The organism is Aquiflexum gelatinilyticum (genome assembly GCF_024813435.1).
Classification (GTDB): Bacteria; Bacteroidota; Bacteroidia; order Cytophagales; family Cyclobacteriaceae; genus Cognataquiflexum; species Cognataquiflexum gelatinilyticum.
Genome location: NZ_JANAEZ010000004.1, coordinates 230,686 through 346,028 on the forward strand (window position 1 = coordinate 230,686; position 115,343 = coordinate 346,028).

The 115,343-nt window shown below is 40.4% G+C and carries 93 protein-coding genes (2 of these 93 only partly in view); 29 read left to right on the top strand and 64 right to left on the bottom strand.

The genetic code is table 11. The annotated features are described in order from the left end of the window. The 3 genes from NK987_RS11410 to NK987_RS11420 form a co-directional block, all read right to left on the bottom strand. On the bottom strand, nt 1-1,352 hold the 5' portion of the coding sequence (locus tag NK987_RS11410; RefSeq protein WP_259263943.1) for a DUF5686 and carboxypeptidase regulatory-like domain-containing protein. It extends 1,306 nt beyond the left edge of the window; 1,352 of the gene's 2,658 nt are visible here — the first part of the coding sequence; it begins with the start codon at nt 1,350-1,352; its stop codon lies beyond the left edge, outside the window. Between the two features lie 159 nt (nt 1,353-1,511). Beyond that, nucleotides 1,512-4,307: a carboxypeptidase-like regulatory domain-containing protein gene (locus NK987_RS11415; protein ID WP_259263944.1), complete on the bottom strand. Its 2,796-nt coding sequence runs from the start codon at nt 4,305-4,307 to the stop codon at nt 1,512-1,514. A gap of 197 nt (nt 4,308-4,504) precedes the next feature. Beyond that, a complete protein-coding gene (locus tag NK987_RS11420; protein WP_259263945.1) occupies nt 4,505-7,321 on the bottom strand; it encodes a TonB-dependent receptor in 2,817 nt (938 codons plus the stop codon). 231 nt (nt 7,322-7,552) lie between these two features. Between NK987_RS11420 and NK987_RS11425 the strand changes: the two genes are divergently transcribed. The 6 genes from NK987_RS11425 (at nt 7,553) to NK987_RS11450 (ending at nt 15,933) form a co-directional block, all read left to right on the top strand. Beyond that, nucleotides 7,553-10,021 carry a TonB-dependent receptor gene (locus NK987_RS11425; protein WP_259263946.1) on the top strand — a complete coding sequence of 823 codons (2,469 nt, stop codon included), beginning with the start codon at nt 7,553-7,555 and terminating at the stop codon, nt 10,019-10,021. Continuing rightward, entirely contained in the window at nt 10,018-11,094 is a 1,077-nt protein-coding gene (locus NK987_RS11430) for a DUF4249 domain-containing protein (protein ID WP_259263947.1), read from the top strand. The genes NK987_RS11425 and NK987_RS11430 overlap by 4 nt, the downstream gene beginning before the upstream one ends. Nucleotides 11,095-11,147: 53 nt before the next feature. Beyond that, nucleotides 11,148-12,227, top strand: coding sequence for a DUF4249 domain-containing protein (locus NK987_RS11435; protein WP_259263948.1), 1,080 nt, complete (start codon nt 11,148-11,150; stop codon nt 12,225-12,227). 45 nt (nt 12,228-12,272) lie between these two features. Beyond that, nucleotides 12,273-13,337: a DUF4249 domain-containing protein gene (locus NK987_RS11440; RefSeq protein ID WP_259263949.1), complete on the top strand. Its 1,065-nt coding sequence runs from the start codon at nt 12,273-12,275 to the stop codon at nt 13,335-13,337. A gap of 168 nt (nt 13,338-13,505) precedes the next feature. Continuing rightward, the gene (gene dnaK, locus NK987_RS11445; protein ID WP_259263950.1) at nt 13,506-15,434 is read left to right on the top strand and encodes a molecular chaperone DnaK; all 1,929 of its coding nucleotides are present in this window, start codon (nt 13,506-13,508) and stop codon (nt 15,432-15,434) included. 124 nt (nt 15,435-15,558) lie between these two features. Then, nucleotides 15,559-15,933: a co-chaperone GroES gene (locus tag NK987_RS11450; RefSeq protein WP_258424292.1), complete on the top strand. Its 375-nt coding sequence runs from the start codon at nt 15,559-15,561 to the stop codon at nt 15,931-15,933. A gap of 14 nt (nt 15,934-15,947) precedes the next feature. Here the strand turns inward: NK987_RS11450 and NK987_RS11455 are convergent, their stop codons facing one another. From NK987_RS11455 to rocD, 7 genes are all read right to left on the bottom strand, one after another. Next, a complete protein-coding gene (locus NK987_RS11455; RefSeq protein WP_259263951.1) occupies nt 15,948-16,271 on the bottom strand; it encodes a hypothetical protein in 324 nt (107 codons plus the stop codon). Between the two features lie 96 nt (nt 16,272-16,367). Then, on the bottom strand, nt 16,368-16,667 hold the full coding sequence (locus tag NK987_RS11460) for a hypothetical protein (RefSeq protein ID WP_259263952.1): 300 nt from the start codon (nt 16,665-16,667) through the stop codon (nt 16,368-16,370). 301 nt (nt 16,668-16,968) lie between these two features. After that, nucleotides 16,969-18,141, bottom strand: a complete 1,173-nt coding sequence (locus NK987_RS11465) for a porin (protein WP_259263953.1) — start codon at nt 18,139-18,141, stop codon at nt 16,969-16,971. A 127-nt stretch (nt 18,142-18,268) separates the two neighbouring features. Beyond that, on the bottom strand, nt 18,269-19,573 hold the full coding sequence (locus tag NK987_RS11470) for an ammonium transporter (RefSeq protein ID WP_258424289.1): 1,305 nt from the start codon (nt 19,571-19,573) through the stop codon (nt 18,269-18,271). Nucleotides 19,574-20,301: 728 nt separating this feature from the next. After that, nucleotides 20,302-21,270 (bottom strand): porphobilinogen synthase, encoded by a 969-nt coding sequence (gene hemB, locus NK987_RS11475; protein ID WP_259263954.1) that lies wholly within the window; start codon nt 21,268-21,270, stop codon nt 20,302-20,304. A 56-nt stretch (nt 21,271-21,326) separates the two neighbouring features. Then, nucleotides 21,327-21,980, bottom strand: a complete 654-nt coding sequence (locus tag NK987_RS11480) for an HAD family hydrolase (RefSeq protein WP_258424287.1) — start codon at nt 21,978-21,980, stop codon at nt 21,327-21,329. Between the two features lie 117 nt (nt 21,981-22,097). Continuing rightward, the gene (gene rocD / locus NK987_RS11485; protein ID WP_259263955.1) at nt 22,098-23,372 is read right to left on the bottom strand and encodes an ornithine--oxo-acid transaminase; all 1,275 of its coding nucleotides are present in this window, start codon (nt 23,370-23,372) and stop codon (nt 22,098-22,100) included. Between the two features lie 88 nt (nt 23,373-23,460). Here rocD and NK987_RS11490 point away from each other — a divergent pair, with 88 nt between their 5' ends. The 6 genes from NK987_RS11490 (at nt 23,461) to NK987_RS11515 (ending at nt 26,226) form a co-directional block, all read left to right on the top strand. Beyond that, nucleotides 23,461-23,619, top strand: a complete 159-nt coding sequence (locus tag NK987_RS11490; RefSeq protein ID WP_259263956.1) for a C1orf53 family protein — start codon at nt 23,461-23,463, stop codon at nt 23,617-23,619. Nucleotides 23,620-23,961: 342 nt separating this feature from the next. Beyond that, nucleotides 23,962-24,204: a 50S ribosomal protein L28 gene (gene rpmB, locus NK987_RS11495; RefSeq protein ID WP_113925164.1), complete on the top strand. Its 243-nt coding sequence runs from the start codon at nt 23,962-23,964 to the stop codon at nt 24,202-24,204. A gap of 34 nt (nt 24,205-24,238) precedes the next feature. Beyond that, the gene (gene rpmG, locus NK987_RS11500) at nt 24,239-24,421 is read left to right on the top strand and encodes a 50S ribosomal protein L33 (protein ID WP_113925165.1); all 183 of its coding nucleotides are present in this window, start codon (nt 24,239-24,241) and stop codon (nt 24,419-24,421) included. A 45-nt stretch (nt 24,422-24,466) separates the two neighbouring features. Beyond that, nucleotides 24,467-24,619, top strand: coding sequence for a DUF4295 domain-containing protein (locus tag NK987_RS11505; protein ID WP_258424284.1), 153 nt, complete (start codon nt 24,467-24,469; stop codon nt 24,617-24,619). Between the two features lie 90 nt (nt 24,620-24,709). Further along, nucleotides 24,710-25,666: a signal recognition particle-docking protein FtsY gene (ftsY, locus tag NK987_RS11510; RefSeq protein ID WP_259263957.1), complete on the top strand. Its 957-nt coding sequence runs from the start codon at nt 24,710-24,712 to the stop codon at nt 25,664-25,666. A 104-nt stretch (nt 25,667-25,770) separates the two neighbouring features. Further along, nucleotides 25,771-26,226 (top strand): hypothetical protein, encoded by a 456-nt coding sequence (locus NK987_RS11515; protein ID WP_258424282.1) that lies wholly within the window; start codon nt 25,771-25,773, stop codon nt 26,224-26,226. Nucleotides 26,227-26,377: 151 nt separating this feature from the next. Here the strand turns inward: NK987_RS11515 and NK987_RS11520 are convergent, their stop codons facing one another. From NK987_RS11520 to NK987_RS11535, 4 genes are all read right to left on the bottom strand, one after another. Continuing rightward, nucleotides 26,378-27,484 carry a DUF4221 family protein gene (locus NK987_RS11520; RefSeq protein ID WP_258424281.1) on the bottom strand — a complete coding sequence of 369 codons (1,107 nt, stop codon included), beginning with the start codon at nt 27,482-27,484 and terminating at the stop codon, nt 26,378-26,380. A 217-nt stretch (nt 27,485-27,701) separates the two neighbouring features. Next, nucleotides 27,702-29,336 (bottom strand): L-glutamate gamma-semialdehyde dehydrogenase, encoded by a 1,635-nt coding sequence (gene pruA / locus NK987_RS11525; RefSeq protein WP_258424280.1) that lies wholly within the window; start codon nt 29,334-29,336, stop codon nt 27,702-27,704. A gap of 216 nt (nt 29,337-29,552) precedes the next feature. Further along, a complete protein-coding gene (locus NK987_RS11530) occupies nt 29,553-30,248 on the bottom strand; it encodes a YjjG family noncanonical pyrimidine nucleotidase (protein ID WP_259263958.1) in 696 nt (231 codons plus the stop codon). Nucleotides 30,249-30,258: 10 nt separating this feature from the next. Next, complete coding sequence (locus NK987_RS11535) at nt 30,259-30,642, bottom strand: ArsR/SmtB family transcription factor (protein ID WP_258424278.1); 384 nt, start codon at nt 30,640-30,642, stop codon at nt 30,259-30,261. 195 nt (nt 30,643-30,837) lie between these two features. Between NK987_RS11535 and NK987_RS11540 the strand changes: the two genes are divergently transcribed. After that, nucleotides 30,838-31,428, top strand: coding sequence for a carboxypeptidase-like regulatory domain-containing protein (locus tag NK987_RS11540; RefSeq protein ID WP_258424325.1), 591 nt, complete (start codon nt 30,838-30,840; stop codon nt 31,426-31,428). Nucleotides 31,429-31,617: 189 nt separating this feature from the next. Here the strand turns inward: NK987_RS11540 and NK987_RS11545 are convergent, their stop codons facing one another. Further along, complete coding sequence (locus NK987_RS11545; protein ID WP_259263959.1) at nt 31,618-32,523, bottom strand: mechanosensitive ion channel family protein; 906 nt, start codon at nt 32,521-32,523, stop codon at nt 31,618-31,620. Between the two features lie 405 nt (nt 32,524-32,928). On the opposite strand from NK987_RS11545, the gene NK987_RS11550 reads away from it, so the two are divergent. Further along, on the top strand, nt 32,929-35,877 hold the full coding sequence (locus tag NK987_RS11550; RefSeq protein ID WP_259263960.1) for a DNA polymerase III subunit alpha: 2,949 nt from the start codon (nt 32,929-32,931) through the stop codon (nt 35,875-35,877). 65 nt (nt 35,878-35,942) lie between these two features. Here the strand turns inward: NK987_RS11550 and NK987_RS11555 are convergent, their stop codons facing one another. Continuing rightward, nucleotides 35,943-36,797 (bottom strand): alpha/beta hydrolase, encoded by an 855-nt coding sequence (locus NK987_RS11555; protein WP_259263961.1) that lies wholly within the window; start codon nt 36,795-36,797, stop codon nt 35,943-35,945. Nucleotides 36,798-37,150: 353 nt separating this feature from the next. Here NK987_RS11555 and NK987_RS11560 point away from each other — a divergent pair, with 353 nt between their 5' ends. The 3 genes from NK987_RS11560 (at nt 37,151) to NK987_RS11570 (ending at nt 40,038) form a co-directional block, all read left to right on the top strand. Beyond that, the gene (locus tag NK987_RS11560; RefSeq protein ID WP_259263962.1) at nt 37,151-37,765 is read left to right on the top strand and encodes an NADPH-dependent F420 reductase; all 615 of its coding nucleotides are present in this window, start codon (nt 37,151-37,153) and stop codon (nt 37,763-37,765) included. Nucleotides 37,766-38,058: 293 nt separating this feature from the next. Beyond that, nucleotides 38,059-38,673, top strand: coding sequence for an NADPH-dependent F420 reductase (locus NK987_RS11565; protein WP_258424269.1), 615 nt, complete (start codon nt 38,059-38,061; stop codon nt 38,671-38,673). Between the two features lie 129 nt (nt 38,674-38,802). Next, nucleotides 38,803-40,038 (top strand): hypothetical protein, encoded by a 1,236-nt coding sequence (locus NK987_RS11570; RefSeq protein ID WP_259263963.1) that lies wholly within the window; start codon nt 38,803-38,805, stop codon nt 40,036-40,038. On the opposite strand, the gene NK987_RS11575 is transcribed toward NK987_RS11570, so the two are convergent. Both NK987_RS11575 and NK987_RS11580 read right to left on the bottom strand, forming a co-directional pair. Further along, nucleotides 40,028-40,429, bottom strand: a complete 402-nt coding sequence (locus NK987_RS11575) for a group III truncated hemoglobin (RefSeq protein ID WP_259263964.1) — start codon at nt 40,427-40,429, stop codon at nt 40,028-40,030. The genes NK987_RS11570 and NK987_RS11575 overlap by 11 nt on opposite strands. Beyond that, complete coding sequence (locus NK987_RS11580) at nt 40,429-41,682, bottom strand: alkaline phosphatase family protein (protein ID WP_259263965.1); 1,254 nt, start codon at nt 41,680-41,682, stop codon at nt 40,429-40,431. Before NK987_RS11580 ends, NK987_RS11575 begins: the two co-directional genes overlap by 1 nt. Before the next feature lie 158 nt (nt 41,683-41,840). Here NK987_RS11580 and NK987_RS11585 point away from each other — a divergent pair, with 158 nt between their 5' ends. Then, entirely contained in the window at nt 41,841-42,464 is a 624-nt protein-coding gene (locus NK987_RS11585; protein WP_259263966.1) for a Uma2 family endonuclease, read from the top strand. 53 nt (nt 42,465-42,517) lie between these two features. Here the strand turns inward: NK987_RS11585 and NK987_RS11590 are convergent, their stop codons facing one another. Then, on the bottom strand, nt 42,518-43,609 hold the full coding sequence (locus tag NK987_RS11590; RefSeq protein ID WP_259263967.1) for an agmatine deiminase family protein: 1,092 nt from the start codon (nt 43,607-43,609) through the stop codon (nt 42,518-42,520). Beyond that, a complete protein-coding gene (locus NK987_RS11595; protein ID WP_259264050.1) occupies nt 43,599-44,447 on the bottom strand; it encodes a carbon-nitrogen hydrolase in 849 nt (282 codons plus the stop codon). The genes NK987_RS11590 and NK987_RS11595 overlap by 11 nt, the downstream gene beginning before the upstream one ends. 220 nt (nt 44,448-44,667) lie before the next feature. Here NK987_RS11595 and NK987_RS11600 point away from each other — a divergent pair, with 220 nt between their 5' ends. Next, nucleotides 44,668-46,803: a M3 family metallopeptidase gene (locus NK987_RS11600; protein WP_259263968.1), complete on the top strand. Its 2,136-nt coding sequence runs from the start codon at nt 44,668-44,670 to the stop codon at nt 46,801-46,803. A gap of 225 nt (nt 46,804-47,028) precedes the next feature. Here the strand turns inward: NK987_RS11600 and NK987_RS11605 are convergent, their stop codons facing one another. The 7 genes from NK987_RS11605 to NK987_RS11635 form a co-directional block, all read right to left on the bottom strand. After that, nucleotides 47,029-49,710 carry a hypothetical protein gene (locus NK987_RS11605; protein WP_259263969.1) on the bottom strand — a complete coding sequence of 894 codons (2,682 nt, stop codon included), beginning with the start codon at nt 49,708-49,710 and terminating at the stop codon, nt 47,029-47,031. Between the two features lie 73 nt (nt 49,711-49,783). Continuing rightward, on the bottom strand, nt 49,784-50,614 hold the full coding sequence (locus NK987_RS11610; RefSeq protein ID WP_258424262.1) for a fimbrial biogenesis chaperone: 831 nt from the start codon (nt 50,612-50,614) through the stop codon (nt 49,784-49,786). Nucleotides 50,615-50,670: 56 nt separating this feature from the next. Beyond that, nucleotides 50,671-51,201 (bottom strand): DUF4402 domain-containing protein, encoded by a 531-nt coding sequence (locus NK987_RS11615; protein WP_259263970.1) that lies wholly within the window; start codon nt 51,199-51,201, stop codon nt 50,671-50,673. A 181-nt stretch (nt 51,202-51,382) separates the two neighbouring features. Next, complete coding sequence (locus NK987_RS11620; RefSeq protein WP_259263971.1) at nt 51,383-51,820, bottom strand: hypothetical protein; 438 nt, start codon at nt 51,818-51,820, stop codon at nt 51,383-51,385. Beyond that, on the bottom strand, nt 51,813-52,460 hold the full coding sequence (locus NK987_RS11625; protein ID WP_259263972.1) for a hypothetical protein: 648 nt from the start codon (nt 52,458-52,460) through the stop codon (nt 51,813-51,815). The genes NK987_RS11620 and NK987_RS11625 overlap by 8 nt, the downstream gene beginning before the upstream one ends. After that, entirely contained in the window at nt 52,441-52,950 is a 510-nt protein-coding gene (locus tag NK987_RS11630; protein ID WP_258424258.1) for a hypothetical protein, read from the bottom strand. The genes NK987_RS11625 and NK987_RS11630 overlap by 20 nt, the downstream gene beginning before the upstream one ends. Nucleotide 52,951: 1 nt before the next feature. Next, nucleotides 52,952-56,689 (bottom strand): T9SS type A sorting domain-containing protein, encoded by a 3,738-nt coding sequence (locus NK987_RS11635; protein ID WP_259263973.1) that lies wholly within the window; start codon nt 56,687-56,689, stop codon nt 52,952-52,954. Between the two features lie 1,051 nt (nt 56,690-57,740). Between NK987_RS11635 and NK987_RS11640 the strand changes: the two genes are divergently transcribed. Next, nucleotides 57,741-58,139 carry a response regulator gene (locus tag NK987_RS11640; RefSeq protein WP_259263974.1) on the top strand — a complete coding sequence of 133 codons (399 nt, stop codon included), beginning with the start codon at nt 57,741-57,743 and terminating at the stop codon, nt 58,137-58,139. Here NK987_RS11640 and NK987_RS11645 read toward each other — a convergent pair. Continuing rightward, the gene (locus tag NK987_RS11645) at nt 58,117-61,425 is read right to left on the bottom strand and encodes a PAS domain S-box protein (protein ID WP_259263975.1); all 3,309 of its coding nucleotides are present in this window, start codon (nt 61,423-61,425) and stop codon (nt 58,117-58,119) included. The two genes, NK987_RS11640 and NK987_RS11645, sit on opposite strands and share 23 nt — an antisense overlap. 129 nt (nt 61,426-61,554) lie before the next feature. Between NK987_RS11645 and NK987_RS11650 the strand changes: the two genes are divergently transcribed. Next, nucleotides 61,555-62,262 carry a LytR/AlgR family response regulator transcription factor gene (locus NK987_RS11650; protein ID WP_258424254.1) on the top strand — a complete coding sequence of 236 codons (708 nt, stop codon included), beginning with the start codon at nt 61,555-61,557 and terminating at the stop codon, nt 62,260-62,262. 99 nt (nt 62,263-62,361) lie between these two features. Here NK987_RS11650 and NK987_RS11655 read toward each other — a convergent pair whose 3' ends face one another. The 15 genes from NK987_RS11655 to trxA all read right to left on the bottom strand — a co-directional run bounded on the left by NK987_RS11655 (nt 62,362) and on the right by trxA (nt 80,344). Next, complete coding sequence (locus NK987_RS11655; protein ID WP_259263976.1) at nt 62,362-63,009, bottom strand: peroxiredoxin; 648 nt, start codon at nt 63,007-63,009, stop codon at nt 62,362-62,364. Between the two features lie 133 nt (nt 63,010-63,142). Next, entirely contained in the window at nt 63,143-63,478 is a 336-nt protein-coding gene (locus NK987_RS11660) for a thioredoxin family protein (RefSeq protein ID WP_259263977.1), read from the bottom strand. Then, nucleotides 63,469-64,845 carry a hypothetical protein gene (locus tag NK987_RS11665; protein WP_259263978.1) on the bottom strand — a complete coding sequence of 459 codons (1,377 nt, stop codon included), beginning with the start codon at nt 64,843-64,845 and terminating at the stop codon, nt 63,469-63,471. Before NK987_RS11665 ends, NK987_RS11660 begins: the two co-directional genes overlap by 10 nt. Further along, nucleotides 64,842-65,912, bottom strand: coding sequence for a c-type cytochrome (locus tag NK987_RS11670; protein WP_259263979.1), 1,071 nt, complete (start codon nt 65,910-65,912; stop codon nt 64,842-64,844). The genes NK987_RS11665 and NK987_RS11670 overlap by 4 nt, the downstream gene beginning before the upstream one ends. Nucleotides 65,913-66,001: 89 nt before the next feature. Then, nucleotides 66,002-66,718: an acyl-[acyl-carrier-protein] thioesterase gene (locus NK987_RS11675; RefSeq protein WP_259263980.1), complete on the bottom strand. Its 717-nt coding sequence runs from the start codon at nt 66,716-66,718 to the stop codon at nt 66,002-66,004. A 3-nt stretch (nt 66,719-66,721) separates the two neighbouring features. Further along, nucleotides 66,722-67,888 (bottom strand): MFS transporter, encoded by a 1,167-nt coding sequence (locus NK987_RS11680; protein ID WP_259264051.1) that lies wholly within the window; start codon nt 67,886-67,888, stop codon nt 66,722-66,724. Between the two features lie 261 nt (nt 67,889-68,149). Further along, the gene (locus NK987_RS11685) at nt 68,150-69,103 is read right to left on the bottom strand and encodes a PorP/SprF family type IX secretion system membrane protein (protein WP_259263981.1); all 954 of its coding nucleotides are present in this window, start codon (nt 69,101-69,103) and stop codon (nt 68,150-68,152) included. A gap of 99 nt (nt 69,104-69,202) precedes the next feature. Further along, nucleotides 69,203-70,837 (bottom strand): T9SS type B sorting domain-containing protein, encoded by a 1,635-nt coding sequence (locus tag NK987_RS11690; RefSeq protein ID WP_259263982.1) that lies wholly within the window; start codon nt 70,835-70,837, stop codon nt 69,203-69,205. A gap of 115 nt (nt 70,838-70,952) precedes the next feature. After that, nucleotides 70,953-73,577, bottom strand: coding sequence for a collagen-like domain-containing protein (locus tag NK987_RS21425; RefSeq protein ID WP_275982534.1), 2,625 nt, complete (start codon nt 73,575-73,577; stop codon nt 70,953-70,955). 599 nt (nt 73,578-74,176) lie between these two features. After that, on the bottom strand, nt 74,177-75,418 hold the full coding sequence (locus NK987_RS11700; RefSeq protein WP_259263983.1) for a helix-turn-helix domain-containing protein: 1,242 nt from the start codon (nt 75,416-75,418) through the stop codon (nt 74,177-74,179). 473 nt (nt 75,419-75,891) lie between these two features. After that, entirely contained in the window at nt 75,892-76,290 is a 399-nt protein-coding gene (locus NK987_RS11705) for a YeeE/YedE family protein (RefSeq protein WP_258424321.1), read from the bottom strand. A 103-nt stretch (nt 76,291-76,393) separates the two neighbouring features. Continuing rightward, nucleotides 76,394-76,975 carry a YeeE/YedE family protein gene (locus tag NK987_RS11710; protein WP_258424243.1) on the bottom strand — a complete coding sequence of 194 codons (582 nt, stop codon included), beginning with the start codon at nt 76,973-76,975 and terminating at the stop codon, nt 76,394-76,396. A 24-nt stretch (nt 76,976-76,999) separates the two neighbouring features. Next, a complete protein-coding gene (locus tag NK987_RS11715) occupies nt 77,000-78,388 on the bottom strand; it encodes a hypothetical protein (RefSeq protein ID WP_259263984.1) in 1,389 nt (462 codons plus the stop codon). A 129-nt stretch (nt 78,389-78,517) separates the two neighbouring features. Continuing rightward, complete coding sequence (locus NK987_RS11720) at nt 78,518-79,936, bottom strand: MBL fold metallo-hydrolase (protein WP_259263985.1); 1,419 nt, start codon at nt 79,934-79,936, stop codon at nt 78,518-78,520. 87 nt (nt 79,937-80,023) lie between these two features. Further along, a complete protein-coding gene (trxA, locus tag NK987_RS11725; RefSeq protein ID WP_258424240.1) occupies nt 80,024-80,344 on the bottom strand; it encodes a thioredoxin in 321 nt (106 codons plus the stop codon). A 145-nt stretch (nt 80,345-80,489) separates the two neighbouring features. On the opposite strand from trxA, the gene NK987_RS11730 reads away from it, so the two are divergent. The 3 genes from NK987_RS11730 to NK987_RS11740 all read left to right on the top strand — a co-directional run bounded on the left by NK987_RS11730 (nt 80,490) and on the right by NK987_RS11740 (nt 84,342). Next, nucleotides 80,490-83,477, top strand: a complete 2,988-nt coding sequence (locus NK987_RS11730; RefSeq protein ID WP_259263986.1) for a glycosyltransferase family 117 protein — start codon at nt 80,490-80,492, stop codon at nt 83,475-83,477. Nucleotides 83,478-83,755: 278 nt separating this feature from the next. Continuing rightward, on the top strand, nt 83,756-83,974 hold the full coding sequence (locus NK987_RS11735) for a hypothetical protein (RefSeq protein WP_259263987.1): 219 nt from the start codon (nt 83,756-83,758) through the stop codon (nt 83,972-83,974). Continuing rightward, a complete protein-coding gene (locus NK987_RS11740) occupies nt 83,956-84,342 on the top strand; it encodes a type II toxin-antitoxin system VapC family toxin (RefSeq protein ID WP_259263988.1) in 387 nt (128 codons plus the stop codon). The genes NK987_RS11735 and NK987_RS11740 overlap by 19 nt, the downstream gene beginning before the upstream one ends. A 933-nt stretch (nt 84,343-85,275) precedes the next feature. On the opposite strand, the gene NK987_RS11745 is transcribed toward NK987_RS11740, so the two are convergent. Beyond that, nucleotides 85,276-86,055: a class I SAM-dependent methyltransferase gene (locus NK987_RS11745; protein ID WP_259263989.1), complete on the bottom strand. Its 780-nt coding sequence runs from the start codon at nt 86,053-86,055 to the stop codon at nt 85,276-85,278. Nucleotides 86,056-86,104: 49 nt separating this feature from the next. Here NK987_RS11745 and NK987_RS11750 point away from each other — a divergent pair, with 49 nt between their 5' ends. Beyond that, a complete protein-coding gene (locus NK987_RS11750; protein WP_259263990.1) occupies nt 86,105-87,355 on the top strand; it encodes a GWxTD domain-containing protein in 1,251 nt (416 codons plus the stop codon). Then, nucleotides 87,328-88,104, top strand: a complete 777-nt coding sequence (gene rlmB, locus NK987_RS11755; RefSeq protein WP_259263991.1) for a 23S rRNA (guanosine(2251)-2'-O)-methyltransferase RlmB — start codon at nt 87,328-87,330, stop codon at nt 88,102-88,104. Before NK987_RS11750 ends, rlmB begins: the two co-directional genes overlap by 28 nt. Nucleotides 88,105-88,113: 9 nt before the next feature. Here the strand turns inward: rlmB and NK987_RS11760 are convergent, their stop codons facing one another. Beyond that, nucleotides 88,114-90,615, bottom strand: a complete 2,502-nt coding sequence (locus tag NK987_RS11760; RefSeq protein ID WP_259263992.1) for a mechanosensitive ion channel family protein — start codon at nt 90,613-90,615, stop codon at nt 88,114-88,116. A 253-nt stretch (nt 90,616-90,868) separates the two neighbouring features. On the opposite strand from NK987_RS11760, the gene NK987_RS11765 reads away from it, so the two are divergent. Both NK987_RS11765 and NK987_RS11770 read left to right on the top strand, forming a co-directional pair. Next, complete coding sequence (locus tag NK987_RS11765; RefSeq protein WP_258424233.1) at nt 90,869-91,297, top strand: Hsp20/alpha crystallin family protein; 429 nt, start codon at nt 90,869-90,871, stop codon at nt 91,295-91,297. Between the two features lie 179 nt (nt 91,298-91,476). Continuing rightward, a complete protein-coding gene (locus tag NK987_RS11770) occupies nt 91,477-92,973 on the top strand; it encodes a Do family serine endopeptidase (protein WP_259263993.1) in 1,497 nt (498 codons plus the stop codon). A 169-nt stretch (nt 92,974-93,142) separates the two neighbouring features. Here NK987_RS11770 and NK987_RS11775 read toward each other — a convergent pair whose 3' ends face one another. From NK987_RS11775 to NK987_RS11815, 9 genes are all read right to left on the bottom strand, one after another. Further along, the gene (locus tag NK987_RS11775) at nt 93,143-93,847 is read right to left on the bottom strand and encodes a sulfite exporter TauE/SafE family protein (protein ID WP_258424231.1); all 705 of its coding nucleotides are present in this window, start codon (nt 93,845-93,847) and stop codon (nt 93,143-93,145) included. Beyond that, the gene (locus NK987_RS11780; RefSeq protein WP_259263994.1) at nt 93,848-94,273 is read right to left on the bottom strand and encodes a FixH family protein; all 426 of its coding nucleotides are present in this window, start codon (nt 94,271-94,273) and stop codon (nt 93,848-93,850) included. 116 nt (nt 94,274-94,389) lie between these two features. Further along, nucleotides 94,390-95,811, bottom strand: a complete 1,422-nt coding sequence (ccoG, locus tag NK987_RS11785; protein ID WP_259263995.1) for a cytochrome c oxidase accessory protein CcoG — start codon at nt 95,809-95,811, stop codon at nt 94,390-94,392. Between the two features lie 56 nt (nt 95,812-95,867). Continuing rightward, nucleotides 95,868-96,812 carry a cbb3-type cytochrome c oxidase N-terminal domain-containing protein gene (locus tag NK987_RS11790; protein ID WP_259263996.1) on the bottom strand — a complete coding sequence of 315 codons (945 nt, stop codon included), beginning with the start codon at nt 96,810-96,812 and terminating at the stop codon, nt 95,868-95,870. Then, complete coding sequence (locus NK987_RS11795; protein ID WP_258424227.1) at nt 96,799-96,990, bottom strand: cbb3-type cytochrome c oxidase subunit 3; 192 nt, start codon at nt 96,988-96,990, stop codon at nt 96,799-96,801. The genes NK987_RS11790 and NK987_RS11795 overlap by 14 nt, the downstream gene beginning before the upstream one ends. A 12-nt stretch (nt 96,991-97,002) precedes the next feature. Further along, entirely contained in the window at nt 97,003-99,135 is a 2,133-nt protein-coding gene (gene ccoN, locus NK987_RS11800; protein WP_259263997.1) for a cytochrome-c oxidase, cbb3-type subunit I, read from the bottom strand. A 2-nt stretch (nt 99,136-99,137) separates the two neighbouring features. After that, nucleotides 99,138-99,326, bottom strand: coding sequence for a cbb3-type cytochrome oxidase assembly protein CcoS (gene ccoS, locus NK987_RS11805; RefSeq protein WP_259263998.1), 189 nt, complete (start codon nt 99,324-99,326; stop codon nt 99,138-99,140). A gap of 2 nt (nt 99,327-99,328) precedes the next feature. Further along, nucleotides 99,329-101,767 carry a heavy metal translocating P-type ATPase gene (locus tag NK987_RS11810; RefSeq protein ID WP_259263999.1) on the bottom strand — a complete coding sequence of 813 codons (2,439 nt, stop codon included), beginning with the start codon at nt 101,765-101,767 and terminating at the stop codon, nt 99,329-99,331. 62 nt (nt 101,768-101,829) lie between these two features. Then, nucleotides 101,830-102,465, bottom strand: coding sequence for a hypothetical protein (locus tag NK987_RS11815; RefSeq protein WP_258424223.1), 636 nt, complete (start codon nt 102,463-102,465; stop codon nt 101,830-101,832). 270 nt (nt 102,466-102,735) lie between these two features. Between NK987_RS11815 and NK987_RS11820 the strand changes: the two genes are divergently transcribed. Then, nucleotides 102,736-103,407: a 3-keto-disaccharide hydrolase gene (locus tag NK987_RS11820; protein WP_259264000.1), complete on the top strand. Its 672-nt coding sequence runs from the start codon at nt 102,736-102,738 to the stop codon at nt 103,405-103,407. Nucleotides 103,408-103,414: 7 nt separating this feature from the next. Here the strand turns inward: NK987_RS11820 and NK987_RS11825 are convergent, their stop codons facing one another. The 10 genes from NK987_RS11825 to NK987_RS11870 all read right to left on the bottom strand — a co-directional run. Next, the gene (locus NK987_RS11825; RefSeq protein WP_259264052.1) at nt 103,415-106,891 is read right to left on the bottom strand and encodes a hypothetical protein; all 3,477 of its coding nucleotides are present in this window, start codon (nt 106,889-106,891) and stop codon (nt 103,415-103,417) included. Between the two features lie 131 nt (nt 106,892-107,022). Then, complete coding sequence (locus NK987_RS11830) at nt 107,023-110,739, bottom strand: ATP-binding protein (protein ID WP_259264001.1); 3,717 nt, start codon at nt 110,737-110,739, stop codon at nt 107,023-107,025. A 51-nt stretch (nt 110,740-110,790) separates the two neighbouring features. Next, nucleotides 110,791-111,054 carry a hypothetical protein gene (locus tag NK987_RS11835; RefSeq protein WP_258424220.1) on the bottom strand — a complete coding sequence of 88 codons (264 nt, stop codon included), beginning with the start codon at nt 111,052-111,054 and terminating at the stop codon, nt 110,791-110,793. A gap of 32 nt (nt 111,055-111,086) precedes the next feature. After that, entirely contained in the window at nt 111,087-111,635 is a 549-nt protein-coding gene (locus NK987_RS11840; RefSeq protein ID WP_258424219.1) for a DUF420 domain-containing protein, read from the bottom strand. Beyond that, complete coding sequence (locus tag NK987_RS11845; protein ID WP_259264002.1) at nt 111,622-112,290, bottom strand: SCO family protein; 669 nt, start codon at nt 112,288-112,290, stop codon at nt 111,622-111,624. Before NK987_RS11845 ends, NK987_RS11840 begins: the two co-directional genes overlap by 14 nt. A gap of 78 nt (nt 112,291-112,368) precedes the next feature. After that, the gene (locus NK987_RS11850) at nt 112,369-112,698 is read right to left on the bottom strand and encodes a cytochrome C oxidase subunit IV family protein (RefSeq protein WP_258424217.1); all 330 of its coding nucleotides are present in this window, start codon (nt 112,696-112,698) and stop codon (nt 112,369-112,371) included. An 18-nt stretch (nt 112,699-112,716) separates the two neighbouring features. Then, nucleotides 112,717-113,493 carry a cytochrome c oxidase subunit 3 gene (locus NK987_RS11855; protein ID WP_258424216.1) on the bottom strand — a complete coding sequence of 259 codons (777 nt, stop codon included), beginning with the start codon at nt 113,491-113,493 and terminating at the stop codon, nt 112,717-112,719. A gap of 19 nt (nt 113,494-113,512) precedes the next feature. Next, entirely contained in the window at nt 113,513-114,094 is a 582-nt protein-coding gene (locus tag NK987_RS11860; RefSeq protein ID WP_258424215.1) for a cytochrome c oxidase subunit 3, read from the bottom strand. Between the two features lie 3 nt (nt 114,095-114,097). After that, nucleotides 114,098-115,000 carry a heme o synthase gene (gene cyoE, locus NK987_RS11865; protein ID WP_258424214.1) on the bottom strand — a complete coding sequence of 301 codons (903 nt, stop codon included), beginning with the start codon at nt 114,998-115,000 and terminating at the stop codon, nt 114,098-114,100. Beyond that, nucleotides 114,997-115,343 carry the final stretch of a COX15/CtaA family protein gene (locus NK987_RS11870; protein ID WP_259264003.1) on the bottom strand. The gene runs 736 nt beyond the window's last position, so the window shows 347 of its 1,083 coding nt (coding positions 737-1,083); the start codon falls outside the window, past its right edge — the gene reads right to left on this strand; its stop codon occupies nt 114,997-114,999. Before NK987_RS11870 ends, cyoE begins: the two co-directional genes overlap by 4 nt.

The following is a 115,343-nucleotide window of genomic DNA, read 5'->3' on the forward strand; positions in this document are numbered from 1 at the left end:
GCCAAACTATCATCTCTTTGGTAGCCACGAATTTCCTTTTCGGTCAGCTTTACAGGACGGATGCTGTCCCAATAGCTCAAATCTCTTTTTTTTGCCAAAGAATCGATGGTATAATTCCTGTTTGAAACTACCTCCGCTTCTTTGCTTTGTTTTAATTCTTCTTTTTCATATTCATTGACAAGCTTCCTGAAATCTTTTCGTGTCATTTTATCCGCTTGGGCCATTTGCTCCAAACTTGACACGCTTTTATTGAAAGCAGTGACATCCTTTGGTACTTCTGTGACTTTCTCGTCAATGATTTCTGTCTCGGCAATCATATCAGGGTTGAGTGTCACTTTGTAGTCGCGGGTGGAAGCTAGGTATTTGTATTCCCCTGCAAAACCAAAAAACTTCCCTCCAAAAGTGTAAGTATGCGTGGAAGGCATCCAGACATTCTCGGCAACAGGCTGGTAAATCTGCTTGACTCCAATAGAAAACCCAAGCAAAGATGTCGTCAGATCCAGGGAGTGAATAGCCCAAAGGTCTTCAATAATATAGATGTACCCTTCAAAAACCCTCTCCCCTCTTGACCTTGGCGTCACTTTGATCCTATTGATCATGACGCCGTTTTCTACAAAAGAACCTTCATATTTGAATTGGTAGTAGGCAAAGGCAGACGGCGCAAGTGGTGTGACTGCTTCATTGATTTTGGCATTGTAAAAACTCGTCGCAATGTAAGGCGCAGGAGAAGTGGCGTTGTTATCCCCATTGGTACGGATGCTGATTACTTTTTCTTCGACAGTATTGGGCTGCTTGAAAGTAATTTGAGAGACCGACTCCGTGGTGTATGCTTCATCGAGTTTGACCCCCTCTTTTTCCAATTCTTTTTTCATGAAAAAAGGAGCGTCTGTCAGTTGGCCGGTACCCTTGAGGTAAACCATCATGCTGTATTCCTGCACCTGAAGGCGATGGAATTTGGCTTTGGAAATCGCCTTCCGCATAATCGTCAAAGCCGGATCTTCCTGTTTTGTTTTGACCGTCACCTCCTGCAAGGCGTAAACCTGCTCATCCAGTTCAAAGTTAAGTTCCACCCAATCCTCCAAGACCACAACTGTTTTAACTTCCGAAGCAAAGCCCAAGTATTGGGCTAGTACATCATAAACCCCTTTTTTGAGGCGGAATTCATATTCCCCATTTTGGTTGGTCGGAACGCCGTCTCCTAGGTTCCGGACGTAGATGGAAGCAAACGGAAGCACTTCCCCGGATTTTGAAGTGACTTTCCCTCTGATCCCTTGGGCATTGCCCTCGATAATAGAAGCGAGGAGGAAAAAACACAAAAAGATTGGTATTAAAAATCGTTTGGTAAGGCTCATGGTTGTGGTAGTCAATGGTGTTGGAAAAATAATATTTAATGTTCTAACGAGCCAATTTTATTGTGGTTGTTGACAAAAATTAACGATAGATAAAGGTATTTAAGGATAATTGAGAAACCGATAAAAGTTAAATGAATACCAAATAGGTAGGATCAATAATCAATTGACCGGAATTTCAAACACCCGGTAAAATGGCAAGCCATCACTGCTGATGCCTTCAATTTTCAGCAGCATATTTTTGGTAGACTTGGGGATATTGACCGAAAAATTAAATGTTTCATTCTCCGAATCTGTTTGGGCTGCGGGATTCCAATAAATTGTAGGCCGGGATTCGGGAATTTCGGAACCAACTTTTTGAACAGGGAATTCTTTGATAGGAGTATATCCTCTCATTTTAAAAATTTGAAATTCATCGCTGTTGAAAACCCTGTCGGCATTTTCTTGATTCCGGCTTCCCTTTTTTGTTTTGACCATAATGACTCCTGCAAATCCTGCCATTCCAAATTGTGCCGCATTAAATGTATAGACCTCGACAGATTCAACTTCTGCTGCTATAAAAGTCCTCAAAACATCATTGGTCGTCTCACCTGCATCGGTAAAATACCTGTTGCCGTCAATGATCAGAAGCGGTTCTCCTGCATTGAGACCCCAATTGTAATTGCCCATTCCCCCACCGGGCATGTTCATGGATACAATCCCATCCAAAGTAAGTTGGGGGAATCTTTCCAAAAACTCCGGACCTATACTCCTATCTCCGGGTCCATATCCGTAGTTTTTGTCCTCCAACGTTTCCTTTTTCTGATCTTCCAAAACAAATTCCTCCAACTCAAAGTAATCTCCATCCAAAATATCAAGTTGCCCCATTTTGGATTTTGACCGAGTTTCCAATTGAAGCTTAGGCAAATCCGCACTCACCGACGGCCTTATTTTTTCAGAGATCGACACCTCTCCAAATGACTTTCGGTTAATGTTCAAAGCAGCAATGGCAACTTCTGCCGAATCAGTAAATGAAAGTCCTGTTGCCCAGAAATATCCGGTTGAATCAGATTTTATAATCCCAAAATCTTCCATCTCTCCCAAAACAACAGTCAGTGGCACTGCGAGCGGTTTGTTTTTTTTGTCCGAAAAGTAGCCTTCCAGTGAAATCCCAAATTCTATATTGTGTTTTTCCTCCGGAAAATCATACTCTGCGAGTTCAGTTCCTATCCAGTCTATTGCTGTTTCAATGGTATGTTGCTCTCCGATGAAAGTGGCCAAATCCGCATCAATCAGTGAAATACTGAAATTGCCTTCCAATAAAGTACTGTCGGGGTCCTGTACAGATAGGCTGATTGTAGCTATATTGAAGAGTTCCTCTCTTTTAATCTCTGAGGAAAATTGGATAGAAACTTCTTCTTCACTTTGATCTTTGGTCAGCCAAATATCCGATGCCACCACCTCCCTATCCCCGCTTATGAGAGGCAACGGTTTGTAAAAGAAATCCGTCTCAGGAAAATTTCTCATCCAATTGGTATATGCTCTGATGGTATAATTACCTGTTGTGATTCCTGCAGGCAGCTGAAGTTGTCCTTTTGCTAATCCCATTGCAATCGGGAAACTTTCTATCAATACCGGCTCTTTATTGTCATTAAGAAGCTCAACATACAAAACCCTGCTAAGCGAATCTTGAAAAATTGAGTTTTGATAAATCATTCTAGAAGAAAACCAGACTGTTTCTCCCGGTGAATAATAGGGTTTGTTAAATGTCAGATAGGGTTTTTCACGGAGGTTGTTCCATTTATCTCGGTCTATCTGACTGCTGTCCACCTCAGCCAACAACTTCAAGTCTTCCAGATCCGGTCTGAAATCATGAGGCAAAGACCTTGCAACACGCTCCCTTGCTACATATCCGGAAAGAATCAACTCCCTTGGGTCCATCAAGACACCATTGGCATCCACTTCAAATCTACAGTTAGGCGCATTGATCCAAGAGATGGGATGAGATCTATTTGTGTAATAAGTGCTAGGCCAGTATTTTTTGGTAAAATGCACTTCTACATTTCCTGGCCATTCCATTATGAAATTTCCATTTGGCAAAATTGCAGTTACCAAAGAATCCAAAGGAAGTGGCAAAAGTGAACTGCCTATCTCCTGATCAAAATCATTGGTCCGCTGTGTCGATGCAATATTTTGCACTATAAATGCTTCAAATCCCTGACTATCGGCTTCATTGCGTACCAACGAATACAAAAGGTGTCTCATTGACCCAAAAAAAGCCGAATTCCGGCTTTCATTCCAATTCTGTTCATCTGCATTTGGCGGAGTTTCTATTTCCCCAAAATTGACAAGACCATAATATTGGAAGCCATTCTTTGTCTGAAGGTATTCCTGAAGGTGATAGTCAATCTCATAGCCAAGTGCTCTGTTTGCCACTGTGATGGGTTCCGAAGAACTTGCAGCAAGATATCTGCCCAATCCCTCTGCTTTTCCTTCCTCAAAGTCGATGACCCAAGGATTGAGTATTTCATTCTTTTTGAAAAAAGGATCATCCGGTACGGCGAGAAAAACCCGCTCAAATTTGCGCAGATTCCTTTCCCAAGCTTTGTCCCTTTTGGCAGAAAGAGAGACCTCGTCAAGTTGGTCCTCTTTTGGAGTCAGTTCAAAATTGACAGTAACCTGATTTCTCCCGCCAAAAGCAACCTTCCTGTACTTTGTAAAATACCCTACGAAAGAAGCCACAACTTCGGGATTTTGGGGCAGGGAACCACTGATTTTAAAATTCCCGTCGATATCAGTGGTGCTTCCCAAAGTGGTATTGTTGATAAAAACATTGGCAAAAGGAAGGGCTTCACCGGTCTTTTCATCCACTACCTTGCCTGATATTACCTGCGCTTCCAAAAAACCATAAACTAACATACCCAAGATAAGAAGGGTCAATTTTGCTAGCTTATTTGGAAAAGCAAATTTCATAATCATTCAAGATGGAGTTTTGGAGACTCAAAGGAAGAGTTTGAAAGATAAAAAAATCCATAATATCTCCACCCGAATAATTTAATTTAGAAGGGAACTTTAGAAAATAGACCAATATTTTTATTGAAATCGGCGTATTTGGGTCATTTTCATAATCAGCATGGACTTGATTTTGGGATAAATGACTATGTCAGCTTACAATTTCAGTTGACCGGAATTTGAAAAATCCGGTAAAAAGGTAAACCGTCGCCACTCATGCCTTCAATCCTCAAAATCATGTTTTGGGTAGATTTTGGAAGATTGACTGAGAAAGTAAAGGTTTCATTGTCCCTATCGGTTTTGACATTAGGATTCCAATAAAGTGATGGTCTAGACTCGGGGATTTCAGATTCAGCCTTTTGAACGGGGAATTCCACGACAGGAGTAAACCCTCTTATTTTAAATATTTGAAATTCTTCATTGTTGAAAACCTGGTTTGATCCCTGAGGATCCCTTGACCCTTTTTTGGTATTTACCATGATGACTCCTGCAAATCCCGCCATGCCAAACTGGGCAGCATTGAAAGTATAGACTTCAATGGATTCAACTTCAGCAGCTATGTAAGTTTTTAAAGCCGACATCGTAGATTCCCGGCTATCCGAAAAATAACGTACGCCGTCAATGATTAAAAGTGGTTCTCCGGCATCAAGTCCCCAATTAAAATTACCCAATCCACCTCCCTGCATGTTCATTCCGACAATTACATCAAGTGTTTGCTCCGGAAATTTCTCCAAAAAATCAGGACCTATACTCCTATCTCCTTCACCATAACCATAGTTTTTTTCCTCCATGGTTTGCTTTTTTTCCCCTTCAAAGAGGAACTCCTCCAACTCAACATATTTTCCATCAAAAATATCAAGCTTTCCAATTGTGGATTTTGGCCTGGTTTCAAATTGAAGTTTGGGCAAATTGACCATAACTTCCGGTCTCAAAGGCTCAATGAGGGAAATGTTTCCAAATGACTTCCTTCTCTGGTTTAATGCCGCTATCGCAACCTCAGCCGAATCGGTAAATAAAAGCCCTGTCCCCCAAAAATAACCTGATGTATCAGACTTAATCACACCAAAATCTTCCATCTGTCCTAGTACCACTGTCAATGGGACGGACAATGGTTTTCCTTCTCTGTCTGAAAACATGCCTTCCAATGAAATCCCATATTCGATATTGTATTCTTCCTCCGGAAATTCATAATCGCCAAGCTCAGTTCCAATCCAGTTTATATCAGTTTCTATCGTATTTTCTTCCCCGATAAACTTTGCCAAATCCGCATCGATCAGGGAAATACTGAAATCCGAATCCACAAAAGAACTGTCTATATCCAAAACCGAAATATTGATGTTGGCCTTATTGAAGAGCTCTTCATGGGTAAAGTCAGTTTTCAACGCAATGGAAATTTCCTCCCCTTCCTGGTCGGAAGGAATTACGCCTGTGGAGGAAATAACTTCGCGGTCAGCTGAAATCAAGGGTAATGGCTTGTAAAAGTAATCTGACTCAGGATAGTACCTCATCCAATTGGTGTAGGCACGGACGGTATAATTTCCTGCTTTGAGGTCAGGCCCTAATTGAAGCTGCCCTTTTGACATACCTTCCCTAATCTCAAAAGTTTCCTGAATCACCAATTCTTTCTTTTCATTGATCAAGTCAACATAAAGTACCCGGCTCATAGAATCTACCAAAAACTGGTTTTGGTAAATCATCCGTGCATTAAACCATGCAGTCTCACCAGGTGTATAATAGGATTTATTGAAAGTCAGGTAGGGTTTTTCCCGAAGTGAATTCCATCTTGTTTGACCCAAAAGCGCGCTGTCAATTTCAGAAAAGAGAGTAAGTTGATCCTTGGAAGGGACGAAATCATGTGGTAAAAATCTACCCACTCTATGTCTTCCCATAAATCCTGAAAAAATGATCTGCCTTGGATCGGTCGGAATCCCATTGGCATCAAATTCAAAATAGCATGTAGGAGACGTGATCCAACTGAGCGGATAATACACTCTAGTGTAGTAATCGTTTGCCCAAGCCTTCTTTCTGAAATGAATTTCTACTCTGTCAGGCCAATAAAGACCAAAATTCCCATTGGGAAGTGTGTCAATTTTTAAGGAATCAAAGGGAAGTTTTTTGATGGAATTTCCCAATTCCTCATGGAATACATTCGTTCTCGTTTTTGGTGGAAAGCTATCTACCAGATATAGCCTGTATCCTTGTCTGTCCGCTTCATTATGGAGAAGTGAATGTAGGAAATGGCGTAAGGATCCGAAATAAGTGGAGTTTCTTTGATCTTCCCAGGATTTCTTTTTTTCGGTGGAGACCGAATCTATTTCATGAAAATTGACCAAACCAATGTATTGGAAAGCGTCCCGTGTCTGGATAAATTCCCGTAAATGGTAATCCAAATTATACCCCAAACCCAAATTCGAAACTTTGAGTGGCTCCGAAGCACTGGCCAACAGGTATTTTGACCCACGGGTTTTACCTTCTTCAAAATCAATAACCCAAGGGTTGAGGATTTCATTCATTTTGAAAAATGGATCATTTGGAACCGCCAAAAAAACCCGCTTGAATTTTTTAAGATTTCTTTCCCATCTTTTATCACGTCTTGCTTTTAGCATTACTTCATCTAATTGGGATTCCTTAGAAGCCAATTGAAAATTGACAACAATTTGAATTCTATTCCCAAATGAAATTTTTCTGTATTTGGTAGTGTAACCGACAAAGGATGCTACGACTTCGGGGTTTTGGGGTAGGGATCCACTGATTTTAAAATCCCCATTGATATCAGTCGTACTTCCCAAAGTTGTATTGTTGATAAAAACATTGGCAAAAGGAAGAGGCTCTCCTGTCTTCTCATCTGTGATTTTCCCGACAATTACTTGGGTTTTTGCCAAAAGGGGGAGCAATAAAAAAACAACAAACAAGTTTGCCTTCATCAATCTTAATAGCCAAACAGAATCTTTTGTCACTTTATTGTCTTTTCTGGTACTCAAAAGAAGAAACTCTAAGATAAAAAAAACCATAATATCCCCACACGAAAAGTTTAATTTACCGAAGCTCAATTAATGATATAGAAAGATATTAATAATTGATTTATACGCATTTCGCCGATTTTTAAAAAAAAGAGCTGAAAAGTCCGCCTAACGAAAAATCCTTATTTATCACAAAAAGGTGAAATAAAAGCATAAATTTACTTGCCTGTAAAACCTATAACCACGATTCAAGTGTCATCAAAAGACCAATATATTTTTTCAAATCCAACCGCTGGAAAAAGTAAATTAAAAAGAGGGATTTACTTTGGACTCACTGTTCTGATCTGGTTGGCATTAAGCATTCCACATCTCTTGGCACAGACTGAATTTACCGAGATAAGGTTTGACCAAAAAAATGCAGAAAAGAGGGCGAAATATTTTGTGACAGGGAAAGTAACCCAACTGGAAACTGGGGAGCCAATTTCAGGAGTTTCGATCCACATCGATGGTTTTTTTGCAGGCAACAACACGGACAATATCGGGCAATATGTCCTTTCCTTGGATTCAGGGCGGCATAGGATTGTTTTTCGCCAATTTGGAAAAAGGCCGGTGCATTATCTCATCCAACTCTTTGGAGACGGACAATTGGACATTGAGCTAGTCAACCTTGATTTTGAACTTGAAGCTTTTACAGTGGAAGCGGAGGAGAGAGACAGAAACATCCGTAGTCCAATCACCGGAGTGACCAAGATGAACATCAATGACATCAAACTTGTGCCTGCGTTTATGGGAGAACCGGATGTATTCAATGTTTTACAATCCATGCCCGGCGTGACTTCGGTGGGTGAAGGTTCGGCTGGAATGAATATCCGAGGCGGTCAGGCAGACCAAAACCTGATCATGATGAATGAGACCATTGTCCTGAGCAACAGTCACGCTTTGGGCTTTTTGTCTTCTTTCAACGGAGATGCACTCCAAAACTTTACTTTATACAAAGGTGCAGTACCGAGTTATTTTGGCGGGCGGAGTTCTTCAGCATTGAATATAGAGATGCGGAAGGGAAACAAAGAAAATTGGAAAGGAAGTGCCTCGCTTGGTACTGCTTTGAGTAAAATCATGGTAGAAGGTCCCATTGTGCCTGAAAAGACCTCTATGATTTTTGCATCAAGACTTTCCAATGCCAATTGGCTATTGGACAAAGCCAAAGAAGTAGACGTTCAAAACAGCAAAATCAACTTTCATGATATCTACCTAGGAGTCAACCATCAGTTTTCTCCCAAAAACAGCTTGGATTTCAACCTGCTCAATACCGGGGATTATTTCAGATTTTCTGATCAATTTGGATTTGAATGGGACAACCTCGTCGGATCACTGACCAGTCGAAATCTCCTTACAGACGATCTTTCTTTGGTAGGGATGGTGGCTTACGGTTCATTTAACAATGGATTTTTTGAGCCTTCCACAATCGATCCCTCCAAAATCGAAAATGGCCTTTACTACTTTCAAGGGAAAATAACGGGATTATTGACCTTGGAAAAAGTTGACATCAACTTCGGAGCGGAAGGAATACAATACCATATGAGGCCTGAATTTCTAAGGCCGCTTACATCCGAATCAGGAATCGTAGCCGAAACAGTTCAAAAAGAAAGGGGCATGGAATACGCACCTTTTATTTCTGCAGATTGGAATCCGACAGAGAACCTTTCTTTTTCAGGAGGAATCAGGTATTCAAATTATGTACAGCAAGGACCTGATTCGATATTTAGGTATGAGGAAGGTGTTCCCATCTCAAGACTGACCATAACTGGCGTCGATTTTATAGAAAGTGGAAAAGTGGTGAAATATAACGGATTTGAACCGAGATTTTCGTTCAGATGGACTTTTGATAAGGTCAATTCCATCAAAGGTGGCTATTCGGTCATGAACCAATACCTGCAAACCATTTCAAATGCAACAGGTCCCACACCTATAGACCTTTGGCAGTTGAGCACAACATATATCAAGCCTCAAAGATCACACAATGCTTCTTTGGGATTTTTTAGAAATTTCAAAGAAGATGAATGGTCAACTTCGTTGGAGGGTTTTTACAGAACCACAGCCAATCAGTTGGAATATCGTGATTTTGCAGACCTCTTTTTAAATCCGCATATTGAAACTGAATTGATCCAAGGGGAAGGACTTGCCTACGGTGCTGAGCTTTTGATCCAAAAAAACAGTGGGGGCATCACAGGTTGGCTGGCGTATACCTTTAGCAGATCACTGGTCCGTACGGTTTCTGAATTTCCTGAGATCCAAGTCAATCAGGGGAATTGGTTTGCCACCAATTTTGACAAACCCCATAATATCTCCCTTGTCACTAACTTCCACATCGGAAGAGGAAGAACTTTCAACACCAACATCAATTTTTCATCCGGAAGGCCCGTGACCGGTCTTTCTTCCAATTATGTCATCGGAGGCATTTTTGTCCCTAATTTTGGAAACAGAAATGAGTTCAGGATTCCTAATTACTTCAGAATTGACTTCTCTTATCTCACCAATGGCTTTGTGCGTACATGGGATGACAAGATCAATTTCAGCGTTTATAATCTGACCGGAAGGAGAAACGCCTATTCTGTTTTCTTCCAAAGGGAAGGAAGAGGACAACGTTTGGTCCCCTATCAAATTTCGATTTTGGGTTCGGCCTTCCCATCTTTCACCTATACAGTCTCTTTTGGAAAATGATTTCACAACTCAAAATAATCATCCGACTGTTTTTGGCATTTTTTCTTTGCCTTTTTTTACCTGCTTCTTGTATTGACAAACTTGATTTTGTGGGAGATACACAAGATGGCCAATTGGTAATCTATGGGTTATTGACAGATATCATAGAAAGGCAGGTGGTCAATGTCAGCAGGACGTCGGCTTTTGGCCTTGGGCCTACCGGTGTACAGAATGCAGAAGTTTCATTATTGACATCTTCCGGTGAAAGATACAGCTACATTCTCAGAGGGATTGGAGAGTATGTTTTGGAAGGGTTTGGTGCTTCAGAGGATGAAAGTTATGCCATAGAAGTAACTGTTGATCAGAAAGTCTACCGATCAAGATTTGAAAAAATGCCGAAAATGCTTGCAGAAGATGTGCTCAGTTTTGAATTTAAAAATGAACCTTTCAGGACCGAATCACCGGAATCGGTATTTACCGTTTATTCAGAGACAACTCTGCCTTCCTCTCAGGATCCTATTTATTTGAGATGGATGCTCGAGGAGACGTACATTTGGCCTTTGACCTATTTGCCAGGAACAGGATTTCCACCTCCACCTCCACCCCCATGTTTTATTTCAGATGTCATAGAGCCAAATAGGCTCAACCTTTTTGATGGTTCTAGTACCAATACAAGAAAAGGGAATTTTGTATTGGGCAAAAGACAGGTGGACAATTCCTTTCTGTATCCTTTTTTTGTCAGTGTCAAACAATTAAGCATCAACCGGGAAGCATATGAATATTGGGGAAAAATCAGAATTGTAGTCAATAACCGAGGTTCCCTTTTTGATACGCCGCCTGCTCCTGTATTTGGAAACATATCCAATGTGGAAGACCGGGAAGAAACAGTTTTGGGGTATTTTGAGGTGGCAAAAACAAAGGTAACCAGAATCTACACCACAAGGGCCGATGTCCCGTTTTACCTAGTCGATCCTTGTCAGTATTTTCCCAATAAACCTGATGACTCCTACGCATCTGAATGTAAAAGCTGTGAGGCTAGAGCTCAGGGAAGAAGGTGGACAAATGATGCACCGGTTTGGTGGAAATTTGACTAGGAAATATTGAAATCCGATATTTGGATTAGAGGGTTCAATGATTGGAGTACGAAATGAAGTATTTTATAAAATATAAAATTACAACCAATTTACTATGTGCGATTCTTCATTCGTTCATTTGCACTTCATGTATTGACAGGTTAGACTTCATTGGAAAAACCGAAGAAGGCCAATTGGTAATATATGGTTTGTTGACTGACAGTGGAGAAAAACAGATTGTGAATATAAGTCGGACATCTTTGCTAGGTTTAGCTCCAATAGGAGTTCCTGGTGCTGAGGTTTTCCTTCTAACGGACTCTGGTGAAAAAATCCGTTATTTTAATATTGGAAACGGTGAATATGAGCTAATCAATTATGAGGTAACTGATAAAAAGCGCTATTCCTTAGAAGTTATTTTTGAAAATAACATATATAGATCCTCTTTCGAGTCTTTGCCCAAAGCCACCGGAGAGGATAACCTTAGCTTTACTTTCAAAAATGAACCTTTCAATAATGAAAGTCCTGAACCGGTATTTACTGTAAGTACAGAATGCACATTCCCCGAAACTCCAGAACCGATTTTTATAAGATGGTTAGTCGAAGAGACATATCTTTGGGAAAGGATCTGGCTACCATGTGTCGGTTGGTGTCCGCCTCCTCCTCCAAATTGTTTTATTTCAGATTTGATTGAGCCCAACAGACTTAATTTATTCGATGGGTCAAATACCGGTACACGAAATACATCCCTTGTCCTAGGCAAAAGGCAGGTAGACAATTCATTTATTTCAATTTTCTTTGTTTCGGTCCGGCAGCTAAGTATCAACAGGGAGGCCTTTATTTATTGGGAAAAAATCAAAATTGCGGTCTCAAACCAAGGCTCGCTTTTTGACATTCCGCCTGCCCCGGTGTTTGGAAATATTTATAATGCAGCTAATCCGAATGAAAGGGTATTGGGCTATTTTGAGGTTGCTAAGGAAAAAATAACCCGAATTTCCACAAATAGAGGTGATGTTCCGTTTTTCTTAAATAGACCTTGTGAATTTATCGTCGGAAAGCCGGCTTCAGAGTACACTGCTGAGTGTATCGAATGTGATGAAAGGGCCGGAGGAAAAAAGTGGACTACAATCGAGCCTCCATGGTGGAATGAAAACTAAAGTTCAATTGGAAAAATTCTGAATTTTTTGACTTTGAAAATGAAGATGAGAAAAATTATCCATGGTTTTAAGTTATTGCTGACGTTGAGTTCTATTTTGATCCCAACAGTGTCTTGCATTGACAGACTTGATTTTTGGCAAGAAACAGAAGAAGGACAGTTAATTATTTATGGATTATTTACAGATAGTGAGGATATCCATACTGTCAAAATCAGTACTTCGGCACCATTTGGCTTCCGACCCAAAGGCGTTTCCAACGCTGAAGTATATTTGCTCATATCTGGAGAAGAAAAAAAAGCATACACCAATACCGGTAATGGTGTATATGAGTTACATGGATTAAAAGCTGAAGAAGGCCAAAGCTATGCATTAGAAGTTGAGTTGGATGGCTCGGTTTACAAGTCAAAATTTCAGGAAATCCCAAAACATGTCGGTATAGATAGCTTAAGTTATAAAGTGGCATATGAGCCATTTAAGACTTCCTTGGATGAGCATGTTTTTAAAGTTTACACCAATTCAAAGTTACCGGAAACTTCGGAACAACTATTTATTAGGTGGATTGTAGAGGAAGCCCATTATTGGCAGTTGTTGTGGATTCCTCCCGGGGTTCCGCCACCTCCACCTTGTTTTATTTTTGATGTGATGGACCCTACCAAAGTAAATTTATTTGATGGAACTGCCACAAATAGCCGAAGTACAGAAAAACTTCTAGCTACCAGGAAGATAAACAATGCCTTTTTGTTTCCATTTTTCGTGACAGTCAAGCAGCTTAGTGTCAACAGGGAATCATTTGAATATTGGCAAAAAATAGAAATCGTTATCAATAATCAAGGTTCTCTATTTGATATTCCACCTGCACGTGTTTTGGGAAACATTGTGAATACAGATAATCCAAATGAGAATGTGCTCGGCTATTTTGAGGTTGCGAAATCCTCTGTTTCGAGGTTTTATGTCACTTCGGAGATTTCACCCATCTACCTCCAGCCTATTTGCGAATACATTCAAGGAAAACCTTCAAATCTGTATTCTTCAGAGTGCCTTAGCTGTGAAGGCCGGGCGGCAGGACGGGATTGGACAAGCATAAGGCCTAGTTGGTGGGTTTACGATTGACCTGACAATTCAACATTGAAACCTGTTGGAATTTTTCCTTCAAATTGGATTTACTGTCATATTATCTGTCAATCTGACACAGAAAACTTTGTTTTAACGCTTGGCACATGAGTTGTCTGATAGCTTTCAAATCAAGGTTGTAATCAATAAATATTAAAATATAATATCATGGGAAAAATCATAGGTATAGACTTGGGTACCACCAACTCCTGCGTAGCGGTAATGGAAGGTAACGAACCAGTGGTCATCCAAAACAGCGAAGGAAGAAGAACCACGCCATCCATCGTGGCTTTCCTCGACAATGGAAACGGAGAAAGGAAAGTAGGTGACCCTGCAAAACGTCAGGCCATTACTAACCCCTCAAACACCATTTCCTCAGTAAAGAGGTTTATGGGTAAAAAATTCTCTGAAATTTCTGAAGAGAAAAAGCATGCTTCTTACAAAGTAGAAAAAGGAACAAATGATACTGTCGTAGTCAAAATCGGAGACAGATCTTATACTCCGCAAGAATTATCTGCCATGATCCTTCAGAAAATGAAGAGTACTGCTGAGGATTTCTTGGGACAAACTGTCACAGAAGCTGTCATTACAGTGCCGGCCTATTTCAACGATGCTGAGCGTCAAGCTACCAAAGAAGCAGGGCAGATTGCAGGCCTTGAGGTAAAAAGGATCATCAATGAGCCCACCGCTGCTGCTTTGGCATACGGTATGGACAAGAAAAATCAGGATATGAAAATCGCAGTGTATGACCTTGGTGGCGGTACATTCGATATTTCGGTTCTTGAATTGGGTGATGGTGTATTTGAAGTAAAATCAACCAACGGTGACGTTCACCTAGGTGGTGATGACTTCGACCAAAAGATCATCAACTGGCTTGCTGAAGAATTTCAGTCAGAAGAGCAAATCGATTTGAGAAAAGATCCAATGGCACTTCAGAGATTGAAAGAAGCTGCAGAAAAAGCCAAGATCGAACTTTCAAGTTCGGCTTCTACTGAAATCAATCTTCCTTATATCACTGCAACCCATACAGGTCCAAAGCACTTGGTAAGAACCTTGAGTAGGGCAAAGTTTGAGCAGCTTACTGCTGATTTGGTAAAAAGGTCAATGGATCCCTGCAAAAAAGCTTTAGCCGATGCAGGACTTAATCCATCAGATATTGATGAGGTGATCTTGGTAGGTGGTTCTACAAGAATTCCAAAAATCCAGGAAGAAGTGGAGAAGTTCTTTGGCAAGAAACCTTCTAAAGGAGTGAATCCTGATGAAGTAGTAGCCATAGGTGCTGCCATCCAAGGCGGTGTATTGACAGGTGAAGTGAAAGATGTATTGTTGCTTGATGTGACACCACTTTCATTGGGAATCGAGACTATGGGCGGTGTATTTACCAAACTGATCGAATCCAATACCACAATTCCTACTAAAAAATCTGAAGTTTTCTCAACCGCTGCAGACAACCAACCTGCTGTTGATATCCACGTGCTTCAAGGTGAAAGAACTTTAGCCAAAGATAACAGGTCTATCGGAAGGTTCCAACTGAGCGATATTCCACCTGCACCAAGAGGTATTCCCCAGATCGAAGTTACATTCGATATAGATGCCAACGGTATACTCAACGTCTCTGCAAAAGACAAAGGAACTGGTAAAGAGCAAAAAATAAAAATCGAGGCTTCTTCCGGTTTATCTCAGGATGATATCGAAAGAATGAAGCGCGAAGCTGAAGCCAACGCCGCAACTGATAAAGCTGAAAAAGAAAAAATCGAAAAATTGAACCAAGCTGACAGTCAGATTTTCCAAACAGAAAAGCAACTGAAAGAATATGGTGACAAGCTTTCTGATGGAAATAAAGCAAATATCAGTGCAGCTTTGGAAGGATTGAAATCTGCTCATGCTTCAAAAGACCTTGCAAGTATCGAGTCTGCGTCTGAAGCATTGAATAAAGCTTGGGAAGCAGCTTCACAGGAAATATATAATGCCACTAATGCTACCCAAGGTGCAGGTGCACAGCCTGGGCCTGATGCCAATGCAGGAGAAGGTGCATCAAATGCCGGCGATAGTGTTTCAGATGTAGATTACGAAGAAGTCTCTGAGGACAAAAAGTAATCCTTAAATAACTCAGAAATGGGACGGCATCTGTATGAAAGTATGGATGCCGTTGTTTTTTGATTATACATTCTTGTTTGCTTGATTGTCTTTTATAATACAATGTTTATTTCATTCCTACTACATGCAACTCACCCCAGATAATAAACTCAAGAAACTTATCATTGTAGGCGATAGGGTTTTGATCAAACTCAAAAAAGCTGACGAAAGGACATCCTCCGGACTATATCTTCCCCCGGGAGTTCAGGAAAAAGAAAAGGTACAGCAAGGCTATATCATCAAGACCGGACCGGGATATCCGATCCCAATGCCTACTGAAGACAGGGAACCTTGGATGGATATCGAAGAAAAAATCCGATATATCCCACTTCAGGCAAAAGAAGGGGACTTGGCCATTTTTTTATTGAATGGCGCCTATGAAGTCATTTATGAAGGCGATAAATATTTCATCGTCCCTCAGCATTCAATCCTGATGCTCGAAAGAGAAGAAGAACTTTGATCCTCACTATAATTTTACTGAACAAACACTTCAACCTGCCTCCCGGCGACAATCTGGAATGTTTTCACCGTACCTCCTGCAACAATCACATAATTCCCCTCCAATAGATCCGAAACAACAAAAGAAGTACCCACTATACCGGTCCTGATCCAGGGATTTATTTGAGGTGAGTTTCCTAAATTAACATATACCTCTGCAGGAGCAATAAAGTACTCGGTATTCACAGGAAAATTGCGGGAAGTAAAAAGGACTGAGCCTGTGACTGGTTGGTCATCCCAATTCACACAGGAAGACAACAAGACCAAAATTAAAATGAAACTTAGTGTTGATAATTTCATAACTGCTAAGTTTTTTATTAAATTTAAAACTAAGTTTCATTAAAGCAAAAAAAAAGGACGGTAAACGTCCTTTTTATTTTTAAATGAGATTAGGAATTAATCTTTTTTCCAAGGTTTTCTGTTTTTGGCTTTGGGACCGAATTCTCTTTCTTCCCGAACCGGCGTGGAAATCAAGGGAGTTTTCACTGTTTCCTGTTCCCAAGCTTTGGCATTTTTAAATGCCGGACCTTGTTGTTCATTTGGAGTAACATTAACCATGGCGGTAGTTTTTTTGGAATTATCTTTCCATGGCTTATAATTTTTGGCAGCAGGACCTTGAAGATCCTTAAATGCCTGAGCGTTTGATACAAATATTGTGAAGAAAAACGCAAGGATAAATAATGGTAACTTTTTCATATTAAAGCGATTTGGGTTTTCTAATTTTCAGTAATATATACGTGAAATTAAAAAATTGTTTGTCCAAAACAGACTTTTATATGTTTTATAGGTTAAAAATAAAAATTTTATACTGTTTATAAATATATCAAAATAGTAAAAATGGATGTTTTTTAACCCTACATAAACCCGAAAAAACATTTTTTTTCAAAAATTACTATCAAAACTACCGATGAGATTGGAATAAATACCAAAAAAAACAAAACCTGCTTTCATTTTGAATGAATGCAGGTTTTGAAAAAAAATTTTAAAATTATCCCGATTAAAAAGAAAATACTGCTGCCAAAAGGAATGATGAAAGGTTTTTAGAAGGATCTAGAGAATTGTTAAGGAATGTGTCCTCGGAAGTAGTATCCATCCTTAATTCAGGTATAAGGGTAAAATTCTTAGACACCTTAACATTACCTGTTAGAGTCAGGGCAAAAACATTTCCATCGCCATCGCTGTTCAAGCCCACAGCACCGTCAATACCAGTATTGAATACTGAGAAATATTCCCCTCTTGCTCCAAGTCTAAATTTGTCAGATACCTGAGACTGAAGGTAAATAGCTGCTCCATAGAAACCCGATGGATCCCCATTAACATCATCAACATTATCAGGACTTGATACAATCTCTCCCGAAGCGATTGTATTGTAAGTAGCATTTACTCCCAAATAAAACTTCTCAGTCAAATTAAGTCCTGAAGTCAAATCTACCTGAAATGTCTTTCCTGCAGATACCTGACCAATATTTAGAGGAAAGTCCAAATCAAAAGTACCATCTTGGTCTCCATATAGGAAATTCAGGTAGGTATTTCCCATTTCTCCTGCATAGCCTAATTGTGCTCCAAATGTATAACTCTCCAAATCATTGAATTCGGTCATGTCAGTGGGATTCATGATGGATGCCATGAAGGATATTTTCTCTGATAAGTCAATATTCGCCTTGATACCTGTATGAGAAAAAGGTCCATAAGAAAACATGTAAGAAGTCGAATAATTGAAGTTGGCTGTAGGGGATATCACTTCATAACCCAGGTAGGTATTAAAATTACCGAAAGTCAGGGTAACCGCATCAGTGACTGTCCAATACACGTACAATTGATTTACTATCTGAGAGCTACCTCCAAATCCTCCTGTATTCATCGGAGATCTGAAAACTGCATCCTCTCCTCTTGGTCCAAAAACCAGGTCAGCTACAACACCGACTTTTTTGCCTTCATATTTGGTGATCAAATTGAGCATGCCAAGCGAGAAACCCGGAAGGTTACCAAAAGATGTATTAGGTGATTGGGCAAATTCACCTTTTGTTGGTCCATTAAAATTTTTGCGAAAATATACGTCTGCAGATCCTGAGAAAGACAATTTACCTTCTTCTTCCTCTTCTTCTTGGGCAATTATTGGTGCAGAAATTAACAATAATAGAAATATTATTAGTGCATGAATATTTTTCATTTTAGTTTTGATTATCGGTTAAACATGATTTAGCTGAAGAGAACCCTGACCCAATCAGAAAGAGAGTCGCGTTTTTTTCCTTGGGCAGGGTTCTTGCTTTATATAATTGATTGTTTGGTTTTCTGACCTATTCGTCAAAAATGATAGTATATCCTCTGATTCCGTGTTCATGTGAATCCAAACCGGATTTTTCATGTTCCTCAGAAACTCTGATTCCCACAGTAACTTTTAGGATGTAAAATATTGCAAATGCCGAGATAAATGCCATTGCCCCGCAGGCTGCAACACCGATCAATTGGGTTACAAATGAATGGTCAGGATTGGTGGAAAAAATTCCAACTGCCAAAGTACCCCAAATTCCGCAAGTAAGGTGGACTGATACCGCGCCTACGACATCATCCAATTTCATTTTATCAAGAAAGACAGCTGAAAGAACTACCAAAATCCCGGCAATGAATCCGATTAGTAAGGCAGATGCAGGAGTAAACACATCAGCACCTGCAGTAATTCCTACAAGTCCTGCAAGGATACCATTAAGGAGCATTCCCAAATCAAGTCTTTTGAATGCGAAATAAGCAGCGAAAAAACCACCAAGTCCTCCGGCGGTAGCACCTAAGCAAGTGATAACAAGAACAGAAGAAACCAATGCAGGATCGGCAGAAAGTACTGAACCACCGTTGAATCCAAACCATCCAAACCAAAGTAAGAATGTTCCGATAACCGCTAATGGAATACTAGCGCCTGGCTTTGAAATGGCTTTGCCATCTATATATTTACCGATCCTTGGACCGACTAATATCACCCCTGCTAAAGCTCCCCATCCACCTACTGAGTGAACCAAAGTAGAACCCGCAAAATCATAGAATCCCATTTCATTCAAGGCACCACCGCCCCACTTCCAACTGCCGATAAGGGGATATACTAAACCCACAAAAATCAACGTGAAAACCAAATAAGCTGAAATTTTAACCCTTTCAGCAATAGCTCCAGAAACAATTGTAGCTGCAGTTGCTGCAAACATCGCCTGAAACAAAAAATCTGTCCAATACGTGTAGCCCCCATTGGCATAACCTACAGTACTGTCTGCATCAGCTGAGCTGAACCAAAACATACTCCATCCATCAGCATCAAATGCAAACCATCCCGGAGTCTCAAATCCAGGATACATCAGGAAAAATCCCACCAAAGCGTAGGTGAGTAATCCCAAAAGAGGAGTGATGGTGTTTTTGAACAGGATATTGACCGTGTTTTTGGCTTGGCCAAAACCGGTTTCAACTCCCGCAAATCCCAAATGCATAATAAATACCAAAGCTGTACAGAGCATCATCCATACATTATTGGTGGTTAGGAGATTTTGTGCTAGTTCTGCCGAGACATCTGTCACGGCCGGCACCTCGCTTACTTGAGCGATCATTGAGTTCATCAACTTCATAGGTTTTAATTTTACAAGAACTGAATTGATAAAATTTTAAATAGGTTTGATTACTTTGAATGGGTTAAATCTAATTACATTTTTTACAAAAAATAAAAGTTCCTGTTGTCAAAACGTTAATTATTCGATGATATAGTTGATTATTTTATATTATTTTATTTATAATACATTAAATTATTCAATTATTATCTTATTTTTTTGTTACCATAAAATGCAGAATATTATTCTGTTAATAAAAAAATGTTTTCCGCAATCGATACCGAAAATCATTAAATAAAAATAATATTCCTTATTAATTATTTTTATAGAATAATAATCTGAAAATAAGTAAAATTATAAAATTTGAACTTTAACAGACTTGGTGGTATGGATTTATTACAAAAAAAAATTTAAAAAAATTTTATTTTTTTTATCAATTGGGTCTTTTTTTTACCATAAAATCAATTTTTTATATTTTTTTAGATCTAGAAGGTGTATTTCTAAACCTGTTTTTATGAATAATATACACTTTAAAAGAAAATTGGATTTTATTTAAACCAATTGATTAATAATACTATCAAAATTCAATGTTTAGCTGAAATTGAAACCATTTCAATCTGAAAATTTAAAATTTTGGAATAAAAAGCGGCAAAAAAGAAAAAAACCTTAGAATTTCATCTAAGGGGTTCTGATTTTAACCTTCCTGTCTGAAAAAAGTGTATTTATAACTCTTTTTGGAAAGTGTTATTTTATTTGACTAAAGTCGCATACTCCTTGGCGAAATAACTCAATATCACATTGGCCCCGGCTCTTTTTATACTTAAGAGTGACTCCAACATTGCCCTTTCCCCATCAAGCCAACCTTTTTGAGATGCTGCTTTTACCATCGCATATTCCCCGCTGACATTGTAGGCAGCAATTGGAAGGTTGGAATTGTCTTTCAATAGCCTTATGATATCCAGATAAGCCAATGCAGGTTTAACCATTAAAAAATCCGCACCTTCATTTGTGTCTAACTCAGCTTCGATCAATGCTTCTCTGTAATTGGCAGGGTCCATCTGGTAGGTTTTTTTGTCTCCCATTTTGGGTGCAGAATCCAAAGCATCCCGGAAAGGGCCGTAAAAAGCAGAGGCATATTTAGCAGTGTAAGACATAATCGACACTTCTGTAAATCCATTTTGATCCAATACAGACCTGATATATCCTACTCTCCCATCCATCATATCAGACGGCCCCAGAATATCCGCTCCCGCCTGCGCCTGTGCCAAAGACATTTTACCCAATATTTCCAGGGTTTCATCATTTAATATCTTGCCATTTTCGACAAGTCCATCATGACCATCCGAACTATATGGATCCATTGCCACGTCCGTCATGACCACAGCTTCCGGAAATGTACTCTTGATTTTATGAATTCCTTTTAAGTAAAACGTCTCATGATTAAAACTCTCAGTAGCATACTTATCCTTTTTATCATCGGGATAAGCAGGAAAAATATCAAATGCCATGATCCCAAGCTTCATACACGCTTCAATCTCTTCCAACATCAGATCCAAAGAAAACCTGTATATCCCCGGCATGGAGGCAACTTCAATCTTTTGGTTGATTCCATTTAATAGAAACATCGGGAAGATAAAGTCTTTGACAGAAAGTCTTGTTTCTTCCACCATATTGCGGACACTTTGGGATTTTCTGTTTCTTCTTGGTCTTATTTGCATAGTATTCTGATTTTGGCAATTCTAATATAAATGTATAGAAATAAAAACCAACCTGATTATCCGGTCAAAGCCAGAACTTTATTGGCATCCATCTCCCTAAAATCTTCGATATAAAGGTCACACACCGGTAACTCCGACTTGGAATGGGAGGACAAAACACCAACCACTTTCATCCCTGCATTTTTGGCAGCGGTGACGCCAGAAAATGAATCTTCAAAAACAACACATAAATCAGGTTCGACCTGCAGGTTAAATGCTGACTTGAGGTAAACCTCCGGATCGGGTTTGTGTTTGGTTACGTCTTCGCTTGCCAAAATGGACTCCATCCTGTCCATCAGAGACAAAGTGCCGGCAATCAATTGAAGGTTGGCAAATGGAGCGGAAGTGGCTACCCCCGTCAAAAAATCATTGACTTTGAGTTGATGGAAGAAATCCTGAAAACCTGCAATAGGATCAATTTTGTCCCTGTATATTTCCCTGAAGAGGCCTTCTTTCTCATTCTCCAATTCCAACAGTTCCTCGCCGACAATTTTTCTTCCGAAAAAGTGACTCATTATATAGGAGTTACTTTTGCCGTACATATGCAGTTCAAATTCTTCCTCTGTGGGGTACATGTCTCTTTTGGCAAAAAACTTCTTGAAAGCCATCGAATGGAATGGATTGGTATGGCAGATAACGCCATCCATATCAAAAATAACTGCTTTTTTCATGGATTAATAGGTTTTTATTGTATTGGCAAAGCTAACAAAAGGACATTAAAAACCCTCCGGGACCGCTATTTCTCCCGGAGGGTTTCTATTTCAATTAATCTAAATCTGCTAAAATGTCTATTTTTCAAACTCTTTGACCACTTTCTCGATGATATCGCAGCAGTCGTGCAGCTGCTCTTCAGTCATGACCAAAGGCGGCGCAAAGCGGATGATGTTGCCGTGGGTGGGTTTGGCGAGGAGACCGTTGTCTTTCAAAGAGACGCACATATCCCAAGCGGTGCTGCTGTCAGGTGAGTCGTTTACCACCACAGCATTGAGTAAGCCTTTGCCTCTTACGAGTTTGAGTATTTTGTATTTTTCTACCAAAATCTGCATTCTTTCTCGGAAGATTTTTCCGAGTTTTCGTGCATTTTGGGCTAATTTCTCATCTCTAACCACTTCAAGCGCTGCTATGGCGACTTTCGCTCCCAAAGGATTTCCTCCAAAAGTAGATCCATGTTGACCTGGCTTGATGACATCCATGATATGATTGTCAGCCAGTACAGCTGATACAGGATAAAATCCACCGGAGATGGCTTTTCCCAAGATCAACATGTCAGGTTTTGTATAGGTGTCTTGCTTTTCGCAATGCCCTTCGCAGGTACAGTTGCCACAAACCGCCAAAAGCGAACCTGTCCTTGCGATTCCTGTCTGAATTTCATCTGCAATTAAAAGGACATTTTTAGCTTTGCAGGCCTCATATGCATTTCGGATAAAGTCTTCTGCCGGAGTATAAACTCCCGCTTCACCCTGTATCGGTTCAACCAAAAAAGCAACAACATTTTTATCTTGTAAGACTACTTCAAGTGCAGCAATATCATTGTAAGGGATTTTTACAAAACCCGGAGTATATGGTCCAAAGTTTTTTCTGGCATTGCCATCTGAAGAAAATGAGATGATGGTAGACGTCCTGCCATGAAAGTTATTCTCTGCAACAACAATGACAGCTTGGTTTTCCTCTACTCCTTTCTTTTCATACCCCCATTTTCTTGCGATTTTCAACGCAGTTTCCACTCCCTCTGCACCTGTATTCATCGGAAGGACTTTTTCAAAGCCAAAGTATTCCGTGATATATTTTTCAAATGGCCCCAAAACATCATTATAAAATGCCCTGGAAGTCAAAGTCAAAGTACCTGCCTGCTCGATCAAGGCATCTTTGATCCTTGGATGACAATGCCCCTGATTCACGGCAGAATATGCTGACAGGAAGTCATAGTACTTTTTACCTTCTACATCCCAAAGGTAAACACCCTCTCCTCTAGACAAGACCACCGGCAAGGGATGGTAATTGTGGGCTCCATATTTATCTTCCAAGGCAATAGCTTGGCTGCTTGAGTTTATTGTTTCAATCATAATATTTGTAGATTTGCTACCCATCAAGGATAAATTTCACCGCTCACAGCGATCTGGCAAATATAGTAAATGCCTTTAGGATTAAAGAATGAATTCAAAAAAGAAGCCTGCAGAACCCATGAAGCTGATTCCGGGGGATTATTATTTGAATGAAAAAGGTCTTATGGTATTTACAGCTCAATACCACCTGAGAAGGGGCTATTGTTGCGGCAACGGCTGCAAGCATTGTCCGTATGGGGAAAAGTGATTGGGTTATTTGGTTATTGGTTATTTAAGTTGTAGTGGTTGCATTTGTTATAATGGTTTTAATTGTTGTGAACTTCGGGCCTGCAGACATTAGAAGGTTTTCGAATCATCAGGTCTGGTTTCTTCATTTTTGACTTTTAGATTAATTTTTGAGCAATCCACTGAATACTGAGACTGGCTACTGATTGATTGCTTCTTGCTTCTTGAATCTCGCCTCTTGCTTCTCAGATGAAAATGAGAATTTTACTGAATATTTTTGGAGGTGAGTATTGGTATTTCAGCTAAAAGTCCGATATTTGCAAACTCAATTGAAAAAACGTCTATACAATTACGATCATATATCATGGCAAAAGTTTGTGACATTACCGGCAAGAGACCTCAAGTAGGTAATAATGTATCGCATGCGAACAACAAGACCAAGCGTAAATTTTATCCAAATTTACACAAGAAAAGCTTCTACATCCCTGAGGAAGATGCTTGGATCACTTTGAAGGTTTGTACCAAAGCTTTGAGAACAATCAACAAAAAAGGAATCACTCCTGTGTTGAGAGAAGCCCAAGCAAAAGGATACGTTATCATTAAATAATCAGATCAGGTTTACCATTTAAATATATACAGCGATGGCTAAGAAAGGTAACAGAGTACAAGTGATCATGGAGTGCACCGAGCACAAGGCTACAGGCCTTCCAGGTACTTCAAGATACATCACTACCAAAAACCGTAAAAACACCACTACAAGACTTGAATTGAAGAAATTCAATCCTATCTTGAAGAAAATGACGGTTCACAAAGAAATTAAATAATTTAGGACCTAGGTTGCTTCCGGCAACGATATAAACCTTGAAAATATGGCTAAGAAAGTAGTAGCAACCCTGAAAAAAGAAGGTGGAGTAACATACGCCAAAGTGATCAGAGCAATCAAATCTGAAAAAACCGGCGCTTACACCTTCAAAGAGGAAATGGTTCCGACCACGATGGTTCAGGATACCTTGAAAAAATAATTTCATTGCACTTTTTGCAATCGAAAGTCCCTTCAAGTTAAGTCTTTGAAGGGACTTTTTTGTTATATTCGGACTTTAAAAATCACAGACATGGGAATTTTCGGTTTCTTTTCGAAGGAAAAAAAAGAAAGCCTTGACCAAGGTTTACAAAAATCCAGCGAAAACATTTTTTCTCGGCTAAGCAAAGCAGTCGTAGGCAAATCCAAAGTAGATGAGGAAGTATTGGATGAGTTAGAAGAAATCCTTATCACTTCTGATGTAGGGGTAGATACTACCATCAAAGTCATCAGAAGAATCGAAGAAAGGGTATCAAAGGACAAATACCTCAATACAGCCGAACTAGACGTAATCCTTAGAGAAGAGATTATGGGTCTTTTGGAAGAAAACCAAAGCACCGACCTATCAGACTTTGACCTACCTGCAGACAAAAAACCATATGTCATCATGGTAGTGGGTGTCAACGGAGTGGGCAAAACAACTACTATCAGCAAATTAGCGCACCAATTCAAACAAGCAGGAAAGTCAGTGGTTCTTGGTGCTGCGGATACATTCAGGGCGGCTGCTGTGGACCAATTGATCCTTTGGGCAAAACGTGTCGATGTACCTATCGTATCGCACGGTATGAATACTGATCCCGCTTCAGTGGCTTTTGATGCGGTAAAACAAGGGGTTGATACCAATGCAGACGTAGTGATAATAGATACTGCAGGCAGGTTGCACACCAAAGTCAACTTGATGAACGAGCTGACCAAAATCAAAAGGGTGATGCAAAAATTCATTGACGATGCGCCGCATGAAGTTTTGCTCGTATTAGATGGATCCACAGGTCAGAATGCCTTTATCCAAGCGCAGGAATTTACCAAAGCGACTGACATCACAGCCCTTGCCATCACCAAACTCGACGGAACTGCCAAAGGTGGCGTCGTGATCGGAATTTCAGACCAATTCAAAATCCCTGTCAAATACATTGGTGTAGGTGAAAAAATGACTGACCTTCAGGTTTTCAACAGAAAGGAATTTGTGGATTCACTTTTTAAAAAGAAGTAGCGAGAAAATCTAAGGCCTCTTTGAGTTTCTAAAAATTGGTTCCTTAATACAAGAAAATAGGATATGAAGCAGAACCTCAAAATGTTCTATTTTAACTTGAAACAATGAATTACAAGACGTTTTTTCATTATGTAAGCTATGCACAATACCCATTAATGCTTCTGGGAATGTATTTTGCTTTTAAGCCATACCTTTATGGACTAGATTACCTTAAAGATAATCCTGAGGTGATGTTTGATAACCTTAATTCGGTTTTGATTTTCATGGGTTTAGGAATAAGTTTCTCTTCATTACAAGATACCTCCAAAACTCAAAATGAGTTATCCAAAAAAATATGGCAAAATCCTCGAAAGGGAAAAATTGCAATTATCATAATTAGCCTGTTTATCCTAATTCTGCTGACCTCTGGATTGACAGGGTTTTATTTCTCTGAAACCGGAATTTTAAAAGATTTATCTATTGGAATTATAGTGTTAAGCCTGGGAATGTTTGGTCTTTTGAAGGCTGCAATCGAAATGTTTGAAAATCACAGAGCGGATAAGAAAATCAACAATATATGATTTGTCAACCCTTATCCTTAAAATAAGTCTCCTCAAATATCGGTTATTGCCTCCTCTTTCATTATACTAAATTGCTTTCTTGATATTCAGTCATAAATAATAATGACTTAAAGAAAAAAATTGAATACCACAACCTCTTTTTTGCTCCTACTCAAAAATCAAAAACAATCCTTACATACCCTTCCCTATCATCGCTTTGCTGTTCTGCCAATTTTAGATAAAATCCATTGGGTGTGAAAAATCCTGAAGGTATGATCTTTTGATTGTTAAAAAATAGCTCCGCAACTTTTCCGAACTCACTGTCCAAAAGAATAAAGCTGCTTTCATTCGTGTAAGTTTCTAAATCTGATTCTTTTGTTTCAATATTTACATACCTCAACAACCTCTTCCGATAAGGATCGTATTGGGTGAATTTGTATCTACTTGTCTTCATACTAGGATTAAAAACTGTCCACTCTCCCCTAGGTTCGGTTTTACCTTTTTCAAAAGTCAAAGGTTTGGAACTTCGTCCATCCACCCAAAAACCATTATCCGAATCTAAAATCAATAAGGAATCATTTGCAGGAAAATTGACCACAAAAAGATCGCGGTCAATAATAAAGGAATGGGCAAAAACCCCAAGTTCAGGATCATCATAGAGTTCCCTGTATTTTTCGGGATAGTTGAAGCCTACAGAATCAAAATTTTCCGAACGGGTATCCAATTTCCATAACCAATCCCGGTAATTCATATTAGGTTCTTTGAGTACAAATGGAACATCAGCCAAAAGCAAGGTCTTGGTTGCAGGATCATAGGTCATGTCATTGCCATTCATCGCAGAAAAATTAGCGGCCAACCTTTCCTCCGGCACCGCAGGCAAAGGAAATCTGCTGATAACTTTCCCTTCAAAATCTGTATGAACAATTTCTTTCTGATCTGAGATAAAAAACAATCCATCTTCAGTAATTAAACTCCCCGAAATAAAAGAGCCGATCCCATCAGGACCTTCTACAAAAAAATTGGTACTCGAAATCAATTTGCCCGAGGGGTAACCGTATTTCAAAAGCCTTTTGTCATACCATGCATAAAGGAAACTGCTATCATTCTCTTCAAGGTAAGCGAATTTGGCAGGGAGGTTTTTTGTGAATTCATCCTTTTCGAAGTAAATGGTATCTGAAATGTATTCGGTCAACTCGCCGGATATGAATTCGGGAGATTTGGATTCCTTGGAATTACAAGAAAAAACAACTGCCAAAAGAAAAAAGAAATACTTACCCATAACTTATTTTTCAACTTTGAAGTTAATTTATTGTCCAATTATTTCAAGCCTAGGTATCATTTATTTGAAAAATTCCATAAGTATCCTTTTTTCAATTAACCTTACAATTTAAAATTCTAAAAGAAAAAAGACCACCAAAGCCTAAATGCTCCAATGGTCTTTTCTCTGTATTGCCTCTTTTCTCTCGCTCCTCGGCTCTCGCCTCTCGTTTCTTATCTCAATCTTTCCCCAAAAACGGATACCTATAGTCCACCGGGGATACAAACGTTTCCTTAATGGTTCTTGGAGAAACCCAACGCAGCAAATTGATCATGGAACCGGCTTTGTCATTGGTACCGGATGCCCTTGCACCTCCAAAAGGCTGTTGACCCACGACCGCACCTGTCGGCTTGTCATTAATGTAGAAGTTTCCTGCTGCATTTCTCAGTTTTTTGGTTGCCAACTCGATCGCATACCTATCCTGAGAGAATACGGCTCCTGTCAAAGCATAAGGCGAAGTCTGATCGACCAACTCCAATGCTTCCTCAAAGTGCTCCTCATGATATACATAAATAGTCAAAACAGGACCGAAGATTTCTTCACACATAGTGGTGTACATCGGATCTTTGGTAAGAATAACAGTCGGTTGGATAAAATATCCCTTAGACTTATCATGGTGCCCTCCAGCAATGATTTCAACACCTTCTGCATTCTTGGCATTATCAATATACTTGGAGATTTTGTCAAAAGACTTCTCGTCGATGACCGCATTGATGAAGTTTGTAAAGTCTTCAGTCGGCCCCATGCTCATTGAAGCCAAATCTTCCAAAAGGTATTTTTTAACATCAGGCCAGATATTGGAGGGGATATAGGCGCGTGAAGCAGCGGAACATTTCTGTCCCTGGTATTCGAATGCTCCTCTTGAAAGCCCAACGGCTACTGCTTTGGCATGTGCGGATTTGTGAGCAAGGACAAAGTCTTTGCCACCGGTTTCACCCACGATTCTTGGATAAGATTTGTACTTGAAGATATTTTCTCCGATAGTTTTCCAGATGTTTTGGAATACTCCGGTAGAACCGGTAAAGTGGATTCCTGCAAAATCAGGATGGTTGAAAATGATCTTACCGGCTGTTGGGCCGTCCACAAAAACCAAATTGATGACGCCATCCGGCACGCCTGCTTCCTTGAAAACCTGCATCAATACGTTGGCTGAATAGATTTGGGTGTAAGCAGGTTTCCACACTACGGTATTACCCATCATCGCAGGTGCTGTTGGTAGGTTTCCTGCGATAGCGGTAAAGTTGAAAGGTGTCAAAGCAAAAACAAAACCCTCAAGCGGTCTTTGCTCAAGTCTGTTCCAAACTCCTGCACCGGAAACAGGAGGCTGCTGTGCGTAGATTTCGGACATGTACTGTACATTGAACCTAAGGAAATCAATGAACTCACAGGCGGCATCTATTTCTGCCTGAAAAGCATTTTTGGATTGTCCCAACATGGTGGCCGCATTGATTTTGGCACGATAGGGTCCAGCCAATAGATCAGCTGCTTTGAGGAAAATAGCAGCTCTTTGTTCCCACTCCATGGATTCCCAAGCTTCTTTTGCTCCCAAAGCAGCATTGATCGCTTGCTCCACATGAGAGGCATCTCCCTCATGAAAGAATCCCAATAAATGCTTGTGGTCATGGGGAGGAGACATAGATTTTTTGATTCCTGTCCTCACTTCATCGCTTCCTATATACATAGGAACATCGACAAGCTGTGATCTGAATTCTTTTAGTGTCTGCTGAAGTTCGATCCTTTCGGGGGAACCCGGCGCATAACTTTTTACCGGTTCGTTGACTGGCTTGGGAACATTAAAAAAACCTTTGAGCATATCTATTTGAGTTTATAATTTCTGATTGGGCAAAGATAAGTACTCCCTTTCTGAAAACCTGCCAAAATTGAGGATTGGAAGTTGAAAAGTTGTAAATGTTGTAGTTCTTGTAATAGTTGTCTGCTTCGCGTTGTCGAGTTCTCAGGTTGTTGAAAAAAACATCCTATTACGTGGTTCTGGCCTCTTATCTCCCTTATCTTGGTACTTGATACAATCTCACAATAGCCCTTCTAATTCCTTCAGATGCCGAATAGTATGCGTCGGCTGATGCTCGATACCTTTTTCATGTGGATCAAAAAAGACCTGATCTATATTGGATCGTATGGCTCCTAATATATCCGAATTGGGATTGTCTCCTATCATGATACAATCAGCCGCAGTAACTGACAATTTATCCATGGCATATTGGAAAATCTGAGGGTCAGGCTTTTTGTGACCGGTGGTTTCAGAAGTCACTACCAAGTCAAAGTAGGGAGTAAGACCAGAAGAATGCATTTTCTTGGCCTGACTTTCATTGAAGCCATTGGTGATGATATGCATTTTGTAATGCGGTTTCAAATAATCCAAAATTTCTTTGGAATAGGGAAGTAAATGCGGCTTGGAGGAAGTCCTGTGCATAAAATCCTCTTCCATATCTTTAGGAACATGTTCCCCCAACACTCCGGCTTTCTCAAATATGAGTTTAAATCGGGTTTCCCTTAAGTTTTTTTTGTCGATTTTGCCAAAGTCATACAATGCCCACAGCTTGAAATTGACCTGATAAAATGCGTCAATGAAAGCCTGGTAGTTTGGAATCCCTACTGAGATCAGCTGGTAAATTTCAAACAACTCTGATAATGATTCTTGCACATTGGTATCATAATCCCAAAGGGTATGGTCCAAGTCAAAGAAAATGTGTCGGTACTTTTTCAAATGGGAGATACTATTTACGGTATGGGTTATTCTCTATTTTATTGATGGCCAATTCCCGATTGGAAAGCAGGATATTGTAGACATCCTGATCTCGTTTGAAATTGGGGTCTTTTTGGATAAACTTAAAAATCTGCTGGATGATTTCATGGGCTTCGTCCAAGATATAGTAAAAAATCCATTGGTCCACCCTCCTGCTCCCCAACAAACCCGAGTTCTTGAGGTATATCAAGTGCCTACTGGTTTTTGTCTGGGTAAAGTCCAGGATATGCTCTAGATCAGATATAGACAGTTCCTTGTTTTGGAGCAAAAGATGAAGGATACGGACTCTCGGCTCTTCGGAAAGTGCTTTAAAAATCCTCATTCCATAACTTAAGCTGATATTTTTAAGTCGCATTTAGTAAATTTAACGAATAAAACCCGGTCGAAATTAAGCAAATGAAACTAAAATAGGCTAATATTATACCCAAATTAGAAAACCTAATTAGTCTGAATTCGGTTCAGCGAATCCAATAAGATAAACTGTATTACCTTGAAATTTAAAGTAAACCCGATAGCTGTTTTCCTATTTTTCACCCTTTTCATTTTGGGGATTGAAGACGGTTTTGCCCAGGATAGAGAAAAGAAAGTTATCCAACTCTCCGGAATCATCCTCAATTCAGACAGTACGGATGCAGTACCGGGAGTCAACGTATATGTTCCAAAAAAGGGACGTGGCACGAGTTCAGGCAGATATGGCTATTTTTCGATGCCGGTTTTGGAAGGTGACAGCGTGATTTTCAGCTTTATAGGTTTAAGGAAACAGTCCTTTAAAGTCCCAGAAAGGGTCGAAGACGACAAAATTTCCCTGATCCTTACCATGCAGGTGGATGAGATTGCTTTATCAGAGATAGAAGTCATGCCCTATCCCACCGAAGAAGATTTCAAGAGACAGGTCCTCGCAATGAATTATGAAGCTCCTATGACGATAGACAGGACAGGTAACCTGAGTCCGGAGACACTTCTTAGGTACGCGGAAGCAATGCCTGCTTCAGGCAATGAAAACATGAGGTATTTCCAGCAGGGACAGATAATGCAGATCCAGGACCGCTATGGACCAAGACCCTTTACTTTGATGGATCCATTTGCCTGGTCAAAGTTCATCCAATCCATCAAAAGGGGTGACCTGAAGAAAAAAGATTGACACGCAAGATCATAATAAAATCAAAAGGCTCAAAATTTATCACTTTGAGCCTTTTTTAATTTTGATAGTTTGATTTTTTGAACAATAACTCACCAAACGATAATTTCTAATCCAATATCTACAAATATCCAGTATCAATCAATATCTCCTTACTAATCAAAATAGCCTCAAACAGAGCGGCTTGTTTATTCAATTTTCAAGACTATTATTACCTTTCTCCAAATAAATTGAAGTAATAGGATATACAATCCTGATGTCTTTTTCTGCCCTGAATCTGTCTATGATCGCCTCTGTAATCTGATGTTCAAAAACCCTTCTTTTCCTTGGTTTGCACAAATACCGGAGCGAAAGCTGAATACCCCTCTCTTGGATTTTGGTATAAACAGTCGGCGTATATTGGCTAAAAGAAATAAAGTGCTCCTTTTGCGCTCTTCTCAAATCAGCCTCAATTGTCTTATAATCAGGTGAAAGAAGCCCATTCATGATTTCCTTTAGCAGGCTGCAGGCTTTTTTGTAATCAGATTCCAATCCGATAAATATGTTTTGCTCATTCCAGATATAATCAAACCCTTGACTGTAATTGGCTTGCGGATCAATAAATACTTTGCCGTTGGGCACATGCACAATTCTGCCTGTACTTTGTTCGCCGTCGACCCAGTTGCCGACCTCCAGCAAGCTGAATTGGAACAACCTTAGGTCAACCACATCCCCTTTGAATTCTCCGATCTGAATCCTGTCACCTACATCAAAAGGCTTTCTCCAATAGATAAAAATCCATCCTGCGATGTTGACAAAAATATCCTTGAGTGCAATCGCTATACCCGCAGACAACAAACCCAAAAAGGTGGTAATGGATTGAAAATTGATGATCCAAATATTTCCTATCAGCAAAAAACCTATAAATACAAGTGCATATTCCACTGTCTTACGGGAATGGAATTTCTTTTTGATTTCGACATCATTTCCCCTTTCTATGATTTTATAAGCCCCTTTCTTGATCAGCCACAAAACCAAAATCACAAGGATGGTTTTATAAATATTCCATCTGATGTCGTAGGCAATAATGTCGTTCAAATATTCAACGTAGTTCTCCATGGCAATTACAGATTGTCTAAACTAACCTTACTTTGGTATATTTCAAACTCCAAACTTTTCTTTATTGTACATACTTCATTTTTTGACAATTTCCCCCATTCCGTTTTTTAATGTAGTTACTTTTTGTTTACATTATAAACACATAAATGTTTATTTAATAAACATTTTAAAAAATACAATGATGTAAATAATTGGATGCGATCTCCGTCATGTGTCGTAATTACATCAAAAGTTAAAAACCAGGATTGATACTGAAACCTATATCGCCGAAGGCATATTTCCACCTATATCGCTTTAGCTTATATCACTTAGTATCGCTGAAGGCATGCCTGCCTTACCTTCGGTAGGTATCAACTTATATCGCTTTAGCATATATCAACCAATATCAATAAGTACCCTTTAAATATGCTTATCAACTGCCATTCCTTTTACAGCTTTAAATACGGGACGATGTCCGTGGAAGCACTGATCGCTGAAGCGAAAGGCAAAAAACTCGACTCCCTCGCTCTCACCGACATCAACTCCACTGCCGGCGTGTTTCCCTTTATCCGCGAAGCACAGAAAAAAGGCATCCATCCCGTCATCGGCATTGACTTCCGTAACGGCGTTCGACAGCAATACATCGGCCTTGCCAAAAACCAAGAGGGCTTCTTCGAACTCAACAAACACCTCTCCCACCACCGCATCAAAGGAATTCCCTTTGATGCCAAGGCTCCCGCTTTTCAGAATAGCTTTATAGTATATCCCTTGCCTACGAAGTTTTTTGCCCTGCGGGAAAATGAATTTGTAGGCGTACACCCTTATCAGCTCAACAAAATCGTGAAGTCGCCTTGGTTCAGGTACAAGGACAAACTCGTCCTGCTGCAGCCTGCGACATTCAGCTCCAAGTTGGAATTCAACGCCCACCGCCTCCTCCGGGCGATCGATGGCAATACCTTGCTCAGCAAGCTGGAAACCGAAGAACAGGGCGAAATCTGCGACATGCTCTACAGCTATGCCGATATGGTCGCACGCTGCGAAGGCCACAGCTACCTGCTGTACAATGCACAGAAACTGCTCGAAGCCTGTCAGTTTTCCTTTTACTTCCAAGCCGTCAAAAACAGGCGGGACATCCTCGGTTCGGACTGGGAAGATTACGACTACCTCAGGCAGGAAACATTCAAAGGTGCCCTCATGCGCTATGCAGACCTGACGGCCGAGATCAGCAAGCGGATCGAAAAAGAACTTGAACTCATCCAGCAAAAAGGTTTTGTCTCCTACTTTCTGATCAATTACGACATCGTCAACTTTGCCCACAGCAAAGGCTATTACCATGTCGGACGGGGCAGCGGTGCCAATAGCATCGTCGCTTACTGTCTCTACATCACCGACGTGGATCCGATTGAGCTGGATTTGTACTTCGAGAGATTTATAAACCTGTATCGTGAAAACCCTCCTGATTTTGACATAGATTTTAGCTGGACAGACCGGGACGAGGTGACGGCGTATATTTTTGAGAAATACAACCAAGGAAATGAGGAGCATGTAGCCCTGCTTGGTTCGTACAGTACATTCCAGTCCAATTCCATGCTGCGTGAACTGGGGAAAGTCTTTGGCCTGCCCAAAACAGAAATCGAATCCCTGATCTACTATGCCGGCAAACCGGGTTATGTTCCCGACCAATACGGGAAGCTGATTATCAAATACAGCGAGGTTCTCCACGGAATGCCTTCCCATCTGACTATCCATGCCTGCGGTATTCTGATTTCCCACAAACCGATACATTATTATACCGCAACAGATATGCCGCCAAAGGGATTTCCCCTGGCCCATATTGACATGCATGTGGCTGAAGACATCGGACTGTATAAGTTTGACATCCTCAGTCAGCGTGGTCTCGGTCATATCAAAAGTGCCATCGAAATCATCGAACAAAACCAGGGTGTCAAGGTCGATATCCGTGAGGTGGAAAAATTCAAAAAAGACCCAAAAATCAAAAAACACCTCAGGGATGGACATACCATTGGGGCATTTTACGTCGAGTCACCTGCCATGCGCATGCTGCTCGCCAAGATGAAAGCCGACGAATACCTGGAGCTCGTGGCTGCCAGCTCCATCATCCGTCCGGGGGTGGCACGCTCGGGCATGATGCGGGAGTATATCTTGCGGCATGTGGACGAGGAGCGCCGCAAAACCGCCCATCCGGTGATGATGGACATCATGCCCGAAACCTACGGCATCATGGTCTACCAGGAAGATGTGATCAAGGTGGCGCACTACTTTGCAGGGCTTTCCCTCTCGGAAGCGGATGTACTGCGCCGAGGTATGAGCGGCAAGTCCCGATCGAAGGAAGAATTCAAGCATGTCCATGACCAGTTCTTTATCAACTGCGAAAAACTGGGGCGTGACCCAAAAATCACAGCAGAGGTCTGGTATCAGATCGAGAGCTTTGCGGGATATTCTTTTGCCAAGGGACACTCGGCTTCCTTTGCCGTGGAAAGCTATCAGAGCCTGTACCTCAAAGCCTACTTCCCGCTCGAGTTTATGGTCGGGGTGATCAATAACTTCGGGGGATTTTACCATACGGAGTTTTATGTCCACGAGCTCCGCATGAACGGCGCCGACATACAGGCACCCCACATCAACGAGAGCGACTACCTGACCAATATCAAAGGCAAGACCGTCTACTTGGGATTTATCCACCTGAAGTTTCTCGAAAAGGCTTCTGTCGAAAAAATCCTCCGGGAAAGGGCTGTCAACGGACCCTATCTGGGATTATCCGATTTTATCGCAAGGGTAGAAATCAGCCTGGAGCAGGCGCTGATCCTGATCCGGATCGCCTGCTTCAGGTTTACAGGCAAGAGCAAACAGGAACTGCTTTGGGAGGCGCATTTTATCCTAAACAAAAGAAAAACTGTGGCTGTCGGCAATGAACTGTTCAAAAAATCAGGTTTCCGTGAACTGCAGGTTCCCGAACTCGAAGCTGCCGACATCCGGCAAGAGATCGTCGATCAGATAGAAATCCTGGAGTTCCCGCTTGATTCTCCCTTTCTGCTGATCAAAGACCAATCCGTGGCGAGCATCAAGGCAAAGGAAATGAAACTATATCTAGGTAAAACGGTGGAGATTATAGGCTACCTCGTCACCATCAAGTACACGAGGACGGTTAAGGGCGACGTGATGAACTTCGGCACCTTTATCGACAGGGACGGAGACTGGATCGACACGGTTCATTTCCCTCCTGTGGTGAAAAAACATCCCTTCAAAGGCCGCGGCATCTACCTGATCAAAGGCAAAGTCACACAGGAATTTGATTTCTACAGCATCGAAGTCAGCAGCTGTGACAGGATGGAGTATTGGAATGCGACTGATTGAAATCGTATTTACACCTTTCCCTAAAATGGGTAATTGTAGTAACCATCCTTACAACTTTCAATTTATCATTGCTCCTCCATAAACTCCCCGATCCATTTATAGACCTTGTTTGGGCTATAGAGAAACTGTACAATCATTGGCTTGTGTTTCTTCCCTTTCTGAAGATGGAAATTAGGTTCGGGTTCTATCTTTTTATATTCTTCCAAAAATCTTTCTGTAGTCTTTTCGATTCCAGGCAAGGTCTTTCCTCCCATCAAAATCAGCATCTGGGGATCTTTTTCATCCAAATAGTATATCGGTGAGGTATCCTTCCAAACCTGCGGATCATCTGTGAATGCCTGAAGATATTCTGAGCCAGGCGCATAGTTCATTTCCTTCAAAAACCAATACATATCCAACCCTGCCGCATCTATCAAAACTGTTCCCTTTATGGGATTTTCCACACCCAAGGTGTCAAAATATTCATCACGAACCGAAATCAGACTCGCCAAGTGTCCTCCCGCAGAATGCCCTGAGACGTAAATTTTGTCGGGACTTCCTCCATAGGTTTTGATATTCTGTGCTGTCCAACTGACTGCCCGTGCTGAGGCTTTGGCCATGTCATGCACCTGATAATCAGGACTGAGTGGGTAATCGATGATGACTGAGACAATTCCTTTCCTTGCCAATCTTGATCCTAGAAAATTATAAATGTCTTTATTGCCTGAATTCCAGCTTCCTCCGTGGATAAAAAGCAGTACCGGACTACTCCCATCCGCCTTTTTGGGAGCAAAGACATTCAATTGCTTTTCCGGAAGATTTTCCAATAATCCCTTTTCCATATAAGTGATTCCTTTGCTCCGCTGAACAGATTTGAAAGAACAGGAAAAAGAAAAGATAGCAAGGATGGTGAAAAGGAGACACCGGTTACAAAATTTCATAAAACGATGGTGGGTTGATTCTGGAAAGATAACAAACATCCGACAATAGGGTTTAAAAACCCTAGCAAAGAAATTACAAAATCAAATCCACAAAGAGATTCCAAAATAAATTTGGATTTTCTTGTTTGACACCTTACTTCAAGATCATTTTACTTTAAAAAATTATTAAATTTCCATATTATATTTTGTTATTTATTTTTGTAATGTTAATTTTCACAGGTTTCTAAAGACAATACCAAGTTTTAATCACCTTTTGTACTGAAATCTAAGTCAAATATCCTGACCATATCAAACAAGCCCTAGAAAGGATATGGTGTATTCATCTTCAATCACCATTTTGGTAATACAGAAAAATGAAAATAGGCATATTAGGCGCCACCAAACTGGCAGCCGCATTGGGCAATAAATTCCTCTCTTCTGACACAAGTGTCATTTTTGGTGTCAGAGAAAATTTCGAAGCGAAAGAAATTGAATGGAAAATTCTCAGCAAACATTCCGATAAAGTTTTTGGCTTCAAAGAGGCAATACTTCGATCAGATTATATCCTGATGTGTTGTGACAATGAACATCTGACCCAACTTTGTGAATGTCTTTCAGAATCCGATTTGGACAACAAAACTGTAATTGACTGTACCAATGCATCTTTTGGCCATGAGTATGACTGCAATTACTTTTTGATACAGCACTTTTTGAAAGGAAAAAAAATCTACAAAGCATTCAATAATCTTGGAATAGACTATCCGATTTCGGATGTTCTCGGTCTGATCAAGGAAACCTACTTTTGTGGCGAAGACGGACCTGAAAAACTGAAAGTCAAAAAACTGATAGAAAAATCGGGGTTTCGGGCGATCGATGCAGGTACTTCCGAAAGTGCATTTTTGCTTGAAGCATTTTTCCATCTGAGCAAAAAAATCGCCGCCAACAAAAAGGAAAAAACAGAATACCATTTTAAGCTGATCACGGTCTAAGCTTTAGTAATCGATCCCAATTTTCTTGGATTTGTTCAGTTTTTCTCAATAAATGAATTTTTTTTTTCACCTTAAAAAGCTCTTCTTATTTTGTTATTTGGCAGTCATGATTACTAAATTGTATTTCATTTTTTCTTCCAAATTTTATCAAAAAATAATTTTGAGTTAGAAACCTAATTATCTATATTTCAATCCCTTCCGAATACAAATAGACTCTAATCGCAACTCAGAAGGCATAAATTATCATCCACCAATTGGCTTTTTCACCCAAAAGTCAAGCAACGAAAAAGGATATGAAAATAGGAATCTTAGGCGGAACAAAACTTGCTTCCACCCTTGGCAACAAAATGTTGGCCATGAACCAAACAGTGGTTTTTGGAGTCCGTGAAGACTTCGTAACCAAAGAGATCGAATGGAAAATCCTCAACATGTACCTTGACAAAATCTTCAGCTATGATACAGCTATAGAGATGTCAGATATTTTATTGATCTGCTGCGAAAACGAGCACCTTCCAAAGGTCTGCGAAAGTCTATCCGCATCAGATCTGAAAAACAAGATTATTATCGACTGCACAAACGGTGCTTACACGGCGGAATTTTCCTGCAACACCACCTTGATCAAAAAAAGTATCGGTCAAAACAAACTCTTCAAGGCGTTCAATAACCTTGGAATCGACTACCCAAAATCAGATCCTATGGGTTTGGTAAAAGAAACCTACTTTTGCGGACCTGATTCTGCTGAAAAGCTGAGTGTCAAAAAAATCATTGAGTGGGTAGGATTCAGACCTGTAGATGCCGGGGAAATAGAAAATGCCATGCTATTGGAAGCTTTCTATCATCTGAGAAAAACCATCTCCTTCCAAAGACCTGAAAAAATGGACTACCACTTTAAATTGATAGCGGTATAGCCTGATTCTACTTTAAATCAACTCCCTATAATAAGACAGACTAACACCTTTTGGTGTAACTGTCAGATATTACCTTTTTTTATCTATTTTTAGGTTTGACATATTTTTCAAAACCAATCAGATTGCTCTGTGGAAATCAATGAAACACCAAATCCTGAGGATTCTTCGGAAGAATTGGCATGGATTAAAAACCTCCAAAGAAACAGCTGGGAACCTGAAGTCATCATTTCAGGTATTTCCTTGGCATTTATTTTTGCATTTCCAGCACAGATTTATGATTTCGCTGTGAAATTGACACAGGATTATGGATTGGAATTTATAGGTGCATATCTCGTACTACTTTATCTCTCTATCATTGTCAGCGTATTCAAGATATTTTTTTCTGTTCACCTTGTTCTCAGATTTACTTGGGCGGGATTATTGGGATTGAGCTATGCATTTCCCAATGGAGTGATCAATGAAAAATTATTCAAAAACTCAAGGGATTTTCAATACAAAAAGCCTCAGGAAATGGTCTTGAAATTAGAGAAGATCTGTAGTATGGCTTTCGCTTTTCCAATGATGATGGGGATGATTTTTATCGTATTTACCCTATACCTCGGACTTTTACTTTTTTTATATAGGTATTTTGATCTTAACTTTTTTATGATTTACCTGTTTTTTTTAGCCTCCTTGGTTGGATTTGGGCTGTTATCGGCCTTTTCGAAAAAAAACAAATTTAAATCCAGTTTAAATGCTTCCATTTTCAGTACTGTCCAGGCGGTCTATCAAAGCAATCTTGGCAAATGGTCCATTTCAGCTTATTCTATTTTCATCATGGGATTGACGGCACCTTTTATAAAATCTGACTCTAAGGGTTTTTTTAATTTTGCCAATTATGCCAACCTAGATCAAGAGCTACTTGAGTGGCCTGACAATTCGATGTATTTTGAGGATCAAAAAGATCCTCAAAAAAGATTTCCCCGCGCGATGATGCCTTCTGCAAATATCTCTGGTGATTTCACGAGTATTTCAATTGCCTACTATGATGAAGACAATAAAAATTTTGAAAAAATAAAAGAAGGAATCCATACTTTGCCCGATTCTTTGGCTTGGCCATCTTTGGAAAATCAACAAGACCTATACAAAATATACCTGAATGATAGTCTAGTCAGCAATAAAATTACCGAATGGAAAAAAGTGTCCTATGGCGCAACCGGCCAACGCGCATACCTTGTGGTTCTCGATATAAATAGCTTAAAGCCCGGAGCTCATGAAATCCGGATAGAAAAGCTTACCTTATTTGGAGCATTGGGATTTTCAGAACCCGAAATCAAGTACCGGAAAAATTGGGCAAAATTCTCTTTTATCAAAGTCACATCTTGATTCCCCTTGCTTCCATAAGGCGAAAAAAAAGGATATGCGCCATATTCCTTGCATGTTCTTTGGCATAGTCGGCGTTCTTTCCTTCAAAGTATGTATCCAAAGTTGAAAACCAAAGTTCCAGCCAATTGCCAAAATGTACCTGGGTGATGGTATTTTCGGTTTTCGCATCCACTTCTTTGTGAACCGGAACAGGACTGAACTTACCTGCACCGGGCCCGGACTGCAGCAAAATCATCTCCCAAAAATCCGTCAACCGCCCCAAATGCGATTCCCAGTCTTTTATTACATCATTGAAAATAGGGCCAAGAGATTCGTGCTTTCTGATCCGGGCATAAAAACTCCTGACCAAAAGCGACACGTCTTCCCTGTTCTCGATTTCTTTTCTTTCCATTACTTTCTCTTCAAGACAGGTTCCAAAACCTCTAATTTTCCATCAATTCCCTGTGGAATCGGCAATCCCAAAATTGTCGCCAACAAAGGATAAATATGGATATTTTCAAAAGCCGGGATAAGATTTCCACTTTTTATCATTGGTCCATTTGCATAGAAAATCCCCTGCATGTCTTCATACTCCGGACTAAATCCATGCTCTCCAAATACCTCGGTTTTGAACATTGCAGACCTGTTTTGGTAAGAAACCATTCCTTTGGAAGTCGTCAGGTAATTCCCCAAATCTGGCAGGATAATCAAGTCACCAAAGCGGTTTCTATACTTTTCGATATTTTTATAATACTCCCTGTCCTCCACCCGGACTACTTTGTAATGCATAGCTTTATCATTGAGTTCCTTAAGTATTTTTTCAAGGTCCTCTTTATTTTCCAAATGCAAATGTGCCAAAGCCCCGTTGTTAACAACTCTTGCATCTATCCCTTCGGTTATTTGATCCAGATTCAGCAGATTCCCTTTGGGAATATTGGTCATCCCATGGTCAGAAACTAGAAATATGTTGATATCAAGGTCAAAACTCTTCAATCCCTCGAATAAGGCTCCAAGTTCCCGGTCTAATTTTTCCAGTCTTCCACTGATTTCCTTGTCATTATCAGGACCAAACCGATGCCCGATGTCGTCCATATCCGAAAAATAAAGGGTAATCATCCGTGGCCTTTCCTCCTCAGGAAGCTGCAACCACTCAAAAACCTTGGAAATCCGGGTAAGATTGGAAACTGCACCATCATAGCTGAAATAATAACTCGGCCGGATTCCCTGCACCGGTGCTTCCGAACCTACAAAAAAGTAGCTTGCGGCCTTCATGCCGTTTTGCTCTGCCAATACCCAAATAGGTGTTCCGCCATACCAATATTCATCCTCGACAATGTCCCTATTTCCCATACTATAAACCAAGTCCTTTTCGGGTTCATAAAAAGAGTTGTCAACCAATCCATGATTTTCAGGCTTCAGTCCGGTGGCAATGGTATAATGGTTTGGGAAAGTTTTACTTGGAAAAGAAGGTATCAGTGCTTCTGCGGCAGTTCCGTTTTGGATAAAACGGGAAAGATTTTCAGGTTTGAACCTTTCGACATAATCATGCCTGAAACCATCGAGTGAGATCAGAATCACATATTGGTCTCTTTCTTGGGAAAAAGCCGAATTGCTTAAAAAAGTTAGGAAAAGAAATAATGCCAAAGGTAATTTCATCAGAGACATCTACGTTAGGTTTGAATTGAAGACAAAAGTAGCAGAAGAAAATTTGGCAGCCAATAGGTATTTCAGTCATGTCAAAATTAAAATCTGACAACATAAAATGGAGTCATCAACTAGATGTCTACTTTTCAACCACTGCCATTTTTTTATATCTTAGAAGTATGAAAATCATTGATCCAAAATCCGCGGTCCAAAACAAGGTCGAAGAACCATCTACAGAATACGGTGTGTATTCTTATGCAGACTATTTGACGTGGGAGTTTGATGAAATGGTGGAGCTTATCAAGGGAAAAATTTTCAAATCTGCTGCTGCGGCACCAAGAAGAATTCATCAAAAGGTCTCAGGAAATATTTTTTTCAGATTATATCAGCATCTAGAAAACCATCCATGTGATGTTTTTTCAGCACCTTTCGATGTCCGTCTTCCTGTCAAGTCAAAAAGAAATGAAGATATTTTCACTGTTGTCCAGCCTGATATTTCAGTGATTTGTGACAAATCCAAATTGGATGACTTGGGATGTATTGGCGCACCTGACCTTATTGTGGAGATTCTCTCCCCAGGAAACAACCAGAAAGAACTCAAAAACAAATATGAGGTCTATGAAGAAAGTGGTGTAAAAGAATATTGGATTGTATCACCATATGAATTGACACTATTGATTTATACTCTTGTGGATGGAAAATATGTCCCATCCAAACTTTTTACTGTTGGCGATATAGTGGAATCAAAATGTATCCCCAAATTCAAACTTGATCTTGACGAAATTTTCTCAAATTTGGATTAAAAAAAATCCCAAGCTTTTGACTTGGGATTTCATTGAATATCTGAATACAAAATCTAAACGAGGGGTTCTTGCTGACTGAGGCAATGGAACGAACCCAAACCCCAGATTAGATCCAAGGAATTTACCCCTATAACCTTTCTTTCCGGAAAACATGAGGTCAGGATCTCCAAAGCCTTATCGTCATTTTTGTCATGAAAAGTCGGTACAATCACTGCATGGTTTGCAATATAGAAATTGGCATATGAGGCAGGAAGCCTCTGATCTTCGTAGTATTTGGCAGATGGCATGGGAAGCTCAATGACATTCATCTGCTTGCCGTCTTCCAACCTTAATTCGTGGAGCAATTCCAGATTTTCCTTCAATGGAGCGTAATTCTCATCTGATTTATTATACTCAACTACAGTCACGACAGTATCTTCATTGACAAAACGCGTAAGGTCATCTATATGGCCATCGGTATCATCTCCGATAATGCCATCTTTCAGCCACAAAATATTCTCAACACCATAATAGCCTCTTAGATATTCCTCAATCTGATTTTTGGAAAGGTGAGGATTTCTGTTTGGATTGAGAAGGCAAGCTTCAGAAGTCAGCAAGGTGCCTTTTCCATTGAACTCGACAGAACCTCCTTCCATGACAATGCCCGGTTGGAAGCAGGGAATATTTCTAAAATCAGCGATTTTGATCGGAATCTGATTGTCCAAGTCATAGGGAGGATACTTGTCTCCCCAGGCATTGTAATTCCATTTGACCAAAATCTTCTTTTGTTCAGCTTCAGGATTGATCAAAAAAGCAGGACCATGGTCTCTGCACCAAGCATCATTGGTAGGGAAAAAGTGGAAGAAAATCTTGCTAAGATCCACACCCGCAGTCTGCAAATGTCCCAAAGCAAATGCCTTCATTGCCGCATCTTTCACATTGATATGAACTTCTTCACCCAAAGCCACATGTTTGATAAACTCAGCATAGGCCGGGAAAATAGTATGGATTTTACCCGGCCATGATTCTTCTTTGTGCGGCCAACTCAGCCAAGTCGCCTGATGTGGTGCAAATTCAGCAGGGAAATAATATCCCAATTGATTTGAACTGATACCTCCTGCTTTGGAAATTTCTAAGATATCTTTTGAATAAATATTAGTCTTCATCAATGAATCTTTTTACGATAGGGGAATAAGAATCTATACGTCTGTCCCTCAAAAACGGCCAGTGGGTTCTGTATCGGTCGGAATTCTCCATATCGAGTTCCTGCACATGTACTTCTTCTTTTACATGGTCCGCTTGGTACAATATCCTCCCAAAAGCATTGGTCGCAAAAGATCCACCCCAAAACTGCTGATTTCCTTCTGTTCCTACCCTGTTGACAGAAACTACAGGAACCCCGTTTGCCACGGCATGTGAACGCTGTATAGTCTGCCAAGCCTGGTATTGTTCGTCGTTGGTTTCTTTTGTTGCTTCTTTGTGCCATCCGATAGCTGTAGGATAAAACAGGATTTCTGCCCCCATCAGTGAAGTGATCCTTGCAGCTTCCGGATACCATTGATCCCAACATATCAACACGCCGATCGTTCCGACTTTGGTTTTGAAAACTTTATACCCCATATCTCCCGGAGTAAAATAGAATTTCTCATAATACCCCGGATCATCAGGAATATGCATTTTGCGGTATTTACCAAGGTATTTCCCATCAGCATCTATTACTGCGGTAGTGTTGTGGTAAAGGCCTTCAGCTCTTTTTTCAAACAAAGATGCCACAATGACTACTCCCAATTCTTTTGCCAATGAGGAAAAAGTTTCAGTTGAAGGTCCGGGGATGGCTTCCGCAAGTTTGAAATTATCATGATCCTCCACATCGCAAAAATACAAGGAACCGAAAAGCTCCTGCAAACATACGATCTGAGCACCTTTGGCTGCTGCCTCACGGATTCCCGCAATGGCTTTGGCCATATTGTCTGAGAGGTCATTGGAACAAGATGTTTGCACCATGCCTACTTTGATGGTTCTTTTTGACACTTTGGTTGATTTAAATGGTTACTATTTCCTTTGAGTTTCAAAATTAGACTATTATTCAAAAATATTAAACCCATATAAAATACATAATGGTTCCCCGGCACCTGGTAATTCCACTTTTTCAAAAGGCAAACCGGAGAAATAGCCCTCCCCGATTTTTCCATATATTTGCAGCAGAACCCAAATGTATGTTCTCATGAAAAAAACAATTATTGCAATGGCAGCTTCAGGAGCATTGCTCTATGCCTGTGGTGCCAAAGAAGAAAAAACTGAAAATAGGAACCCATTCTTTGAAGCGTATGATACGCCTTTTGAAGTCCCTCCTTTTGACAAAATCGAAAATGAGCACTTTTCTCCTGCCATCTTAGAGGGGATCAAGCAACAACAAGCTGAGATCGACGCGATCGTCAATAATCCTGAGGACCCGACTTTTGCCAATACCATTGAAGCCATGGAAAAATCCGGGGAATTGCTAGCCAAAGTCTCTACAGTATTTTACAATTTCAATTCCGCCAACACCAACGATACCATTCAGGCAATTGCCAAAGAATTGGCTCCTGAGATCTCCAAACACTCAGACAATATTAGCCTAAATGAAAAACTCTTTGCAAGGGTAAACAGCATTTGGGAAAAGAAAGAAAACCTTGGCTTGAATGCAGAACAGCAAAAACTGTTGGAAAAAACATACAAGTCTTTTGTACGAAACGGTGCCAACCTCAATGAAGCAGACAAGGAAAAACTAAGAAAAATAAATTCCAGACTTTCAGTCTGGAGTCTCACCTTCGGCCAAAATCTATTGGCAGAAACCAATGCTTTCAAGCTGTTTGTAGACAATGAAGCTGACCTGGCAGGACTTCCCCAAGAACTGCGGGATGCCGCCAAGGCAGATGCCAAAGCTGCAGGTGAAGAAGAAAAATGGTTATTTACCCTACAGAATCCGAGCATCATGCCTTTCCTCCAATATGCTGAAAATAGGGAGTTGAGGAAGCAGATCTGGGAAGCTTACCAAAGCCGCGCCAACCATGACAATGACAAAGACAACAAAGCCATCTTGGTGGAAATGGCAAACCTGAGAAGAGAAAAAGCACAATTGCTCGGTTATAATACGCATGCCGATTACGTCCTTGAAGAATCGATGGCCAAAACTTCAGAGCAGGTTTATAAACTTCTGAACCAACTTTGGACTCCTGCTTTGGCAAAAGCCAAACAAGAAAAAGATGAAATGCAGGCAATTGTCACAGCAGAAGGCAAAGATTTCAACATCGAGCCTTGGGACTGGAGGTTTTATGAAGAGAAACTCCGTCAACAGAAATTCAACCTTGACGAGCAGGAAGTGAAGCCTTATTTCGCTTTAGACAAAGTGCAGGCAGGAGTCTTTATGGTTGTCAAAAACCTTTTTGGATTGACATTCGAAGAAATCAAAGACATCCCAACCTACCATCCTGATGCCAAAGCTTATGAAGTCAAAGAAGCAGATGGAACACACGTGGGTGTTTTATATATGGACTTCCATCCAAGACCATCCAAAAGAGGCGGTGCTTGGATGACATCTTACCGTCCACAGCAAACCATTGATGGCGTCAGAAAAGCGCCAGTGATTTCGATTGTTTGCAATTTCTCAAAGCCAACCGGAGATGCACCGGCATTGTTGACTTTCGATGAGGTGACGACTTTCTTCCATGAGTTTGGACATGCGCTTCACGGATTGCTGTCCAATGTGCAGTACAGAAGCCTTGCAGGCACTTCGGTTCCGAGGGATTTTGTCGAGCTGCCTTCACAGATTATGGAAAACTGGGCGACCGAACCTACAGTCCTGAAACAATATGCCATCCACTACAAAACAGGCGAACCTATCCCTGATGAGTTGATCGAAAAATTGAAAAACTCAGGTACTTTCGGACAGGGATTTGCCACAACTGAGTATTTGGCTGCCTCGCTTTTGGATCTGGATTACCATACTCAAGAAAAGGAAATCGTAGGAAGTGCCAATGATTTTGAAAATGCATCTTTGGAAAAAATCGGACTGATGAGCGAAATTATCCCAAGGTACCGCAGCACTTATTTCCAGCACATTTTTGCAGGGGGTTATTCCTCGGGTTATTATAGCTATATCTGGTCGGGGGTTTTGGATACAGATGCTTTCCAGGCATTTAAGGAAACAGACTTATTTAATCCTGAAGTAGCATTGGCTTTCAGAAAAGAAATCCTTGAAAGAGGAGGAACAGACGAGCCGATGAAAATGTATGTCAACTTCCGTGGTGCTGAACCAAAGATCGATGCGCTTTTGAAAAAAAGAGGCTTGGATCAGGTGACCGTTGACAGGAATAATTAAAAGAAAACCTTTGAGGTCTTTTCCAGACCTCGAAGGTTTTGAATTTTGATAATCCGGTGAGGATTATTAATCCAATAAAGCCATCCTAGCTCAAAAGCTGGATGGTTTTTTATTTTTTTTCAAATTTGAACCAAGAAAAACCATTTACATGTCGGCACATCGGACATCGGTCATCTGACAATTTCCTAGGCAATAATAAACTTATCAAAAAACACCCACTCCACTTCACTCCTTCTTATACCTCAGCTTAAAATTCAAATTCTCAAGGTAATCCCCATCAGCTAAGGCCTTTACCTCAAATTCAAGGATTCCAGGTTCGGAGGTCACATTCATAAACTCCAACTGCTTAGGATCTGCATAAAGTCTATATTTACCCGGCATCAGACCAAAAACATAGAAACCACCGTCTGTAAATGTACGCAAAAGCTGAAGCGGTTCGCTATCATTCAGTTTTTCCAGGATCAATCTTAATCCACCCAGGCCTTCTTCTTTGCTATTGTGGTCTACGACTACATATCCCTCAATAATTCCTGTTTGGTACAAAGGAATATCAATACTCCTATACCTGTTTGGCTCGGCCACAAATGTAAATCGCTTCACCTTTGGGGCAAGGTTAGGATTTGGCAATGCATGGATATCGACTTCCATCTGGTATTTCCAATATGCTTGCAATTGGGTGATCCTCAGGATACCGTCAGAACCTAAAAGCATGTTTGCAGATCTGTCCAACCGCACCGCTTTTGCAGGAACTACCACCTCTCCCGGATCGAAGACCCCGTTTTCATTGGCGTCAATAAACAGACGTACTGCAACTCCTGAACGGGTAACTTGGTCTCTGTTGTCGGGCAAAATATATCCTGAAGGATCGATACCCAGAGATCCTGTGATAGCCTGTTGTGCTGAGTAATTATTCCTGCTTGCTGAAAACTGGGTAGAAGTCCTTAAGCCTCTGAAGTCATAAAGGAATCCCAACTGAAACTGACCTTTCTCCCTGATGGCATCCATTTCATAACCCATGGTAAGCCTACCCATTTTGAAGAGGGTCTGAGACATCATGAGATTGTAAGAAATCGGGGTTTTATTATAAGTATCATACCTGTATTGTCCCCTGAAAAACATCCCCCTAACAAAAACAGGGACACTTGGATCCCTCTTGAGGGTATAAGTCACCGAAGCTGTAAATTGGCCAATGGCATTGTACAGGTTTGGTGGTTCGATCCCTGTACCGATATCTTTTAGTCCGCTGATCCGAGCGCGATAGTTGACCCGGGCTACTACCCTACCGATCTGGGTATTGAAATCCGTTTGGTAGTTGGTCCTAAAACCGCTTTCGTACCATTGTCTTTCTCCGGTGATCCTGAATCCGGAAAATCTCCCAAAGGTTTTGAAAGGAAAAAATGCATTGAGGTTTGCCTCTCGGACCTGACCTACGAGGTTGAATTCTGATTCCGGAACAAATTCTGTAAACTGGGCATTGATACTGGTATTGTTGGCATAAAAAACCGATGCAGAAGCTTGGTAATACCTGTCAGGCAAAACATCCACATTCAGAAGATACTGTTGCCGTATTCTGGCAGAAAGACCAAAAACGCCATAAGTCATATTCTTTCCAAATACAGCACCATTGTCCACACCTGCCCTGACTGTCAGTGCATTGGTCACTCCATAAGCAATGTCCGCATGACCGATGAGGTCCTTATCCAAACTATCAAGGCTTGTTTCAGCCAATCCGGCCTGTAAATTATAGGTTACAAACCCTTTTGGTAAAAAAGTGAAAGGAATCTGCAGTTGTCTTTCCTCTATTTTGACTTCACCTTGTGGGGTATAGATCCTAATAGCAAGACGTACAACTCCAAAACTAATAGGCGCATTGAACCGGTAATATCCTACATCATCTGCTCTGAGAAAATCAACCAACTGTCCGCCAATCAGAAGTTCTACTTCAGAATCCGGCTCTGTGTAGCCATCGATAACAAAAACGTCAAGTTTCATCCTTGGGATGACCGGATTGTTGGTAATGCCAACACCTAAAATACCGACCGAATTGTTTAGCCCTGTGGTATTGATCTGTCCCACAGAAATACCCGTCATACCGGCATTCTTATCCGGCAAAAGACCTCCCGGTAAAACATAACGCCACCTTGCCCCTGAAAAAGAAGAGAAAAGACTTCCTTCCTGAACAGTTCCCGAATACAATCCCTGGAGATCCCCTCCCAAAAATTCCATTCCAGCATTTAATAGAATCCCTAGGTTTTGACTTCCGTCACCATAATTGTAATTGAGGTTATAATCCAACATTCCGGGAGCAAACAATTTTCTGTCTCTCCCATGAAGCAGCGGGGCATCTGATAAGTCTTTATTGGCTGCGGATTGCTGAAGTTTCTTTCTCAAAGCTTCCCTTTTCTGCCTTTCGTCGATTGGAAGCGGAAATTCTGCGGTGAGGCTTAGTGAAAGTGCATTGAAATTGACCAAGAAATTCAGCCCAAAAATCCTAGAATAATAGTCGGGGTGAAGGTAAATGTCCATTCCGCCCATATAAAATTTATCGGCCGGAAGGGTTTCTCTGTTGCCTTTGATCGTTACCATGCCTAGTAGAGGATCAATAAGCCAATTGTCATTTTTGCTTGGAAAAGTCCCTTGAAGGCCTTTTCCATTGCTTGTCCTTTCGTTGCCGATATACAACATGCTAAGCACTTCGCCTAAAGGCAGAAACGGCACATTATCAAAAAATACTACATTCAAATAGGCCTGTCCCAATGAGGGATAGGAAAAAGTAAGCATGGCTTCGCCATCAGGTTCTTGCTGTGCCTGTAGGTTTTTGGTCGAAAAAACCAAAATTACCATCAAAAGCACCGAAAGAACCCCCTTCAATTTTTTTGATTCAATAAAAGGAAACTGGTAAGCCAAAATTTTATATTAAAAAGAAGCGAGATAAATATTTCATTAAACTGAAATCGAATTGCCTTAGGGCAAATCGAAATCATGGGATTCTGACAAATATTCTTTTACTTATAGGGGCACTCTGCACCAGATCCGAGGAAGGGATGTCTGATCTTTTGGTTTCAAATTGAAGTTCAAGCTGGTATTCTCCTGAGGCCAAACCTTCGGGAATATTGACATCGATCCCTTTCTTTCCCGAAAAATACATCGCAACTGTTTCTTCTTTTTGGGAAACTACTTTGTCTGATGCATCCCTCAACGTAGCGGATATACTTCCTAGAAAGGGGGAATTGCCGGTGGTAACAAAATCTGCGATTGCTCTTAAGTTACCTTCTGCCATGGAAGTAGACACATCTCCGATTTCAAGTCCGGTTGAGGTCTGTCCGTTTTTGTAAAAAGCAGCAATCACTTGGTCAAATTTGAAATTGATCTGAGTGGAAACCTCTGATTCTACAACCTGATCTACATCCTGCGCCTGATTGTTGGAAGTCACTTTGACTCTGGTAAAATAAGTACCGGCAGGCAAGGAACGGTCAGGTCTCAACTGTAACCTTACTGTTTGCTGCTGCTGTGGTGCCAAGACGAAAGTCCTGGGAAATGCCCTTAATCTGTCACCAAGCCCATATTGCTTGTCTTTGATACTGTCGCCGTAGACCATCACCAAATTGCCAAGATCATCACTGCCGGGATATCCGAAAATAAAGCTCACGTTGATTTCTTGGGTAATCTCTGAAGGATTGGTAATGTAAAGGGAAGCAATGCCATTCTCATCCAAAAAAACCGAAGTCGGTGCAATGGATATCTGCGCCATAGCAGGCACAGCCAAAAACAGGAATAAGCTTACTGATAAAGCTTTGATTGTCTTTTTCATAAAATTGAAGAGTTATAAAAGTCGGCGGGGTAACCGCCGACTTGAATTGTTGAATCCTAGTTATATTCTGCACTGATATTGAAAGTACCAGAGTAGGTACCTACGCCCTGAGCTGTAAGAGCCGGAATTGATCCACCTACCCAGATGAAGAAAGCATTGTCTGCCAAAGTTACAGTAGAACCACTTGCTACAGGAATCGCAGTTGCTCTGTTCGTTTCCACCGCATCACCGATTACTTCCGGAGTCATAACAATGGTCAAACCACCACCTGAAGTCAGGGTTACAGTTGGGTCATAAAATACGGTAACACCACCATTTGCACCACCAAGGTCAAACTGAGCCACATTGGTAACAGTACCTGTGTTGACATTACTTGCGGCAGAATTGGCATCCAAAACAATGGTACCGGGAGTAGTGGAGGAAACCCTACCGAAATTGATGGCATTCAAAGTTCCATCCAAAACAATGGTCAAATCCTGAAGGATTTCGGCAGAAGCTGGAGCTGTAGCAGCTTTTTGTGCATAAGAAGTAGATGCTACGCCTACAAAGAAAATTGCAATTACGAGTGATTTAAGAATTGTTTTCATTTTGTTGTTGTTTTTAAAAATTAAAAATTTGTTAGAGTTTGTTTTACTTTTTGTTTTTGTTTTTACTATTTGTTTTTACTTTTTTTTGCTTTTCAAGTGTATCCATGAGTTATGGATTGGGGGATTAAGAAGGATGTTACATAAGCGATTCAGTTAAATGGTTTATGGTATATTTTAAGTTTTAATGATATTCTATTGCAGTTATAATTCCCGGTAATACAGGTATTCCCAGCCAAGCCCTCATTTGTTGGACTTTGGGTTTGGCATTTCGGATCAGCATGCCCCTGTTATCGAATTGGAAGCTGGCTTCTCCGGCTTCATGTTTTGTTGCAGTTCTAAAGTCTGCCGTTCCGTTGTTGAGCACATAAAGCGTTTCTGTTATGTCTTTGCCTGTGTCATCTGATTTCAGGCTTACTATCAGATGGATATTTTCCTGTACTACCATCTCCACCCATCTGAGCCCTGTTTCACCTTCTTTGGGTTTGGCTTCAACGATTCTAGGGTTAAAGTTGACGCCGGCAGGTAGCACCAGGCGTACATTGACCATCTGAGCCTCCACTGTACTGATTTTCCCAAAAAACAGTACCGACACAATTATGATCAAACAAAACCTAATCATAGCTCGTGAAGGATACGTTGATGTTTATTTCCCCTTCATAAATCCCCGCCGGGACCATCCCGACCGGACCCAAAGTACCATACAAATACAGGTAAGCTTTTGCTTTTGGTCTGGTAAGTGCCCCATCTTCAGGGGAAGGGGGTGCAATGGGCGCTCCTGAAGTTCTTCTACTTACAGGAAAAGTAATGCTGTAAAAGCCTGCGGGAAGTTCCACAGCACTCAGTTTACCGCTCAATTCGTCTGTAGGAGCCATATTGTTATAAGCTACTTTGAGAAGAAATGGAATTGACTCGGTGGGATTTCCAGAGAGAACAAAGGCCGAAGGGGCGCTGACATCTACAGTCAAATCAAATCCTTCAGGTGCTTCTATCTCATAGATCACGGCCTGATTGTCCACAAGCCCAATGTTTACGGCTTCGGTACCGGGGACCAATGCACGCATCTTTTGGTTAAAATCCAATGTCGGCATCGATCCCTGAGGAGAAAGTATCGTGATATCATCACTCCCGGTCCAGGTATTGAAACTGATCCTTTGGGCAAAACCTGTCCCTGACAAAAGGAAGAGACATATGCCCAAGAGCGTCCTGAATTCTACAATATGTGAAAGAACTTTTACCACTTTATATATATTCCAATTCAATGATAAATTCTGACAAATAAACCCCCGGCGTTGCTTTGGTCAAATCCAGATTGGCACCAAGCCAAACATACAGTTCACCATCAGGCCCAATAGGAAAAACTCCCTCTCCGACATCCAAAAGTGCACTTTGAAATTGTAAATCATTGAAAGCAGCACTCAGGATATACTCGGCAGAAACTTCACCGATACCTTCTTCATATTCTCGGATCACTTCATTTTGAAGGTAAGTGATCCTTACCCTTGCCCCAGGACTTCCCATAATTTTGAACATACCTGCAAATTCACTGGTAATAGGAGATACTTCCAATGTACCCTGCATTACCGGAGGATTGACGAGGTCGATATTCCGGATGGTAAGCATGTTCAGGTTGTCGGTCACTGTGGCCGTTGCCCTTACATTCAGTGAAGTCACTCTTCCATTGGCTTGTCCAAAGGATATTTTTACCAAAAAACAACTGAAAACAAGAAGTAATGTAAAGAATCTAATCATTTCAGTTTTTAATCAGTTTTTGGGTAAATCGATAATTTTCAGTGGCCAATTGGACTACATACATTCCGGTGGATAGCTTGGTTGAATTCGGCATCCATTCCAATTCATGGATTCCTGTTCCATATTCAGCAGCAGGAAATCCACCTACTTTTTGACCCATCAGGTCGTAAATGAGGATCTCAGCTTTGGTCGATTCGGGTAAGAAAAACCTGATCTTGGCAGAATCCATGAATGGATTTGGGCTTACCGGAAATAACTTCGGAAAATCCGGTAGGTATTCAATTTTGTCCTCTTGGAATGCACCGCCGATATAGATCGTAAAAGGTCTTTCAGGGGATGTTGAGTTGATTTTAGCATTGCTTTCTCCTGTTTTATAGGGTGATTTAAACACTATTGCATTTGGCAATTCAAATTCATTGGAAGACAACCTTGCCCTTTTCTTTGGGACTTCAGGTGCCTGAAAACTGAAGGTATATGCAGATTCTTCCTGCATATTGATGGCTTTTTTATTCAAATGATCCATCAGAATGATACTTTTGTCGGCAGGCCATTCATTTGGAAGAGACCAGTTCATCAGGAAAGATCCCTGAAATGATTTCCCATTCTTGGATGCAGCCAAGTGTACAGGTATGATCATTTCTCTCTCATCCAACATCGGAAGGCTATTGATGACCAAAGGATTGCTTGTCCGCAAAGAGCCGTAAGTGTAAAGGAAAAGCCAATCGTCTGCCAAAGACTCTAATTGATAGGCATCTTTAGGATCGTTTGACTCTTTTCCTTCTCTGCCAAAGCTGATAAAGGATTCCGCCTGCATTTCTTCTCCCGTCACAGCAAGCTGAATGGCAAATGGTTCTTCCTCAGTTTTTCTACCAAAGAATTCTTTGGACACTATCGTTTTCACATCATTTCCTGTAAGCTGGAGCTGGGGATTTGCACCATTAGTCCTGATCCAAAATGCCTGATAGGGTGCTATTCGGCCATTTCCGAGTGTTCCGAGTGTCCCGTTATGGGTAAGAAATGAACCGGAAGTTGGATCCCAAACATATATAGTGTTGTCAATATTGGTTTTGTTCCAGCCTGTAGGAGCATAGAAATCAATCATGCTTGCTGTTGGATTGGCGATCAGGTTAAAGCCTGCATCAGCAACGTTTACTTCTGTCAATTGCCCACCATCGACAATAAGACTTGTATCTCGGGAAGTAAAAGTGACACCAAAATCAAATGTACCTGTAGTGAGATTTGGTTCTGTTCCTGTACCTGAAAGTGTCAGAGGAAGTCCATCTGAATAATTTCCTCCTCCTGCAGGTTTTTCTGCGCCGTTGAAAACGTACAAATAATGTCCTCTTCCCGAAACAACAGCATCAGTGATTTGGGCAGGCTTCCTCCAAGTCTGAAGACTTGTGCCAGGGTCTGTTTCATCCACCCATAAAATGTTAGGCTGAAGATCAGGATTGTTTGCCCCCGGGAAACCTTGGGTTTCGGCATTGGCAAGAATATCAGCGTAGGTGGTCCCAACAGGTGAACCCATCATTCTCCATCCTTTATCCCCTGTCAGTTCTTGCTGCACTTCCAGTCTTGGATTTTGTGCGCTAAGATTCAGATAAACTGCTGCAGGGTTCAAAACAATTTTTGCCGTACCAGTAGTGGTCAAATTTGAGGAGCTTTCTATTACCATCTGTGCAGACGGCCTAACGGTCACAGTAGAAGGCGATGAAATATCCACCAAGCCTTCTACCAAAAAATAACCGTTAATCTCAATGTTTCCATTTATTGTCTTGAGTCCGGGACCTGAAAGGGTCAGGTTATTGAAAACCCCTCCGGAAATATTCACAGTTGCATTTTCATCAAAAACCACCTGTCCATTTTCAGGAACAAACACGCCTTCCACGTTCCAGTTGCCTGCCACTTGGTGGGTAAATCCTCCTCCCAAAAAAGTCGCTCCTAACCCAATCTGTACATTTCCATTAAAAGTGATTCCCTCAGCAGCCGTCGCTGTTGGCGTTCCTAAAATTTCGAAATCAGAGCAGATTGTATTGGTGCCCACTTGGAAGGATTTGATACCTGTCCCGCTGAGCAGTAATTTCCCATATGCTGATGGGCTATTGATATTTGCAACCGTTTGGTCAGTTCCGTAATATTCTATTGTACTGTTGCAGCCTATCGCATGGGAAGAAAAATTTTCCGGAAGTGAATTTGAACCTCCGATGCCTAAATAGGCTCCATCTGCAACGGTCAAAACTCCGCCAACAGCACCTCTTGAAGCTGAAAAAATACCTAAATCCAATCCGCCCTGAAAAACAGAAAGGTTAGAGGTGATTGAGGTGTTCTGAAAAATTGTAACATTTTGGTTTCCCAAAGTACCTTCATTGTCAATGGTCAAGTTGTTGACTGTAGCAGGAAGTCCATTGCCGGTTGACTGATTGCTGTTTCCGTTATAAATGTAATCAGCACCAGTATTGTAGGACCTCGCTCCGGTTACCCTTACCAATCCTGTAGCTCCAGTCGTTGCGATTCCCTGAGGGGATTTGATACCCAAAGTGGCACCTGTCTGAAGGGTAAAAGTACCGCCACCAAGGAATGATGTATTGGAATCGGCCGATTGGACAAATGCCCCAGTCGATACAATATAGTTGATCACATTGGTGACGGTCCCACCTGAGGTGTAAGTCTGGGGATTACTTGAATCTCCGTTAAAAATAATTCTACCTGAACCTGAACTCGTTTCGGTAATTGTACCTCCAGAGTGTGTGAAATCTCCTGCAATATTCAAAGTACCGACAGCATTGGAGCTTATACTCATACTCAAAATACCTGCTTCTACAGTCGCATTTCCAAGAACAGTTATACTTCTATTTGAGCTAGTACCATTGCCAATTGCGTATCTTCCATTGATAAAAAGAAAGTTTCCATTTACTGTAAAGGCATTTGTTGTCTGTCTGATCTGACCGGTAGAGGTCCCGTTGTCGATAATCAAATCACCGGCAATACTCAGAGGAAGAAAAGACATGTTAACAGTTTGTGCCGGGGACTGAAAAATAACGTTTCCAAAATTTTGGTTTGTACTTCCTACTGTTGTGCCTGTGATGCCTGTCATTCTTGTCGTTGAAGTTGGATTCCAGGTTGCAAAAGGAAGGGCAGTCCCATTTCTTGCATGGTTGTATTCAGAATTAGGTCCAAAGACGATTTTTGCTGTAGCCGAACTGGTAAAACTTCCACCTGTATTGGTGATTTTTCCGTTGACTGTGACCAAAGTTCCGGCATTGGCGGTATTTATATTCCCGTTTGTGCCCAAAACCAATTCTCCGTCAATCACGGCAGAAGCGCTTGCAGCCAAAGTGATCCTGAGTCTACTTGTCCCTCTAATGGTAAGTGTAGCTCCGGAATCTACGATCCAATCAACACCTGTTCCGTTGTTTATATTAAAATTCTGATTGCTTACTGTAGAAGCTAAAGTGATGTTGGAATTATTGGTAACGATCAATCCCCTGATGGTCTGTGACGGTACAGCTGTAATGGTAAGTGTCTCCCCTGAATTAAATTGAAGAATATCGGTGGCTGCAGGTGTTGTCCGTGTAGGCGACCAGTTAAATCTGTTTGTCCAAGCTCCATTATCAACACCAATCCAGGTATATGTAGTCTGACCCCAAGATATCAAAGGCATAAATGCAAGCAGTACCAGACAGCAAATTTTTGCTGCCGGTACGCTGTTAAAAAACGATATGTTACTATCAGGTTGCATTTATCAAAACAATGTTTAGAGTCTATTTATTAATATTAAGTTTCATTTTTTTCCAAAACATACCTCTTCCGTCAATTGGCAAAATACCAAAGGAGCACAAGAAATATTTTCTTGAATCAGGCTACTGATTTGACGTCAATGCCTCAGAATAAAAGGATTTTGTTGTCAGGGTGACATTTCTTATTCCTTCCCAAATAAAAATGAGGTGATTTTGTATTCAGAGAAGCAATAACGGAAACTAGGGCGCTGGGTAATTAATATTTGCTTTTTGAAATTTCTAAGGAGGAACTTCTTGGTTTCCTATTCCTCCAGAGACTGATAATCTAATTTTCAATATGCTTTAACCGAAGAGTCTTTTTTACCAAAAATATATTCTTGCGAGATTGTTTTTGGTTATAAATGTGATGCAATATAAATACAAATATTAAAAACAAAACATTTTATAATAAAATAAATAGATTACCTATGATTTTATAGATTATTTCATAGAAAACATACTTTTTTAAATGTATGGATTTTTGCATCTTCAAATTACATATCTGCATTTTAAAGCGGATTTTTAACAGGAAAGACCAGTCAAAAAATTTTTACCAAAAACAGGAAATTATTTTATGATATGAAGTTTTCGGACCTAAAAAAGGCAAAAAATCGGCTTTTAGGTTCCAAAATACACCCTTGGTTTTGTTTGTTTTTACCAATGAAGGGTACAAAAAAATTAACCATATGTTTTTTACAAATACTAAAGTGATTATTTGATTGAATTGGTTGTATTTGAGGGTATTTTATTGTTTATATCTTATATTTTATTATAATACTTTAATTTTTATAAGGAAATATTATGGAAAAAAAAATTCCTGCCATAATTGACCTCTTCCCATTATTCATTAACAGTTAAGATTTCATCTCTTAATTCAGGCCCTAAGCCTTTCAAAAAATTTTTTTCAAATCTTTCAAAGTAAGACCTGATTTTTGAACTGCATTTAATTTACAAAAAATATCACTGAGGCACCAAATAGGCAGTTTTCAAGTTAAATTCTCAAAATTTACTTGTATGAATATTCTTCTTGTTGATAAGGACTGTTTGGGGAGGTCTGAATTGTCCAGGTTTTTTTCAGAATGCGGCCATGATGTAGTGGAAGCCGAAAACGGCAGGGAGGGTCTGGTAAAGTTTTATACCATAGGCTCGACCTATTTCGATATCATAGTTACTGAAACCGTACTCCCTACTCTATCAGGTATAGACATGGCTGACAGAATAAAAAACAGCTATTTAGGGAGCCGAATACCTATAGTGGCCATGACCTCGGATTTTGAAAATGATTATAGGGTCGACAATGAATCCCCTTTCAATCTGATCCTACCCAAAGACTTGAGCAATTCAAAACTTCTTGACTTTTGTCTTTTGATGGCCAAAAGGAAAAGATCACCTATGATTTATAGGGAAGCTTGACTATAAATTCAGAACCAGCGCCGAGTTCGCTTTTGAATTTGATTTTTCCTCCAAGTTTTTTGACAAATTCGTTGACAATATTTAAACCAAGTCCTGTTCCCTTGATGTTGGAGACGTTTCGTGACCTGAAAAATGAATTGAAAATGTATTTTTGGTCCTCTTTGGGAATCCCCATACCATAATCTTTGACTGTAATTTCAAATGATTTAGCCAAGTATTCAAGGGTCAACTCAGGAGCTTTACTTTCAGGCAATGAATACTTCAAGGCATTTTCGATTATGTTTCTGAAAACATGTGTGAGCCAAACCGGATCTGAATAAATCAGTTTTTCTTTTTCCGGAAAATATAGCTTAATCGCTTTTGAGGGATCCTTTTGGTCATTGAAATCGGCAATCAATGAAGAAATAAAACCGATGATATACATTGGCTGCAAGACATAGGTAATTTTTTCATGCTCATTTTTTTCTAAGATCAAAACATCGTTGATCACATTATTGAGTCTCTTGATTTGGTTGATAATCCTATTTAGGTGCTCGTCAAGCTGATTTTTGGAGATGATGCCATTTTCCTTTTGAGACATCATCAAAAGCAAATCCGTGCTACTCAATATTGTAGATAATGGTGTGCGGAACTCATGAGACGTCATTGAAATAAATCGTGATTTTAACTGATTTAATTCCCTTTCCCTCAAAATCGCCTTTTTCAATTCCTTTACTCCCAATTCCCTTTCTGTCACATCCCTAGAGGTGGCAAGAATCGAAAAAGTCTTGCCATCCTCATCCTTCAAAGGCTTGAGCAACACCTCAAGGAATACTAAGGATCCATTGGTTTTATGTTTGTGAGGCAATACCACTTTGGTCTGACTGTCAATCTGGTTTTTGACATCAATGACATTAAATGCATCCGCAGGCGTTTTTCCGACCAATTCAGAAGGCGTATATCCTAAAACTTTTTCTATAGAAGGAGACACGTACTGAAACACCATCTCCGGATCATGAAGAGCGATAATATCCCCCGTGTTTTCTGAGAGTAGGCGGTACATTTCGTCTGCCTGTTTTCTCATTTTGTCGGATTCCTTCTTTTTCCGATTGATCCTGATGGCCTGAATCAGGTTTGCATAACTTGAGACCAGCGGCTCCAGAAATTCAACATCCGACATTAAATAATCTTGGGATTTGTTTGCAAGTCCCATCAATCCTACAAATTCCTCCCCTTTATATACCGGAATGCCAAGATATCTGTCAAGTCTTGGATGCCCATGGGGGGTTCCCCCTGCCCTTGGATCTGCGTAAGCTTTGTTAGCTATTACAATTTGTCCGGTTCGAAGCGATTCTCCAAAAAGCGTATTCAAGTTCCTAAACTCTAATCCCGTACTGTAATTTTGCTTGTAGAATTGCTGTGTCTCCTCCGACCAAGCAATATTTGTAAGGGTATGAGATTTCAGATAAGGCTGATTATGCCTATCATAAAGAACCTCCCCAATAAATCCAAACTTACTATCTGTAAGGTGAAGCATCTTGTCGAGCAAAGTTTCTAGAGGAGATATAAAGTCTTCCTGAAGGAAAAAGCTGATTTGGGTTTCATTGACGGCCTTTAGCAATTCATTGAGGCTAAAAGCACTTTCTTCAGCCTTCTTTCTGTCATTGATATCAAACAAGACCACCACCATAGCCTCCTCCCCCTTAAATGGAATCCTTTGTGAAGAAAGGCTATACCATAATTCCGTTTTACTTCCCTTAAACTCTAGTTTCACTTCGAGGTTCTTTACATCTCCGTAATGTAAAAAATATTCTGAAAGAGGGACCTTTTGGTGCTGCAAGACAAAAATCTCATCAAGATTAAGGTCAATTATTGAATCACTTCTGGTAAAACCCAATATGTCACGAAAATCTTTGTTGAGGTAAAAAATATTCCCGTTTTCTACAGAACAGATAATCAGCGGAAAAGGAATGTTTTCTGTAATAGTCCTGAATCTCTCTTCACTTTTCTGTAGTTTGAGTTCTTTCGTTTTGAGCTCAGTCACATCAGTAAACCTCCCGTGAATCCTAAGGTTGTTGCCATGGGCATCTTTTTCCATCCAGGATTTTTCCTGTACCCATTTAAGTTCTCCTTGATTGTTGATGATGCGGTATATCAGATCCAGCGATCCGGTCTTCAAAAGTTTGGAATCGGCTTTTTCCAACATGGCCTTGTCATGGGGATGAATGGCCTTTTTACGAAAATCCTTATCGTTAATGTATTGAGATTTTTCAAATCCAAGTAGAACTATGTTGTCAGAAAGAAATATGCATTTTCCTGTAAAGGCATCAAAGGTATAAAGCGCATCTTTAACGGTATTGATAATGGCCTGATTTCTCTTGTCGCTTTCGATCAGCGCTTCCAAACCCTTTTTTTCCTTGTCAATGTCAATCAGTGTACCGAAAACCCCAGCGGCACTTCCTTTCCTATCCAACATTAAAATTCCCTCCATTTTGACCCAGATTGGGCCCTTTTTGGAAGTTTTTAATTGAAGTTCTTTTTCAAATTTTGTGATTTTTTTGGATACGATGTGATCCATCTTTTTTTCCAAAGCTTCCGAACATGGTGCTTCTACAAAATCAAAAAATGATTTTCCAATTGATTCTTCAATATTAAATCCGGTGGTCCTTTCCCAAGTGCTGTTCAGAAAATGAAGATTTCCTTTTAAATCATACTTGAAAACGACATCATTGATGTTGTTTACCAAAAAACGATAATGCTTTTGGCTTTTAAGTATTTTTTTTTGCTGCTTCCTGACAAGAAAAGTATTCCCCAAAGTCGATGCGAAAGCATGTAATGCAGAGGCCTGTTCAGTACTGAAAAGCTCTTCGGATTTACAGTTATCAAAACCGATAAATCCCCAAAAATAATCTCCCGAAAATATCGGAACAAACAGATAAGATAATATCCCCTGCTCGGTCATCGCCTCATAAAAATCCGGATCTGCCGTATCTTTTACCAGTTCATTGATCACCTGATTCTTGCTCAACTTGTTTACAGTTTCCGGATACATGGACCAAGGGGCATTTTGGAGAAACTCAGCATCTATCTGAGGCTCCACCCCTTCAGCGCACCATTCAAACTTATAAGAGAACAATGCTTCTCCATTTTCGCCAAAATGGTTTTTAAATATGTATATCCTATCCACCTCGGAGGAACTTCCCAAAAAATAAAGAATATAAGGAATTGCTTCCTTCAAATTTGTATTGGACTGCAACAAATAATATGATTCTCCGATCGCACCAAGGATATTTGCACTTCTATTCATAAACCCAATAATTGTGAGAATGTAAATAAAATTCAATATATTTTAATTTCAATCCACTTAATTAACATAAAAGAACCTTTTGTTTAGATTTATTAAAACAAAAGATTTTGGTATAATATATTGGACCCCATGGAAAAAATACTGATAGTAGAAGACGAACAAGAACTTGCGTTGAATATCAAAGATATCCTTGAATTTATAGGCTATGATGTTGTGGGTATTTTAGACAATGGCCCAGAGGTTATTGAATTTTTGAAACACCATCATGTTGATCTGATATTTATGGACATTCAGATCAAAGGGGCCATAGATGGTGTTGAATTATGCAGAAAGATAAAAGCAATAAAAAACATCCCTGTAGTCTATCTGACAGCTTTTTCTGACAAATCTATTCTTGATAAGATTGCAACCACAGAATATGAGGGATACATCCTGAAACCATTTTCTTTGCAGGAACTCCAATCCGCAGCTTACCTTGGACTAAAAATCCAACCTGAAAAAATAAATACCGGAAACAAAAAGAATGTGTTTATAGTAAGGGACAAGGGTAATACCATTCCACTTCAATTTGATGAAATTTTATTTTTCAAAGCTGATGGACTTTACACCAAAATCCAGACAAAAACCAAGTCTTATATAGCAAGAAATATACTTAAAGACATGATCCAAGATCTTCCAGAGGATACTTTTGTGCGCGTTCACAAATCTTACACAATCAATTACAAGGAAGTAACGTCTTTTAACGCCAAAGAAATCCATATAGGAGACTACACCATTCCTTTGAGAAGAGGCTCTTTGAAAGAAATCAAAAACCTGATTCAATTTGAAACCAACTGATTTTGAGTTATTACCATAAACAAAAAATTTCTTTCAGCCCCTTAATAAGAAATAAAAAAAGCTACCCTTATCAGGTAGCTTTTTTTGTAGTAAAGATATTTAAATACTTTTTTTGGCCAGATAGAAGTCTACCATTTCGTAATCGCTTGCCTCCCGCTCCTGCATTTCAGCGACTGTTTTTGGTGGTGGGACGATTACTTTTTGTCCAGGTCTCCAATCCAAAGGCATAGCAACTTTGTGCTTGTCGGCAGTTTGGAGTGCAATCAATACTCTTTTGATTTCGTCCATATTTCGTCCGACATTCAATGGGTAATACATAATCAGACGGATTTTACCATTTGGATCAATGAAAAACACGGCCCTGACGGCAGCAGTTTCGCTTTCTCCGGGTTGAAGCATACCATATAATTTGGACACTTTCATGTCAATATCAGCAATGATCGGAAACTCGAAAAGCACTCCGGTATTTTTTCTTACGTTATTGACCCAGGCAATATGTGAGTGAATAGAGTCAATGCTCAGACCAACAAGCTTGGTGTCATTTTCTTCAAAGAAGTTTTTTTCCAACGCAAAACCTGACATCTCTGTGGTGCACACCGGGGTGAAGTCAGCAGGATGTGAAAATAGAATCGTCCATTTTCCTTTGATATAGTCAGAAAATCTCATCGGACCTGTGGTGGTCATTGCCGAAAAATCAGGGGCCATGTCCCCTATCCTTGGCATAGAATATATTTCTTGATCGCTCATAATTTTATTGTTTTGTTTTTATTGAATATTCAAATTTCCAAAGAATGAAGGCCAAATCATGTGACCAATGTTACTAGGAGTTTTGGAATTCAATTGAAAAAATCTATGAGATGTTTTATCTTCCCTTTTCAAATCAATCAAAAATCAGGTTGTAGTACCTCGAAATTTTTGTATTTAATTCAGTCATGGCAACCAAACCATTCGCTCTAAAAAACTCCTTTCCGTCAAAATACACTAAAATCCCGGGAACAGACATCATCCTTAGCTGTGCTGCTAATTTCCTGTTTTGATGGGCCTCCAATACTAGAAGTTCCATTTCAGGGAATTCCGACCTTACCATTTCCCGGACTTTGGGGAAAAGACCTTTGCATACCCCACATTTTTCCTGATAGAAATATACCATCAAGGCAAGTTCGGATTTTAACAGGGCTTCGAATTGGGTCAAATCTATTTTTTCAGTTACTTCCATTGGATCGTATAGTTTACTATAAAATTGACATGGACCATGTTGACCTTGTTATATATCCATTGAGGCTTTAATTCCCCTGAGAGCAAATTGATTTTACTCATCAGAATCATGTGAAAATCCAGTCCTTTTCCCCATTGGGAAGGAATATATTTTCCTCCAAAATTAAGTTGGGCATAGGAAGGAAAGCCATATTTATTGAATTCCACTCTTGAGGGTTCGGGGAGAAAATGGAGCCCTGCATAGCCATAAACCTGAAATCCGGACTTTGGGAAATTCCTTTGGTAGTAAGTAGTCAGTGCATCTACCTGATTATACCCTTCATTTCTTTCCCTTGGGATAAAAGTGAAAAAAGGATCTCTTCCCCATTCCCTCGGACTGAGAAACCGGCCTTGTCCGTCGATCCGTGTATAATTTGCCCACCAGATCATCTTGGGATTTTTTAAGCCAATCCTTCCACTGAATACAAAATTGAGGTCATCGGGATCTTTGTATTGCTTCAAGGGATCCGGATTTCCACCCTCTCCCAGCCCATGCTGCAAGATAAACTGCAGACCCGTTACCAGTTTGTTGGGGGTCCCTTCCAAATCCCAATCGTTGTTGGCCTGAGACAGCAAAGTGGAGGAAATATTATCCACATAAGTATGGTTGATTTGAATCAGCATGTCTTTGGTCACCTTGTGCTTCCAGTCCAATATGGTCACAAAGTCACTGCTCGTATTTCCTGTGTAGCCTGAGGGTTTTCCCAATACGCTTTGTCCTTCAGGATAAACACCGATAGATTCTCCCACAGCATACCAGCCGGAGGTCGACCTCGGACTTATTTTTCCTATAAAATCTGCTGAAAATTGATTTTTGGAATCCGGTTTAAAGTTAAGGCTGAGGCCCTCTACGAAGGTTGGGGAAAGTCTTCCATCCTGCGGATTCACAAATGGAGTGTTGATGACCATTCTCCCTGCTATGGCAGAAAACTTTTTTGAGGTGTAGCGAAGTTGTAACTCTTCCAATTTCCCGAAAAACTTGTCCTTAGGGTCATTTACATCAAACAAGCCGACCTCGTATCTATTGAAATTTCCTGTAACCGGATCTCTTTCCGTCAGTTCCGAACTTATCAAATTGCCAAATACAGTATACCTTCCCATCAAAGAGAAACCTTTATAATCTTTGGCTCTAAGTTGGATAAAGGCACTTTGACCCAAAGCATAATCATCCTTAAAGTCCTCCCAATAGCTAGTCGACATCCAAAATGAACGCAAACCAACAGATCCCTGAATGAAGGAAGGTTTATTGGACTCGGTGGAATCCTTTTCTTGTGCTAAGCTGTACTGACTCAATGAGAATAAAAAAATAAGTAAAGTGAAAGCTTTCATTTGGATGCGCTGGCTCTAGCTTCTTTTATTGGTTTGAATGGACCGAATTTGTGTTGCTCTTCCGTAAAATCATCTGAGAATGGACCAAATGGGTGGTCAATTGGTTTTTTGGAAATATCTGGCCAATCTTTTCTGATGTCTTTCTTAGGTCTTGGAAGTGAATTGACATAGGCTGCCACATCCCAAGCCTCCTCATCTGTAAGAATAGGTCTTTCAAAAGTCGCACCTAGAGGCATATTGGTTTTTACATATCCGGCAAAGCGGGACATTCTGAATAATCCTGCCCCATCATTATAGCTGTTATCTCCCCATAGCGGCGGGTAAATATGTCCTGATTTGTCTGGTTTTGGCATTCCCTGACCATCTTCCATGTGACAGCTTTGGCACTGTCGGTCGTAAACTGCTTTTCCCTTTACCGGATCAGCTGCCCTGTCCAAAAACGGTACTTCATAGATCCCAACACCTTTTGGTGATTCGCCTTTTGGGACGTCTTTACCAAGCCATTTCATATAGGCTACCATGGCTACCATTTCTTTGCTGTTGTTTTCCAGGGCTTTGCCGTTGAGACTCCTTTCAAAGCAATCATTGATCCTTTTCTCCACATCCTCCATCTGCCCGGATCTTGCACGGACTTTAGGATAGGTAGAGGCCACTGCACTGTAATTATTGCCCAAAGGGGCGGTGCCTGCATTGAGGTGGCAATTCTGACAATTCATACCATTGGAAATTTTCTTCACTTTTCCGTTAGGTCCAAGATAAGCGGCTGTATTGGCGACAAGTTCTTTGCCATATTTGATATCCTCTGCATTGGGTTCCTGATCGACAGAACTCCATTCAGGAGCCATCCAAAGGCCTTCTTTTGGAACAACACCTCTGTATGTTTCTGACACAGTGACGGTCAGGTTCTGCACCTCACTTGTATTGGTTTGGTTTAACGGTGGAAGGCTTCCTCCACTAAAAACCATTACTATAGCACCAATCAGTACGGCAGTAAGCAGGGTCACACTCAATAACAATCCGACCATTAGCGTCAGCATTTTGAGTATAGGCTGGAATGAATCTTTCATAGTAGGGTAAATATAACAGTTACAAATTTGCCTACATTTTGCCCGTAAAAATTGTGATATAGATCACAATCTAAAAATTTAGAATGTGACTACCTGACCGAAACCAGAAAAACCGGTTTATGATTACTCTTTCCTGAAAGCAAAAATCCTCCATCAGATTTGATTGATGAAATTACTATTTGTTCATGAAGTATTGCCTCTGAAATGTAATTGATGATTAATTCCGAAAATGCTATTGAATCAGAAATGCAAAAATCCTCCACCCAACGGATATAGCTGACGTTATTGACATGGTTGTTCATATCAAGGTCAAAAGGCCTGACTTTCAGTTCCGAACAATTTTCAACTGGTTCAAAATCCGCTAACTTACTTGGCAAATTCTCTTGGTCCACATTTTCGGAAAACAATTCTGAAGGAAGGACTTGATTTGGTCTTTGGGGTCTTTTTGACTTGACATCCAACAAAAGCCATGCAGACATGGATTCTGCTATTGTATTCCCATTGGCATCTTCCACCAAAAATTCCCTCAATGCAAAAAGTTTATGGATTCCCCTACCGGCAGTTTTGACTACTATATGATCCCCCCAAGAAGGCATTTTATGAACTTTGATCTGCATTCTTGACAGCACCCACATATATCCCTTATCAAAAAGTGCCTGACCAAAATCCCTGCTATCAGCATGCTTCCACGCCACTTCCTGCATCAGATCACCTAAAGCTGACCACCTCAGTTTTCCGAAAGGATCTATCTGATAGGACAGGACTTCAAATGTTTTCTCATATTGAAAGGCTTTTTTGGGTTCCATATATCAGCGTTTAGTCACCTCATCTACTGATTCAAAGACATCCAATCTAATGGAGCTTAAAACTGCGATTCCGAGACCTGCCACTGCAACTATGGCAAATGAGGCTTTCAAGCTCAATAAATCAGCGATAAATCCGATCATCGGGGGCCCGATCAAAAAACCAAAAAAGGAAATAGTCGAAACCATAGCCAGAGATACTCCAGGAGAATAGAGCTTTGACCTCCCTGCAATACTGTAGGATATGGGAATAATCGCCGCTACGCCAAGGCCCACCAACAAAAATCCAACTGTAGCTATCACCGGAACTGGAAAAAGCACAGATAATATCAATCCACTGAAAATCAAAAGACCACTCATCCTAAGGATAAGAACCCTACCAAATTTATTGTTCATCCTGTCTGATATAAACCTGCCTGTCGCCATTGCTCCCATAAATGATACATAGCCCAAAGCCACCAAGCCAGGTTCTATCTCGACAACTTTTTTGAAATAAACACCGCTCCAATCAAACATACAACCTTCACAGAGCATACCCAAAAAAGCAATTCCTGCAATTCTCAATAACAAATCGTCCGGCTTTCTGATCACCAGTCCTCCTCCTCCGTCTGATGGTTTTTTTTCATTGATCAAATACCTCTGTGCAATCAATAATGCCATAAGTACTCCAGAGGATACAATCAGGTAATGATATTTTGGCAAAACTTCCATATAAATCATGACTGCACCCACCCCGGCACCTGTAAATCCCGCCAAACTCCACAAACCATGAAATGAAGCCAAAATGCTCCTTCCATAATTATCTTCCAATGACAATGCCTGAGTATTCAGGGAGATATTCATCATGTTTCCAATCATCCCAAAAACCACCACTACGGGCACCAACATCCAAAGGGAATTGCTGAACCCTATCAAAGGGAGGAAAGTCATGTAACCCACCACACTGATTAAAATCACAATCCGGCTTCCAAAATGGTGTACTGCCCATCCGGCTACAGGTAAGGCTACCAAAGACCCTAATGGTAAACCCAAAAGAAGCGTCCCAAGCTGAGACTCAGAAAGGGAAAATTTTAATTGAATATCAGGAATTCTTGCAGCCCAAGAAGAAAAACAAAGTCCTGCAATAAAAAATAAACTTCCGAGGGCAATCCTCCTTTTTTGAAGCAAAGTCATGAATTTCAATAGGGTTAGGTTCTTAGCTGCAAAGTAAAGGACTTTGTCAAAATTAATTTTGGTTTTGGTCAAATTAAATGGCAATTCGATAAACCATCACATGTAATCAAGGTTAAACAAAAAACAAAAAAAATGGAATTCATAATCGTAGGCTCAATCATAGCTGTGATCATCCTCATGATCAGGTTTATTATCAAAAGGGTTTTTGATGGACAATAAAAAAGCCAACTCTAAACAGAGTTGGCTTTTGTGGATTTGGAATTACCAGATGAGTACCTCATTGGAAGATTCCTTAAAATTTTTTCTAAATAGCGGAATTATTGCTAAAAATTCATGGGTAGTGTTGGGCAGCAAATAAGATTTGGACATAGGTATTTCATATACATATCCTAAACGGACCATTGGAAATACAAAACCTAGCTGAAAATTATGGGCATATCCTACCCGATGCCCTAATCCCAACCAAATCTTATCCATCATCAATACTTTAAAATTGAATTCTGTATTGGAAGGAAGATTTTTCTGATGCCGGTAAAAAATGTTAAAAGATAAAGACATGTCCTCTGTAACAGTATTTCTAAATCCTCCCTGAAAAATGCCAATTCTTGGACTCCTTTCCATAAACACATCCCCAGAATTGATCATTCCTCTGTTGACATTTTGGACAGCATAAGAAAGATAGTAATTGGGATGAGTGACCGCTATCCCTAGGTTGAAATCAAGGATTTGCATATTTGCAAAACCATTCAGGTATTGCATGATTTTTGGATCCGCAGGTTGATCAGGAGACAGACGTGTTCCATCCAAACTGATGTTTTTATAACTTACACCTGCTCCAAGACGGAGTCCTGTGACTTCATTCAACTGAATTCTTGAGCTGTAGTTGCCCATCATTTCTGTTTCAGAAAACACACCGTATTGGTCATTCATAAAATTGAATCCAAAGGTATTTTTATTTGCATCCATTAGGTCCTTTTTTCCGGATAGTTCCATCAAATCAAGCTCAACGGAAGCAAAGTAAGTTTTTGGTGCTCCTTCAAAACCAACCCATTGGTTTCTTACCAAACCTCTGACCGCAGAACCTTCATATCCTGTCAATGCGGGATTAAAATAACCCTGCATATGACTGAATTGTGCAATATATTTTCTGGTCTGAGCAGAGGTAATAAAGGAGAGCAGCGCAAAAAAAGTGGAGAGTATTATTATTTTTTTCATGACTTTTCAAATAAAGAGTTCCTGGAGTTTTAGAATCCTGCTGCCTGTTCCGGATTGATGTGATTTGGACAGGCAGCAGGATTTGATTTTGTGAGATACTTATTGCTTGAGGACGTTGAGCATTCCTTTTCGGATCTCACCTGTTTCTTGGACTTCGATTGTCCAGAAGTAGGTTCCGACAGGTACAGGATTGCCATTTTCTGTTCCGTCCCATTTCTGATCCGGATCGGTGGTGATGAACATCCTCACTCCTCCTCTGTCAAATACCTGAATCCTGACTCCCTCATAGAAGCGCATTTCAGGCACTCCCCATGTATCGTTTATATTGTCTCCGTTGGGTGAGAATACATTGTAGACTGTAATGTCTTTGACAGACTCACGGAGTCGGGTGATTTCTAGGAATTTGTCAAATGTATTTCCATCTCGATCGGTTACCCTGACGATAATTGTGAAGACAGTTTTGCCTGCTGCCTTGTCTTCGCTGATCCAGTACAGCTTATTTCCCCTTATTTCAAAATATTTGTTGTCATAACCATCTCCTATAAAGGTGACTTCATGGATATTGTCCACCGGATCAATGACTACGAATTCACCGATCAGGATTTCTGCATTATCCAACTTGCCTTCAAATTCTGCTACGCTAAGATTGACATCCTGAGGGGCAGGTTTTGGAAGGACTGTTACCGAAATATTTAAGGGTAATTCATAGGCATCAAATAGGCCCGGATAAGTTGTATAGTCACCTATAATCTGGTAATTACCTCTTTTGAAAATATCCAAGGTTGATTTATCCCATGTGACTCCAAGGTTTGTGATTATACCTGAACCCAATACGGCTACCAAGGAATCCGGTAACATCGCATCTATTCCGGTGAATCCCCATGGAATTTCTATATCCGAAATATTGATGAACATAACCGGAGATCTATCTCTAACATAGTCAGGTACACCATCCCCATTTGAATTCAGGTAACTGATCGGGTCCAATGGATTTGTATTTTGGATGCCTTCTATATAATCAGGAACCAAATCTCCATCTGTATCCAGATAATCGGTTGGATCAATTGTATCAGATCCTTCCCTTATCTCCTGGATATCAGGAACGCCATCATTATCAGTATCCATTCTGACTGTTGAGATGGTAAATGCAGAAGCTGAGGCTCTATAAAGAGCATGGTTTTTAAGTTGGACAGAAGTATCCTGTATTTCCTGGCTATCCTCAAAAAGCCAATCCAAACCTTCCTTTCTAACCAAAGATTTCAACTCAAAATCCTCCGGCTCAGCTTCTTTAGTCCACGAAAACTGCAAGTCCGCAATTCCATCCTCATTTAGGGGAGTGACTTTCCAGAAATATGGTAAAGATTCCGGTTCGCTCCCCGATTCCATGCCGATTGAATAAGCAGTGGCCGTGGATCGGTTGATAATGCTTATACCTGTTTTAGTACCGATACCTACCTTTATGGTAGCAATATCACCTTTTTGCATCATCCGGGTCTTCAATAAAGCATCTGGACTTAATAACTCAATAAATCTTCCAAAAGGCAATTTTATCGCCTCCGCTTGGATGATTTGGCTGTTGTCCCTGAGTTTTATTGAAGGCGCGGAAAATATCGTGCCTTCTCCCGTCAAGCTTAACTTAGCATCTCCAACCAAGGTGAGGCTTTGGGAAAAGAGCTCTGTTGAAATAATAGTAAGAAGAAAAATCCCTACTGAGAGTATTAACCTATTTTTCATATCATTTTTGTGTATGTAAGCTTTTTCAAGCCTATCCAAATAAAAATCGGGTATTAAAGGATTGAATCTAATGCGGCAAAAACCAATTTTATGACCTGCCTTTTATTCAACCTTTTTATTTGATTTCTTTTACCACAATCTTACCAATCAGGTTTACATCTGTTCCTTGTGTTTTCTCAAGTTCCAAAACAACATCCGTTTCTGCTTTGTATAAGAAGTTTGTTGTTGAAATGTTGTAAGAAACATCTGAACCACCTTGTCCAAAATAAATTTCTGTTCCGAGGTATGCACTGTTCGTAGCATCTTTCATTCTGAATGTATGACCACCCGTAGCGTTGTAGATATAAAATGCTACTGTTACTTCGTACATTTTACCTGCATTCAAAGTTATTGATGATCCATTCATTGTAACTCCATTCACATAGGTAGCTGCAGGAAACATTGATGTCAGCGTTTGAGCTCCTAAAGTACTTGCGTTTCCGATGTAAGCATAAGCAAAGTCCGGCATTGATGATGAACCACCAGTTGCGCTAATGACACCACCTGAAATATCAATCCCTGTGCCTGCAGTATAGGTACCCGCTGGTCCGGTAGCTCCTGTTGCACCTGCCGGGCCTTGAGGTCCCATTGGACCTGTTGCTCCGTCTAATCCATCGTTTCCTGCAGGTCCTTGGGGTCCCATTGGTCCTGTTGCTCCGTCTAATCCATCAGCTCCATTCAAACCTGCCGGTCCTTGGGGTCCCATTGGTCCAGTTGCTCCGTCCAATCCATTGATACCATCAGCACCATTTAAACCAGCCGGTCCCTGTGGTCCCATTGGTCCGGTTGCTCCGTCTAATCCATCGTTACCTGCAGGGCCTTGGGGTCCCATCGGTCCGGTTGCCCCGTCCAATCCATCGTTACCTGCCGGTCCTTGTGGTCCCATTGGTCCTGTTGCTCCGTCTAATCCATCGTTACCTGCCGGGCCTTGGGGTCCCATTGGTCCAGTTGCTCCGTCCAATCCATCAACTCCGTTCAAACCTGCAGTACCTTGCGGTCCCATCGGCCCAGTTGCTCCGTCTAATCCATTTATTCCATCAGCACCATTTAAACCTGCCGGACCTTGGGGGCCCATTGGTCCGGTTGCCCCGTCCAATCCATCGTTACCTGCTGGTCCCTGGGGTCCCATCGGTCCAGTTGCTCCGTCTAATCCATTTATTCCATCAGCACCATTTAAACCTGCGGGACCTTGGGGCCCTGTCGCTCCGTCTATACCGTTTAAACCTGCCGGGCCCTGTGGTCCCATCGGTCCAGTTGCTCCGTCCAATCCATTGATACCATCAGCACCATTTAAACCTGCCGGGCCTTGCGGTCCTTGGAGTCCCATTGGTCCGGTCGCTCCGTCTAATCCATTTATTCCATCAGCACCATTCAATCCTGCGGGACCTTGGGGCCCTGTCGCTCCGTCTATACCGTTTAATCCTGCCGGGCCCTGTGGTCCCATCGGTCCAGTTGCTCCGTCCAATCCATTGATACCATCAGCACCATTTAAACCTGCCGGACCTTGGGGGCCCATTGGTCCGGTTGCCCCGTCCAATCCATCGTTACCTGCTGGTCCCTGGGGTCCCATCGGTCCTGTTGCTCCGTCTAATCCATTTATTCCATCAGCACCATTCAATCCTGCGGGACCTTGGGGGCCCATTGGTCCGGTTGCTCCGTCCAATCCATTGATTCCATCAGCACCGTTCAAACCTGCCGGGCCTTGAGGTCCCATTGGTCCTGTTGCTCCGTCTAATCCATTTACACCATTAATACCGTCAATTCCATTCAAACCTGCCGGGCCTTGGGGTCCGGTCGCTCCATCTGCACCATTTAAACCTGCCGGGCCCTGTGGTCCCATTGGTCCGGTTGCTCCGTCCAATCCATTGATTCCATCAGCACCGTTCAAACCTGCCGGACCTTGAGGTCCTTGAGGTCCCATTGGTCCTGTTGCTCCGTCTAATCCATTTACACCATTAATACCGTCAATTCCATTCAAACCTGCCGGGCCTTGGGGTCCGGTTGCTCCATCTGCACCATTTAAACCTGCCGGGCCTTGTGGTCCCATTGGTCCTGTTGCTCCGTCTAATCCATTTACACCATTAATACCGTCAATTCCATTCAAACCTGCCGGGCCTTGGGGGCCAGTCGCTCCATCTGCACCATTTAAACCTGCGGGGCCCTGGGGTCCCATCGGTCCTGTTGCACCGTTCAATCCATTAATACCATCAACTCCATTTAAACCTGCCGGGCCTTGGGGGCCGGTCGCTCCGTCTAATCCATTGATACCGTCAATACCGTTCAATCCTGCGGGACCTTGGGGCCCTGTCGCTCCGTCTATACCGTTTAATCCTGCCGGGCCCTGTGGTCCCATTGGTCCTGTTGCACCATTTAATCCATTAATTCCGTCAGCACCGTCCAATCCTGCAGGACCTTGAGGGCCAACAGGACCAGGGATTAAGGTATTAAGTAGTATCCAAGCATTTCCATCGAAATAATAAAAGCCATCTTCTTTATCTAGTTGATAGATTAAAAGTCCAGCTACCGGTGAAGGAATAGCAAGCTTTTGGGATTCTGACATTCTGGAAATAAGCAATCCTTTTTCAGTTGAAAGGATTTCTAAAGCCGCCGAGGCATTTGGCTTTTCGGTTCCAATACCTACTTGGCCATAACCGACCAAAGTGGAAAGGAATAGGAAAATAAAAAGGAAATTCTTCTTCATTTTAGGGGTGTTTTTTTTTGAAATACTTAGTTTATTTAATTTTATAATTGACTTTTACAAAAATCAAATAGAGAAGGTCTCTGCATGATTGACGAATAGGTAATCCTAGGATAGAGTGGAGGAATTTTCTTATGGGTGATGAGTAGTTCCTTCGTATTGTATTGTAAAGCAAACCAATACCCAGGCAGGATTCAACTTTTGTATGTTTCAAAATCGGATTTTGAAACATGCTTCCATTTAACAGGATTTACCCAGATTTGAAATCCAAAATTCTCGTATTAAAATCAAATCGGCATTTATCTATGCAGGTAAGAAATTTTTTGAAAAAACAGAAAATACACCGTTCATATTAGAATTGATGGAAGGTTTTTCCTATGCGCCCCAAAAAAATGAAACCGGGAGAATAGATTATTTTTTAGATTACCTAAGAAAAAAAGATAGTGATTAGTGTTAAATGCTAACAATAAATACGGGTTAATTCAAGCCTATTAAGAAGCAGAGAGGGTATCCATCATACCTTTTAGATTAACCGGATAGGTTTCGAAGGAATAAGAATTGATAAAAAAATTTAGAACCAGGTTATTTTACTTGGAATTTAATCAAGTGGGAATTTCTTGGAATTTTTTCCAGAATTCAGAAGGACTAAACCCCATCTCTTTTTTAAAAGCATTGAAAAAAGTAGTCCGGGAATTAAACCCAGAAATCTCTCCTAGAGCTTCCAGTGTATAATCATCAAGGTAGCCTTGCTCTATTTTTGAGATGGCGTATTCTACCCTGTATTGATTTAAAAATTCATTAAAACCTTTTCCAAACTCCCTGTTGATGATGTAGGACACTGATTTTGGTGAAACATTGATCCTGCCGGCAAACTGATGTAATGTGATTCCATTTTTCACGAAAATCTTTTCTTCCTCAATTACATTCAAAATCTGTGATTTGATCAGTTCGGTATCAATTTGGGAAATAAAATCAGGTATTTCGTTGGCAGTTTTGGAAGGCAGATTTGGGATATGGAATGCAATTGTGTCGGTAACCTTGACTTGCATTTCTTCCTCCACTTCCATCTTGCTTTCTTTTTCAGAAAGGAAACCCACAAGGAACCCCGGCTTGAAATTCACAAAAAGATTTAAAAAAAACAGCCCAAGAAGAGACATCCTTCTGATCAGATAATTCTCCGCAGTCCAATCAACAATATGCAAAAGGTTTAAATTTTCAATCACTGCATAAGCAAGCTGAAATACCACCAGCCAGCCCAATACTATAAATGCAATCATAAAATCGTTGCAAATCTTTTTTCCGCCAAAAAAATCAAACACTTCAGGTCGGTGCTTAAAGGCTAAATAGATTGAATAGCCAAAATAAACTGTCTGCAAAATTATCCTGAAGATGAAATGAAATTGGATAGGAATCAATCCGCTAGCTTCAACATTGATTTTGGCCGGATCTAAGGTCAAAGTTTCCGACAAAGCCAATTTTACTTCTTGTGATTGAATGTAAAAAGGAATCAGATCTATAAAATGTATCAAAAATGGCAAAAAATGGAGGGCATCCAAGGTTTTAAAACCACTCTTTCCAATAAGTGAATTTCTGAAAAACAAGAAAAAGAAAGGAGCACAGAGGTACATAAAAGGGCTGACTGTCCGTAGTAAATACGGAGCTTCTTTGATAAAACCCGCTTCAAACCATATATAATAGATAAGCAAACAAAAGTTATAAAAAAATAAAGAGGTGTAAAGGAGCTTAATCGGCTGAATGCTTTTGTCCTTGTTGAAAATTAGAATCAGGCTGCTGAAAGTGGCGGTGGCGAGAAGCATTACCACAAAGAGAATCTGGAAATTCATTGGTCAGAATATAGATTATGGTGATTGAGAAAAAGAGAGAAAAACGGTGAAATTTGTTTTTAAATTTAGCATCTTTTATAGAAAAAAAAAGGATAATTTTTATTACAAACCATTATTTATAATAAAAACAATAATTATATACACTTAAATTGATATGATTTTTAAAAAAATGCGAATTAAAACAATTCAGTAAAAAGTAAAAAGATGAAAATACCCTTAGAGAAATAGTTAAATATTAAAATAAATATGTCCCTTTGTGATTTTCCTTGATTAACCTATTTCGGTATCTTTTTTTTGCAATTCGCTAAAAAAAATTGAAGAAAAACCCTGAATTATATTTTCAGGTCCATAAAGAAGGTTCTTTAGAAGTTGAAAAAAAAAGCCACTTCCTTTCGGAAGCAGCCAAGTGTTTAAGTTCAATTTACGGAAATTTTAAACTACAAATACTATACCAATAGAGACATAGGGTATTTTTAATTTGGTAATTTATGGGAAAACCTTCCATAAACCCAAGTGCCTGCTACTGCGCTGACTAAGGTCACCAGAATAACAGTGAACCCACTTCCTATTTGTGCAAAAAGAGGTCCCGGACACGCTCCTGTCAGCGCCCAACCCAATCCAAAGATAAATCCTCCTATGATCTGTCCTTTTCTAAATTCCTTATCGGTTATGACGATTTTATCGCCTTTGATAGTCTTAATATTAAACCATTTGATAACCTGAATCGATAGCGCACCTACCACAATAGCTGAACCTATTACCCCATACATAAAGAATGACTGTAACCTGAACATCTCCTGAATTCTAAACCATGATACAATTTCGGCTTTTATGAAAATAATACCGAAACCCACTCCGATGATCAAGTACATTAATAACTCCAATGGACTTTCGCCTTTTTGTTCTTTATTTGGAGTTGCTCCGACATTCGGTTTTTCTCCTTTTTTTACTGCTGTTCCCATTTTTTTCTAAAGATTAAAAGCCTACTAATTTCATCAAAGGACCAAGAAAGAGATGCGTCATCAAGAATCCTCCTGCCATGAAGAAGATCGTGGCGACGACTGACGGCCACTGCAACGAACTGATACCCATGATCGCGTGTCCTGAAGTACATCCTCCTGCGTACCTGGTACCGAATCCTACCAAGAATCCACCTATTACGAAGAACAGTAAGCCTTTAGCAGTAAATAAATTCTCCCAAGTGAAAATCTCGTGAGGCATGATGCTTCTGTAATCCGTGATACCAAGAGCAGCCAAATCACGCTGTGTGGACTCGGCAACTTCTATCATTTCGGGATTTGCCAGTAAGTTATGGCCAATAAAGCCTCCGATGGCGACACCGATGACAAATGCGATGTTCCACAATTCCTTTTTCCAATCATAGGTAAAGAAAGGAATATTGGCCGGCACACACATAGCGCAGACGTGCCTCAAGGAGGAAGATATCCCGAAGGCTTTGCCTCCGACAATCAACAAAGTAGGGACGATAAGCCCGATCATCGGACCAGCTATCCACCAAGGCCAAGGCTGCTTAATCCATTCAATAAACTGTTCCATTGTATTCTTTTTGTTTGTTTAGTTTTAAAATCTGTAATCAATAATAAAGTTTAAATTCCACATATCTACCCTATTGATCCTATACTTGTCGGGAACTTCGGCCTGGTTTTGGGCAGTTTTTTGGGCTACCATAAACTGAATATCCAATCCTTCTAGGTAATTGCTGAATCTGTAGTCCAATAGACCTGTAAAGTGGTAATAAGATGGGATTCCGTATTTGTTTGTTTTGAATGAATCCAACCCTCCATGATTGACTTTGCCTGCTCCAAACTGCGCATTCAAACCATTGATAGGCGTATCATAGGCATATTTGAAGACCAACGCATCCATATCACCACTTCCCTCATACCTCTCCCTTGACATACTTGCATAGAAGTTTTCCCTGCCCCATTCTCGTGGGAAAAGGAATCTACCCCTGTCATTTATTCCAAGAAAATTGGCTGAAATGTGATGCCGTCCTGAGTTTAGTCCGATTTTTGCGCCAAATCCAAATGACTTTTCATCCGGAAGCATGTAGGTCTTTTCAATTTCTGAGTTTCCTCCGCCATTGACAGCTGTCTGAAAGAAACCCTGACCGCCCAAGTCGACCGAGGCATGTCCAAGACCCAGAACATAATCACCTTGCAAAAAACTCATGTTAAAGACATTTTCTGCAAAATAATTCCATCCCTGAGCGGAAAAACCATCTTTTCGATACTTCAGTCCGATCATACCCATTCCTTTTGAAGAAATGTTATGGGAATAATTGGATGGTTCTCCAAATGGATTTCTCCCAAAAGGATACACCCCAAACGATTCTTCCATACTAAACCAATCCACAGTACCCCTTATGGTCACTGCACTCAACCAAGAAGCTGTTGTTTCCCAATTGGACTTTTGGTAATTGACAGTAAGGCCACTAAATATATTGGGCCTCATCCTGTTGTCCTGTTCATTGAGAAAAGGCGAATTGATCTTTTGTCTTCCAAAGACCGTTCTAAAATTTCCTCTTTTGTAAGAAATAAAGAACTCTTCCAATCTGTCAAGATCCGTCATATTCTCAGGATCGTGCATGTCAAACAGCAGGATTTCATACCTATTGCCTGCACCGGTAGTTGGATCAGCTACAGCAAGATTGTTTTCAAACAACTGAAACACAAAAAAGCCGCTGAACCCTACTTGGAATCCTTTATATACCGGGCTGAGGTAACCCAATCCCGCACCAACTCCCAGTGCTGAATAATCAAGCAAGTCTCCCCTGTTATGGGTAGACATAAGAAATGACCTGATGTGGAAATCAAATTTTCCTTTTTCAAGATCATGTCCCAATTTCCTGCCGGATTCTTCATGGCCAGAAAGTGAATCTATGTGATTTTCCTGCGCTACTGCTGGGAAAATTAACCCCAAAAACAGCATCAAACTGATCAATCGCATTGTATTCAAAATTGCCCAGATTTCCATCCAATTACAGTGACATTTATCACTTTTTTTGATTCGAAATGAAAATGGCAAGACCAAAGTCTTGCCATGTGGGGTAAAACACAACTCTTTTGTAATTACTTTTTAGAGCAAGGTAGTAGGACATACATAGTCGCTTACTTTGAACAAAGAGGAATCCTTGATGGCGTCAAATCCTCCTTTGATATCCACGAGATTGTCAAAACCTCTGGCTCTCAAGATAGAACAGAATACCATCGATCTATAACCTCCTGCACAGTGGACATAGTAGGTCTTGTCTTTATTGATCTGAGCCATGCTGTCATTGATATAATCCAACGGCGCATTTTCTGCATCAATCACATGTTCGCTGAGGTATTCACTGTTTTTCCTTACATCCAGGATATTTGCACCTTCTTTTTCGATGATGTGGGATAGCTCGTCAGTGGTCACAGTCTTGATTGAATCCACTTCTCTGCCATCGGCCTTCCAAGCTTCAAAACCACCCTTGAGGTATCCGATACAGAAGTCATATCCAACCCTTGCAAGTCTTGTAATGACTTCTTCTTCTCTTCCCTCCTCAGCTACGATCAGGATTTCCTGCTTGAGGTCCGGAACCAATGCTCCTACCCATACCGCAAAACTTCCATCGATACCGATGTTGATAGAGTTGGGGATAAAACCTTTTGCAAAAACCTGCGCATCTCTTGTATCGATAACAACCGCACCCGTTTCGTTGGCAGCAGCTTCAAATGCCGCAGGACTTAGTGGATTGAACCCTCTGTTCAACACTGTATCAATAGACTCATATCCCTGAATATTCATCATGACATTTTGAGGGAAATAAGCCGGAGGAGGAGTAAGTCCCGTAGTCACTTCCTTGATAAATTCCTCTTTGGTCATTTCCTGAAGTGCATAGTTGGTCTTCTTCTGATTGCCCAAAGTATCGGTAGTCTCTTTGCTCATGTTTTTGCCACATGCACTTCCCGCACCGTGTGCTGGATAGACGATAATATCATCAGCCAAGGGTATGATTTTATCTCTCAATGAATCATAGAGATGGGCTGCAAGCTTGTCTTGGGTCAAGTCAGCAATGACTTTCTGCGCAAGGTCAGGTCTTCCCACATCTCCGATAAACAAAGTATCACCTGTAAACAAGGCTTCCTCTTTTCCTTCCTCATTGATCAAAAGGAAGCAGGTACTTTCCATGGTATGTCCGGGAGTATGGATTACCCTGATTTTTGCTTTGCCAAGCGGAAATTCCTGACCGTCTTTGGCAACAATAGCATCAAACCCCATCTTCATTCCCGTAGGTCCGAATACAATCGGAGCGCCGGTTTTGATGGATAAATCCTTGTGACCAGAAACAAAGTCAGCGTGAAAGTGGGTTTCAAAAACATACTTGATAGTATCTCCCCTTCTTTCAGCTTTTTCAATGTAGGGCTGTACTTCTCTCAAAGGATCAATCACAGCGGCTTCGCCATCCGACTCGATATAGTAGGCTCCCTGAGCCAAACATCCGGTATAGATCTGTTCAATTGTCATATGCTTTTTTTATTTTTTTCAGTTGAATGATATGTAAAATTATCTTTCTGTATTTTTCTTTAAAATGACTTTTGTCACATTTTTAAATTACACTTTCTGACTCAAGTTGTCCTCTATTACTTTGACCAATTGATTGGCAGGAACGACGCCTGATTGTCTCCAAAGGGGTTTACCGTTTTGGAACAAAATCAAAGTCGGAACACCTCTAACCTGATACGCACTGGCGGCGTAGGGATTTCGGTCCACATCCACTTTGATGATTTTGACTTTATCACCCACCTGACGGGCTGTATCTTCTAGTATAGGTTGCATCATTTTGCAGGGACCGCACCAGGTGGCAAAGAAATCCACCAAAACAGGTTGGTCGCCTGAAATCAATTCGCTGAATGTTTTTGGTTGTGCACTCATGGTTATTATTATTTAGATGATACAAAGCTACAGACAGGGCCAATGTTGAACAGTAATTTTTATCACAATACCTTAAATGCTGTTAAAAAACAGATGGATTAGGATTTATTGATTATTTTCGCCCGAAACTATTATTTCAAAAACAATGCTTGACTATCAAAAGGCCAATAACCTCACAGGATGGCTGGTTTTTCTTCTATCAACTACCGTCTTTATATTGACAGTGGAACAGACCGCCAGTTTTTGGGATCCGGGAGAATTCATAGCTGTATCCTACAAACTGCAGGTACCACATCCTCCGGGAGCGCCGTTTTTCCTGTTGATTTATAGAATGTTCGGATTTCTGGCATTCGGAGACGGATTAGCTGTAGCCTATTGGATGAATGTCGGAAGTGCTGTTTTCTCAGGATTTACAGTGCTTTTCCTGTTTTGGACCATTACCTTATTCGGTCGTAGACTTTTCCAGATTCAAAAAGGAACAGAAACCAAAGGCCAAATCATCACCCTGATGGGTGCAGGTGTGGTGGGTTCTCTCATCTATACTTTTACAGACAGTTTTTGGTTCTCTGCCGTGGAAGCAGAAGTGTATGCCATGTCTTCCTTCTTTACAGCGATAGTCATTTGGGCATTTCTGAAGTGGGATGTGATCGAAGACCAAAAGGAAGAAAACAGATGGATGATATTTATCGCCTATTTGGTGGGATTATCGATTGGTGTCCACTTGCTGAACCTTGTTACTTTACCGGCTTTGGCTTTGGTGGTGTATTTCAAAAAATATCCTAATCCAAATCTCAAAGGAGGTATCATTGCCCTTTTATTGGGTGGCTTTGCATTGATTATCATCAACAATTTGATCATCCCCGGGCTTCCAAGTCTTGCAGGTTCCATGGAGATTTTCTTTGTCAACAGCATTGGGTTGCCATTTGGATCTGGAATAGTTGTCTTTTCCGCTTTGTTTTTGGGTTCCGTGATTTATGGAATTCTCTATTCCATCAAAAAAGGAAAAGTCATTCTCAATACTGTTTTGGTTTCCCTTGTATTTATTCTGATTGGTTATGGGTCATACGCGCTTATTGTCATCCGTGCCAACCAAGATCCTGTCATCAATGAAAATGCGCCAAAGGATATCATCAGCTATGTTTCTTACTTGAAAAGGGAGCAATATGGTTATCGTCCTTTGATCCATGGTCAGTATTTTGATGCCGAATTGGTTGATCAAAAAGAGGGTGCCCCAATTTATATGAAAGGAACAGACAGGTATGAAATCGTGGATTATTCTACAGTCAATGAATATGATCCTGCGAGGACAACCATCCTACCAAGGATTTATTCCACCCAAGACCGCCACAAACAAATCTACCAATCGAAGCTTGGATTGAGAGAAGGTCAAAAACCAACTTTCGGAGACAACCTCTATTTTATGTTTACCCATCAGCTTGGGCATATGTATTGGAGGTATTTTATGTGGAATTTCTCAGGAAGGGAAAGTGATTTTGCAGATGCGCCTTGGATGGGAATCACAGATTTTTTCTCAGATATCTATCCTGATTATATCAAAGAAAACAAAGCGCATAACAACTACCTGATGCTGCCTTTGATTTTGGGTTTGATCGGTTTGGTCTTTCAGGCAAAAAAAGACAACAAGTCTTTCTTTATCTCAGCCATGTTGTTTCTGATGATGGGTGTTGTATTGGTATTATACCTCAATTCTCCGCCTGTTGAGCCTCGAGAAAGGGATTATATCTATGTGGGTTCTTTCTATGCTTTTGCGATTTGGATAGGTCTTGGCGTGATGGCCTTGGCATACTATATAGAAAGATTGAACAAGAATCTCGTCGTGGCAGGTATCATCGCCACGCTCGCGACTGTGCCGGTGGCGGTATTGATGGCCAACCAAAACTGGGACGACCACAACAGACAGGGAAGATTTTTCTCTGTTGATTCAGCCAGAAACTTCCTTGCTTCATGTGCTCCAAATGCAATTTTGTTTACCGGTGGTGACAATGACACTTTCCCGCTTTGGTATGTACAGGAGGTTGAAGGCTTCAGAACTGATGTGCGGGTGGTGGTATTGAGTTACTTTGATACAGATTGGTATGTGGAGCAAATGGCCCGTCCGGTCAATGAATCGGCTGCTTTGCCATTTTCTTTGGATCCAAAAAATTATAAAAAAGGCACCAATGATGTCCTTTATGTAATGGAAAGAGAGAACCTTCAAGCCATCTCAGCTTCAGAATACCTCAAACTCCTCAACAACGGCAGTGATCTTTTGAAATTGGCAGCGTCAGGAAGCAAAAATACCTATAACATGGTGCCTTCGAGGAACCTGATCTTAGATGTCGACCTGGAAAATGTCTATATCCAAGGCCTAATCCCCGAGTCAATGGAAGGTCTGATGACCGAGCAAATCAACCTCAGGATCAAAGGGAATTACCTCACAAAAGGTAACCTGATGCTGATCGACCTGATTACCACCAACAATTGGGAAAGGCCTATCTATTTTAACAACACCTCATTGGCTACCATCACACTTGACATCGAAGACTATGTGGTGATGGAAGGCATGACTTACAGGTTGCTTCCTGTGAGAAAACCTGAGGGTATGAGAACCGAATTGGTGAATACCGACCTAGCTTATACCAATATGATGGAGAAGTTTGCTTTCAGGGGAATGGACAATCCTGACAATTATTTCGATGATGAATTCAGGAGATTTACCTCCAATCACCGCTCTGCGGTAAACAGTATTGCCATTGCGTTGTTAGACGAAGAGGATATGGAAAGGGCTGCGGAATTGTTGAAATTCAGTATGAAGGTCATGCCTCATGAGGCTGTTGCATATGATTTGGCAAGCGGACAGTCGGTTCCTTTGCTGTTTGAGGTTGGAGAGGATGATTTAGCTCTGGATGTTGTGGATAAAATTTCCCACAAGTCCATTCAGATGCTGGAGTTTTACAAAAAGACAGGTCGGGATTATGACCGCGAAGCCCTGATTTCGATAGAAATGTTGAAGTTCTTCATCCCGCTGTTGGATGAAAGAGGTTATTCCGAAATCTCGGAAAAACTCAAAGCAGAGTTGGAAAAAATCCTTGGGCCCGGTTCAGCCGGAGGCAGCCTGTTGGATAGAAGATAATTTGTTTGGTTTTTTAAATCCAAAATCCGGGTCCTGCAAAGGACTCGGATTTTTTTTGGTCTATCCTGATTTCAAAACAGAAATCAACCCCACCAACAGTCTGCCCCCTAGGGGCGAATTCTTAGTAGGCCCGTGCAAGGTGCTTCTCTGATTATCCTACTTCCACCAATCTCCCTGCACTGCCGCTCGGGTGTAAAATAATCTGCAACGAGTAGAGAACCGAAAATTGTTGTTCCTTCTATTGAGGTTTTAAAAGGCGTTCTTAATATATTTAGGATATGGAAACCATTTCAATTGAAATAATAGATGAAAAGGCGATAGCCTTACTTGACAATCTTGAAAAGAGAAATCTGATTAAGATCAAGAAATCCATTAAAAGACAAAAAATCAAAACTGAAATAAAAACCAAATCAATTTTTGATTTTGCAGGACTTTGGGAAAACAGAGAGGTTGATTTAACTAAGCTTAGAGAAAAAGCATGGCCAAAAAGGACCTGATACTTTGTGATACAAATATTCTAATTGAATTGTTAAAAAATAATTCATTGATTATTGATAAGCTTAAGTCAATTGGGGAAGACAGGATATCTGTTTCTATGGTTACTGCCGGAGAATTGATTTTCGGAGCTTTAAATAAATCTGAAATGGTCAAAATAAACAAGCTTATCGAACTCACACATGTACTTCCAGTAAATGAAACTATATCTTCCATTTCACTAGATCTATTAAAGAAATACACTTTAAGTCATCACCTTTCTTTACCTGATTCCTTGCTTGCTGCTACGGCAATTTTTTATGAAATACAGTTATTCACCTTGAATATCAAAGATTTCAAATACATTGATGGTGTTACTCTTTGGGAATAATTTAACTATTCTCACTTAGACTAGCAGCCCCAAAGCGGGCGAAATAACAATAGCCCCGTGCAAGGTGCTTCTCAGATTTTTTTCTTTAACAAATCTCTTTGCACCGCCGCTCGGGGTTATAGAAATGAGACGTCTCTGGTTTTTGGGAGGAAAAGGGTAAAGTAAGGAATAGGGTTTACACCAAAAACAGGGAAGGTTGATTGATCAATACATTTCTATTCTTTCCTAAAGTATTTTCTTTACGTCTCTTCCTCATGTCACTTTTTGTCTTGAAACAAAAAGTAACCAAAAAATTCAAGTCGGCGGAATCCTATCCACGCTCTATCCCTCCGCCGGCCCGGTCCGCCGACTTCCTCCCCACAGGCGTTCCAAAATAGAATTTCCCTGAAGTATAAATTTTCAACCAAAGCCAACTCCGACTAACAGTCCGCCGCGGCAGCTCGAAATAATACTAGCCCCGTGCAAGGTGCTTCTCAGATCCTAATATACTTTCACCAATCTCCAAGCACCGCCGCTCGGGGTTATGGAAATGCGATGTTGCCGGTTTTTGGGAGCAAAAGGGTAAAGAAAGGAATTGTGTTTTCCCCAAAAACAGGGAAATTAAAACCCATAAATTAAAAAATATAAACCACCTAAAAAAGAAAATAACCCTGCACTAGTTAATTTTAAATCTCCAATTGTGGCACCATTTTTATTCTTGTACGCTCCTTCCCTAATTTGAATAATGAAAATGATAAGTGAAACAAGAATAAATGAAATTCCAATAAGTATGTTGAATACATCCATAGTTCCAAATTTACAATTGGCCAATTCTAACGGTCGCTAAATCGAAAGATAATTCTTGGTCATTTGAATTACAAATTCCACTAAATAAAATGGTGTAGAATAAACCTACGCCTTTTTTTTAATTAATTTCTATTTCACTACCTGGGATTAGCCTTTCTTATACAACACATAAAACAAATCCAAACCTTTATCCGTGTGGTCGACAAGGAGATAGTCTTCATAGCTGATGTCGGTGACGGAAGCGCCTTGCTGTTGGTGGAGTTTGTTGCGGTTCATCCTATTCAGGATTTCATATGGCCACCTCAACACAAAAGCCGGAAGCCGGTATTGCAGATCCAAAATATCAAATCTCATGATTTTGCGGACTGAGGCCCTGTTGGCTTCGTGGTAATTCCATACTTTTTCATTCCCCCCGATTCCCAGAGATTCCACTTTATCAAAAATCCCCTTGCACAGATCTGTCAGTTGCGTGCCTGTGTATTCCCTTATATGCCAAGGGTTTCGCGAAAGGGTATGCTTAATATTGGGCGTGGAAATGATCGCTTTGCCGCCGGGCTTCAGCACACGATATATTTCCTGCAAAAAAAGCCTGTCATTTTGGATATGCTCGATGACCTGAAAGCTGACCACGGTATCATAGGTATTGTCCTTCAAACCGGAAAAAGGAGGTATCACGGCTTGTTCAAATTGGATTCCTGGAAATTTGACTTTAAGGTTCTCAATCACCTCTTGGATTTTGTCGATCCCGAGGTAGCTGTCTACATTTTCCAACAAAACCTCTACCCCTCTTCCCTCACCACAACCCACTTCGAGGAGCTTTCCGCTGACCAAAGGTTTGGCAGCAATGTACGCTTTGAGCAGACGCTGATGGATGGGATTGTCACTCACCAACTTATCCGAAGCGATTTCCGTTGTATAGGTAGCCATTCAAATTTTCATTAATTTGGGCAAAAATAAGGTTAATTTTTAATACAAGATGATAGGACAAAAAATCAGCGACAAAATAAAGCCAATTATAGGCCTGGTATTATTCCTCTTTTGCATTCCCTCAATCATTTTAGCACAACAAAATCTCGAAACGGCCAATCAGGCACTGAGGTATTCTCGTTACTCAAGGATATCTTTAAAAATCATCCCTGTCGAAGAATCAAACAGGACTTTCCTGCTCCAGATGACGGTCGAAAAGATCGAGGAAGATATAGAATTTGGCAGCTATGAATTTTATTATGGTGTGGTTTCAAGTTTTCAGGAACCCCTGACTGACCAAAATTTGATCAGGCTCAACAGTCAGGACATTATCCGTGATACAGACTACCACTATTATTTTGAGAAAAGAGTGACTGTGCCTGAAAGTCAGCAAATGGCGATTGCCCTGATAAAAGCGGTAGATACAAGACAGGGGGATGAATATTTTTACCACATGGATCTGATTAGTCCTTTTATATTCGGCCATTCTAATTTTGGTGTTTATTATGAAGACAAGATTCCTTTTGATCAAAACTTTTTGATTCAAAATGAACCGATAGAATTTAAAGGCAGAGGGATTGTCAACCTCCATACTTTCTTTTATCCCAACACCTTTGATGTCCCGATGCCACCGATGGAAATCCGGCCTGCACCTGTCCCAAGGGAGGTAAAAGTAGAATATCAAGGCAGCTTTTTGGCAAATCTCCCAAAGGCCTTTGCAGGCGAGGGATATTACTTCATACAGTCTGATACCAATTCTACACAAGGGGTAATGTTAAAAACTGTGCATGACATTTTCCCAAGGGTAAAGGATTACGATGAAATGGTGGATATGGTCACTTACATTTCCACAAGAAGGGAGCATGAACTCCTAAAAGAAGCCGCAGATAAAAAAATCGCTTTGGACCAATATTGGTACACCTTGACCAAAGACACTGTGTCTGCCAAAAAACTCATCAAAGAATATTTCAAGCAGATAGAGTTTGCCAATATCCTATTTACGGATTTCAAAGAAGGTTGGAAAACAGACCGTGGAATGGTCTATACAGTCATGGGGCCTCCAAACGAAGTGTACTTCAGGCAGGACAGTGAAAGTTGGTCTTATGGAACACCTGACTCAATTTCAAAAATAACCTTTACCTTTGCGCGGGTCAAAAATATTCTGACCCCTAGTTTTTACACACTCAATAGGTCAAGGGCCTTACAGCCCGAATGGTTCAAAAGCATTACATTATGGAGAAACGCGCAGATGGTTTTCTGATCAACAAAGGCGAGCAGGATAAGGATTTTATATTCGGTACTAGGGCTGTCATGGAAGCAATCCTAGCCCACAAGGAAATAGACAAGATTTTGATTGACAAAGAAGTTAACAATGAACTTATCAAAGAACTCCTCAAACTGGCAAAAGACGAGAAAATCCCCGTTGTCCGTGTCCCTGACGCCAAGCTCAACAGAATTACAAGAAAAAACCATCAGGGAGTAGTAGCCCATATGTCCTCCATCGAATATGCATCTTTGGACAATGTCATTGAAGAATGTTTTTCAAAAGGGATTTCCCCCCTTATTTTGGTTTTGGATAGAATTACAGATGTGAGAAACTTCGGCGCCATTGCCCGGACAGCAGATTGTGCAGGAGTACATGCCATCGTCATCCCCGAAAAAGGAGCTGCGCAGATCAACTCAGATGCAGTCAAAACCTCTGCAGGAGCACTGAACCACCTTCCGATCTGTCGGGTAAAAAACCTATATTATACAGTAAAAGACCTGAAAAAAATGGGGCTTAATGTCATCAGTGTCAGTGAAAAAACTGACAGATTGATGTACGAAGCTGATTTTTCTATTCCTACCGCTTTGATCTTGGGTTCTGAAGAAGACGGAATTTCCCCTGAGCTAATCGGACTGAGCGATGAATTCGTTAAAATCCCCATGTCGGGAAACATCGGAAGTCTCAATGTCTCCGTCTCAGCGGGTGTGGTGATTTATGAAGCTATCCGACAGCGATCCAAATAGGCGTTAAGTCTATTTTGGATCAGAATCAGATTTCCCTTTTGGCTTTTCCTCAGGACTTATTTCTCCTGGTTTCATGACCTTTTCTCCAATTAGACCCGGAAAGCTTTTTACATAAAGATCCCTTTGAGGAAAAGGAATTTCGATTCCGTATTCTTTAAATGATTTGAAAATTCCACGCATGACCTGATCTCTGATCAATACCCAGATATCCACGTCATTGACCCAAAAGAGCACCCGGAAATTTACCGAATTGTCCCCAAAAGTCTGTAAAAATACCTTGGGTGCAGGAAGGTTCATAATTTCATCTACTTCCAGTTGTTTTTGGATAAGTGCTGTCACCAAATCCATATCAGAATTATAAGCAACCCCAATTGTCAATTCCACCCTTCGGGATTTATCAGAAAGTGTCCAATTGGTCAAGTGGTGCGCCAAAAGATCACCATTAGGGATTATCACCTCAGCGCCATCCCAATTTCTGATTTTGCTTGCACGGATTCCAATATCCTTGACAACGCCTTCCACAGTCCCTACTTGGATGGTATCTCCAATCTGAATGGGTCTTTCAAAAGCAAGAATAATCCCTGAAACAAGGTTATTAACAATCGTCTGTAATCCAAAACCTATACCAACAGACAAAGCACCAAGTATGATGGTGATTTTATCAATTGGAATGCCTGAGGCAGCGATAGCAATTAGAAATCCTAAAGTAAATACCGCCAATTTGATCAATAGAATGGAAGAGCCCAATCTTTTGCTTCTCTCATTCCCATGCTGCTCATCTTTTATGGAAGCAAAATAGCCAATGGTATTTGCCAGAAAAGAGGACAGATAAATGATCAGAATAAAGACGGCAATCTGAGAATATGTAAAAGAAGCATTGAGGATTTGTCGTGGCTTATCAAAGAAATTAAAAACCATTTCCAAAAAGGTATCCAACAAATGGAGACTTTCTAAGAAATAATACCCCCAAATGATAATAGCAAGGTATGTGAAGAACTTATTTACTCTTTTTTGAATATCATAAAATGCAACAGCAGAAGTAAAACCATCTCCGTTCTTTTTGCTGACTTCAATTTGGATATAGATAATTTCCTTGAGTATGATTACAAAAATTATCAAACTAACGGCATGCAACAAACTGATAGAACCAACAATTCCAATCATTTTTGACAAACTAAACCTTCCAAAGATATTTGTCAAAAAAGAAACCGATTCGAAAATCATATAGATGATCACGATGGTTTTAATATAAGAAGGCAGGTTTTCTTCCTTTTTCTGCTGAAGTTTGATCATTTTCCAACCAAGGATAATCCCTAAAAAATTGAATAATATCAAATGCCATCTTTCCTGATAGGCAACCTCCCAATAAAGGTTGCTGATCACACTTATGAAAAACAGGAAATACACCAATAGCCAGAGTCTGTATGCCTTTGATGACAATCGGCTTCTTAGTAGAATAGTAGCTATAGTGACCAAAATAAACATAAGCAGGGCGAAAAACACTGCCGGCGGATAAGGATAAAAAAATGGAGAAACGGCTAATACAACTACCAAAGCCGCAAGAAAGGGATGCTTGTTTAAGTATTTTAACCTCCCAAATATGATTCCCGAAAACTCTTTTTCAAGCGTTATCTTTTTGATGTTTGAGTTGATGTAGAAATAAAGGAGATAAACCAGACCAAAAAGAAAAAGGGTAAGAGGGATATTCCTAGACAAATAATTCCCAATTATCCACCTATTGATCCTGAGTGCATCAAAAAAAATGTCGACAAGCCTGTCTGTATTTGGAAAATCCTTTGGTTCCCAGATATAATTGTTTTCTTTTTCAAATAGGGTTCTTTCCAATTGGATCCGCGCCTGTCTCAAATCTTCCACCCTCAAATCAATATCATTCAAAATAGTGGAAACTCTTGATTGGATAACTGCAGTCAAAATCCTCTGGGAATTAAGTAAACTGTCCGTTTCATGAACCAAAGTTTTCAATGACTTGATAGAAACCTGATATTCGACAAGCATAGTTGTATCCCTAAAGCTGTATTTGAGCAGGTCATCGTTCTGGATACTGTCCATTTTTTCTTTGAGCCCGACCAATTCTTCCATCCTATCATAAATCACCTTATCCTTATCCCTTATTTTCCTTTCGTTATAAGCCAGTAGGTTTTCTAATGCAGTGAGGTATCTCAGGTTAATCTTAGTATTCTCAGGGGAAAGTGTCTCGGTAATCCTGTCCAAAACTCCCTGGGCATTAGGAACAATCTGCATGATTTCAGTCGTATCAAGTTCTTTTTTCAAAACCTGATTCATGCCATTTAGCGTCGTGGTATATTGTTGGACCTTTTTGATACTTCCTTCCAAAGAAGGTTTTTTGTCTACAACAACTTCCTTCATTTGTTCTTCCAAATTCAGTTCAAGAAGACTGTCGATGGAACTTACAACGGGGATTTCCTGAGCAAATCCAAAATGGGAGGTCAGAAAAACAAAAGCAAAAAGAAAAAAGATTTTATAGCCCATGGGTATATTTTTACAATCTAAATGTAAGGAGATTGGGGAATTCGGCCAAGGTGGGGCACTTTTTCAATTCCTCTCTTTTCATGTATAAGCTAAGATAGGAAAACCTTTTAAAGCAACAAATCGCGTCATAATGACCGAATTAATGAGTAAATTAAAGGAATTAATGTCAAAATGGCTTGATTATTCAGTTGGTACAAAATTTAATAAATGTAACGGTGAGGATAAAATTGATTAAACCAAAAAATATCAAACCATGAAACTCGTAAAATACAACCAACTTGACCCGGCCTATCCGGCTACCTTTAGCACCCTTTTGGATAGATTCTTCAATGACTCTATCGGACAAAACCTCAAGCAGTTTACTCCCGCTGTAGACATCTCTGAAGATGAGAGCAAATATGAGCTCCATGTTTCCGTCCCCGGGATGAAAAAAACAGATTTCAATCTTGATTTGACTGAGGGAAGACTTACTGTATCAGGAGAAAGAAAAATGGAAGAGAAGAAAGAAGGGAAAAATTACCACTCACTTGAAACTCACTATGGTTCTTTTAGCAGGTCATTCTATTTGCCAGATGATGTTAATTCTGACAGCATAGAAGCTGTATATGAAGATGGACTGCTCAAAATCAACCTTCCAAAAGCGGAAAAGAAAGTCAACAAAGCAAAAATCGAAGTAAAATAAGGCAAGTGGGGAAACCCACTTCCTTTTTTTTTGTTGTACAATAGTGGAAACTTTCCACTTCAAATTCTTTTCTGTTAATCCTTGTTAAAAACTTATACCTATTCTATAAATAAGCTTGGTATTTGATAACAGGACAATGTAAATTTCGTGTACAAACCAGAACTTAAACCACTATAAAAATGAATAAAAAGCAGTTTTTCCTGGGAATCATCCTTGCTTCCCTCTTAGGTGGAGTAATTGCTCTTGCGGGGGCAAGCTACCTGATCAAACCAAATTCAGCCTCCAATTTCACAGACAAACAGGACACAAGTTTAGTCAATTGGTTGTCTGATGAAAAATTTAATGTACCTGATGGTATCAATTTCGTCGCCTCAGCAGCTGCTGTCACACCCGCGGTAGTCCATGTTAAAAGCAGCGTCACTGTTTCCCAAAACCAAAGAGGATCGGATCCATTTGAAGAATTTTTTGGCTTTCGTAATCCAGAAAGGGACATGCAGCCAAGAGAAGGGATGAGTTCCGGATCGGGAGTAATCATATCCGAAGACGGCTATATCGTTACCAATAACCACGTCATCGACAATGCTTCCAAAATCGAGATTTCTTTGGAAGATAATTCAAGATATACTGCCCGTGTCATTGGAACAGATCCTACTACGGATTTGGCTTTGCTGAAAATCGAAGCAAACGGTTTACGGTTTGTAAAGTTTGGCGATTCAGACAAAATGAAAGTCGGTGAATGGGTATTGGCTGTGGGTAATCCATTCGATTTGACTTCTACAGTTACAGCAGGTATTATCAGTGCCAAAGCGAGAAATATCGGCATTTTGAGGAATTTGGAAAATAACCTTCAGATCGAATCATTCCTTCAGACTGATGCAGTTGTCAATCCAGGCAACTCAGGAGGAGCCTTGGTAAATCTTGCCGGAGAACTGATCGGTGTGAATACAGCCATTGCTTCAAGAACAGGAACATTTAACGGTTACGCATTTGCTGTTCCAAGTTCTATTGTCAAAAAAGTAATGGATGACCTTTTGGAATATGGCGCTGTACAGAGAGGCTTATTGGGTGTAAGTATCCAAGATGTATCCCCTGAATTAGAGGATAGAATTTCTGAGAAATTATTCACTTCAAGAGGTGTCTATGTAGCAGGAGTCAATGAAGGCAGTGGCGGTGAAGAGGCAGGGTTAAAACCAGGTGATGTCATCATCGGTATCGATGGTGTTGAAACAAACAATGTCGCAAAGCTTCAGGAAATGGTCGCCAGAAAACGCCCGGGAGATAAAGTAGAAATCAAATACCTGAGAAAAGGAAAAGAATCAAAAGCTACTGCAACGCTTAAAAACATTTCAGGGGATACAAACATCGTCAAAGTCATTCCCCCAAAAATCGTCAGTTTTAACGGCGTGACTTTTGAAGACATCAAGCCTGCTATGAAAGAAAGACTAAGCATAGAAGGCGGTGCTGGAATCACAGCTGTTGAAGATGAAAATTGGAAAAAATCAGGTGCTAAGCCAGGTTTTATCATCACTTCAGTAATCGGCTCCAACGGAAGAAATAAAATCAGCAATTCTGAACAATTGGTAGATATATTAAAAGACAATATCGGCGAGGAGATCGTAATCCTTGGTCTGTATCCTAATGGTCAGGAATATTATTTTGAAATAAAAGTAGAATAAGGTTAAATGTCGATTTGATTAACAAAGCCGGTCTGAAATTCAGATCGGCTTTTATTTTGCCTGAAGGTGCCAAAACACCTCTATGCGAAGTCATATAATTAATTTTAAAAACAAAAAATGAAGTTGGAAGGTCTAGTCAATCATTAGCCCAACTATTAAAGAGAAAAAATCAATGGCAAACTGTGATTTCGGTGGTCAGATTTCCTTCACTGAATACAGGAAGCTTTGGACTGATGAAATTGATTCCCAAGCCCATTCCTCTTACGATAAATAATATCCCGATAAACATGGCGAAATAAGGAAGTGCATTGGTCAATTTGGTTCGTATAGATAGCGAAAGGATTTTTCCTGAAATCATAACCACAATCAGCATAGGTGTTGTCCCCAAACCAAAAAAGAACATATACATCGCCCCTTCAAGCGGACTTTGGAGAGCAAGAGAAGCAATCAAGGCAATATACACCATCCCACAGGGAAGTAATCCATTCAACAATCCGGATGCAAAAAAGGCAGGTGTCCCTCCTTTTTTAAGAAAATAGCCCAACTTGGATTTCAATTTATTTACCCCACCGTATAAACCGGATTGGGTAATAAGTCTCTCAGAACTTTTGTAAAAAAATGCCATCAATAAAATAAGGGAACCCATCACAATGGAAATCCATTGTTGGATTCCTGCCAAAGCAAGGGAAAAACCGATTAGACCGATCAAAGCACCCAAAATAGAATAAGTAACAGTTCGGCCTAGGTTGTAGATGATTTTATTTCGTAAAAATCGGGAGTTGTCTTTGGCAGACACCGCCAAAGCAATGGGTCCACACATGCCCAAGCAGTGAAACGAACCCAAAAATCCCAATAAAAACGCTGTCCAGATCATTTAAATATTGATTTTCTCTTCGTGGAAATAATCGACACCATTTTCTGACCAGGTCAATTTCAACTTCCAATAACCCGGTTTAAGGGTTTTTAAGTCAAAGGCATTTTCATTTTGACTTGTAATTTCAAAGTCAATTTTTTGATCAAGTCTGGCATCCGAGGGCCTGAATAAATGCATGGTTCCTTTTGACCCTGCAGGAAGATGTAAATCCACTTTTTTGAGTTGACCGTCATAATCCAACACCTTGTAATCAAGAGAATTTGCATTGATCATTTTATCGATTTGATCTTGGTACTTGATCTCTTCTCCATAATAATCTTCAGTGACAAGATGGATATCATCTTGCTTAACGCAGATCGTAACCAATCCTACCATCAAGCTGATGAAGACAATCAATGTGATTACTATTCCTTTTCCCCAGTTCATATTTTTTTGGTTAATGATTAATTGGTTATTAAGTTCTTAAGTTTCAAAGTTGAAATATTGGAAGGTATTCGGTTATTTGTAGAACTGAGTACTGACTACTGTAAACTGATCACTGATTACTGATTACTAAAAACCGGTCCAACAAAGCTCGTGCTGATCTTGTCAATTACTTCACCGTTTTGCATCAGCAGTAAGGTAACATCTTCTTGGTTTACAAGCATGTCCTTTTGGTCTTTTACTAAAAAGAACCTTCCGTTAAATTTCGCCTGACCATCCAAAGTCCAGTTTTGGTCTCCGACTACCTCTACGGTATATTTTTCATTTTCAGAAACTAGAGCTACTTTTTGGGCATCAAATGTTTTGTTGATAAAACTTACTTCGTAAAGGTTACTGATCTGTCCTGTATCCCGTGCCTGATAAGTCATTCCCCTAAACCTGGTCACAGTCGCCGCCAAATCTTCCCTAGTGGCTATCAATGCGATAAATGCCCCCATCAAAACGACCAACATTGCTGAATAGGCTTTCACCCTTGGTGTAATCAGTTTTTGGGTACGGTGCATCACACTGTTATCGGAAGCATATCTGATCAAACCCTCCGGCCTATCCACCTTGACCATGACTTCATCACAGACATCGATGCAGGCTGTACAGTTGACGCATTCCATCTGTACACCATTTCGGATATCAATCCCTGTCGGACAAACCTGAACACAAAGTCCACAGTCGATACAATCACCTTTTGGTTCCTCTTCAATCTTGTTTTTGCGGATCGGTCCCCGAGGCTCTCCCCTGACATGGTCATAGGTGACATTGATCGAATTGGCATCCAACAATACCCCCTGTAGCCTTCCATAAGGACATACCACAATACAGGCCTGCTCTCGAAACCATGAAAAAACAAAAAGAAATATCCCGGTGAATGCCATCAAACCGATGAATCCAGCCATATGGGCTGAAGGTGGCTGACTGACGATTTCCATCACTTGGTCGACCCCTATCAGGTAGGCCATGACCAAATGGGAAATCATCAAAGAAATGATTACGAAAATGGTCATCTTCAAACCTTTCTTCCAGATTTTCTCACTGTTCCATGGCATCTCATTCAGCTTTCTTTGTTGGTTGGCATCGCCTTCGATGGCATATTCGATTTTGCGGAAAACCATCTCCAAAAACAAAGTCTGAGGACAGGCCCACCCACAGAATATCCTGCCGAACACTGCTGTGAAAAGAATCACAAACACAAACAATATCAACAATAAGAAGATTAGCAAATGGGTATCCTGAGGCCAAAATGCAGCACCAAAGATGATGAACTTTCTTTCGAAGATATTAAACAGCATGTAGGGCCTTCCGCCCACTTGGATAAATGGTCCCGCAAATAGTATTGCCAAGAGCACCCATGATAAATAAGTCCTCCATTTATAGAATTTGCCCGATACCTTTTTGGGATAGATCCAGTTTCGCTTTCCCTCTGAACTTACCGACGCGAGTGAATCCCTAAAATGCTCCGGATCTAAATTTGGATTGATCTTACTCATAATCTTGAAATTGAAAATTTTAACCCCTGAGAGATAGTCCTCTCAGGGGTTATTACTTATTTGGCTTCTGCTACTGCTTCTACAGCAATAGGGGCTGCGACTGAATCTGCCTTGGCAGGCTCAACGCCTGCAGGTACATATCTCTCTCCTTCTGCTGCCTTGGGATTGGCAGGTGTTGTTCCTTGGAGCGTCAAGATAAAGCTAGCAACTTGTTGCATTTCTTCTGGACTTAATTGGTCTTGCCAAGGAATCATCCCTTTTTCCGGAACACCATATTTGATCACTTTGAAAATATCATTGATTGATCCTCCGTGCTTCCAATACTCATCTGTGAGGTTGGAACCTACGCCTCCACCCCCATCTTGTGCGTGGCAAGCTACACAGTTGGCACTGAAGATGCTTAGTCCTGCTGCAATGGCTGCGGGAGTTTCATCAAATACTACAGAAGTCTCATCAATGCTACTTACTGCAAGTGCCTTATATTCCTCTATCTGAATGGCCGCAATTCTCTGTTCTTCGGCATATTCTTCGAGTTGGGTTTTGCCCAAGCCCAAAACAGTGAAGTAGGTGAAATAAATCACAGCAAATCCTATGGTGAGGTAGAATACGTTGGCCAACCAAGGCGGCATGTGGTTATCAAGTTCCACAATACCGTCAAAAGTATGTTCCTTCATGAGTTCTTTCTCTTCTTTACCTCCCACAGGTTTCATTTTTCCTGTGACGTATTTGATCTTAAACTCATCCCACCATGAAGGTTGGTTTGCCATTTCCGGATTTTCTTTTCTGAATACTGCCGTCATAAACGTCATCAGATAAATCATCAAAATCAGAAGTAAGACGATGACACCTAGCACTACTCCAAGAATCACAAGAAGCGTGAGTTGAGTGCTGTCCATACTTTGAAGGTTGGCAAACCAAGTAGATTCGCTTGTCTGCGCAAATGAAGGAAGTGCTAAAAACATCCCTGCAATCACTAGAAATAAGGATTTAAACTTTTTCATAGCCTTCTAAATTTTGTGGTTTGTCATTGAAAGGCATTTCCTTCATGTGGTTGATGTATTTTTTATCCACACTGATCACCCATATAAACATCCCTATAAAGAAAATCACGAAGATCAACAAGGAGATGATGGGGTAGATTTCTATGTTCTCGATGGAACTTAATATGTCCTTTTTCATAGTTCCTGATATTTATGGGTTAGAGGCTGTAGTTTTTTTGATATCTGTACCCAAGCGTTGGAGATAGGCGATCAATGCCACCATTTCGGATTCAGGCATTACTTCTACACCTGCTGTTTTCAGGTTGGCAGCTATCTTATTGGCTTGTAAAGTCAGGTCTGAATTGGCTTGCGCATCATATCCTTCAGGATAAGGAACACCCAATTTTTGCAAGGTTCTGATTTTGGCTGGAACATCAGAGTGGTCCATGATATTGGTAGACAACCACGGGTATGGTGGCATCAATGATCCCGGCGACATGGATGTAGGATCTACCATGTGGTGGTAATGCCAGCTATCTGGATATTTTCCTCCCTCCCTATGCAAATCCGGACCGGTACGCTTGGAACCCCAAAGGAATGGCCTGTCATAAACAAATTCACCTGCCTTGGAATATTCACCAAATCGTTCTGTCTCCGATCGGAATGGTCTGATCATCTGTGAGTGACAACCCACACAACCATGAGAGATATACAAATCTCTACCCTGAAGCTCAAGAGGGGTGTAAGGCGTTACACTTGATATCGTAGGCACATTGGATTTGACCAAGATGGTTGGAATGATCTCTATGGCTCCACCTATCAAGATGGCTATGGTCGCCAAAACTGTAAAGAATACAGGCTTTCTTTCCCAAGCCCTGTGCCAGAATTCTCCCTCAACAGGTACGTGCGGTTTCAATGCAGGAGCTTCATCAGCCTCTTCAGCCATGAATTTACCCTGCTGTGCTGTTTTTACCATATTGTAAACCAACAAGAATGCACCTGCCAAATACAATAGACCACCAAAAGCCCTCAACATATACATAGGTTTGATTTGAATGACAGTCTCCAAGAAGTTTGGATATGCCAATCTACCGGCTTCGGTAAATTCCTTCCACATCAATGACTGAGTCAAAGCTGCGACATACATCGGCAATGCGTAGAATATGATACCAATGGTACCCATCCAAAAGTGGGTGGTGGCAAGTTTTGTTGAATACAGGTTTGTTTTCCACATTTTTGGCCATAACCAATACAACATGGCAAAAGTGAAGAAACCGTTCCAGCCCAAACCTCCGATGTGCACGTGTGCCACGATCCAGTCAGTATAGTGAGCTATGGCGTTTACATTTTTCAATGAAAGCAAAGGCCCTTCAAATGTGGACATACCGTATGCTGTGACAGCGACCACCATAAATTTTAAAACAGGATCAACCCTTACTTTGTCCCAGGCACCTCTCAATGTCAAAAGACCATTGACCATACCTCCCCAAGAAGGAGCGATCAGCATGACTGAGAAAACAGTACCCAATACCTGCGCCCACTCCGGTAATGCCGTATAAAGCAAGTGGTGAGGACCTGCCCAGATGTACAAGAAAATCAATGACCAAAAGTGAACAATGGATAACTTATAAGAATAGACCGGTCTATTCGCTGCTTTTGGAAGATAATAATACATCAATCCCAAGAAAGGCGTGGTCAGGAAGAATGCTACTGCATTGTGTCCGTACCACCACTGTACCAATGCATCCTGGACACCTGCATAGGCAGAGTAACTTTTGAAAAAGGATACTGGTAAAGCAAGGGAATTGAAAATATGGAGAACAGCTACTGTAACGAAAGATGCCAAATAGAACCAAATGGCGACGTACATATGCTTTTCTCTTCTTTTGATCAGGGCACCGATCATGTTGGCACCAAAAGCAACCCATACTATGGCTATCAAAATGTCAATCGGCCATTCCAATTCGGCATATTCCTTAGAGGTGGTCAAACCCAAAGGAAGGGTGATGGCAGCCAATAGAATGATCAATTGCCAACCCCAAAAATGGAACCAGCTGAGGGCCTTGCTCCACATCGGTGTTTTCAATAGTCTAGGCATGGAATAATAAATCCCTGCGAAAATCGCATTTCCCACAAAAGCAAAAATCACCGCATTGGTATGGAGCGGTCTGATTCTTCCAAAAGTGGTGTAGGGATTCCCCAAATTGGCCTCGGGCAAAAACAGCTGGGTAGCTGCAATAACCCCGACCAGCATTCCGACAAGGCCCCAAGCTATGGTGGCGACGCCGAAGTACTTTACGATCTTGTTGTCGTAACTGAACTGTTCAAGTGTTGTTCCTGGCATACTTACTTAGATTTTGTTGATGGTGATGGTTCTTTTTTATCTTTGGTTTTTGGTTCATTATCAAACAGTATCCGGATAGCCGGAGTATGGTTATCATCAAACTGCCCTCCTTTCATAGCCCTGAAAAACAGGAAAAGAAAAGATCCTGCGAGGATGAGACTGATTGCGATCAATACAAATATGACTTCCATGGTTACCAGATTTTGTCTTTTAAGCCCCTTCTGTAGGCGAGATAATTGGTGGTCAGCGTGGTAAATACCACTACCGAAATACTGCTGATAGGCATCAGGATAGCACAGAATACAGGACTTACCAGTCCTTGTACAGCAAAGTAAACCCCGACTATATTATAGGTAAAGCTCAATCCAAAACTGGCTTTGATGATTTTTCTACTGGTTTTTGTAAAATCCAAAAAGGCAGGTAGTTTTTGGATGACTGCTGCATCCATGATGGCATCAGAGGCAGGCGAAAAATTCGTGATTTTGTCTGTCAAGGCAATACCAACTTGGCTCTCTCTCAAAGCGCCGGCATCATTGAGACCATCTCCTATCATGAGGGTATGGGCGCCGTTTTGATTCAGGTTTTTGATATAGGCAAGTTTGTCGCTTGGGCTTTGGTTGAAATTCATCAGTATCTGATTTCCAAAAACCTTGACAAGATTCACCCGCTCATGGTCTTGATCGCCCGAAAGAAAATGAACAGGAAATTTCTCATTGATATCAGAAACCACATTTTCTATTCCTTTGCGCAAACCGCTCTGAATGAAAAAATATCCCAGAAGCGTACCTTCCACTGCAAAAAACACGAGATTTCCACCTTCCGGCAATCCTTGTGTCCCAGCTCCGACAAAGTCCGCTGAACCCAACTTTATTTCTTGGGTTCTGTAAATTGTCCTAAGGCCTTTTCCTGAAATCTCCTCAACCTCTCCCAGTTTGATGGCTTTCACTCCATCAAGAGCGGTATTGATGCGGTTGCTGAGGGCATGGGTAGACTGATTTACCAATGATTTGATGATGGACTTGGATTCGGTCGAAAGGGGCTCTCCGAAATATTTGACAGAAGCTTCAGAAGTGGAAGTAAGTGTTCCTGTTTTGTCAAAAACAACTGTATCGACTTTGGCAAGCTTCTCAATGACATGTGAATTTTTGAGAAAGAATTTTCCTTGGCCAAACACCCGAAGGGTATTTCCCAATGTAAATGGAGTGGACATGGCCAAAGCACAGGGGCATGTGATGATCAACACTGAGGTAAAGGCCAAAACCCCCATAGATAGCTGACCTGTAACCCCCCAATAAATCAAAGCGCCAAAGGCTATTGCCAAGACAGTGAAAGTAAACTTTCCTGAAATCCTGTTTGCCAAAGATTCCAGACTGTTGACTTTTTCTTTATCAAAGGAATCGTTGTTCCATAAATCTGTCAGGTATCCCTGGGATGGGGATTTCTGAACAGTCAGGGTCAATGCTTTTCCTTTTTGTCGTCCACCCGCATAGATCAGCTCGCCTTTTCTTTTGGCAACAGGAACTTCCTCTCCGGTAACAAAGCTGTAATCGACAAATGCTTCTCCTTCTATTAAGATACTGTCAGCAGGAATCAATTCTTCATTTCTGACTTTGATGATATCGCCGACATTGAGTTTGATCAAAGGGATTACCTCCTCCTCATCCCGGACAAGTTTGGTAACCGCAACAGGAAAATAGGATTTGTAGTCCCTGTCAAAAGAAAGCGTATCGTAAGTTTTCTGTTGGTAATATTTGCCGATCAAAAGGAAAAAAAGCAAGCCTCCCAACGTGTCCATGTAGCCTTCGTTTCCCAAAATGAAAATGTCGAAAAGGCTGTAAGTAAATAGAGTGATTATCCCAATAGCAATCGGCACATCCATATTAACTGCCTTATTCCGGATCGAAAGCCAAGCTGAGCGATAGTAATCCGTAGCGGCATAAAAAAACACCGGTATGGAAAGCATGACATTGAGGTAATTGAAAGTTTTTTTGAAGCCAGCGCCAAGTAGTTCCGCTTCAGCAAAATACTCCGGCAAACTGAAAAGCATCATATTGCCAAAGCAAAATCCTGCTACTGCGAGCTTGTAAATCAGTTTTTTGTCTGTGACCTCCACCGTCTTTTTGTCCGCATCAGCTAGGTTGATGGCAGGCTCATACCCGATTCGGGAAAGCAACCTGACAACCTCTTTTAGGCTGATTTTGTCATGCAGGTATTTGACCTGGACTTTCTTTTTGATGAATTCTACCCTTCCGGAAATAATGCCGGAGTGGAGCTTATGGAAATTCTCAAGCAGCCAGATGCAGGAAGCGCAATGGATCAAAGGAATCGAAAAAGTAATATGTGTTTCTTCAGCGTTTTGGAAATCAATCAACTTCCTGACAATATCCAGATCATCCAGGTAATCAAATCTGTTGTCCCTTCCTGAAACTGATTTTTGGCTTAATCCAGGCTTTTCGGCTATTTCATAATAAGTACAAAGGTCACTTTCACTCAGAACTTCAAAGACCAGTTTACAGCCCGTACAGCAAAAATTCTTTTCTCCGATATGGAGAATTTCATCTTTGCATTCTTCCCCGCAGTGGTAGCAAGTAGAAGTTTCCCGTCTGATTGATGTATTTACCTGATTTGACATTTCGTACAATTTAGCTAGATAAAACCCTTAAAAACATGACAAAAATCATCTAATTCAATGATTTATAGGGCTAGGTAAAATGACAAACGATCGTACCACATACCGCCTTTGTAAAAATGAAAAAGGACTTTGGCCAGATCGGACTGGTAATTTTTTGTAGTCACCAAAAGTGTACAGTGGTGTTTGACAGCATATGACCAAAAATCACCAATCCTGTTGAAATTAAATTTAATAAAAGAAGTCTCAGCCGTAGAACCTGTTACCAATTGCACGATCTCTTGCTCTTCTCTCATTTTTGATTTGGGGATAAAGCTTGGAGAAATGATGGTGGCTTTGCTGCTTTTAATGTTATCCTGAAAGAGTTCAATAAAGTTTTTGATTAATCTGGCAGAAGCTGGAGTTCCATCGTAATGAAAAAGCAGGTTTTCAGTGGACATTTCCCTGTCAAAAAGTAGCACCGGGATTCCACATGGCTCATTTTCCAAAGCTTTTGGTTTTTCAAGTCCATGAAGCCAGTCAAGTACTTCCGGTAAATGAGCTGTATAAAGTGTTGGCCCCTGATGAGGATTGCACATCATTCCGGCTCCTCCTTTGGTAAGGTTTACCGGGAATCCCGAAGGTAGTTTTTCACAATAGTGAGACTTTATTATTTCCTCCGGAATTGCAAAATTTACTGTGTTGTCTACTTTCGAAACCATAGCTTTTCCAATCCTAAGCTACAAATCTAAAGTAAGGGTCAAATTTTTAGGGTGACATTAAGTAGGTTCAAACATGATTAAAATCATGTTTTTGGTCAAAAATGATTTTTATAAAATTTTTCTGATCTCAAAGACAATCATAACCATAGGCCTCACATTTTTTATTTCATTGAAAAACAATTACTTCTTGTTCAATTCGGACATATTTTGGATAATAATATGATAAATCCCAGATTGATTTCCCAAATTAATATCTGAAAGAATCAAGCTATGAAACGACTTCTGATTATCCCTCTTCTATTTTGCTCCCTCAGCCTTTTTTCGCAGTCTATCCGATTGTTTGATGAAAAATCTCTGGACGGTTGGTACATGGATATCCCTGACCTTCAAAAAGACAGTAGCAATAGAATTCCCTTTATTGTCAGGAATGGAATGCTCGTGAGCTTGGGAACACCAAACGGACATTTGCTGACTGACAAGGAATTTGAAAATTACAGACTGGAAATCGAATACAGGTTTGCATCTGAACCGGGAAACTGCGGTATTTTGGTCCATGCCTCAGGATCAAGAAATTTATACAATATGTTTCCCAAATCTATCGAAGTGCAGATGATGCATGAAAACGCCGGAGACTTTTGGTGCATCGTAGAAGACATCAAAGTTCCGGATATGGAAGCGCGTCGTGGCCCGAAGGAAAACTGGGGAATCACAGAAGGCAAAGGCAGGCGCATTCTCAATCTGACAGACGGATCAGAAAAGCCATTGGGCGAGTGGAACAAAATGACAATCAAATGTAAGGCTGATACCATTACTGTTTGGCTGAATGGGGATTTGGTAAATCAAGGCTACGGAGCCACTGCAAAGAAGGGAAAAATCGCTCTTCAAGCCGAAGGGGCTGAAGTGGAATTCAGAAGGGTGGAATTGTTTCCATTAGAAAAATGATCATCCATCAAAATAATGCCGTCACCTGCATCCTTCCAATATGAACCAAACGTTCAAGACCTTGTGAATTTCTTCCTTCGTAAACCACATTCATCTGAAGACCCTCTCCTATTTTTTGGAGCCAATTAAATGTCCAGGTCAGGTTATTGCCCGGAGTCAAAGCCTGTAACATTTCGTATCCCGCAGGTGAATTTGGCTGACCGTTGTACTCAATAAAAGTGTATTTGAAATTGGCGTTGATAGTGGTTTTAACAGCCTTTGCAAACCTAAAATCCAGACCCATCTGATGGGTACTTGACCTTTCATCGATTTCTTGGTTTGCGAGATTATGTTTATCAAGGTATTGATATATGACCGTTGACCGGAAAAGACTGCTTGGCTGCCAAGCTAATTCAGGGCCTATTCCCTTTTGCTCAATGAAATAATTTCTGTTGCTCAAAAAATCCGAATTGGCTATTCTGTTCCCTGTCTGAGCCAAGATCCTGAGGTTCAATACTGGACTGAAGTTATACCTCATATTTAATCTCCAATCTTTTTGGATCAGGTCATCAAAACCTCCTGAGAGCAACTGTTTGTTTTGACTATCAAAAAGCGACAAATCAAATCCATACTTGGCAGAAGACCTGTTGAAGAAAAAGGATGATCGGATCACCTGTCTGACAGAAATCAAATCCTCTGGAGAAAATCCGCCAACAAAAGGATTGACCCTATCCCAAAATTCATTGGAGGTGATTTTCTTCTCAATACTTAGGCTTGTGGTATTTGAAAATTTCTGTAGGAATTGTAGGACCCCTCCGCTTGTTTTCCAGGTATCCGGAAATCTTGCATTGAGTCGGTAATTGAAAATGGTGGTAAACGCCTGTACAAACTCAGACGTGGGAACAAACACCTTGATAAAACTTTTTTCTTCAGGATTGATGGCGATGTAGAATTCATTCAGCTGCTGGATTCCGTCATTGTTATCATCTCTCCATGCGTGGGTTCCTTCCCCGGTCGGGACAGGAAGAAAAATAAATTCACGTCTAAACTCACGCCCATTGCCTAAAGCATAACTGAGCTCATTTCTGAGATTGCCTTTGGCCAGTGTTCCCAAATAATCGACTTTGCTCAGTACAGTGGTTTCTTTTTCTTGATTGAGCCTGAGAAATTCAAGTTCTCTATAGGTAAATGTCGCTGTCAAATCATGGACCCCGAATCTCCTTTTCAATCCAAACATGCCTTGAAATGCCTCCGTATCAGGGGTAATCACGCCATTGACCGGAAATTTATCTTCTCTAATTGAGGCATTCAGAAAGAAAGAGTAGGGCAAGGTGTCATTGGATTTGAGGTACACAAGGTGTTCCAAAAAATTCATTGCTGTACTCACCACTGAATCCTTTTCGATATCTCGAACAGCGTTTCTATCGACCATGATCCTATACCCGGGAACCAAAACTTTGGAGCGGAATTGAAAATCACCGGTGTATCTCAGCCAATCAGAATTCAGATTTCGGACATTGGAATTTAACAGGAAAAAACTGTTTTTGACAAAAAACCACTTTCCTAATTGTTGATCCCATTTTGCAAGATGCTGGGTTCCGGCTAAAACCTGACCTCGATTTCTGAGGTTGAACCGATAACTGAAGGCATTGTTGAAGTCCTTGACCAATTCAACCTGGGTGTTGAAAATCCTCTCATGACCAGCTTCCATGGCATCTTCCGGATTAAGACTCCAATCCCTGTCAAATTCGATATATCGCAACCGGTCAATAAAGGTGAAATGTGTTGAGTTATATTCATACTCAGCCAATGCCCTAAATTTATATCCTTTAAAGCCATCCAAAACTCTGTTATCTGACACGATTCCTGATTTGACACCAAAGCCCCGGTTGGTCTCATTATCGATATCAGAAAAGAGGTTTTGGTCTGTATTTGAAAAAGCAACCTCGGTATAAACCTGCTCGTAGGCATTGAGTTTTATCCTTGTCCCGGTGGTAAACATCTGTTTTTTATTGGGAGCCGGAAGAGGTGAAAAGATGGAATAATTTCCTTGTGATATTCCATTGACCTTTGGTAAAAAAGCAAAAACAGGACCATTGGACAATTGGCTTTGTCTGATGTAATCCCCATTTCCTTGGCCAACTTCACTGAATGAGACTGCAAAGAAGGCTTCATCAGGATCATTGGAATATTCGAAATATTCAAAAGGCCTTCCTTGATCATCTATATCTGTAACTTTCCTATACAGAATCCGGTTGGGATCGAATGCGACACTATCTACTCTTGGCACAGCTGCAGATTCGACATCATTACCAACAGATGCCAAAAGCGATTTGTCTTGGTCAGACAGCTCAAAAAACAGCGGTCGGTTTCTGTTGTCTTGCTCCCTATATAAATTCATGTAAAAAGAAACCTTATCGGATTCCTGAATATGGTTGGCAGTCAGTATTGACCGTGAATAATTACGCTCTGCATATTCAAAATCAACCCGGATTCTGGTGTACTGGGTGATCAATACTTTTGGGGTAAAAGTGATTTCACCCTGATTGTAATCAATGACATAGTCATAATTGAATCCTCTCTGTAGCTGGACACCGTCCAAAAATACCCTTTCAGAATTGGCCATGATGATGACAAATCTTTCATTTTGTGGTCCCTGAATCCTGTATGGTCCAAGCGTTCCTTCCGCTACTTCCAAAACAATGGAAGCAAACTTACCCTTTGCAACAGAGGCGGCAGCTTGGGTAGATGCCCGCCACTTATCACCTACCAAATAATTGGTGGTGAATTGGGCTCCCTGCACATTCTTATAGTATCTCAAAAACTCAGATTTTCTCTGTTGCAACACCACATCCCCCGCAGCCAAACTCAGTTTGTCATTGTAAAGCTCCACGAGGATATTGTCAAAATCCTGAACTTGTTGGGTATTTCCTTCCGGCTGAAAAGGCACATTCTGATCCGTGATACTGGCCCTGATATTCAGGTTTTCGGTAAGTTGCCCGCTCATCTGAAGATTCAAAGATGAGTTTACAAACAGGTTTTGGGTATTGCCAAAAGAAATCCCCCGGGTAAGGTTACCGGATTTGTTCAGATTGGTACTTGGGAATAACTCTTCCCGAAAGTCAAATGTGGGAGTTGCCTGAACCCTGTTGTTTCTAAACATGGCAGTCGAATCATAATCTGCCAATAAAGTCCTATTGGCAGAAGTCTGGTTCAAGGCGTAAGGAAAAGTATTGTAGCAGATAAGAAGTGAGTCAACCTGAATTTTTCGATCCAATTGGATTTGGATATTGCCTGTATTGAGATCATAAGCGAAAAGATAATCCTTATCAGACCTATCCTTTATTTTGATACTTTCCGTCAAGACACTTAACGAATCCAGCAAAAACGATTTTGAAAATTTTTCGGAGGGAACCCACTTGCAGACTGAATTTTGGGAAAAAACAGAGGTACAGAATCCCAAATTCAGAATTAGAATCAAGACAAAATACCTTACCCGAATCATACTGTTATGCATATATCCTTGCTAAGGTAATATTTTCATCAAAAAGATGGATAACTCTCAGATTAAAAGCATTTTCTCCGATTTGAAAGCAAAAAATCCAGACAGAACAAGAAACAAACAAGTTGATTTTTTCACTGAACAGGAATTTCCTCCACCAGGTTGAAAGAAAGGAAAAAGGAAGTTCCTTTACCCTCTTCTGTTTCAAACCATATTTTTCCACCTTCTGTTTCTACCCCTCTTTTCGCAATTGCAAGGCCCAAACCGGAACCCTCGGATTTTGTACTGAAATTTGGCATAAAAATCTTATTTCTCAATTCGACGGGTATGCCCTTGCCGTTATCCTTTATTTCCAATACAACTTGGTCCTCAATAACCCTTAGAAAAACGAGGATTACGGATTTTTTGTGAGGTTCAGTTGCCTGAAATCCATTGATGATCAAGTTGGCAATGATTCTCCCAAATAGCTGTTTGTCTCCCATCACCGGGAGATTGCCTTCTTCGGTAAGATCCCCAAAGATTATTTTTTCGTTTTCCCTGTTTTTAAATAATTCTAATGTTCCCAATACCACCTGTTTGAAATCCATAAGTTCCTTTTTAGGCTTCGGCATTTTTGCAAAACTGGAAAAAGAAGTGGCAATATCACTCAATGTATCTACCTGATGAATCAAAGTCTCCAACGGCTGTTTGAGTTTTTTGGGATCGTCAAGCTTTCCTTCAGAATGCAACCGCAACAAATGCTGCAATGTAAGCTTCATCGGGGTGAGCGGATTTTTGATTTCATGGGCTACCTGTTTGGCCATCTCTCTCCAAGCGGATTCTTTTTCAGAACTTGCGAGGTCCTTTTTACTGGCTTCCAACTTAAAAAGCATGTTGTTATATTCATTCACCAGCAACCCAATTTCATCATTGGTAGGCCAAAACATAGGTTCATTATTATCCAGTCCAGTGACCTTAAGTTTTTGAGTGAGTAACTTGAAAGGAAAAGTCAGATTCCTGGAGACAAAATAGGAAATGAATAAAAACACGACAAAAACCAAAACGAATATATTGATGATATTACTCAATACATCTGCAATCAACAAATCCAACTCAGTCTCCGACTCAAAAAACGGGATAGCAACAATCGCCTGCACTTCCTGACCATCCTTAGACCTGATGGCAGAATATACTGATTTGAAAGTAAGATTGCCTATCTTCTCTTCCAAGAGCACAAGGTTGTTCTGTCCTTCTACCAATTCAACAATCGCATTTGGATTTATATAGTTGGTCAAAACCTTTTTGTCAAAAATGTTGGGTTGGGATGTGCTGACCAATATGCCTTCATTGTTATACAAATTTATATCCGTATTCGCATTCCCGGAAAGGTTGTTTATCGTTTCTAAGATCTCATCTTTTTCCAGCAACCCACTGTTCCTCTTTTCGATTACCGGGGAAAGGTTGTCTGTAACAAGTGAGGTTTTTTGAAGGTATTGCCTATGCAGTTCTTCCTGATAGGAGCTGGTAAACAAGCCTACGATGATAATACTGATAATCAGTATTGGGAAAAAGAAGGCGAAATTTAGGTACAATTGAAGCTTTGTGGCATAGTTAAATCTCAATGATTCGATTTTCTTTGAAAAGGCTCCAATAATCAAAGCACCAAGTGTAAATATGATGAAACCTAAAAAGAAAAGAGAAATATCTGCCAAAATGTAATAAATCGGATATACAGGAGAGGAAACCACCACTACCTTGTCCTGTTCTTTTACGCCGACATGATGGAATTTACCTTTGTAAATTCCTGAACTGAATAGAATGGATTGGTCCAGCAACTTCTCAATTCCCGCAGCCCTGTAGTTGAATAAACCCACTCCGTATTTGAGCTCGCCTTCCTCATACACAGCATAGTCAAACTTTTTATCGTTCATCCCTGCCATATATTTTTCATCTATAAGAAGCTTTGGAAAAACCGATCCGGGAACAATCCTTAACTGTCTCAGTTCCAAAAATACTGTTCCGATAAAAACATCATCCTTATACATCGGGATAAAAGCAAAATATTGATTTCCGTCCCCTTCTGTCCCTTTATGGATAAAGTATAAATCTTTGACTGAAGTGGCGAAATCGCTTTTTACAAATTGTATTTCATTTTCCTGCAACGTATTTGAATTATTCCGGTCCAAAAGATTCTCACCGAAATAATTGAAAACCTTCACTTTGAGGACATATTGATCAAAGTAATTGATCATATGGATTTTCCTGATTTTTTGCTCGATGAGCTCTTTTCTCATCAATGGGTCTGTCATGGAGTTTTTGATAAAAATATCCTGACTGATTCTTTCGATAATATCAGATAGAAAAAACTCCGCGAGGATATCATTTTCTACCAACATTTCGGTTCCAAAACTTGCTTTGGATTTAAAATTCCTCTCCAAATAAACCTGATGGGAAGCCACTCCGGTAATTATCGCAGCAATCAGGCAACCAAAGAAAAATGTCAGGAAAGTATTCAATCCAATAGTAAAAATGTATCTGTAAAGGTTAAAGTTGATGACAGCCACCAAAAAAATAAAGTGCGCCAGATAGGCTACCATCAATATCCAATTAAAGTAGGCCAAAACTGCGACTACGGGAACAGAAAAATAAATGATGATGTAAAGCGCCTTAGACTTGTTCAAAGGACTATTGTAAAACACCAGCTCCAAAGCCAAAACTGTAAATAAAAAATACCCCGCTCCACCTAGAAATACGATGGATAAACTGACAACCTTGAACCAATCCAAAGAAGGAAGACTCAATATATTAAGGTCCCATTGGGAATTGCTCAAAATATCAATGTATAAAGCATAAAAAAGGACCAAAAAAAGAGTCGAAAATAAATAAGCGATGATCAAAAACAACCTGCTGTCTTTTTTTATCTTTCTTTTTTCAAGCCAATTTTTAAAATCGTTGCTCGCTATAATTCTCAGAACCATAGCCAAGAGCACAGCTAAGCAGGTTATATTTAGAAAAAGGTCACCAAGACTTGGATTGATCCAAGAAGAAGCATAACCCGATGGATCAAACAACTTGTAGTCAAAATAATCCTTCGGAAACCTGAAGGCGAGCATGAGTGCTCTTATGGTAACCAAAACAGCAGAGGCTGCAATAAATGCTTTTACTTGCTTTCCTTTTCTCCACAATCCCAAAATAAGGTTTCTTGTTACCAATAGGACAAGGAAAAAAAGTGAAAAAAAGAAAATCATCAAAGCGAAACGACTGGAAGGTTCTGTAGGGATTTGATCAGGATCAAAATAAACAGAGAACAAAAACTCACCTTTGGATCCTTTTACATCCAATAATCCCTCTTCCTGAATAGCAGAAATACTCTTAAGGCCACTTGGGAAAATTTCAGAATTGAAACCAGATTCTAGATACTGATTTTGAAAATCTCTTTTAAAATACAGTGGATATAACTGGATGATCCAATATCCTTGATTATTGCGTGAGAACCTTCGTACCTTAGAAAAAAATATCCCCCTTTTATCTTCCATAATTCTTTGATTGGCTTTGGGGTTTATCCAATCAAAATCAGGCATAAATGAAAAATCAGACCAGTATATCAACTTTCCTGATTCACTGAACAGATAATAGGAATGAAATGAATCTATTGTCAGATTGGTAAAAGAAAATTCCTCTTCAGGTCGGTTTTTCAACAAAAGTTGTAGAAAGTCAGCATCAAACTCACCGTCAATTCTTTGGATTTCTTTTGAAATTGGCTTAATCAGTCTTTGCTCTTCATCTCTTTCAGTTAAAAAAAAATTAACCGCCAACAAAACACCCAGACTGATGAGGGTCACAAAAAGTAAAATCGTCCGAGTGTTTCGCATAACCATAAGTTAAGCAAAAAGCAAAATCTGTACCCAGATCTTGGCCATTAATTAAAATTTTTCTCCGTGAAAAAGGAATTTACTTTTTCTTTTTTTTGCATTCCTATACCAAAGGTATCCCAATACGACAGCCAAGGTGTAGGGCATGATCAAAAGGTAGAGGATCCCCATATTCAAACCTGCCCCAATAGTAGTTTCCCCATTGCTTACATTATTTTCAATCCCTGCCCGGCACATGGCACATTGAGCCCAAGTTGAAACATGTGACATCATGAAAAAGAGAAAAACCAAAAGATATCTATAAGTGAGTTTCATATAATTCCAAACGCTAGGTAAAACAAATAAGTTTAGAAGTTATAATATGGACTAATCATTAGATAAACGATCACTCCGGTGACAGTAACATATAGCCATATTGGAAATGCAAACTTAACAACCTTTCTATGTTTTACCCTTTGATCCGTATGACCATAATAGTAGGCCAATAGAATAGGAAATAATGCAACCGCTGCCAATACAATATGGGTGATCAGGATAAAGTAATATACTGGTCTGATCCAACCTTCACCTCCAAATGTAGTGCTTTCTGCTGTTGCATGATATACAACATAAGAAATCAAGAAAATAGCTCCCAAACCAAATGCAGCGGTCATTGCTGCTCTATGATACTCAATATTCCCTTTTTTGATGAATACCACACCTGCTATCAGTGCCAATGTAGCAGCTGAATTAATGACAGCATTCAAATGGGGAAGAAAATATACCCAATCACTTGCTACGTCTATTTTGGTAGGCATAAACAAAAGGATCGCCACCAAAACAGGTACAATCACCGCTATAATAGAAATCCATCTGATTATTCCTTTCTCGGAATTTACAACACTACTTTGTTCCATGTAATAGAATTTTTGTCTCTAATATCAATTTATCAACGTCTTCGCGGTTTGTTCCACTATAATATCCTCTAATTCTTCCTTGTCCATCTACCAAAACGAATTTGTCACTGTGAACAAACTCTTCAGGCTGACCCTCTCCGTCAATTGTTGGAAGTATAAATCCACAGCGGGCCAGGTTATAAATCAAGGATTTGTCCCCTGTCAAAAAAAACCATTTACCGGCTGTAGCCATATGCCTTTGGGCATATTCAGCTAACACCTCCGGAGTATCATATTCCGGATCTATAGAAATAGAGTAAATCTGGATTTGATCATCATTTCTGAAAGCATCATCAACTCTTTCAAGCTCTGTAGACATGACAGGGCAAATACTTGGGCAGGAAGTAAAGAAAAAATCCACAATGGTAATTTTTTCGGCCATTTCTTTGCTTCCTCGGGATTGGCCATTTTGGTCCAAAAGGGTAAATCCAGGAATATAATGCTGACCTGAATCTGTCATTTTGCATTCACTGAGTGGATCCTCAACTCCATTTTGGAAAAACACCGGAATATCATATTGGTTATTCCCGAAAGTTTTCAAAAACAAAAAAATCACTACGGGAACCAGTAGAATACAAACCAAAACCAAACCCTGAAGAATTCTCAATCTTTTCATTATTGTTTTTTTACTTAAACAAAAAAAGAGGTTGAAGTTCCCACTCCAACCTTCTTTTTTTGAATTATTTTTAATTTTTCACCATCTCATAAGGAAAATATCAGAACCCTCCTTAACCAAAGCAATAACTAACCAAACAAGGAAAATCAATGGAACAATAATGGAATAGAAAAGGGGTTTTGCTTCCTCACCCAAGTGCATGAATTCCATCATGATATATTTTGCTTTCCAAATAGTCAAGGCAATAAATATCGCATAAAGGATTAAACCTCTTGGAAGGGTAAATGCAAACACAAATTCTACAAGAGTCAACAAAAGAAGTATTCCTGCTGTTTTCCAGATTTTTTTGATTTTTGCCTCATCCCGAGGCATTACGTCTAGCGCAGATTTATTTTGGAGGGAAGCCATATCTTAGAATTTTATAATTTAGATCAAATAGAATAAGGTAAATACAAACACCCAAACCAAGTCAACAAAGTGCCAATAAAGACCGATTTTTTCAACCATTTCATAATGCCCTCTTTGTTCGTATACTCCCACTGCTGCCTGGTAAAAAGCAAGGAACAACAAGAAAACACCAAGTGTCACGTGAAAACCGTGGAATCCTGTAATGAAGAAAAACAGCTGAGCAAAATTGGAAGGACCATATTCATTTACCGAAAGGTTTGCACCAAATATGGTTTCGGTTACTGTTTGTCCAAAATTATTAACATATGTAATCAAAGATCCATTTGGTGTGCCATGGATAAAGTGGGTCCATTCCCAAGCTTGACAACTTAAGAAAGTGATACCTCCAAGCAAAGTCCAAAGCAACCATTTGACTACATCCTTTTTATCATTTCGATGACCTGCTTCCACTGCTAATACCATGGTGACAGAACTCAAAATCAAAATGAAAGTCATTAAACCAACAAAAGCCAAGGGAATATGAACTCCGTGGAAAAAAGGAATCGCATCAAATACCAATTCAGGTACCGGCCAATATTCATTTGACCCTACAAAAGCGTCGGCAGGTCCTCCATAGGCAGGAAAACTTACACGAAGTGAAATGTAAGTGATCAATAAAGCGGCAAATGTGAAGATATCAGATAGCAGGAAAAACCACATCATGAGTTTCCCATAACTGGCTTTCAGGGGCTCATTTCCTCCACCCCAGACTCCTCTTTTGGGACTTACCCCAATTGCAGTTGCAGTCGTTGACATATATTATATTGTTTACTTTTTAATGATTCAATAACAAAAACATGAACAGGTATAACCAAAGCCCCCCTAAGAAATGCCAATATGTGAGGCACATTTCCATAGTGTCGAGGTTTTTGGAATGGACCTGATACCTGAAGGACGAAATTAATACAATAATTAGAAATATCACACCACTGACTAAGTGTAATGCATGTAATCCTGTGAAAACATAAAGAAAAGAACCTGCCGGATTTCCTACAAAAAAGACATCCCTATCTACCAAAGCTACCCAGCTATACCATTGTCCCACCAGAAAAGCAAAGCCAAGAGCGGAAGTGACTATCATTCCTGTCCTAAGAGATTGCAAATCATCCTTTTTTGCAGATAAATATCCCCAATGCAGGGTAATACTACTCAATACGATAATTCCTGATGTGTACCAAAATATTGATGGGAGGTCAAATTCCAACCAATTACCTTCTGATTGTCTAACAATGTAGGCACTGGTAAGGGAAGCAAAAATCATCACGACTGTGACTATAAATAGCCACAAAGCGAATTTCTTAGGATGCATTGCAATCGGCTGCTCAGCATTTTCTATGTATTCAAATTTCTCTTCCATAGATTAAACTTTATCTAATAAATAGGCAATCTGAACAATCGGCAAGTAGAGAAAAGACCCAAACATTATTTTAAGTGCTGATTTTCTGGAACAATCTTTCATCAGTGAGAAAGTCTGCGCCAAAAACAATACACCACATATGGTAGCCACAATACCTGAATTGATTCCTGTCAATCCAAAATATGTTGGAAGTAAGCCAAGAGGCAATAGGAAAAGTGTATAAATCATAATTTGGATGGCTGTATTCAGATCTTTTTGTCCTCCGCTTGGAAGCAATTTGAATCCTGCTTTTTTATAATCTTCATCACTCACCCATGCTATCGCCCAAAAATGGGGAAATTGCCAAATAAACTGTATTCCAAAAATAATTAAGGCCTCATGGGAAATCACTCCCGTAGCAGCTGTCCAACCCAATAAAGGAGGCATTGCGCCGGGAATTGCTCCTACAAAAACTGCAATGGGACCGACTCTTTTTAATGGTGTATAAACAAAAACATAAAGTACCATACTTAAAACACCAAGCAGGGTAGTCAAAGGATTGGTGAAAATCCAAAGAATTGAAATCCCAATTAAAGCAATGATTGAGGTAAACCAATATGCCTCTTTTAATGAAATAAGGTTTAGAGGAAGAGGACGATTTTCTGTCCTTTTCATTAGTTTATCTATATCCCTTTCCCAAATTTCATTTGCCGCCCCAGAAGCCCCACTGATAAGAAAACCACCAACCATTAGGGCAAAAAACTTACCCCAGGAAAATATAACTCCAGAATCTCCAAGGATAAATCCAAAGACTGCTGAAAACGTAACAAGTGCGGATAATCTGAATTTGATCAAATCATTATAAGCACCGACCCTTAGCATAAGGAAATCGGTTATAGAATTTTCAGAAATATTTATAGTTCTCATGAACCTGCATTTTCTAGATTTAACTTCCTTTGGGCATAAAGTTGCAATAAAATGACAAACTGTATCCCAATTATCAAGGTTCCCAACAAAAGATGTATAGGCTGCAAAAATGCTGGAACGCCAAAATAAGCCATTCCAACACCTGTCAGAATCTCCAATAAGATCACAAAGATAAGAACCTGAGACCATTTAAAGATACTAACATGTCTCAATGTGTATTTGTATACTTTGTAAAAGAAAATAAGATGTACTACCAATAACAAAATTGAATACGATCTGTGAACAAGAAATACCAATCCAAGGTGCTCAACCCATTCACCCCTTAAGAGATTACCAAATTCAA

Coding starts and splice junctions, on each gene's coding strand:
- NK987_RS11415 (WP_259263944.1), bottom strand. CDS start 4,307: ATGATTATGAAATTTGCTTTTCCAAATAAGCTAGCAAAATTGACCCTT.
- NK987_RS11430 (WP_259263947.1), top strand. CDS start 10,018: ATGATTTCACAACTCAAAATAATCATCCGACTGTTTTTGGCATTTTTT.
- NK987_RS11435 (WP_259263948.1), top strand. CDS start 11,148: ATGAAGTATTTTATAAAATATAAAATTACAACCAATTTACTATGTGCG.
- NK987_RS11440 (WP_259263949.1), top strand. CDS start 12,273: ATGAGAAAAATTATCCATGGTTTTAAGTTATTGCTGACGTTGAGTTCT.
- dnaK (WP_259263950.1), top strand. CDS start 13,506: ATGGGAAAAATCATAGGTATAGACTTGGGTACCACCAACTCCTGCGTA.
- NK987_RS11450 (WP_258424292.1), top strand. CDS start 15,559: ATGCAACTCACCCCAGATAATAAACTCAAGAAACTTATCATTGTAGGC.
- NK987_RS11455 (WP_259263951.1), bottom strand. CDS start 16,271: ATGAAATTATCAACACTAAGTTTCATTTTAATTTTGGTCTTGTTGTCT.
- NK987_RS11460 (WP_259263952.1), bottom strand. CDS start 16,667: ATGAAAAAGTTACCATTATTTATCCTTGCGTTTTTCTTCACAATATTT.
- NK987_RS11465 (WP_259263953.1), bottom strand. CDS start 18,141: ATGAAAAATATTCATGCACTAATAATATTTCTATTATTGTTAATTTCT.
- NK987_RS11470 (WP_258424289.1), bottom strand. CDS start 19,573: ATGAAGTTGATGAACTCAATGATCGCTCAAGTAAGCGAGGTGCCGGCC.
- hemB (WP_259263954.1), bottom strand. CDS start 21,270: ATGCAAATAAGACCAAGAAGAAACAGAAAATCCCAAAGTGTCCGCAAT.
- NK987_RS11480 (WP_258424287.1), bottom strand. CDS start 21,980: ATGAAAAAAGCAGTTATTTTTGATATGGATGGCGTTATCTGCCATACC.
- rocD (WP_259263955.1), bottom strand. CDS start 23,372: ATGATTGAAACAATAAACTCAAGCAGCCAAGCTATTGCCTTGGAAGAT.
- NK987_RS11490 (WP_259263956.1), top strand. CDS start 23,461: ATGAATTCAAAAAAGAAGCCTGCAGAACCCATGAAGCTGATTCCGGGG.
- rpmB (WP_113925164.1), top strand. CDS start 23,962: ATGGCAAAAGTTTGTGACATTACCGGCAAGAGACCTCAAGTAGGTAAT.
- rpmG (WP_113925165.1), top strand. CDS start 24,239: ATGGCTAAGAAAGGTAACAGAGTACAAGTGATCATGGAGTGCACCGAG.
- NK987_RS11505 (WP_258424284.1), top strand. CDS start 24,467: ATGGCTAAGAAAGTAGTAGCAACCCTGAAAAAAGAAGGTGGAGTAACA.
- ftsY (WP_259263957.1), top strand. CDS start 24,710: ATGGGAATTTTCGGTTTCTTTTCGAAGGAAAAAAAAGAAAGCCTTGAC.
- NK987_RS11515 (WP_258424282.1), top strand. CDS start 25,771: ATGAATTACAAGACGTTTTTTCATTATGTAAGCTATGCACAATACCCA.
- NK987_RS11520 (WP_258424281.1), bottom strand. CDS start 27,484: ATGGGTAAGTATTTCTTTTTTCTTTTGGCAGTTGTTTTTTCTTGTAAT.
- pruA (WP_258424280.1), bottom strand. CDS start 29,336: ATGCTCAAAGGTTTTTTTAATGTTCCCAAGCCAGTCAACGAACCGGTA.
- NK987_RS11535 (WP_258424278.1), bottom strand. CDS start 30,642: ATGCGACTTAAAAATATCAGCTTAAGTTATGGAATGAGGATTTTTAAA.
- NK987_RS11545 (WP_259263959.1), bottom strand. CDS start 32,523: ATGGAGAACTACGTTGAATATTTGAACGACATTATTGCCTACGACATC.
- NK987_RS11550 (WP_259263960.1), top strand. CDS start 32,929: ATGCTTATCAACTGCCATTCCTTTTACAGCTTTAAATACGGGACGATG.
- NK987_RS11555 (WP_259263961.1), bottom strand. CDS start 36,797: ATGAAATTTTGTAACCGGTGTCTCCTTTTCACCATCCTTGCTATCTTT.
- NK987_RS11560 (WP_259263962.1), top strand. CDS start 37,151: ATGAAAATAGGCATATTAGGCGCCACCAAACTGGCAGCCGCATTGGGC.
- NK987_RS11565 (WP_258424269.1), top strand. CDS start 38,059: ATGAAAATAGGAATCTTAGGCGGAACAAAACTTGCTTCCACCCTTGGC.
- NK987_RS11575 (WP_259263964.1), bottom strand. CDS start 40,429: ATGGAAAGAAAAGAAATCGAGAACAGGGAAGACGTGTCGCTTTTGGTC.
- NK987_RS11580 (WP_259263965.1), bottom strand. CDS start 41,682: ATGTCTCTGATGAAATTACCTTTGGCATTATTTCTTTTCCTAACTTTT.
- NK987_RS11585 (WP_259263966.1), top strand. CDS start 41,841: ATGAAAATCATTGATCCAAAATCCGCGGTCCAAAACAAGGTCGAAGAA.
- NK987_RS11590 (WP_259263967.1), bottom strand. CDS start 43,609: ATGAAGACTAATATTTATTCAAAAGATATCTTAGAAATTTCCAAAGCA.
- NK987_RS11595 (WP_259264050.1), bottom strand. CDS start 44,447: ATGGTGCAAACATCTTGTTCCAATGACCTCTCAGACAATATGGCCAAA.
- NK987_RS11600 (WP_259263968.1), top strand. CDS start 44,668: ATGAAAAAAACAATTATTGCAATGGCAGCTTCAGGAGCATTGCTCTAT.
- NK987_RS11610 (WP_258424262.1), bottom strand. CDS start 50,614: ATGAAAAAGACAATCAAAGCTTTATCAGTAAGCTTATTCCTGTTTTTG.
- NK987_RS11615 (WP_259263970.1), bottom strand. CDS start 51,201: ATGAAAACAATTCTTAAATCACTCGTAATTGCAATTTTCTTTGTAGGC.
- NK987_RS11620 (WP_259263971.1), bottom strand. CDS start 51,820: ATGATTAGGTTTTGTTTGATCATAATTGTGTCGGTACTGTTTTTTGGG.
- NK987_RS11630 (WP_258424258.1), bottom strand. CDS start 52,950: ATGATTAGATTCTTTACATTACTTCTTGTTTTCAGTTGTTTTTTGGTA.
- NK987_RS11635 (WP_259263973.1), bottom strand. CDS start 56,689: ATGCAACCTGATAGTAACATATCGTTTTTTAACAGCGTACCGGCAGCA.
- NK987_RS11640 (WP_259263974.1), top strand. CDS start 57,741: ATGAATATTCTTCTTGTTGATAAGGACTGTTTGGGGAGGTCTGAATTG.
- NK987_RS11645 (WP_259263975.1), bottom strand. CDS start 61,425: ATGAATAGAAGTGCAAATATCCTTGGTGCGATCGGAGAATCATATTAT.
- NK987_RS11650 (WP_258424254.1), top strand. CDS start 61,555: ATGGAAAAAATACTGATAGTAGAAGACGAACAAGAACTTGCGTTGAAT.
- NK987_RS11655 (WP_259263976.1), bottom strand. CDS start 63,009: ATGAGCGATCAAGAAATATATTCTATGCCAAGGATAGGGGACATGGCC.
- NK987_RS11660 (WP_259263977.1), bottom strand. CDS start 63,478: ATGGAAGTAACTGAAAAAATAGATTTGACCCAATTCGAAGCCCTGTTA.
- NK987_RS11665 (WP_259263978.1), bottom strand. CDS start 64,845: ATGAAAGCTTTCACTTTACTTATTTTTTTATTCTCATTGAGTCAGTAC.
- NK987_RS11670 (WP_259263979.1), bottom strand. CDS start 65,912: ATGAAAGATTCATTCCAGCCTATACTCAAAATGCTGACGCTAATGGTC.
- NK987_RS11675 (WP_259263980.1), bottom strand. CDS start 66,718: ATGGAACCCAAAAAAGCCTTTCAATATGAGAAAACATTTGAAGTCCTG.
- NK987_RS11680 (WP_259264051.1), bottom strand. CDS start 67,888: ATGACTTTGCTTCAAAAAAGGAGGATTGCCCTCGGAAGTTTATTTTTT.
- NK987_RS11685 (WP_259263981.1), bottom strand. CDS start 69,103: ATGAAAAAAATAATAATACTCTCCACTTTTTTTGCGCTGCTCTCCTTT.
- NK987_RS11690 (WP_259263982.1), bottom strand. CDS start 70,837: ATGAAAAATAGGTTAATACTCTCAGTAGGGATTTTTCTTCTTACTATT.
- NK987_RS21425 (WP_275982534.1), bottom strand. CDS start 73,577: ATGAAGAAGAATTTCCTTTTTATTTTCCTATTCCTTTCCACTTTGGTC.
- NK987_RS11700 (WP_259263983.1), bottom strand. CDS start 75,418: ATGAATTTCCAGATTCTCTTTGTGGTAATGCTTCTCGCCACCGCCACT.
- NK987_RS11705 (WP_258424321.1), bottom strand. CDS start 76,290: ATGTACTTGATCATCGGAGTGGGTTTCGGTATTATTTTCATAAAAGCC.
- NK987_RS11710 (WP_258424243.1), bottom strand. CDS start 76,975: ATGGAACAGTTTATTGAATGGATTAAGCAGCCTTGGCCTTGGTGGATA.
- NK987_RS11715 (WP_259263984.1), bottom strand. CDS start 78,388: ATGCGATTGATCAGTTTGATGCTGTTTTTGGGGTTAATTTTCCCAGCA.
- NK987_RS11720 (WP_259263985.1), bottom strand. CDS start 79,936: ATGACAATTGAACAGATCTATACCGGATGTTTGGCTCAGGGAGCCTAC.
- trxA (WP_258424240.1), bottom strand. CDS start 80,344: ATGAGTGCACAACCAAAAACATTCAGCGAATTGATTTCAGGCGACCAA.
- NK987_RS11730 (WP_259263986.1), top strand. CDS start 80,490: ATGCTTGACTATCAAAAGGCCAATAACCTCACAGGATGGCTGGTTTTT.
- NK987_RS11735 (WP_259263987.1), top strand. CDS start 83,756: ATGGAAACCATTTCAATTGAAATAATAGATGAAAAGGCGATAGCCTTA.
- NK987_RS11740 (WP_259263988.1), top strand. CDS start 83,956: ATGGCCAAAAAGGACCTGATACTTTGTGATACAAATATTCTAATTGAA.
- NK987_RS11745 (WP_259263989.1), bottom strand. CDS start 86,055: ATGGCTACCTATACAACGGAAATCGCTTCGGATAAGTTGGTGAGTGAC.
- NK987_RS11750 (WP_259263990.1), top strand. CDS start 86,105: ATGATAGGACAAAAAATCAGCGACAAAATAAAGCCAATTATAGGCCTG.
- rlmB (WP_259263991.1), top strand. CDS start 87,328: ATGGAGAAACGCGCAGATGGTTTTCTGATCAACAAAGGCGAGCAGGAT.
- NK987_RS11760 (WP_259263992.1), bottom strand. CDS start 90,615: ATGGGCTATAAAATCTTTTTTCTTTTTGCTTTTGTTTTTCTGACCTCC.
- NK987_RS11765 (WP_258424233.1), top strand. CDS start 90,869: ATGAAACTCGTAAAATACAACCAACTTGACCCGGCCTATCCGGCTACC.
- NK987_RS11770 (WP_259263993.1), top strand. CDS start 91,477: ATGAATAAAAAGCAGTTTTTCCTGGGAATCATCCTTGCTTCCCTCTTA.
- NK987_RS11775 (WP_258424231.1), bottom strand. CDS start 93,847: ATGATCTGGACAGCGTTTTTATTGGGATTTTTGGGTTCGTTTCACTGC.
- NK987_RS11780 (WP_259263994.1), bottom strand. CDS start 94,273: ATGAACTGGGGAAAAGGAATAGTAATCACATTGATTGTCTTCATCAGC.
- ccoG (WP_259263995.1), bottom strand. CDS start 95,811: ATGAGTAAGATCAATCCAAATTTAGATCCGGAGCATTTTAGGGATTCA.
- NK987_RS11790 (WP_259263996.1), bottom strand. CDS start 96,812: ATGAAAAAGTTTAAATCCTTATTTCTAGTGATTGCAGGGATGTTTTTA.
- NK987_RS11795 (WP_258424227.1), bottom strand. CDS start 96,990: ATGAAAAAGGACATATTAAGTTCCATCGAGAACATAGAAATCTACCCC.
- ccoN (WP_259263997.1), bottom strand. CDS start 99,135: ATGCCAGGAACAACACTTGAACAGTTCAGTTACGACAACAAGATCGTA.
- ccoS (WP_259263998.1), bottom strand. CDS start 99,326: ATGGAAGTCATATTTGTATTGATCGCAATCAGTCTCATCCTCGCAGGA.
- NK987_RS11810 (WP_259263999.1), bottom strand. CDS start 101,767: ATGTCAAATCAGGTAAATACATCAATCAGACGGGAAACTTCTACTTGC.
- NK987_RS11815 (WP_258424223.1), bottom strand. CDS start 102,465: ATGGTTTCGAAAGTAGACAACACAGTAAATTTTGCAATTCCGGAGGAA.
- NK987_RS11820 (WP_259264000.1), top strand. CDS start 102,736: ATGAAACGACTTCTGATTATCCCTCTTCTATTTTGCTCCCTCAGCCTT.
- NK987_RS11825 (WP_259264052.1), bottom strand. CDS start 106,891: ATGATTCGGGTAAGGTATTTTGTCTTGATTCTAATTCTGAATTTGGGA.
- NK987_RS11830 (WP_259264001.1), bottom strand. CDS start 110,739: ATGCGAAACACTCGGACGATTTTACTTTTTGTGACCCTCATCAGTCTG.
- NK987_RS11835 (WP_258424220.1), bottom strand. CDS start 111,054: ATGAAACTCACTTATAGATATCTTTTGGTTTTTCTCTTTTTCATGATG.
- NK987_RS11840 (WP_258424219.1), bottom strand. CDS start 111,635: ATGGAACAAAGTAGTGTTGTAAATTCCGAGAAAGGAATAATCAGATGG.
- NK987_RS11845 (WP_259264002.1), bottom strand. CDS start 112,290: ATGAAAAGATTGAGAATTCTTCAGGGTTTGGTTTTGGTTTGTATTCTA.
- NK987_RS11850 (WP_258424217.1), bottom strand. CDS start 112,698: ATGGCTTCCCTCCAAAATAAATCTGCGCTAGACGTAATGCCTCGGGAT.
- NK987_RS11855 (WP_258424216.1), bottom strand. CDS start 113,493: ATGTCAACGACTGCAACTGCAATTGGGGTAAGTCCCAAAAGAGGAGTC.
- NK987_RS11860 (WP_258424215.1), bottom strand. CDS start 114,094: ATGGAAGAGAAATTTGAATACATAGAAAATGCTGAGCAGCCGATTGCA.
- cyoE (WP_258424214.1), bottom strand. CDS start 115,000: ATGAGAACTATAAATATTTCTGAAAATTCTATAACCGATTTCCTTATG.